This is a genomic window from Bacillus sp. BHET2 (assembly GCF_005938125.1).
In the GTDB taxonomy this organism is placed as follows: Bacteria; Bacillota; Bacilli; order Bacillales; family Bacillaceae_B; genus Rossellomorea.
Map to the genome: position 1 here is coordinate 288358 of NZ_VCQN01000001.1, position 114965 is coordinate 403322.

A 114965-nucleotide genomic window follows, 5' to 3' on the forward strand; every position below is an offset into this window, starting at 1 on the left:
ACAGATCAATTATTGAAAAAGCTGAAAAAGGCAGATGTGAAAGCGTCCATCCAAGATTCAGATTTAGTGATGATCACCATTGGTGGCAACGATGTGATGAAAATCTTTCGTGAGAATTTATCACATTTGGAGTTAGAAGTATTTCAGGGAGAGAAACGACAATATCAGCTTCGATTACAGGAAATTATCGAAACGGTCAGGAGTTACAACCCTGATGCTGGAATTGTTCTACTCGGGTTGTACAATCCATTTAACACTTGGTTTTCTGATATCGAAGAAGTCAATCAGGTGATTCATAATTGGAATGAAGCAAGCCAAGAGATACTGTCCGGTTATGACAAAACGTTATTCGTAAAAATTGAGGATTTATTTATTGATACTGGAGATACCCTGTTATATGATGATTATTTCCATCCAAACGATGAAGGGTACAAATTGATCGCAGATCGAATGTTTACAGACTTGGCAAACGGGGAAACATTAGCAACATTGACAGATACCACGATACCTGTCGAGGAAGAGGAGCGGCCGTCATGAAGAACAAATGGAAAGTCGGATTTTTTGTTCTTTTAGGTATGATTGTTGCGGGCTTAATCATCATTGTTTCAATGGTATTTATGCCAATTAAAGAAGATGCATTGCCTAAAAGTAGCAAAGGTTCCAATCAAGAAGTAGGGTTTAATGTAGAAACCAACAAAAAAGATTTAAACCTTATTATTGAACACTATATTAAAGAAGAAGGAATGCAGGGTCCAGTTGATTATGATGTTCAGCTAAAGGATGATGTTGAGTTAATGGGATCTGTCCCGGTCTTTACATCTAACCTTGACTTTAAGCTGGATTTTGAACCGAAAGCATTGGAAAATGGTGATATTCTCTTAAAACAGAAATCCATTTCAGTGGGTTCACTGAATCTACCGGTTTCATATGTCTTAAAAGTACTAAGGGATTCTTATCATTTCCCTGACTGGGTCAAAATTCAACCTAGTGATGAGTTAATATACGTTTCATTACAGGATATGAAATTGAAAAGTGATATTAAAGTACGAGCAAAAGAGTTTGATTTGGAAGAAGATAATATTTCTTTCAGATTGTTAGTACCTGTTGACCGTGCTCAATAAGAAAAAGGTGGCTTCCCGGTGAAGTCACCTTTTTTGTTTGATCCGAAGCTACTATACCACCGCTATCCTTTTAAAAGGATAGCCTCTAATTCTGGGGTACCATTCGCTAATCCTACAGCAACAATCGTATAGGCCTGATTTGGACTTAACTTTACATTCGGAATGCTCAAGACAGTGTTTTTACTTCCGGCAACTCGAGCCTCAAGATTCACCGTCATAGGAGTCAACCCAAGATACTCGGTAGATTGTTTAAAGGAAACTTTAGGGAATATTACATCTCCGCCTTTTACTGCAATATCGACTGCAGGTGCATCAGGGGAAAGATGGAGGAATTTTATCTTAGTCTCTCCGCTCGGCACAGTGGGATTATCAATGTAAGGAAGAAGCTGGGGTTTATTTAGTGTCCCTACCGCAGCGAAAGTATAAATCTTTCCTGGATCGATTTTTACTTTCTTACTAATGACCGTTGTCACACTGGTGCCGGCAGGGTATACATCAATATGGTACTTACCAGCAGGCAATGTTAAGTAATCACTCACATCTTTAAAGGCTACATCCCGTAAAACCCGGTTTCCATTTACATATACATCCACATTCGGAGCATCAGGTACTGCATGAAGCACACGGACATAGGATGGTTGTGTAGAAGTTGTCATATCTGCCCGCTGTGCCTGTAAAGCAAGTCTCATATATTTTAAATGCTTCTGATAGTAATGAATGTGCATAGTAGGATCAGTATATTTATAATAACCGGATAACAGGTCATACATCGCCGCTTTATTTAAATAATCATGTTGGCTCATCGGTATCTCTCCCTTAACTGTAATAACACAATAGAGTATGCCGAGGAGAAAAAATGGTGAAAGAACCTAGTTTTATAAAAATTCAGAAATATCCCTTGCAATAAAGAAGAAAATAATGGATAATGAACATACTAATTGAGAAAGTGAGTGATGTCTAATGAACTTATTATTGAATGGTATGAAAATGAACATCAATACGCATCAAAATGATTCTGCACGTCAACTCACTTTAAACGGGATAATGTAATTTTTTTTAGTCCTTTTAAACATGGAAAATCCGTTGACGTGTGGAATCACGCAACGGATTTTTATATTTTTGGGAGGAATTAAGTTGAAAAACAAAAACATAATGGTTGAAATGATGAACCACCTTGAAGAAGAAGGCTTCATATTAGGGAGAGTTGTGACGGAACATAGGGGCGCCTTTATGGTCATGACGAAAACGGGAGAGGTATTATGCAGAATCTCTGGGAGGCTCAGATTCCAGACCGTTCAGCGCGAAGACCTTCCTGCAGTGGGTGACTGGGTTCATTTAAGTGAAGAAGGCACAATCATTGAAAAAGTAATGCCTCGAACAAGTAAATTTTCCAGAAAAAAAGCGGGGATCGAAGCCGAAGAACAAATAATAGCGGCAAATATAGATACGGTATTTATTCTTTCATCATTAAACGATGATCTAAACAGTAACCGGATGGAGCGTTATGTACTTCTCTGTTGGGAAAGTGGCGCTAATCCTGTCATCGTCCTGACGAAATCCGATACATGTATGGATATAGAAGAGAAGAGACGAGAAGTGGAGAACACATTACTTGGAGTGAAAGTCATTGCTATAAGTGCTGTGAATCAAGAAGGCATAGAAGAATTACAACCCTATTTGGATAAAGGGAAAACTGTTGCCCTTGTCGGATCTTCAGGTGTTGGCAAATCGACGCTGACGAACATGCTCGTAGGGGAAAATGTCCAAAAGACGAAGGAAATAAGGGAATCCGATGATAAAGGCCGTCATACCACTACTCACAGAGAATTGTTTGTTTTAGATAATGGTGCCTCCATCATTGATACACCTGGTATGAGGGAAATTCAATTATGGCAAGGTCAAGAAGGCTTATCCACTCAATACAATGACATAGAGGAATTGTCCAATCAATGCCGTTTTACCGACTGTTCTCATGAGGATGAACCTGGTTGCCAAATTCGTGTAGCAATTCAAGGAGGAGCCCTTTCAGAGGAAAGATACGAGCATTATGTAAAACTTCAAAGGGAAATTGCTTATATGGAGAGAAGAGGGAATAAGCGATTAGAGTCCTTGGAACGAAAAAAGTGGAAGAACATAGGAAAGCAAAGAAAACTTAAATATTGAGACCAAAAGTGACTCCTTAAACGGGGGTCACTCTTTTTTGCCGGAGGAGGCTCAACTTACGCCCCCCCGCGGGAAAAGCGAGCGCTTCTCGTTGTAATTATTCACTCTTTACCGATTATGCATTGGCCCCGGGTGAGTACGACTATACTTCAAATTCATTTAGCCTTCTGTATACAAATCATTGAAGAAGCTAATTATTTTCCTTTAGATCATGAATGCGTTAAAATCTCTTACAAAGGGAATAGTGAATACTATGATATGGAAAGGATGATGAGCATGTCAGAGGCTATAAAGTATCATAAAGCCACGTTTGCAGGAGGGTGCTTTTGGTGCATGGTGAAACCATTTGATGAGCAGCCTGGAATTGGCAGTGTCACATCAGGTTACACAGGTGGACACGTCCCGAACCCAACGTATAAAGAAGTATGCTCAGAAACGACAGGACATTATGAGGCAGTGCAAATTGAATACGATCCATCTGTGTTCCCATACGAGAAATTAGTAGAGGTGTACTGGCAGCAAATTGACCCGACTGATGCAGGTGGTCAATTTTTTGACCGTGGACAATCATATACAACGGTTATTTTTTATCATGATAAAGAACAAAGAAGGGTAGCAGAAGAATCTAAGAAGAGACTTGAACAATCTGGGATTTTCAAAAAGCCAATTGCTACAGAAATAAAACCTGCGAAAGAATTTTATCCTGCAGAAGAGTATCATCAGGGTTATCACAAAAAGAACCCGGGTCATTATCAAAGGTATAGCAAAGGATCTGGAAGAGTGGCATTTATTGAAAATCATTGGGGGGAAAAGAAATGAGTAAAGACGATCTAAAGAAAAAGCTAACTCCTGAGCAATATGAGGTTACTCAGAATAATGGAACAGAACCAGCTTTTCGAAATGAGTATTGGAATACGTTCGATGAGGGTATTTATGTAGACATCGTTTCGGGCAAACCGCTCTTCAGTTCGAAGGACAAGTATGATGCAGGTTGTGGCTGGCCAAGCTTTTCTAAGCCTATAGATGAAGTTGAGGTTTCTGAGAAGGAAGATCGAAGTCACTTTATGGTACGGACAGAGGTAAGAAGTAAGGAAGCAGATTCCCACCTTGGCCACGTGTTCAACGATGGTCCTGGTCCCACAAAGCTTCGGTACTGTATCAATTCTGCCGCACTGCGGTTTATTCCTGTAGATAATTTGGAAGAAGAAGGATATGGAGAATACAAGAAATTATTTTAACCATTGAATTATTATGACTACATTCACATGTGTGAGTTTAAACTCCTCATGTTTACAATGAGGTACATATGTGTATATAAAAGATGATAGGAAGGTGAAAGATGATGTTGAAAAAGCTTTTTGGTAAAAAGGATGAAGTACCAAAAACGGTACATGCCGTTGCACCTCTAACAGGGACAGTGAAATCACTTGAAGATGTGCCAGATCCGGTATTCTCGCAAAAGATGATGGGAGATGGATTAGCCATTGATCCCACAGTAGGCAAAGTCGTTTCACCAGTGGACGGTGAAATAATGCAACTCTTCCCGACAAAGCACGCAGTTGGGATCAAAGCGAAAAATGGTGCTGAACTATTGATCCACATCGGGCTTGAAACCGTTTCAATGGATGGTGAAGGCTTCGTGGCCCATGTATCAGAGGGCTCAAAAGTAAGGATTGGAGACCCTTTGATCACGTATGACCTTGAACTTGTTAAAGAAAAAGCGAAAAGCACGATTACTCCAATCATCGTCACGAACGGTGATGACATGGCAGACCTGATTAAAAAAGAATTAACCTCTGTCACAGCAGGTCAGGATGAGATCTTAGAGATTTCAGCTAAATAATGAAACAGGAAACGACCGGCATAATAGGCCGGTCGTTTCCTGTTTGACGGATAATGGATTCATACCTCAGAGCAAAAAAAAACACTATAAGCTACATCCGCCTTCTGGTTGACTCGTTCCTGGAGTTTCCGATCAAATCATGTCCTTCCCTATTTATCACTCTTCGTCGTCATGCCACCTGATAATATAAATTTCATGGCTTCTTCTGATTTAATCTCTAAAATGTCAATATCTGATTTAGGAATCAAAAAAGTAATACCCGCTACCTGAAAGGTTTGAGGGATGTATACGGCCACATGTTCCTGAAGATCACTATGTAGATCAGTAAGATGCTCTGTTGTGATAAATCCGAGACATTTCAAAGTGGTGCCTGGCATGGTGACAAGGGCAACTTTAGAAAAGGATTTCTTTTCCCCCAGAAATGAGTGGATGGTGTCTTTAATCACCGAGTATATCGTTTTGACGAAAGGGATTCTGTGTAGAATGATATCGACTATTCGGATGATTGTTCCTGTGAAAACTTTAGTGGATAGAAAGCCAAGTAGGGTTAACAAAATGATGGTTGCTAGTAATCCGATACCAGGAATGTAGTTCTCATCTAAATAAGGTTTCAAAACATTCCCTAATAAACCATCTAAAAATAGGAACATTTTATATACAACGTACGTGACAAGGCCAATCGGGACAATGGTTAAGACTCCATTAATAAACGATTTAATAATCCATTTCATACTGTCAATTCTCCAATCTATACTAAAACCTATCTTTATTATATAGAAAGGGCTATTAACAGAAAAGGAAGACCTGAAAAATTTTATAGGCAAAAGCACAAACCATTTCTAGGTGTATGACATAACTTATAAGGTAAATAAATATTTTATGAGGAGTGATAGGTATGAACTATGGTTATGGTTGTGACCCATGTTATCAAGGTGGGTATGCTTATCCAGCTGCCGGTTGCAATAATTTTGCGTTGATTGTTGTGTTATTCATCCTGTTAATTATCATTGGAGCCGTTTGTTACTGCGGGAAATAATTCAAGGTGCACACCAAAAAGAGCTGTCATATAAGACAGCTCTTTTTGGCATTATATTTTAAAGCTAGATATTAATTCTTTTAGCTTTTCAGCTTGTTGTGAAAGCTCTGAAGCACTTGCAGTAACTTGTTCCATGGCAGCTGATCCTTCTTCTGATGCCGCTGCTGTGGTTTCAGTATTGGAAGCTGTTGCTTCAGCAATTTCATTCACATGAGCGAATGAAGTAGCCACTTCCTGACTTAGATTAAGGGTTTCTTGGATATGATCGACCATTTCATCCACGACAACCGTTGTTTTCGTTGTTTGGTTTAATATATCTTCAAGGGAAGAATTTGTTTCATTCGTGATTTCGACCCCTGCAATAACCTCTTTCACACCATCAGAGTTTTGTTTAATGATGATATTTACTTCTTCTTGAATACTGTGAACAATTTCGGTTACTCCCTTAGCAGCTTGTCGGGATTGTTCAGCAAGCTTCCTGACTTCATCCGCAACGACAGCAAATCCTCTGCCATGCTCACCGGCACGGGCTGCTTCAATAGCAGCATTCAATGCAAGCAGGTTCGTTTGTTCTGCAATGTCAGTGATTGTACCAATAATCGTTGTAATCTGTGAGGAACGGTGTCCAAGCGCCTCAACGGTTTCACTCGTATTTGACATGGTCTCTTCAATATTCATCATTTTTTGAGATGAGGCTTGGACCGTATTCCCGCCTTTTTCTGCAACGACCCTCATATCCCTTGCGGTTTGTCTAACAAGTTCCGCTTGATGGAATAAAAAGCGGGCTGCTTCTTCCAGACTATTCATTTTTTCCAATGAAGAGGACATACGGTGTGTTGTTTGATCACTTCCGGCTGCAATTTCACTGGACGTCTCAGCAATAGAGGTAATCGTTCGAGATGTTTCTTCTGCAGAAGCCAGAAGCTGCTGACTGCTAGCTGATACGTTTTCCGCCATTTCAGAAACCTGCTTTACAAGGATGGCGATACCTGCAATAAGCTGGTTCGTATCGGATGCAAGGTCTGCTAACTCATCCTTGGATTTCACATGGATACGTTTCGTTAAATCTCCGCCTGCATTGGCTATTTCCAGAATAGAACGACTGATCTTCTTGGTGTTTGTTTTAATCGTATGAGATAAAATAATTCCGAAGAAAATCGCTAAAAGAACGGCAAATGCGGATAAACCTATCGTGACGAGTTTAGACATGTACACTTGTTGAGTAAGGGAGTCGATTCGATTGTTCAAATCTTTTTGCTGGTCGACTACAATCATCTCTACATAGGAACGGATGCCGTCCAGATACTTCTTACCAGTACCTGATTCAACAAGTGTAGCAGCCTGCTCCAGTCCCTTATCCTTCCTAGTATCTATCACTCGATCAACAAATTGAATCCAAAACCCATATTGTGCTTCTATTTTATCCAATTTGTCAAGCTGTTCCTGATCACCCTTTAAGAGTTTATTCAAGTCTTCTAAATGACCTTCAACTTCACCTTTACCATTTTGATAAGGTGCAAGAAAACCTGTGGCTCCTGTAATGACAAAGCCTTGCTCTCCTAATTCAATTTCATTTAAAACCTTTGAAAGATCCTTGACTTTCGTATCAACCTGCATGTCATAAGTAATTAGCGTGTTGATCTCTTTTTCCAACTTCATCATATTGAAGTAAGAAGTAGAGGCGAGAACTAGTAGAACGATCGTCAATAAGCCGAATGAAAGAACCACTTTTCCTCGTATGGTACGAAAATAAGAGAAGATCCCTAGGGAATTTTTAGAACCTGTTTTCTTCACTTTCTTTTTTGGTGCTTTTTTTAGTATTTTTTCTCTAGTCTTTTTCACCGTTTCCCCCTCCTGAAGATAAGCAAAAAGTAGCATCATAGGATGAACTTACCATTATTTTATACATATCGACCTAATTTATCTAGTCAATTCGTAAACTTTTTGTCGAATTATTGAAAATGTTAGTAAATTTCAAACAGTAAGCTATGAGCAATATTTAATGATTTGTCCTTTTTTCGAAAATGAGAGAAAGATTCTGCTTTTTAAACATATGAATAATGGTAGGGAAATCTTTATGAGCAACTAGATGAGCGAATCGAAAGAGAGTACGAATCTGATTCTTTCAGGAGGGGAACTATGCCTCATTCGCATTTAATAAAGCCATTGATAGGGGAACATTATCCGACGATTGATTATGGGAAGGGTGTTTATTTATATGACACCGAAGGACGAGAATATATTGATGCTTGTTCGGGAGCGGTAACAGCAAATTTGGGACATGGTATGGAAGAGATTCTTCAGTCGATTGTCAATCAGGGAAACAAAGTGGCTTTCGTATATCGTTCTCAGTTTAGTAATCAACCTGCGGAAGAATTAGCGACCTTTCTTAATGAGAAAACAGGCTATCCTTGGACCTTCTTCGTCAATAGTGGTTCAGAAGCCGTCGAAACGGCCATTAAGATCGCGATCCAACATTGGCAGGAACAAGGGAAACCGATGAAAAGAAAAATATTATCAAGGTGGCTCAGCTACCATGGAATTACTTTCGGAGCATTGTCGGCTTCAGGTCATCCCTCAAGAAGGGAACGATTCGATTCATTTTTAGGGGATTGGCCAACTATCGAACCTCCCTATTGCCTACAATGTCCGTTTGGGAAAACCTATCCATCCTGTCATATTGCCTGTGCTTCCCAGTTGGAAATTATGATTAGTAGAATAGGTGCAGATAATATTGCTGCGTTTATTGCAGAACCGATTATTGGAGCAGCCGGCGGGGCCATCACACCTCCGAAGGGATATTATGAACGGATTAAGTCAATTTGTGAAGAAAATGATGTTTTGTTCATTTCAGACGAAGTGATGACTGGGTGTGGGCGAACAGGAACCTTTTTAGCTTTGGATCAGTGGGGCGTAAAAGCAGATATCGTGGCTATTGGCAAAGGGCTCAGTGCAGGATATGCACCGATAGCTGCCACCCTCATCTCAGAGAAGATTATGGATCCAATCATAAACGGCAGTAAAGTAATCATGAGCGGGCATACATTTAGTGGAAACCCATTGTCAGCAACCGCGGCATTAGCTGTTTTAAAGCTGATTGATTCGGAAAAGATCGTTGAGGGCGTCGATCAAAAAGGGACCTATTTGAAAAATTTATTAAGTAAACTAAAAAATGAATTTCCCTTTATTTATGATATAAGAGGAAAAGGCTTGATGCTTGGCATCGAATTTGATGAACGTGGCCCTCGATTTACATCCAGTGTTGTTCAGGCAGGGGTAGACAATGGCGTATTATTATATCCTGCAGCAGCCGGGATTGACGGAAGAAGGGGATCCGCTATTATGGTCGCTCCTCCATTGAACAGTTCAAAAAGAGAGCTTGAGGAGATGTACAAAAGACTTAGAAAAACCTTTCAAGTGGTATTTGAAAGTTGGAAGGAGACCTGACTATGTCCAGTCATCACAATAAAATGAGTAGCTATGATGAGATAGTTCATTTTTTTCATGATGAAATGACCATGATGTTTGGTGGGTTTGGAGGAGTCGGGTCGCCTCCGACCATTCTAAACCATTTATTGGAGTGGGGGATAAAGGATCTCACGATCATCGGAAATGATACAGGATTCCCACATATAGGGATTGGTCAATTAGTAGCCCAAAACCGAGTCAAGAAAGTTATTGCTTCTCATATCGGTTCCAATCCGATTGCAGGACGCTTAATGAGTGAAGGAAAGCTCGAAGTTGAGTTTTCCCCACAGGGAATATTAGCAGAACGAATTCGGGCCGGTGGGGTCGGGTTGAAAGGAATCGTATCGGAAATTGGAGTCGGTGATCCTTATTTAAATAAAGGAAAAGCCACCTTTGAGTTTGGGGGAGACCGTTATTTATTTGAATCAGCTTTAGTTGCTGAAGTCGGGATTGTGTATGCCAAAATAGCAGATACCTTTGGGAATCTTCTTTATGATAAGAGTGCAAGGAATACGAATCCCCTTGTAGCGATGGCCTCGAATATAACAATCGTCGAGGCGGAAGAAATTGTTGAATTTGGTGAATTGAATCCTGAAGAAATTGTCACGTCAGGTGTGTTTGTAGATCATATAGTGTTGTCTAAAGGAGTCGACTGGAAATGGGCCTGGGAAACGAATTGAAGGAAAAGCTTGCAAAACGTGCGGCTATGGAAGTGAAGGAAAATATGATTGTGAATTTAGGGATTGGGATACCATCACTCGTTCCGAACCATCTTCCTTCAGGGTTTCCAGTTGTTTTTCACTCTGAAAATGGAATTATCGGGGTTGGTCCTGAACCCTGTGTTGGTCAGGAGGATGAACATTTATGTAACGCTGGAGGGTTTCCAGTTTCATTAATGAAAGGTGGTTGCTATACGGATAGCTCCATCGCATTTGCCATGATACGCAGGGGCAAGATCGATTTAACGATCCTGGGGTCCCTGCAGGTAAGTGAAAAAGGAGATCTTGCAAATTGGATCATTCCGGGCAAGAAGGTACCTGGAATGGGAGGAGCAACAGAACTTGCTTCAAAAGCCAAAAAAGTCATTGTGCTCATGACCCATTTAGACAAAAATGGGGGAAGTAAAATCGTTCAGGAATGTACGTTGCCAATCACTGCAAGTTCCTGTGTGTCCATGATTATCACAGATCGAGCTGTCTTCACCGTTGTGAATGAACAATTATTATTGAAAGAAGTCTTTACACCATACACGCTAAAAGACATAGAGGAGACGACAGACGCTAGATACAGCTTGAGCCCTCAGGTAAAATATATTGGGTAAAAGGAGGAAGAAAAGTGGAAACTCAGCGTCTCATCAAGGAATTAATCGAAGAAAAAAAGAAAAATATTGAAAAGCTCCTGCAGCGGCTGGTTCAAGAGGATAGTGTCCGAGGAAATGAATCAAGGGCACAGGCGATTATCATAGAAAAATGCAGAAAACTTGGCCTAGAGTTGGATATATGGGAAATTAACGAGAGCGATGTGGACCATCATCCCTTTTACCGTTGTGACCGAAAGAGCTTTAAAGGAAATCCGAATGTAGTGGGTGTACTGAAAGGAACCGGTGGGGGGAAAAGCCTTCTATTGAATGGACATATTGATGTCGTTCCTGAAGGTGACAGAAATGTTTGGTCCCACGACCCCTATGGTGGAGCAATCGAAAATGGAAAGCTTTACGGGCGTGGAGCGACTGATATGAAAGGTGGTTCAGTCGCTCTGCTTCTTGCCATCGAAATCGTGAAGGAGTTAAATATCCAGTTAAAAGGTGATGTCATTTTTCAAAGTGTAATAGAGGAGGAGAGCGGCGGGACTGGAACCTTAGCCGCTTTACTAAGAGGATATAGAGCGGATGCTGCCATCATTCCCGAGCCTACGAATATGAAAATTTTCCCCAAACAACAGGGATCTATGTGGTTTCGTCTTAGGGTAAAGGGGAAGTCTGCACATGGGGGAACCAGGTATGAAGGGGTGAATGCCATCGATAAAGCGTTCAAGGTCATACAGGCACTCAAGCTCTTGGAGAAGGAACGAAACGCTAAGGTAGCGGATCCTTTATATAGAAATATTCCGATTCCACTACCTATTAATATTGGGCGTTTGGAAAGCGGGAAATGGCCATCATCCGTCCCGGATGTGGCTGTCATTGAGGGGAGAGTGGGGGTCGGCCCATGGGAAACCCTTCAGGCTGTAGAAGATGAATTTGTCAAGACCATAGAGGATCTGAAGACAATCGATTCCTGGTTCGGGCATCACCCTGTGGAGGTGGAGTGGTTCGGTGGCAGGTGGCAGCCTGGTAATCTACCAAGTGACCATATTTTAGTGGAGAGCCTATCACATTATGCCAGAAAGGTCATGCAAACCAGTCCGGTCATCGAAGCCTCCCCATGGGGTACCGATGGAGGGATACTCTCTCAAGGAGGCAATATTCCGGTTGTTGTATTTGGACCGGGGACGACTGAAGTGGCTCATGATGCAAATGAATACATCGAATTGGATAAAATCTATCAAACGGCGGAAATTCTGTCCTTATTTATGATTGATTGGTGTAATGAACAGTCATAATATTCGGGAATAATGGGTAAAGGAGAAGTAGGCTACTATTAACAGCACTTCAACAGAAAAAAGAACATCTCAAAGTAATGTCTAATGTAATACACGCTTTCGTCAATGTACTATGCCTTATCATCTTTAGAAGGAACAACTCACAAGAACGACAGTGGTTGTTCTTTTTTATGATTGTTTGTTTCATAACTTCCCGTTTCACTTCATATGTTTGTTAAAAAGGGGCTAATAAGAATGCAAACATACGAATATATCAAACAACCAAAGGTAGAAGCTGCCATATATAAAGATGGTTACAATCGTCGATTGCGTGTAGATGAGTTTAGGGGGAATGCAGGCCGTCTATGGGAGTATGTAAACAAAGAAGTTGAATCCAATCAATTTGAAAAAGTTATTGTTAAGGCAAGAGCAGGTCAATATTCCTTTTTTGTTGAAAAAGGATTCATGTTGGAGGGGGGAGTAAACGGTTACTTTAATGGAGATAAAGCCTTTTTTATGAGTAAGTTTTTGACGAATGATAGACGGAATAGTTCTCATTGGCGAGAAGAGGATGACATTCTTCAGCAGGTTCAAGAGCTTGAACGGCAAGAAATCTCATACTCTGATTCGATTTCGGTCGCTAACACGTCACAAGCAGAACGATTGGCCGATCTTTATCAGGAAGTATTTAAGCTCTATCCTGTACCTTTGCACAACCCTGACTATGTGAAAGAGTCAATGAAAAGTGGGACAATCTTTGTGTACATGGAAGAGGGAGGTCGTATTATCAGTGCAGCTTCTGCAGAGATATCATCAGTTTACAAGAATGCTGAACTAACCGATTGTGCTACCCGTTCCTCTTATCGAAAAGGAGGAAATATGAAGCATCTCCTAAGGAAACTAGAAAGTGAATTATTGAATCGTGATATCTTCTGTGCCTATACGATTGCAAGATCCCTTTCGTTTGGTATGAATGCCGCTTTCCATCAGCTTGGTTACAGCTACGGCGGGAGACTTGCAAACAACTGCATCATCTTTGACAAAATGGAAGATATGAACATATGGGAGAAAGATTTAAGTGATGTGTAGCGGGGGTAAAACCGATTGGCACGATCATTCATAGGCTGATGTAGAGTTCAATTATTGGTGGAAAGATACTTTTTGAAAGTTGGTGGTGTAGATGAAAATGAATCTCTATAAACCAAAAAGGGATTGGAAAGAAATTGAGCTTTGGAAAGACGTGACGGATGAGCAATGGAACAACTGGTTATGGCAGCTTACAAATACGATCAGAACCCTTGATGACTTGAAGAAAGTGGTGAATCTGACAAAGGAAGAAGAAGAAGGTGTGAAGATTTCTACCAAAACCATTCCACTGAATATTACCCCTTACTATGCTTGGTTGATGAATGAAGATGATCACCGTTGTCCGATTCGGATGCAATCTGTCCCAATAGGACAGGAAATTAATAAGACTAAATTTGATCTGGAGGACCCCTTACATGAGGATGAAGATTCCCCAGTTCCTGGATTGACACACAGATACCCGGACAGAGTGTTATTTCTTGTAACCAATCAGTGCTCCATGTACTGCCGTTATTGTACGAGAAGAAGATTTTCAGGGCAAATTGGTATGGGTGTACCAAAGAAACAGTTAGATGCGGCGATAGAATATATTAAGGACACCCCTACAGTAAGAGACGTATTGCTTTCAGGTGGAGATGGTCTATTAATTAATGATCAGATCCTTGAGTATATCCTGAAGAACTTACGTGCGATTCCCCATGTGGAAATCATTCGGATCGGAACAAGGGCACCTGTCGTGTTTCCACAGAGGATTACAGAAAATCTATGTAACATCTTAAAAAAATACCATCCTGTTTGGTTGAATACTCACTTTAATACATCGATTGAAATTACGGAAGAGTCCAAAAAAGCGTGTGAAATGCTCGTGGATGCTGGAGTTCCTGTTGGAAATCAAGCGGTTATCCTCGCAGGTATCAATGACAGTGTCCCAATCATGAAGAAGCTTATGCACGATCTCGTTAAGATCCGCGTTCGTCCGTACTATATTTATCAATGTGATTTATCTGAAGGAATCGGTCATTTCAGGGCTCCGGTTTCAAAAGGGCTGGAAATTATCGAAGGGCTACGGGGGCACACATCTGGTTACGCAGTCCCTACCTTTGTTCTGGATGCACCTGGGGGTGGAGGGAAAATTTCCCTTCAACCTAATTACCTCATCTCTCAAAGTGCTTCAAAAGTAGTTGTGCGTAATTTCGAAGGTGTCATTTCCACCTATCCAGAACCTGAAGACTATGTTGCCGGAAGGGCAGACGATTACTTTAAAGCAGTTTATCACGATGAGGAAATTAACGAACCTACTATTGGAATTGCAGGATTAATGAATCAAACTCATTCTTCTCTGACACCTAATGGACTTAATCGATTAGAGCGTCGAAAGGAATACCAGGAGAATCCAGAACATAATTCACTTAAAGACTTCAGGGGGAAGAGGGATCAGCTTAAAGAAAAGAAGCATAAAGCAATGCTCCAAAAAATGAATCAGGATAAAAATGATGATAAGGAAGAAATCAACAATGGATCATAACCAGTTGAAAGTTTGTGTTTGGTGTGAAGAAAAGACGGCTCATGATGATACCTCGAGCGTGTATTGGGAACTTCCTGACGGCACACGTGCCATTCAAATCGTGCATGTTCCGAGCATGAGCTGCAGTCATTGTGGGATGGAGTACCAGGAAGAAGAAGTCATCAATGAAATCGAAGACCAACTGATGCTGATTGATATAAGAGCGATTCAAAAAATGATCGAATATAACGAGTTGATGGCCATTCCCCGATTATTAAAAAAGAATTATTTCCGATATTAAAATTAACTAGGAGAAAACTGCCTTGTATTCGGGCTTTCGAATATAATCCCTTTACGAATTCATCTTCTTCCGCTATCCTTTTAGAAAAGTATAACAAGGGTAGGTGGAGCAGATGAGAAAATCCTTTTATCATTATTTAATGAAATACAGACAACCCACTGACAAGGACGATATAACTCAATTCGCAAATTCAGCTTATGATGATCACAGCTTTCCAAAGCAATCACAGCAATACCATGAAATCAGTTCTTATTTGGAAATGAACGGGCAATATCTTGAAAGCATGTCCATTTTCGACAAAGCATGGGACGCCTATTTATTAGAAGAAATAAACTAACTTGAATATCATTAGCCACTGGACTGACATTTGTTTTCACTTATGTCGGTCCTTTTTTAGAAAGCATATTTCCTAAACCAATAAACCTCCTTGTTTTTTAAAAACAATTCTTACCCAAAGAAAAGATAGCAGGGATTTCGTGTATACCGTTATGATGGTTGTTGCATATCATATAAAAAAGGCGATTAAGGGTGAGGGGAGAATGAAGAAACGAAAAGAGCCCAGGTTTAGAGTAGGAGATACTGTAGTCGTAACCATCTATGGGACAGTGGGGAAAATCACCGATATCAAGAAGCTTGACGGAGAGTTTTTATATGAGGTTAACGAAAGTGAAGGGCTATTCAAGGAGAAGGCATTGGAACTGCTCGATTCTTATGACGGATATATTTTTGAACAAGAACAAATCGATATTGAATATAAATTTTTGTTCGGAGATCTTGTGATTGTAAAGGGGTATGAAGAGGATCTCTTTAAAGTAGTCGGATTCAGAACAGAAATATGGCGGTACAAGGACGACGCCTGGGAAGATGTGATCTATGAGTTAATGAGAATCACAGACGGGGAGTGGCTGGAGGCAGATGAAGATGAAATTACTCTAGTTGCAGATGAAGAGCAGGCAGAAGCATTTATCAAGAAATATGGATTCGTATTTCCGCAAAAAAAAGAAGGTAAATTAAAATTACTGCATTCATCTGCTTATCCGAAGCCAAGCTGGATTGATCAGCTGCTCGATCATTATAATGACTACAAAACCCTCTATCTTCTATTTCAGGATAGTAAATACAAGAATAAAATGGACTATGTGTTAGAACAGTTGAAAACTCACACAAGCTCACAGTTTACCGTCAAAGAGAAGGAATGAGCCACATAATATATAAAAAAACTGGAACGCTGATAAGCAAGAATGATAGTAGCACAACACGGAGAATCCATTGCATACCTGCAACAATCATCCCTTCACCATTTTCCAGATCTTTGAACAGTGTTTTCGTTTTTTGAGTGAGTGTGGTTAACATAGTATCGCTCCTCTATCTTTGATGTTAAAGTCTATGCTTGTCTTTAAAGTCTTATGAAAACTTTTTTTCTTGTGGCATAACTGGAAGAGTCTTGTCATAAATTGAGAATCAAAGGGGGCGATCATATGCGGGAGATAGAAGTCTTTATCGACACCGAAGAAATTGCAGATTTCTTCATGAAGGAACTGATTCAAAGAGGCTACGTACCGTCGGAAGATGAGCTGGAAGAAATAGCGGATATCACATTCGAGTATCTGATTGCCAAATGTATCATTGATGAAGAATGGGAAGAAGATGTATAGAATCTTTTCAACCATCGGCATGGAAGTCACATAGCTGGGATCGTCCATTTATATAACGGGGAATAACTCTTAAGTGTCTATCATGGTTTCCGAATGGAACCATGGAGACACTTTATTTTGAGTTATTCCCTTTTTAGGTTAACTAGGACCGAGGTCATCGCTTTCCATTTTAATGTCATGGAAAAGTGATAGGGTTTCTCTAATGTTAAGAGAGGAGACATTACTTCAACAGGTTGATCTGCAAACCAGTCAATTGAAGGAGTGGTATTTGAAGGGATATCATCCCAAACTGAGCGTAAGGAGGGGCTGTATAATCGCGTTTTAATGTCTTGTTTCGAATAAATATGCGGCCAATAGTCCCATCTTGACCCTGTATGGGAATGGTGAATCGCAAAGGACAAAGCAGTAGGGAATACGCTTCGATGAAATAAAATACTATATAATTTCTTGCCTAACAGAATTCTGCGCTGTACCTGTTCAAAGTGAGACACAGAAAGCCCTGCGAGAGAGTAAGGAGATCGCTTTCCATAAGGGAACAGGATGGAAGTGAACTCCAATCGATCCTGTAAGAAAAACTTCCACTTCTCTATACCGATATCGAGACGGGAATGCGTTAGAATTCTCCTTTGAATCATATGCTGTTCATTCATGATGAGTCCTAGCGTTAAAAGTTGTTCATTTCCTGTCGTAATATATTCATTCCAAATCGCTCTCATGAAGATGGAAACATGAAATTTTTTCAAAAGATGAAAAGAAGAACGTCCTGTTACTTTCCAATTCTCATACAGTAATAATTGAGGATAGGCATCGTGGAAGATGGCAGCATTACACCTCTCGAGAAACGAGAAAAAAGCACCTTGTTCCCCTTCATTTAAAAGCTTTGTAAGTAATCTGTTCCGCATATCTGTCATATGATAGCCTGCATTTCTTGAAACCATATGTGCAAGAAAGGACCAGTGTATTTCTGAATGCTTCTTAAAAAATTCAAGATAGGAAGAGGTCCTTGTTATGTTATTGACATTTCCCCTTTTTACTTTATCTAAAATCTCTCTAAATATTTCCAAATCCTCTGGGAAATAAATTTCTAAAGAAGATTCTTGTTCGATTTTATCATATAGCTGAACAACGTCCTTCATATTCAGAAGAGGTAATGTGAGGTCATTGTTCTCTTTATTGAATAGGTTTAAAAACGTTGAAATCGGTGAATAGACCAAGTAATCACGCCTCTCTTTATGGAAGTGATCATTTTTCTTTCTGTTTCTTTAGCAGTTGAATAGAAGTGAGGCAGTAGTTATGATTCGCCTTTTTTTCTCAGACTCAATAAATGCTTTCGATCAAATGGGAAGCGTGGTGAAACCATCGATGGCTCCCAAGTAATCAGGCTGGTTGGGAAAGGGAGCTATGGTACAGCCTACTCTGTCACGCTTTATGATGGAGAAGAGGCGATAGTGAAAAGAATACGCCTATACAAAAAGTTATTTTCCAATCACGTCCAATATGTCCAAAATGAAATGGAAGCACTTCAAACTTTATCCCATCCCAAGTTTCCTGCATATCGATCAGAGGGTAAGTATAGAGGGACACCTTATTGTAAGGGATAAAATGAATGGGAAAACGTTTGAGGAATTGATTTTTCAAGAAGGAGAAAGGTATTCAGAAGAAGAACCCTTAAAGGGTAATAAGAAAACAAAATGAACGATAGTCAAAGGGGGAAGTATACATGTCTATTTTTAATAAAGTTTTTGCTTCAATTGGTATCGGAGCAGCGACAGTCGATACGAAACTGGAGAAGTCAAGCTATCAGGCTGGAGAAACGGTGAACGGTGTGGTTGAAATTACGGGAGGTAGTACGGAACAAAGTGTCGATGCCATTTATTTAACTCTTTTCACTACATATATAAGGGAATCGGATGACAAGAAATTTACCGATTACGCCCCAATACAGAAGGTGCAAATATCAAATCCGTTTACCGTTGATGAACATGAAAAGAAAGAGCTCCCTTTCACTTTCACGTTACCTTTTGAAACCCCAATTACATATGGGAACACTAGGGTGTGGGTAGCGACAGGAGTGGACATTAAAAATGCGGTTGATCCTAAAGACAAGGACTATATTGAAATCATCCCGAATCAACTGACCAATGCCATTCTGACTTCCATTCAAGAACTTGGGTTCAGAATTCGGAAAGTAGAGTGCGAGCAAGCGCCCCGTCGATTCAGAGGGCGTTACCCGTTTATTCAGGAATTCGAATTTGTACCGGTAAGCGGTTCATATCAACGGAAATTAGATGAGCTTGAAGTGATGTTCTTGAATCAATCAGAAGGGCAAGTGGAAGTGCTTCTCGAAGTGGATCGGAGGGCAAGGGGGTTAAGCGGATTTTTAGCAGAAGCCTTGGAAATGGACGAATCCATGCTCAAAATGACAATCAGAACAACAGATCTTCCCGATTTGACATCAAAGCTTCAAAATGAGATTAATAAATTTGCTTAACGATTGATTTCGACAAAGTTTCTTATTTTTCAGTGAAGGATTCGACAAGGATAATGTCTAATAGTATGAGTACAACATAATGACGGAGGGGTGCTCATGCCTTTACTTGAAAAAATCATTCGTCCCAGACTTTTGAGATCTACTTATGACATGACCATTTTCCAAACGCCAAACTATGGGGAAGACAAGGGGTACGAAAAGGTATATCGATTCTCGGTTGAAGCTAATAACCATGAAGACGCCCTGTATGAGACATTTCGAACATTTAACGTACCTGACCTAGTCCCAAAGGATTATCAAGGCAGATATATTGCCACCCGAGACATAGTATTCATCGACGAAGGAAGAAGGGGTCATTACTATTATCGCTTGCAGCCCAATGGTTGGAAGCGAGTGAATCGAATCGTCATTCATTGAATGAAATTTCAATCATAAAAAAGGAAAGAGTCTACCTTTAGGTAAGATTCTTTCCTTTTTTTACAGACGATTTTTTATTGGTTATGGCCTGGTCCATTTTTTCTGTTATGGGCTTGATCTTCATTCCCGTGGGCATTGTGCTCAGCTTCTATTGCCTCTTTGGGTATATGGTTATTTTTCTTTGGAGAATTGATTCGATTACGATGTTTTTTTCCCATCCCACTATTCCTCCTCTTTACGATTTGCGTTTTTCTGTTCTAGAAGAAGTAGGCTGTGTTCCAGAGCGGGAAGAAGGATTTGTTTGATTTGCATGCTGTACAGCTTGCTTCAGTTTTTTACTCATTTTTTCTTTCGTCATGTGAATTCCTCCTTCTGACCTTATTTTGACCCCGTGCCTGTCATTCTATCCTTCCATTTCCTAGCGTTGCATAAGAAATAAAAAAGGATTACAATGGTCTTTCAACAGTCTTATGAGGAGGAAATATAATGAGTATACATATTAATGCGAAAGAAAACGAAATTGCAGAAACAGTCTTATTACCTGGAGATCCATTAAGAGCGAAATACATTGCAGAAACCTTCCTGGAAAATCCTACATGCTACAACGAAGTCCGTAACATGTTCGGATATACTGGTACATATAAAGGGAAACGAATTTCTGTACAGGGAACAGGGATGGGTGTTCCATCCATTTCGATTTACATTAACGAATTGATGCAAAGTTATAACGTACAGAACCTCATCCGCGTTGGTACTTGTGGTGCCATTCAAAAAGATGTGAAAGTCCGTGATGTGATTCTGGCGATGACTTCATCAACCGATTCCCAAATGAATAAACTAACATTTAACGGAATCGATTATTCTCCAACTGCGAACTTTGATTTATTGAAACGTGCGTATGATACAGGAATGGAAAAAGGTTTAAACCTGAAAGTTGGAAACGTATTCACTGCGGACATGTTCTATAACGATAATGCAGAACTTGAAAAATGGGCTCAATATGGTATTCTAGCCATAGAAATGGAAACATCGGCTCTTTACACACTAGCCTCAAAGTACGGACGTAATGCACTTTCAGTATTAACTGTAAGTGATCATATTCTAACTGGTGAAGAAACAACTTCTGAAGAACGTCAAACCACGTTCAATGATATGATTGAAGTAGCATTAGAGGCGGCTATTCAAGAGTAATGAAAAGTTAAAAGGAACTGCTTACATTCCCTTTGCGGGTTTATAGGCAGTTTTTTTTTGTGAAGTTTCTCCTGCTTACATTCTTCAGTGAACATGGTAAGATGGAGTTTGGAACCATTATAGAGAAACTAGGTGAAAGTATGAAAAAGATCATCTTCGTAACTGCTGCTTCCTTGGTTATCCTATCAGGATGTTCGCAAGTACAAGATTGGTCAGAACAATTATTTGGCCAAAAACAGCAAGAAACGAAAGAAAAGGAACCAAGTGTAAAAACCCCGGACTCTCAGGGAGATCAAACAACCCAAGATCCGACAGGACAGCCTTCTGAAGAAACTGTTCCTCCCGAACTGCAATTAGAGTCGCAATACTTTAATGAAGTGAAAGTAGTGGACGGAAAGCAGGTCATTCAAAATCCAGCCAATTTATTGGCGCTGGTTAACAAGGAATACGCGTTAGACGAATACAAACCAGCTGATTTAGTTCGTCCAAATGTACCCTTCGTATTTGGGAATCAGGAGCTTGAAAAGGCTAATCTACGTAAGGAAGCGGCGGAACAGTTGGAAAAAATGTTCTCTGAAGCAAAAGAACAGGGAGTATATCTAACAGCCATATCCGGGTACCGTTCTTATGATTACCAAAAGATGCTCTTGGAAAGAGAAATTGCTCAATTCGGAAAAGAAAAAGCAGTGATGGCCGTTGCACCACCTGGACAAAGTGAGCACCAATCCGGACTAGCGATGGATATTTCAAGTAAAAACAATAACTTTCAGGTGAATATTGAATTTGCCCAAACAAAAGAGGGAAAGTGGCTTGCTGAGCATTCATATAAATATGGGTTCATCCTTCGATACCCTGAAGATAAAGTATCGATCACCCAATATCAATATGAGCCCTGGCATTTCAGGTATGTAGGCATAGAAGCAGCGAAAGTGATTCATGAAAATGATTGGTCGTTAGAAGAATATTTTAACAATGTGAAAAAGATATAATGATTCAAGGAATGATTCATTCCAGTTGATAAAGACATCAAAGAAGAGCTTACCGGTAATGGTAGGCTCTTTTTTTTGCAAACTTTTTCAATTAGTGTTTAATAAAATTTCCGAATACATCCTTTTAAAACTCATTTAGATTATTTCGTGAGCCGTCGTTTTCTCGTGTTCACTTAGGTGGGTTGGAGAAAAAGTGAATAATTGGAAAGGAGATGTAGACATTAAAAGAAAAAGCCGTATAAGGGGTGATCTACATTCATGGCACCGATTAAGATCATTCGGAAACAGAAAAAGAAAAATCCTAAATATAAACGAGAAGAGCCGATAGAGACGGTAGATCAATTGAGTGCACCAGTAGAAGGTGTCATGGATAATGAATTAGAATTTAATATTACATTTATTAAGGAAATGTTCGGAAATAGTTCTGATTTGATCATCAGAAGACTGCAACCAAATCCCACCCTTAAAATGGCTGTGATCTATATAGAAGGTTTAGCAGGTTCACAACAACTCGAGGAAACTGTAATCAAGTCAATACTCGCGGGATTTGAAAAGAACCAAAATCCAGAGAACGATAAAAATCTCCTTGCTAAATGTGGGGATTCGATCATGACCATAGGGGAAGTGGCATATACAGATACCTTTAAAGAATTGTTTTCATTTATATTATCAGGAGAGTCTGCGATATTGATTGATGGCCATTCGAAATCGATCATCGCAATGACAAAAGATCCAATAAAACGAGATGTAAGTGATCCTAAAACCCAAAGTGTCGTAAGAGGTCCTCAGGAAGGGTTTACGGAGGATATCCGAACGAATACAACATTAATAAGAAGAAAAATAAAAAATGAACATTTAAGACATGAAGCCAGAGTGATTGGGAGATATACACATACAGATGTAAGTATCATGTATATGCATGGAATTGCAAAAGAAGAAATTGTGGACGAAGTAAGGCGGAGACTTGATGAGATTGATATTGACGGAATCTTGGAAAGCGCATATGTAGAAGAATTGATTCAGGATAGTTCAATTTCTCCGTTTCCAACCGTATTCAACTCGGAACGACCTGATGTAATAGCCGCAGGATTATTGGAAGGTAGGGTAGCCATCCTTGTAGATGGCACCCCTTTCGTTCTCATCGTCCCAGTTATTTTCCCGCAATTTCTTCAATCCTCCGAAGATTATTATCAGCGGTCCGACTTGGGATTAATGAGAATACTTCGTTATGTTGCCTTTTTCCTTGCCTTATTAAGTCCATCTTTGTTCATAGCCATCAAAACGTTTCATCAGGAACTCATTCCTACGCCCCTGATGATTACTCTTGCAGCTCAACGGGAAGGCGTTCCATTTCCAGCATTTGTTGAAGCGCAAATTGCTTCCTTATCAAGTCATACGACTTGATGGGTTTAAAACCGAAGGTCTTTAAGTTGCTACTAGTTACAGTAGAAGTCATAATAATTCAACAATTAAATGAAGATTTGAATAATGTTCCCCCGTCCACACACATATATAAGTAGTAGGGCTGTCCTAATTGTGTGAAGTGGGTGAAAAATGTGATCAGAACGTTTATCGTCATTATTGCAGGTAGTTTATTAGTTGGATTAGGAATCAACATGTTTTTCGTCCCACATCATTTTCTTGACGGAGGGATGATAGGTGTCGGTTTAATCTCTTATTATTGGTTTGGATTTAAGCCGGGCCTCACAATCATCCTATTTAGCTTACCTCTGTATATTCTAGCCTTTTTTATGAACCGAACTCTTTTCTATAACAGTGTTCATGGCCTTTGGTTATCATCTATAATGATCGATTTGTTTCATCATTGGAAGAGCTTTATCATTTTGCCTCCTTTAATGAGTGCTTTGATAGGAGGGGCCTTTGTGGGAGTCGGGATTGGCCTAATGCTGAGAGGGGATTCGGCTACAGGCGGGTCGGATTTATTGGCACAACTGATTGGTAAGAGCTTCCATGTAAACGTTGGAAAATTAATCTTTATGTTTGATAGCATTGTCCTTGTGATTGGTTGGCCAATCATTGGAACAGAATCGTTTTTATACTCTTTATTTGCTGTCAGCACAGTCGGTTTCTTTACGACGATTTTGACACATCATATGGAGGAAGGTTGATTTTCCTTTCGCTAATGTTGAAAAGCTGATAAAATAAAGAAGTTATGAGCTTATGATTGCTCAGCAGGACGTTTCATGATATTCTAAACGAAATTCTCACAAGATACATAGCAACGAAAGTGGTGGAAGCTTTGGAAGATAATACAGAACAGTCACAACAAGAAAGTCAAACAAGCTTTATAAAAATGAAAAAATTCAAATTCGTCATGCTTCTTTTTTTCCTTGTATTTGCGACGGCAGGAATTACTACATTCGCACTTGCTTTCGGGGATGAGAAGGCGGTAAATGTCGGGGTAACAGAACGTTCAGAGTTTCAGAAACTCTATGAAGCCTATGATAAGTTAAATCAAAATTATTATAAGGATCTTGATCAGAACGATCTGGTAAACGGAGCAATCAATGGCATGATTGATAGCGTTGGAGATCCCTTTTCCGATTACATGAATGAAGAAGAAGCGAAAAAGTTCGATGAAAGCATCTCTTCTTCTTTCGAAGGAATCGGTGCAGAAATTCAGGAGAAGGAAGGGTATATTTCCATTGTCTCTCCAATAAAAGGTTCTCCAGCTGAAAAAGCCGGATTGCAACCGAATGATCTCATTACGAAAGTAGATGACAAAAGCATTCAAGGGATGTCTGTAACTGATGCCGTACTGTTGATTCGTGGTGAAAAAGGAACGAAAGTGACATTGACTATTCAGCGCGCAGGTCAGGACAAGCCGATGGAAGTAACCATCACGAGAGACGAAATTCCGATTGATACGGTATATGCAGAGATGCAAGAAAACGGAGTCGCTAAGATTCAAATTACAAGCTTTTCAAAGAATACGTATAAAGAGTTGACGGAAGCTCTAAATGAGATGAACGATAAAGGCATGAAAAAGCTCGTTCTTGACCTTAGACAAAATCCAGGCGGATTACTGGATCAAGCGGTTAAAATCTCGAACTTGTTTGTGCCGGAAGGCGAAGTCTTATTCCAAGTGAAAGATAGTAACGGTAAGGTTGAAAAATATGTTTCTGAATCCGGTCAAAAAGTCGATGTTCCTACAGCCGTTCTGGTTGATGAGGGAAGTGCAAGTGCGGCAGAGATTCTATCAGCATCTGTTAGCGAATCGAACGATATTCCGCTGATTGGAACCAAAACCTTTGGTAAGGGAACAGTCCAAACAGCAGAAACCTTTAAAGACGGATCTAACATGAAATTTACAACGGCTAAATGGTTAACGCCAGAAGGTAATTGGATTCATGAAAAAGGTATAAATCCTGATGTCGAAGTGAAGATGCCTGATTATGCACAGCTTCCTTATATTAATCCGGATAAGGAACTTAAAGAATCAGACTTATCGGATCAGGTGAAAACAGCCGAGCAAATGCTGAATGCACTCGACTTGAATCCAGGAAACGTTGACGGTTACTTCGATGAAGATACAACGAGTGCCGTTAAGAACTTCCAACAAGAAAATAAGTTAAAAGTGACAGGAACGCTAAATGGAGAGACTACTTTGAAGCTTATGACGAAACTTAGAGAGAAGCTTCAGGAAAATGATCCTCAATTGAAAAAAGCAATAGAAGTGTTAGATAAACAATAATCCACCTTAAAGGACCTCAGGTAAATTCTCTGAGGTCTTTTTTTCATAAACTTTGTTGCTATTGAAGGTAGCGAGTGGTGGTTGATTTCCGCTACAATCAACTTTCTAAGCATGAGGATGAGGATGAATCTACTATCACACACGACTAGAAGACAACAATCTTTGCGATAAGAGCCTTTTTTTGTACGGCTTTGCCAATCATCGTCAATCAATTTGTTGGTTCTGGAAACGTTAATAAAAATATCATTGTTTCCCTATTCCTCGTATAGAATATTTACTCCATACCGACACTGAAAGTAAATACGAGGTGAACTAATGAAAAAAATCGTTCTATACTTGACGTTATTGTTCGCTACCTTCTTCATGGTGGGTTGTTCTCCCTTTTGGGGAGAGGACGCTAGACATGCAGGAGATGAAGGACAAGCTCTAAAACCAACGGTCAGCGAAAAAGAAGAACCTGTCTTTCCGTTAGACTTGAATGGTGACAAACAACCGGTAAATGTCCTTTTAATCGGTTCTGATCAGCGAGAGGATGAAATAGCCCGAGCAGATGTGTTAATGGTTGCACGTTATACGCCACAGTCTTCTTCAGTTAAAATTATCTCTATCATGAGGGATACATTTGTCGACATCCCGGGATATGAAAAGAGTAAGATCAATCATGCGTATTCATGGGGAGGGGAGGAACTCCTGGCAGAAACGATACGTAAGAACTTCAACCTGGAAATTCACCATACCGTTAAGGTTGATTTTAAGAACTTCATAAACATTATGGATTTAATATTTCCCGATGGAGTGCAAGTTTCAGTGTCAGAACCCATGATTGACTATTGGAATTGGTCTAAGGATTCGGGAAGACAAGTGTTAAAGGGAAATGAAATCCTACAATATGTAAGATTTAGAAGTGATAATGAAAATGATTTTGGGCGTGTGAAAAGGCAGCAGGAAATCATGACATTAGCGGAGGAGAGCATGATTAAGAAGATGCAATCCGGTCAAGGGTTGGTTGATGTAGCCGCCATTATGAGGGAATGTTTGAAAAATGTTGAGACTGAGACTCCCATAAGTGAGATCATGAAGTATGGATTTTCTATGATGGTCAATCCCATTGACACAGTGGATACACTCCGTGTTCCGATTGAAGGAAGCTTTTCTGATCTTTCGACACCAAATGCTGGACTTGTTTTGAATATGGATGTGCAAAGGAATATGGAGGCAATAAGAGATTTTCTAAGTAATACAGAGTGATTACCAAGAATGAAGTTCAGAGGAATCCAGGTCCAGAAAATGTTCTATCTTCTGCATTTTTCTTAAAATTAAATTATGCAGGTATTTCTTGAACTTCAAATCTTCTGTCAAGTCATATTCATGATGAAGGATTTTTAAATGTTCCAAATGCTCTTTTAGCGTTCGTTCATCACTGTCTGATCCTCCTGATTGAACTTTTCGGAGTATTACATCGACTAGCCTGTCATGAGTGGCTTCAATAGTCTTTGTTCCTTGTCGGGCGTAAATGGCCCCATAACGTAATTCTCCTCTAGTAACAATTGAGGTGTAGGGCACATACCTCGGATCATAATCGATGATGAGAACCTGGAATCGTTTAAGGCTCATTAGAGGGTGGATCCCTTCAGGGAAAATGAAGTCCTCAGTTCTATAACGTAAATATTTAGGGAGCAGATGTTGGAGTTTATTATCAACATCTGCCTTATCAAGAAATTCTTCATCGGTCAATCCCTTTAAATCCAATGATCCATCGTCAAATTGCATGACTCCAACTATAATGCAGCCACCCCCGGTATTTCCGATAGCCAGGATGTGTTTCGCCATTTTAGTCAATTCAATCCAATCGGATTTAAAATCCACATAATCTGTTTCCCCCGTATTATGAAGCAATAGATCCTTCAATGTTTCATGAGAAGGATTCTTCAAAAAGTCTCTTAATTTGAGTGGAACAATCTTCTCATAATACATGAACTTTCCCACCTTTTAACTGATTCATCGTGAGGACAAGTAACACAACAATCTAAACAAACGAAAACTTCATGTTTAAGCTACTGTTTATTTCATTATATGCGTGGAAAGTAGGAGATAACGCTCTTTGAACGAATAATTATTCCGCTTATGTTTGTTCATTACATAGTGAAGTTCGTTGTATTCCGATTCACTTTCTAATAGAATATGTTTAGGAATCAATAGAGAGGAAGATTACATGAAGAAGGATGTTTATATATTATCTGGATTTCTTGGCAGTGGAAAAACCACCTTATTAAAACAATTACTACAGTCCTTAAAGGATCATGATAGAAAACCAGCTGTATTAATGAACGAATTAGGAAGTGTGTCCATCGACAGTGATGAAGTTGAAATGGACACCGCATTAAGAGAGCTACTTGGTGGGTGTATTTGTTGCACCATATCAGAAAAGCTTGAGTCACAGCTTCAAGAGCTATTGCTGAACGAAGACTTCGATGTACTTGTGATTGAAACAACAGGAGCCGCACACCCGGTTGAAGTCGTCGATTCCATTTTGTCTCCGCTTTTTGCCAATCAATTCGAATTCAGAGGGATCATTACCATTGTTGATGGTCTGCAATGGAAAAACAGGGGAGAATTCAGTCCTGCTGTACTACACTTGTTAAGAGAGCAGATTCGTCATGCCCAATATATTGTAGCGAACAAAATGGACTTACTTTCAGAGATGGAGCAGGGAACATTCTCTTATGAACTACAGCAATTAAACAAGAATGCCAAGGTATACCTAACGAATTATTCTAAGGTAGCGATGAATGATATTCTTTCATTAAAAGCAGAACAAGGAACCGGGTCCTACGATAAACCATCTATTGGTGAACAGTTGACTCTACAGGCTATTGTCTACACTTTCAATGGAAAAGTGAAGGGGGAAGAGTTTGAAGAATGGGTGAAACAACAACCTGATACCATATATAGAATGAAGGGATACGTACCATTGCAGGGACGGAAATATCCAACACTATTCCAATATTCGTATGGAATGCCTCTCTTTATGCCAGGAGACATGAAATATCCCACTAACTTTGTTGTAATAGGAGAAAATTTACATAAACCAGACGTCATACGCTCCTTACAGGGTATTGATATAACGGAGTAACCTAGAGGTTGGGAATAATGATATATCTACTGATTAGTATTAACTAATCTGCTGTATTGCAGGGATTTTATTATAATAAATTTAACAGGTTCATAACCATTGACAATTCTGTATAAAATGTATATTATTTAATAGTTAACTTAGTGAAGTATTTATTGAGTGTAAGAAAGGTCGTTTTTTTAGTGGGAAAAGAATTGTTCGAGCTAGAAGGATTATTTAGATCCGTTTTTAGAATGATGAAAGCAGATATTCGAACCATCTTTGGAGAGTTCATTTCAAATGGAGAATTCAGGGTGCTTCAACTCATCAGTGAGAATGGTGCATTGAAGTCTTCCGAAATTTCGAAACGAATGGAAGTGTCTGCAAGTCATATTACATCCATCACAGATACATTAGCTGAAAAAAGCTATATTACAAGACAGCGATCCAATGAAGATCGTAGAGTCGTGGAGCTTGCTCTAACACCTCAGGGCATTGAAGTATTGGCTCAGTGTGAAGAGAAGAAGTCTCACTATTTTCAGCAACTATTCCAAACATTCGAGAAAGAAGAGATCAACCACTTAATCGAGCTGTTTGAAAAGTTACTGAGTTCATCGACTCGAAAGTGATGTGGATTTCTATAGAAGTGACAAAACACTTTAACCATTGAATTATATAGCTTCAATCCTGATTTAATTGGGATTATGCATTTGGATTTATGGAAAATAATAAGGGTTGACCTGAGAGAGGTCATCCCTTCAATTATGCTCATTTACTTAAGTTGGTTAATTATTCATAAAATAAATATTAAGGGAGACAGAGAATATGGAGCATTTAGAACATAGAAAAAAAGTTATGATTATGATAGCGATCATGTCAGCCATGCTATTCGCTGCATTAAACCAAACCATCGTAGGAACAGCCTTACCAAGAATCATTTCTGAAATTGGCGGGATAGACTATTATAGTTGGGTATTTACCATCTTCATGCTAACAAGCTCAGTGACAGCAATATTAGTAGGGAAGTTATCAGACATGTATGGAAGAAAGCCTTTCATCTTACTTGGTATTGCTGTCTTCATGATAGGTTCTTTCTTAAATGGCTTATCTGGTTCAATCTTTCAGCTAATCATATTTAGAGGGATCCAAGGCTTTGGAGCCGGAATGATTATGTCAACAGCTTTTACCGCTGTAGGTGATTTATTTTCCCCAAGAGAACGAGGGAAATGGCAAGGGTTGATGAGTAGCGTTTTTGGTCTAGCAAGTGTTTTCGGACCTACATTAGGTGGGTGGATTGTCGATAATGCTGACTGGCACTGGGTATTCTGGGTGTTCCTTCCTGTTGGATTCATCGCCTTTGGAATGATTTATAAAATGTTTCCTTCACAGGAACCAAATAGAGGACTTAAAGTGGATTATTTAGGATCCATTATGCTAACGCTAACGATCATTCCTTTATTACTTGCCTTTACTTGGGGAGGAAATGACTATGAGTGGGTTTCTCTACCTATCATTGGGCTTCTGACTGCAACGGTGGTTGCCTTTGTACTATTCATCATTACGGAAAAGAGAGCAAGTAATCCGGTTCTTCCACTTCAATTGTTCAAGAATAAAATTTTTACACTTTCTAATATCATTGGGTTTATCCTTGGAGCGGGTATGTTTGGAGCTATCATGTATATGCCATTCTTTATCCAAGGTGTGATGGGTACCTCTGCAACGAAATCCGGATTGGTCATGATGCCAATGACATTGAGTATGGTAATAGCAAGCACGGTAGGCGGACAAATTATTACGAAGACAGGAAGGTATAAGTTTCTCGCTCTTATTGGTTTGTTCGTTATGAGTGTAGGAATGATCCTTTTATCCTTTATGGATACCAACACAACAAATACAACAGCGCTTATTAATATTATTATAGTAGGAACTGGTCTTGGACTTAGTTTCCCTGTGTTTACTCTGACGGTTCAAAATGCTGTTCAGCATAAGTTTCTCGGTGTGGCTACCGCTGCCACACAACTATTCAGACAGATCGGTGGAACAATAGGTGTGGCAATCATGGGAACGGTGATGAACTCTTCCATGACATCAAAGATGACGGAGAAAATGTCTGCCGTGAAAGATTCCCCTTTACTTACAGACCCTAATACGGCAGGTGTGATGAAACAGCTACAAGATCCGCAAAACATTATGAACGGTGGGAAGTTAAAAGAACTTCAATCAACGTTGCCTCCTGAATTTCAAGGAATCTATGCATCCGTTTTAGAAGGTGTGAGAGAATCATTAAGTTATGCATTAACGAATGTATTTTTCATTGGTGCGATTATTCTTATGGTAGGATTCGTTCTAACCTTCTTTATGAAAGAAATCCCATTGCGGATGTCGAATAAAGATGTAACGGAGGAAGAAAAGGAAACAAAGCTCAAAGACGTTTCTAATCAGTAATATTAATCGAAAACAAAAAAGGGTAACCGCATCTGCTTTTTGGTAGCAGGTCTGGTTACCCTTTTTCTTTCCTTTACATTGTGGTCTCTCCGAATTTCTTAAATGTCATTTCATCCTCAACCAAACCACAAGCAGCACATTGAACTTTTAAGTCAGGGCCGTTGTAGGCAAGATGAAATGGCTCAAGTTGACCTTGCTCATAACTTTGAACAACCTCTCCGGAATCAGGATTCAGTTTCACACTCTGTGATACTTGTTGTATAATATTAAATCGAGTGCGATTCGTTTTACAGCTAGGGCAGCGATAGGGTGTTGTCATGTCCATCACCTTTCTTCGTTTTTTATTAGTATGCTTATGATTAAACTTTTTATGTAAAGGATGTTTGAATATGCCAGATGCATTCAAGGAACTACTGGAAGCCTACAGGCAAATGTGGAATAATCGGATATTGATAAACGAAGATGTTTTATCAGAAATCGTGTTAAAAGAAGCGATTAAACGAGAACTCCTCGATGGGAATAGTCATCCTAGGGTTCGTAAATCAATCGAAGAGAAATATCTATCGGCTACGAAGAGAATTATTGAAGCCGATTTATCTAGTGCAAAAAAAGTGGCATTAATCCAGATTCATATTGAAATGGCCTCTAACTTAAAAAAAGACATACATAAATGAAGGTTAGGTATTTATTTAAGAGAATTCAGCATGAGCATTTACCTTTCATTTATACCTATGTAGGTATAAACTGAAAGGTAAGATTAACAAAAAGGATGATGCCAGTATGCCATTTCTAACATTAGTACTAGTCAGTGTGCTTTTTTATATGATGTACTATCGATATTTTCCCGTGCGGACAAAGCGATGGATTCCTCACGATGTGAATACCAATCATGTAGTAGTGGATGTCAGGGATTATCAATACTCGTCCAAGGGAGATTGCGAAGATGTTGTCGCGCTCCCATGCAGCTATATTCAAAGGTATTCCGAGGATATCCCTGATGGACCAATTATTGTCTTGGGGAGCAATCTTGTGGAATGTAATGTCAGTGTAAGGCAATTAAAACGTCTCGGTTTCAGTGTAGAAGGGTATTTAATTATCGAACCTGACAAAAAATGTAACGAATACCTTTCTTTAGGATGAATATTCAATTTCTATGAAACGTTACTGTAATATCCGTTACAAAACCAAGCCCCTTCAAAACCTGTCAAGAATCATATACCGGTAATAATTAGTCGCCTGAGATAAATTATTCAATTACTGGAAATGTAAGTAAATCAAATATAAATCTGTTCCTCCCTACTAGAATCAGTGGTTACTATAGTACTATAGAAAATTGTCTTTCAAAATAGAACAATTGATTGCTAGTTACCAAGTTCTCCCGTAAATGTAACAAAAACAGGGTGGTATGATGAATGTGCAGCAAGACAAACACATTCACTAAGGAGGAATTCATTTTTATGAATAAGAAAATGATGGTTTCAACAGCAACAGCATTAACATTATTAGCAACTCCATTCGCAGCAGGTAAAGCTGATGCTGCAGCACCATGCCCAGCTCAAGATAAGGCAGATCAACAGTTGAATGTCTTTAAATATAATGGTAATCAAGAAGATTTAAATAAATTTGTGCAAGATACTCTAGCAAAATACCAAATCGATGGTAAGAATATTAACGTGCAAGAGCTATTAAAAGGACAAGCTCCAAAGGCTCAAGCAGCTCCTGCCCCAGCTGAGGAAGCACCTAAAGCAGAAGCTCCTGCGCCAGAACAAAGTGCAGCCCCAGCTCCTGAACAAAAAGCAGCACCAAAAGCAGAGGCGCCTGCACCAGCACCTGCAGCTAACGAACAACAGCAACAACCTGAACAAACAGCAAGTGATCAGTCTGGTCAATTAAGCCAATATGAACAAAAAGTCGTAGAATTAACGAACCAGGAACGTGCGAAACAAGGACTTCCAGCACTTAAAGTAGATGCAGAATTAAGCAAAGTAGCACGTGAAAAATCAAAAGATATGCAAGCAAATAACTACTTCTCTCATACTAGCCCAACGTATGGTTCACCATTTGATATGATGAAGCAGTTCGGCATTGAATATAGCTCTGCAGGCGAAAATATCGCAATGGGTCAACAGACTCCTGAAGAAGTAGTACAAGCATGGATGGATAGTGAAGGCCACCGTAAAAACATCCTAAGCTCAAATTATACTCACATCGGTGTAGGCTATGTAGAAAACGGTAACTACTGGACTCAACAATTCATCGGTAAGTAATAGCATGCAATAATGAAAGCAGTCTCTCTTTGGAGAGGCTGTTTTTTTATGTTCTTTTCTAAAAATCAGCCTTTTATTTGTTTAGTTCATTGATCCGATACTGAGATAGTTGATTGACACCTTAGGTAAAAGCATCCTCGAAAAGTAATCGACTACTACTGTCCTATCTTTTAGCTAAATAGCAACTATCCTTCAAAAATCTGATATGTATAGTTTGGAACAACTGGAAGGAGGTTATTCAAAAAGATAAGCTTACAAAATATGAACGGACAATTTAAGAGCTTACATTTGCATTTAAGCAAAATCATTCTTACTATTGAAATATAACGAGTACGTGGAGTGAGCTTGATGAAAGATAAAGTTGTCCTAATTACAGGAGGGTCAAAGGGGATTGGCCGACGAACGGTCGAGGAGTTCTCTAAACAGGGATATACTGTGATCCTGAACTATAGACAAAATGATGCATTTGTAGAGGAATTGGTCTCTGAATTAAAGGAGAAATATCATAATAACTTCTTCCCCATCAAGGGGGACATCTCTGTTCCAGAAGAATGCGAGCGAATGGTTGTAGAAATGTGGAGTAAAGTGGAGAGCGTGGATATCCTGGTTCATAATGCAGGACCTTATGTGAAAGAGCGAAAGTCATTTGCCGACTATTCACCTGAGGAATGGAATTACATAGTCAACGGAAATTTAAATAGTGTCTTTTACTTATCAAGGTTAATTGTTCCAAAAATGAGGGAGAAGAAATGGGGAAGAATTATCACCTTTGGCTACGATCGAGTCGAGTCAGCACCTGGATGGATTTACCGATCTGCATTTGCTGCGGCAAAGGCGGGGCTTGCATCCTTCACCAAAACGATTGCAATTGAAGAGGCACAAAATGGCATAACTGCTAATATGGTCTGTCCTGGAGATATTGTGGGCGAGTGGAAGGAAGCGGATATTACCAGTGTGAAGGGACATTATGATCCATTGACTCCGGTAGGCCGACCTGGAACGGGGGGAGACCTTGCTCGGATCATTTCATTTTTATGCCAGGAAGAATCTGATTTCATTACAGGTGCCGTTATTCCTGTGACCGGTGGTAAGGATGTTCTCGGAAAGGTATTTCATGAATAAGAAGCCACGGCTAAAGACGGCCGTGGCTCTTTATTTAATATAATGGTTATTCAGTTTTAAGACCATAATGCTTTCGATATTTTTTCTGGATATATATGAGTCGTGCAGATAACGTAATGGCACCTGCCGTTAAACCGGAAGTAAGTCCCAACCAGTACCCATATGGTCCGAAGCCTGTATAGTTTGCAAGTATATATCCTAAAGGTAACCCGATCACCCAATAGGAAATGAGAGCCATAATAAAGGTGATATTTACATCCTTATAACCCCTAAGGGCTCCCTGGACAGGAGCTTGAATAGCATCGGAAAGCTGAAAAAATACGGCGTATAAAAGGAAATGTGCTATCAATTCCAAGACATAATCATCATCTGAATAGAGGTGTGATATCTCAGATCGAAATACAAGTAATACCACACCATATAGGACAGCCAGGAGTAGCGCAAAACTGACGCCAATCCAGCTGTAAACCTTTGCATCCCTTAGCCTTTTTGCCCCAACCTCAAACCCTACAACGATGGTTAACGCCATAGATATACTGAGGGGGATCATATAAAGAAATGATGCGAAATTAATGGCAGCCTGATGAGCAGCGATGACGAACGTATCGTAATTGCTCATTAGTAGCGTCACAGCTGAAAAGATGCTCACTTCAAAGAAAATCGATAGTCCTATTGGAACCCCGATGATAAAGAGTTCTTTCCATTCAGAAAGATCAGGCTTACGGATGGTTCTGAAGATAGAGTATAGGCTAAAGGGACGCACTGTATGAACGACCCAGAAAGCAATCAGTGTAATGACCCAATAAGTGATGGCAGATGCATAGCCCGCACCGACTCCACCTAATGCGGGGAAACCAAACTTCCCGAAAATGAGCAGGTAATTAAATACTACATTTACCGGAAGGGATATTAGTGTGATGAACATGGTGATCCTAGTCATACCAAGAGCATCAATGAATGACCTTAACACATTGTATACGAATAATGGGATCATCCCAAATGATAAGGCGATAAGATAATTCCCCGCTACAGAACGAACCCCAGCTTCTATATTCATTCCATTTAGGATTGGATTTAAAATGAAGCCGCCAACGATCATCACGAGTAGGGATAATGCAATGGCTGCATATACCCCTTGAAGGACAGTGTGAGGAACATCCTTTTTATTTCCTCCCCCGATCAATTGAGCAACGATTGGTGTTACCGCCAGTAATATTCCACTCAGCCCTGTGAAGATTGGGACCCAAAGAGATGATCCAATGGCAACGCCTGCAAGGTCGATTGGGGAATATTTTCCTGACATGATCGTATCAAAGAAATTCATGGCAAACATACCAAGTTGAGTGACAAGGATAGGAAACAGGATAATGGATAATTGTTTCATTTTATCTGTTAATGTATGGGTTTCTCTCATAACACGGTCTCCTTTGAATATCTTCCTTTAATGCACAGGCATATTTTTACTATCATACTGTACCATATTTTCAGGGGAGATAGAGAGTTAATCATACTTGTAAATGAATGATTCTTATATAATGGTGATAGCAAAGAACAAGCATGGGAGGAAGAGAATGACGAAACGGTGGGATGACTGGATTTGGATTGTGTTTTTAATATGGTACGTGGTAGGTATAATCCTTGTTTCTCTTGATTGGCTGCCGGCAGCTCTTCAATGGGCAAATGCCGTTTTCTTATATTTAGCCGGTTTTTTGGCTATTCTCTATGCAATGAAGAGAATAAAGGGTCGGATTGGTGCGGTCATAGCGATTTGTATAATGCTCACAACGATCTTTGCCGAGTCATTAGGTGTTCATTATGGACTAATATTTGGAAGATATCACTATGAACAAGACTTTGGAGTCAAGTTATTCGGGGTGCCGATCACAATTGGCTTCGCTTGGATAATGGTCATTTTCACAAGTATGGCTCATTATGAATTTCTCCTCGAGAGGAAGAAGACTGGGGTCGGGGCTTTAATCTATAGTTCGGTCACGTCTCTACTTGCGGTCACAATGGACTTGATCATCGATCCTGTCGCTTATATAGGACGGGAATACTGGATATGGGATGAGGGAGGATTGTATTATCAAATTCCTTCACAAAATTTCTTAGGGTGGTTTTTCGTATCTTTTGTCCTCCAATTTATTCTCTATTTGATAGTGAAACGAGATGGGGAATCTGGACGTTGGACTTCCAAGATGAAGCGATTATACTTCCTTGTAATTTTTATGTTTATGGTGACGGCAATGGTGGAAGGGTTGTGGTTAGCGGTCTTCGTTACACTTGCATTTTACACCCTATCCCTTTTAATCAGACTGCGATTGGAGAAGGTAAAATGATCGAACCGAACAAAAGTAAGGGGTTCCAACACCTCTTGGCGTATTATCTTATCTATCAGTTGAAAAAACATTTTTACCGTGTGTGGATCGATGACCAGAGAAAAGAGGGTACACCCCAAAAAGGACATTTACTTTTAGCCAATCATTCTAGCTGGTGGGACGGGTTATTGGTATTCTATGTCAATCATTATGTTGTGAAAGAAGATAGTTATGCCATGATGAGCCAGAAGGGGATGGAGGATTTCTCTTTCTTTCGGAAAATAGGAGCCTTCTCGGTGAACCCCGATTCCCCTAAAGATCTAGTCACTTCATTAAAGTTTGCTGAAAAATGCTTGCAAGAGAAGAAAACCGTCTGGATCTTTCCTCAAGGAAAAGAGGAGCATCTAGAACAGAGGCCCCTAACCTTTATGAGCGGACCTGCCTTCCTACAAGAGCGGAATCCTGAAATTAAATTGACTTCGGTCAGCTTCTATTACACATTTCGTCATGACCAAAGACCTGAAGTTTTTATCCGGCTCAATGAAGAGCCTTTAGAAGAGCGGGAGGACCAGTCCAGGAAAGAACGTACAGAAAGGCTTCGGATTGTGATGGAAAGAAGGCTTGATGCCCTTAAAAAGGATATCATACATGAAGAACTTTCCGACTTTCAATTACTCCTTAAAGGATTTCCAACAAGCAGTGAGTGGCTGAGTTTTTGGAAAAAAAGAAAGTAGAGGAGGGGAGACGGTGAATTATTATATACTGATGACACTTTTGTTTGTATTGGCAACATTTCTCAATCTGCTTTTTTTACCAAAGCTTTCACGTAAGTTATCTTCAAATGAGCTGGTTTCTGTTCTTGTCCCTTTGAGAAATGAGGAAAGGAATGTAGTCGGGTTAATGGAAAGTATCAAGAAGATTACCTATTCTCCACTAGAGGTAATCCTCCTGGATGATGGATCGACTGATCGGACAAGGGAATTGTTAACTCAAACGACCAATGAAGACGATCGATTCAAGATTATCGACGGCAAACCTCTCCCTAAAGGGTGGGTAGGAAAAGTGCATGCCTGCAGAGAACTTAGTCTACATGCCAATGGGGAATATTTGCTTTATCTTGACGCGGATGTCAGGATCTCCCCGTCCATTATTGAAAAAGTGCTGTACCAAATGGTCAAATATGATGCTGGTCTGATCACTGGATTTCCCCAATTCCCCATTCCGAATTTACTTAGTAAGATGTTGGTACCATTTCAGCATTTCCTGGTGTATTTTCATTTACCGATAGCGGTGGCGAATCATTCAACCAGAAAAGCGTTTACAGCTGCTCATGGTGCGTTTATGTTTTTTAAGAAGGAAGCATATGACGATTGTGGAGGACATGAAGCTGTAAAATCATCCCTATTGGAAGATGTCCATATTACGAGGAAAGTGAAAGAAAACGGATGGAAAGCTGTACTTGTGAATAATACCTCTGATGTAAAATGTCATATGTATGATACGAATATGGAAGTGTGGGAAGGATTCCTTAAGAATATTTACATAGGATTAGGAAGGAATCCGGTCTCGGTTATCCTGCTCTCGATTTTTTATTTTGTCTTTTATACTTTGCCTGTGCCGTTATTCATCTATGGACTCATTGATGGAGAATGGAGCTATTGCATCCCGCTAGCAGCGATTTGGATACAAACCCTTCTTGTCGATCTATCGTCAAATCAATCCCGTTGGCATTTTCTCCTCATGCCGGTCGCTTCCGTATGCTTTATCATCATCATGTGGGCATCGATGCTGAAGGGTGTAAAGAAACAAGGCTACACTTGGAAAGGAAGGACTTATTCATGACTAGCGTCATTATTATTGGTGGTGGACTAGGGGGATTGTCTGCAGGCATATCACTTCAAAGCAAAGGCTACAATGTAACGATCATAGATGAAAATCTCCATCCAGGCGGGAAGATGATGCCTGTTGAAATGAACGGATATTCTTTTGATTTTGGCCCGAATACGATTACGATGCCTGAAGTTTTTCAATCGGTGATCAATGACGCAGGGGGTGACGCCTCTCATTATTTTGAGTTTGAAAGACTTGTTAAACATACGAAGAACATTTTTCCAAATGGGGAAATTCTATATCAGTCAGCAGACCCCGATGAAATGATATCAGAACTTGAAAAGATAGATCCATATGGGGCAACTCATTACAAGGAGTATTTAAAGGAAGTTGAAAAGCTTTATACATTAGCAGAGCGTGGGTTTTTCTACCGTGTTTTTGGGTCCTGGAGAGATTATCTCGCCCCGCAGCTTTCCTACAGCTTTATGAAGGTCCGTCCCTTTGAAAAGATGGATCATTTTCACCGGAGATTTTTTCAGGATGAAGATGTTTTGAAGGTGTTTAATCGATACGCCACATATATTGGCTCTTCACCATACGAGTGTCCTGCCACCTTTTCGCTGATCGGTCATCTTGAGATGAAGGATGGGGTGTATTACACAAAGGGAGGAAATCCAAGCATTGCGAAAGGTTTCTACCAATTTTTCAAAGAGCTTGGGGGGAATATCCACTTTGGGACACGGGTTAAAGAGGTTGTAGTGAAGGAAAAAAGAGCAATTGGTGTCGTTACCGATAGAGATGAGACAATGTATGCTCAAGATGTGATTGTAAATGGGGATTTCATTACGGCTACTAAGCATTTGATTAAAGAAGCGGAGCGGCCGAGCCACCCGGACAGGAAATTGGACGCGTATGAACCGTCTATTTCTGCTTTTGTGATTCTGGCTGGGTTACGAAATTATCAGGCTGGTGTTCATCATCACCAGGTGTATTTCACTGGAAATTATCAAAAGGAGTTTTCGGAAATTTTCAACAAGAAATCCCTCCCGAGTGACCCAACGATCTATATTAGCCATTCGGCGGCTACAGAACGAGACATTTCCAAAGGCAGTAATCTATTTATTCTTGTGAATGCCCCCGCCATTGAGCTAACAGAGGAAGAGGTAGAGTCGTATAAAGAAAAGATTTACACTAAATTAGAAGATTTGGGTTTACCGATTAGAGAGTACTTAGAGGTCGAGAGAGTGTACACACCGAACTCGATAAAACGTCAATTTTCCGCTTATAAAGGAGCACTCTACGGTCTCGCTTCCCACCGCATGACGGAAGCGTTCCTTCGTCCTTCCAACGTCAGTAAAGACATCGACCACCTATTCTATGTTGGAGGTACAACTCATCCAGGGGGAGGATCCCCGATGGTGACGATTAGCGGAAGGAATGTCGCCAATTATATATTGAAAAGAGATAAATTTGTTTCTCAGAAAGATCATTCATTTTCTAGCAATGAATGAGAGAAGGGTTCTTCTTGATGAGGATGAAAGGATTCCGTAGTTCTTTTGTCAAATTTTCGTAGTTCTATCCCGGCTACATTTTTGGTAAAGTGTATAATGGTGAGAGAGAAACACATTAGAAAATGGAGTTAGGAGTTTATACATATGAATAAACGCATTTTATTTACCGGCGGAGGTTCGGCAGGTCACGTAACGGTTAATACAGCATTGATTCCACACTTTGAAAAAGAGGGTTGGGACATTACGTATATTGGATCAGAAGACGGAATTGAAAAAGAGATCATTACAGAACAATTTCCACATATTCCTTATGAAAGTATCTCCAGCGGGAAACTACGAAGATATTTCTCCTGGAAAAACTTTTCAGATCCTTTTCGAGTGATGAAGGGTGTGTTTGATGCCTTATCGGTTATTCGGAAGACAAAGCCAGACATCATCTTTTCTAAAGGAGGATTTGTCTCTGTGCCCGTGGTGATGGCTGCTAAAATTGCAAAAATTCCAGTAGCGATCCACGAATCTGATGTGACTCCGGGACTTGCGAACAAGCTGGCGGTTCCGTTTGCGACAAAAATATTCACTACATTCCCTGAAACGGTACATTCGCTTCCTAGCGATAAATCATTATGTGCTGGAGCGATTATCCGAGAAGAATTGTTCTCGGGTGACGCGAGTGAAGGAAAGAGATTAGCAGGGTATTATGATGAGAAGCCTGTCTTGTTGATTATGGGTGGAAGTCTGGGTGCAAGAAAGATCAACGAATCAGTAAGGGGAAATCTGGAGGAGCTCCTTTCCCGTTTTCAAATCATCCACATTTGCGGTAAGGGAAATATAGATGAAGCTTATATTCAAAAAGGGTATCGACAATATGAGTTCATTAAAAGTGAACTTCCCCATTACTTGGCAATGACTGATTATGTGATCTCCCGTGCAGGTTCTAATTCAATATTTGAATTTCTTGCATTGAAAAAACCGATGTTATTGATTCCCCTATCGAGGGAAGCGAGTCGCGGAGATCAAATCCTCAATGCAGATAGTTTCGTCAAGCATGGCTACGCGCTAAAATTGGAGGAAGAAAAACTGAACCAAGAGAGTTTCTTGATGAAAGTCAATGAATTGACAGGAAGCAGAGATACCATTATTCAGAACATGGAAAAAGGTCAGAAAGCCTACACCATACAAGATATGTACGAAGAACTTTCAACAATGGCAAGGTAACAAGTCATCTACATCCCCTTTAAGCATATAGTATACAAATGGTAGAAGGGGAGAAGTGGAATGGCTTATCAATTTTCAAAAGGATGGTACCTTCAAGAGCTTAAAAAGATGGGAATCAACCATCATCCTCTTGAAAAAAGGAAATTGGAAAATTACAAGACCTTTGTTGTAAGGAACCTGTACTTCGAAAAAATAGCGAAAAAGAAATAAAAAAAAGGGCTCGTAGGTTAAGGGTGCTTATCTGAAAATGATATGCATCCTCATCCTACAACTCCTTTTTTAATTCTCATTCTTAATACTGATATTAAACGTAAAATGTGGGTGATTAGTAGTGAATCTTCTCTTGAACACGAGGGTCAACTCACGCACAGCGGAAAGCGAGCACCTGCAGAGTAGATCAACTACTACTCCCCACATTAAATGGCAATAAAGTTTACGAAAAGTGGCTTTCCCAAAGGTTGTTGTTTTAAATCAGTTAGAAACTTTTGCTTAGACATGTTCAATTTTCATTTAATTTTCATTTTAAAGTAGTATACTAACCTCATCATTACAAACAGACGAGGGGTATATAAATTGAGCTCAAAAAGGAAAAACAGTAACCATTCTTCTTTTTTATCAACTACCATTCCAAATCCTAAAGAACGAAAAAACGTTCTGTTGTATTCATCATTAAGTGCTGGTATCGGCTTGGCAGGACTAATCCTCATTTTTGTATATAATGGGATGCTAATGATGATGGAAGAGGATTCCTACAATGGGTTCGTCAAACAAGTCGGATCAGTAACAAGGATTGTATATTTTATTGTTCTCAGCATGTATCCAGTTTATCTATTACTGAAATGGAAGAGTTTGAAAGAAATAAGGTGGAGAAATCTTTCGTTAAAACGCATGGTCCAATTCTCAGCGAAATTCTTGAGAAAATGGCATGTCCCTCTTGCACTGCTAGCAACAGCAGGAGTGCTATTACATGGGGTGCTCGCATTAATAAGAGATTTTCCTTGGGACTTTACGTACATTACAGGTATTCTCTCGACGGGCGTATTGATTTTTCTGGTGTTTATGGGGTTTAAACGATTCAAGAGAAAAGATCAAGCATGGCATTTGAAATTGGCTATCGCTTTTACATTTTTATTTATGATTCATGCTTCTTTTTAACCCTTTAAATAAAAAAGACTCTTTTCGCAAAGATTGTTGTTTTCTAACATAGGGGCTGCCAAGGCTCTGTCTATTGGTGAGTGCGGTAGTTGGTGAGGGGAACGGCTTCGCTTTCCGGCGGACGAACGGCCAAGCCTCCTCAGCTGCGCTTCCGGGGTCTCGGCACGCCCGTTTTTCCGCAGGAGTCTACGCCGTTCCCCTCACCATCTAAATGAGATATCGTGACAGAGCTTACTAGTGAAGCTAAAATAGACCATTACACACGTTAAAAAATGTTGTGTTCTACTCTTTTAAATCATTTAAGAGAAACAACTTGGTTGATTGTAGCGGAAGGTGCTCGACTCCTGCGGGAATTGCGGGAAAGTTGAGACCCCGCAGGGCAAAGCCCGAGGAGGCTCAACTCACGCCCCGCGGAAAGCGAGCACCTGCAGCGGAAATCACTACACACTATTAAAAAGCAACAAAGTTTACGAAAACAGCCATAAAAAAAGGTTATCACACAAGGATTAGGTCCTTAAGATGATAACCTTTTTAAATTAACCAAGTTTAAGCTTCGAGCGCTTGATCGTCTTCCTGGGATGATTGAAGTTGATATAAATACAGAGTATACAAATCTTTAGGGATTTCATAAAGATTATATACCTCTTCCTGAGCATTTAATTGTTCATAAAGTGATTTTCTCGATTCATTGGCTTTCACCACATATGGGAGCTTTTCTGCAGCCTTTTGTGAGCGTGTATTCACTTTCCGGATTCTCATGAATATGGTTTCCATTCCAAGCTCAAAGAACAATTCGGAAAAGAAGGCGTCCTTCGCTGGTTGATTATATCCTTTGCCATGAAAAGGTTTACCAAGCCAGGTTCCCAGGAATCCAGCGCTTTCCTGAATGTCGAATAAGTTAATCGTGCCGATCGGGTTTCCCCATTCATCCAGAATTGTACGGGAAATAAGTTCTCCACGTTCTTCTGATTCAATCGTTTGTTTCGTTAAGAATAAAAGTTCCTCATAAGAGTGCGCTTTTTGGCGCACAAAAGGGAAGACATCCGGGTGCACCATCAGGTCATAAAGTTCATGACACTCATGCAGTTCACGTTTTTTGATCATAGTAGACCCTCCTTGAGGGTAGTCTACTTGCGTACGATCCCACCCTCGAAATTTTTAAATGGTAACTAAAAAATTTCGGGGTGGGAATCGAACCCACTAAGACCAGTTAACGAACTGGTGGCGCACCTTTTGCCTTCCCTTGTTTACAATCGCTCAATCTAAGAATAGAGCGCGTTTTTAGAACAATGTAACTTGAAATATATTATCCATTTGTATCATATACGAAATTTCTTAAAAAGGAAATAGGTAAAATGCGTATTTTTGATGAAAATTTTTAACAAATTTCTACACGTTTTGATAAGCGATTTCTCCGTTTACAAATGTCACAAGAGGCTTGGACATAAAGTGAAATGGATGGTGGCTCCATAAGACCAAATCCGCATCTTTTCCTACATCGATACTGCCGATTCGGTCAGATACTCCAAGGTTTCTGGCCGGGAGGATGGTGATCCCTTCCAAAGCCTTTTGTTCATCAAGTCCTTCACGAACGGTGATTGCCGCACACATATTCAAGTACTGGATCGGAGTGTAAGGATGATCGGTTGTAATGGAGACCTCGACACCTGATTCTGTTAGTTTTTGATACGTGATCCAGCTCTTGTTTTTTAGCTCAACCTTTGACCTTCTTGTAAAGGTTGGTCCTACTGAAACCTTTAAATTCTTCCCGTGAAGTTCATCGGAAATAAGATGACCCTCTGTACAATGCTCAATGCGAAGATCAAGGTTGAATTCTTCAGCAAACCTTACGGCAGATAAGATATCGTCAGCACGGTGGGCGTGAATCCTAACTGGAATTTCACGTTTTAATGCAGAAACCAGTGGTGCGACTCTTAGTTCCTCAGGTTGATCACAATACTTCGCTTTGAAAAAAGCTTCTCTAAGCATCCCCATAATCCCCATCCTTGTAATAGAATCATTGTTTCCATTACTATGAATGCGTTTCGGGTTCTCACCAAGGGCTATTTTCAGTCCGGAAGTTTCTTTAATGAGCATGGATTGAATGTTAAAGCCGTGCGTTTTAATGACCGAGGTCGTGCCTCCGATGACATTTGCACTCCCAGGCATGACGTTCACCGTTGTGACGCCATATTTAAGAGCGTCTTTAAAGCCTGGATCTAAAGGATATACACCGTCAAAGGCCCTGATATGCGGAGTCATCGGTTCAATGGTTTCATTGGCGTCGTTGCCGGCCCAGCCTGTCCCTTCATCATATAATCCTAAATGGGTATGGGAATCAATGAAGCCGGGTAGAAGAAACTTTCCTTGGCAATCATAGACTGAAGCATGCCCGCTAGAATCTATACTATGAGGAAAGATCTGTTTGATTTTGCCGTCTTTTATCAATACGGCTCCGTTTGGAATAGGCTTAGAAGTAATGGGATAGATGGTTACGTTGTTAAATAGTATGGAATTCATAGTGTATCCTTTCATAGGGCTTGTTTCCTTCTTATTTTAAACAATTTCAAGAATAAAAAAAAGTTAATCCTTCCTTTTATTTCTTCGATTGGAAAAGTACAGATAGATCATCGTCGATACAAGGGCTATTAAACTGAGTGGTTTAATATAGCGGATCCCGATTACTTCTATATGTTCCCAATGTGTACCTAGTTCCATACCGATAACCATGAACAATAAGGTCCACGGGAGCATGGCAGCGAATGTATACAAACTGAACGTTGATAGCGGCATTCGGCTGATACCTGCCGGAATACTTATGGCATGGCGAACAATTGGTATAAAACGAGCGGTGAAGATTACGATCGTTCCATGATTCTCAAACCATTTCTCTGCTGCATGTATGTGTTTAGGTTGTATAAACATGTACTTTCCGTACTTTTCAAAAAACGGTCTGCCGCCATAATACCCCAACCAATAAAGAAATAATTGAGCTACGGTTCCACCGATGACACCGCTTAGAAATGCTCCAATAAACGTGAGCTTACCTGTGCTTACCATAAAACCTGAAAAGCTTAGAACAAGTTCACTTGGAATAACTTCAATCATCAATGCCAGTGCGATGCCGAGATATCCTAAATCCGTTAGAAATGTAAGAATTTGCATAATCCATTCATGGTTCATCGTTTTCCTCCTACATGATTCCTGAATATTGAAGAATAAGGATTAAGATTCCTAGCGACCATACATAATAGGAGAATATTTTAAGAGAGTGCTTCTTCAAGAAATTAACCATGGTGAGAATGGCGAAGTAGCCGAATAACGCAGCACTCACCGTCCCGATGACCAAACTTGAGAAAGAAATCGCTTCCACACTTCCTCCTATCATTTCTTTTCCTTGAAGAACGATCCCACCTAAAATGGCAGGGGTAGAGAGGAGAAAGGAAAAATAAGCTGCTGTTTCCCGGTCCAATTTCCGGAACAGGCCCGCCGCGATGGTCAATCCTGATCTTGATAGCGCCGGGAATATAGCGGCAGCTTGAAAGCTTCCAATCACCAACGCGTCTGTGTAAGAAAGGTCATCCAGCTTTTTATACCCATTTTTCACTCCATCTGCAAGATACATAATGCATCCAGTTGCAAGAAATTCCCATCCGATCGTCGTTCCGGTCTTTGAAATCGAGTCAAAGAAGTCTTCGAATAGGAATCCTACAATCACCGCAGGTATGGTACCGATAATAAGTATCCATGATAATTTACTAAAAGGGTTTTTTATCATATAAAGAAGTTCCTTTTGATACACTACGAGAACAGCGATCAATGTTCCGATATGAAGCATGGTATCCAAATAGAGACCAGCTTCTTCCAGACCGAACGTCAGCCTGCCAAGATAAAGGTGTCCGGTGCTTGATATCGGAAGAAACTCAGTTAAACCCTGTATGATTCCCAGAATGAAGGCTTCAAATTTACTCACATTCTTCACTTCCTTTCTGCCAGTAAAAGGACAAACTCCTTTTTATACTTATATTCCAATCATCCACGTTTCATGAAGACTGTACGAAATCAAAAAAATCAGATGAGATAATTGTATAAATGGGTGAAACTTTATGGTATCCTGCACGTAAATATAAGAGAAGACACAATTGAATGTTACGAAATAGATTTTGAACAGGGGTGAATAAAATGCCAACAAAAGATGAAAGATTAATGGCTGCTCTTATTTATATATTAAGTTTCTTCACATTATTCATTGGACCATTGGTCATCTGGCTCATTAAGAAAGATGATTCGGAGTTTGTGGACTTCCATGGGAAGGAATATTTCAACTTTCTTATTTCATATGCTGTCTACGGGTTTGTCAGCTCGATTCTGATGGTGGTGCTAATAGGATTTGTGCTCGCCCCGGTCGTCGGCGTTCTCGCATTGATCTTTACAATCCTCGGTGCCATTCGAGCTTACGAGGGAGAGTATTACCACATTCCAACCATCTTTCGCTTACTTAAATAATTTAAGGAAGAACTCATGGAGATCCATGGGTTCTTTTTTTTGTCCTAAGAAAAACATCATAATAAAAGGCTTTTTCGCAAGTATTTCGCAAAGATTGTTGTTTTCTAACATTGGAGCTGCCAAGGCTCTGTCTATGAGTATGTGCGATAGGAGGGAAGGACCTCTTGGATGTCAGGAAAAGGATTTTCTTTATTTATGTCGAATGTTGGTAGTGGTAGGAGGATCACTATGACAAATCCTAACTATACATTTAAGGTCTTCCAATTGATTTAACATGCCATGAAGTGTTCAAGCAAAATAGTACACATTCCTATTATGTTGTGGGAAAATATAGTGGTTTATTTGGTTCTGGTGAAGGAGAATTACCATTCCGCGTGCAAGAGAGGTACATATATTCTATGCTGGATAACAATTGGAGAATAATCTTATATAAACGTTTTTCCTGTAGAAGTAAAACACTATCTACTACAAACTATGGCGAGGGGGCAATACGATGATGGTGAATGAAACTGGTCTCGTTCTAGAAGGTGGCGGGATGAGAGGGATCTATACGGCTGGAGCACTTGAATATTTCTTGGAACAAGGGATTGAATTTCCATATGTAATCGGTGTGTCTGCAGGTGCTTGCAATGCAGCGTCCTACTTATCCAAGCAAAACGGCCGTAACAAAAAGGTAAATGTTGACTTCATCCAAGACCCTAAATATTTATCTTGGCGTAACTATTGGAAAACGGGAGAGTTATTCGGAATGGATTATGTGTTTGATGAAATCCCTAATAAGCTTGTTCCTTTTGATTATAAAGCCTTTCATTCGAATTCCACTGAATTCGTTGTCGGGACGACAGATTGCCATTCAGGTAACCCAGTCTATTTCTCGAGAAATGACTATGGTGAAGACCTGTTGACGATTATTCGGGCATCGAGCTCATTACCTTTCGTTGCCCCGATGGTCGAATTTGGTTCCCGTTACCTCCTGGATGGAGGAATAAGTGATCCGGTTCCCATCCGAAAAGCGGAGCAGGACGGCTATCGGAAAAATGTTGTTATTCTAACAAGAAACAGAGGATATTACAAAAAGCCGTCGAGGTTTTCCTTTCTTGTGAAAAGAAAGTATCCACAATTTCCTGAGCTTCATAAAACGATGATGAACCGATACTTGCGTTATAATCAAACAATACAAGAAGTAGAAGAAAAAGAAAAAAATGGGGAAGTCTTGATCATTCAGCCTCAGCATCCTCTAAAGGTAAGCCGGATTGAAAAAAACCCACAAAAGCTGGACGAATTATATTGGCAGGGTTACCGTGACGCCGAATTAAAAATGAAACATATTGTGGAATGGAACCAGTCAAGTTCACTCGTTCAGAGTTAAATGTAAGCGTGGAATCGTCAGGATGACTCACCTTTTGAAGGGGAGAATTCTTTGGATTCCACCGTTTATTTTTATTCAGATGGTCTTTTTCTTGATTTGTGACATACATATGATAGAGATTCCTTGAAAGGACGAGCATTTCATGAACCTCTATCAAATTTACAAGAATGAACAATATACGCTGCTTTTTCGTAGTGTCATGTATTTTCTAATGGGTGTAGGAATGCTAATGGTGATTCAACAACTTTATTATTTCCCCTTACTTCTATTTATCCCGGCATGCTCAAATTTATATCTCAGCTACAGTGTCAAAAAAGAATTAAGAAAAGCAAATCGCTTATTTTATGAAAATATACCTGTATCCCAGCATGCTCTTGTAGGAGTTCAAACGAAGGAGGGCTTCTATTACTTGAAGACAAATGGTTGGTCAGACTACCATATTCAAAGGACGTCCCTGATCAATAATCCGAAACATTACCTATTCCACCGAAAGAATAAACGTCCACTGTCATTCGCAAAATGGAGCAGGATCTTACAAATTGATATAGAAGATAAGAGAATGGGTTTTCGCTTGAAATATCAGAGTGCTACCGCTATTGAATGGCGAAGTGACAAAGGTGACAAGGTTCTTATCTATAAAGGGAACAAAAGATGGATTTTGAACTATAATGAAAAAAATTACCTATCCTTGCAAAAAGGATTTCTGCCACAGAGTGTACAAAGGCTATTTGACTCCCATCACAGCTACGTTTCATATTATGAAACGTACAGTGAAGACCTGGATTGGCTCTTAATCTTTCTTTGGTATGTAGACAGTGATTATTTCCTTACCTCATAGCTTATCATTTTCCCCAAATGGGGCATCCTAATGAATAGGTTTAGTTAAGTGAAAGGATACATGCATTAAAAATGAATACTTTGATTGGCCAAACAGAGGATGCTTCTTATTACTGGATGCATTCTTTTTCCCATAGTAACGGCTATCTAATCACACCTTTAGTAGGGAAATTCAATCAATCATACACTTTTGAGGCAACAAACACGCTATCTCTGTAAAAACTATGATAGAATAATGATAATCGAATAGGTTTCCTTCGGGGCAGGGTGAAATTCCCTACCGGCGGTGATGAGCTATGCTCTTAGTCCGTGACCCGGCTATTGTTTATTAGACGGTGGATTTGGTGAAACTCCAAAGCCGACAGTGAAAGTCTGGATGGGAGAAGGAACGGCAGTATTTTTTTGATACTAAGGTGAGATGTCCATACGATGAAATATGGATAATTTATCCTTTTTAACACATCGATAGAATACTTTATTTAGTCATGCCAACTTCCCCCAAGTAGAAATAGTACTTGGGGTTTATTTAGTTTATGAAACAATCTTGAAGCAGGGAAGGGGGTCAATCGTTTGAATCATACCCATTATATGAAGCTTGCACTCTCCATGGCGGAGTCTACTCAAGGTCAAACTTCACCAAATCCTGTTGTAGGAGCGGTAGTGGTGAAAAATGGTGAAATCGTCGGAATGGGAGCACACCTCAAGGCTGGCGAAGGTCATGCAGAGGTTCAAGCCATTAAAGCTGCAGGAGAAAAGGCGAAAGGGAGTGATGTCTACGTCACTCTGGAACCTTGTTCTCATTACGGGAAAACACCTCCCTGTTCCGAGCTACTGATATCAAGTGGAGTAAAGCGTGTCCATATTGCGAGTACAGATCCCAATCCATTAGTGGCGGGAAGTGGAATTAAGCAGCTGAGAGAGGCGGGTATTGAGGTGTATGTTGGTGAACTTGAGGGAGAAGCACTCGAGCTTAACAAACATTTCTTTCATTTTATCCAATCCGGCACCCCTTATGTCACCCTTAAGACAGCTGTTACATTAGACGGAAAAACGGCTTCAGCTTCAGGGGATAGTAAATGGATTACATCAGAAACATCACGAACAGATGTCCACTATGATCGTCATCGGCATGACGCGATATTAGTAGGAGTCAATACCGTCATTCAAGATAACCCACACCTTACCACCCGTTTGCCCCAAGGTGGAAAAAACCCCATTCGAATTATTTTAGATACTTATTTACGAACACCTCTCCACTCACATGTAGTGGAAGATTTAGAAAGTAACACCATCATCTTCACGGGGAATTCTGTCAATGAAGAACAGAAACGACCCTTTTTGGACCGAGGTTGTGAAATCATTTCCCTTGAAGGAGAAAAGATCGATATTCGCACTGTATTAAAAGAACTCGGTGACCGGCATATGGTTTCCCTTTATGTAGAAGGTGGTTCTACCATTCATTCTACCTTTTTAAAGGAAAAAGTCTTTCAGGAATTGATTATGTATATGTCACCTAAACTCGTAGGAGGTAGCTCTGCTTTCACAAGCTTTGGAGGAGAAGGATTTCCAACCATTGCAGAAGGGTTGGAAATGGAAATTGCCTCCTTTAAACGAGTAGGGAAGGATATCAAAATTGTAGCTATACCTAAGAGTGAACCTTTGTGAAAGGGGGAGAAGGATGTTTACTGGAATCATTGAAGAAATTGGGTTGATCGAACATATGAAGAAATCTTCCTCTTCCATGGAACTTACGATTTCTGCGAGCGGCATCATGGAAGACGTTCATATCGGGGACAGCATCAGTGTGAACGGAGTTTGTTTAACCGTTACATCATTCAGCTCCAGGCAATTCCAAGTGGACGTGATGCCTGAAACCTTTGAAGGGACAACATTGCGGACACTTTCCCGTGGTCAGAAAGTGAACCTGGAGAGAGCCATGGCAGCTAATGGCCGTTTTGGCGGGCATTTTGTCAATGGACATGTAGACGGGATAGGTACCATTATCAGAATAGAGAAAGTCGAAAATGCATGGTATATGGACATTTCCATTCCGGAAAATCAGAGTCATCTGTTTATCATGAAAGGCTCTGTCGCTATAGACGGTACTTCCTTAACCGTGTTTGGTGTGAAAAAGAATGCGATAACGATTTCGTTGATTCCTCAAACGAGAGGAGACACCGTACTTGGCGAGAAGAAAGTAGGGGATCGTGTCAATATTGAATGTGACGTGATGGCAAAATATTTTCATCGCTTTTATGAGGCAAAGGAGCAGTCCAATAGCACATCAAACAGCCTCAGCTATGATTTTTTATCTCAAAATGGTTTCGCTGACTAAGAGGAGGGGTTGTCCCATGTTTAATAAGATTGAAGAAGCACTTGAAGATTTACAGGCAGGAAAAGTGGTCATTGTCGTCGATGATGAAAATCGCGAAAATGAAGGAGACTTTATTGCACTATCCGATAAAGCGACTCCGGAAGTCATTAATTTTATGGCGAAAGAGGGAAGGGGCTTAATATGTGCACCGATAACCGAAGATCTTGCACAGAAATTAAAGCTTTCCCCAATGACTATGTCAAATACCGACCCTCATGGAACAGCCTTCACCATCTCGGTTGACCACAAATCGGCAACAACCGGAATTAGTGCATATGAAAGATCTGCTACCATTCAGGAGTTATTGAATCCAGCTTCAGCGCCAGAAGACTTCAAACGTCCAGGTCATGTGTTTCCGCTTGTAGCGAAAAAAGGTGGAGTATTAAAGAGGGCAGGCCATACAGAAGCAGCCATCGATTTGGCGCACTTATCAGGCGCAGAGCCTTCTGGCGTTATATGTGAAATCATGAATGAAGACGGGACGATGGCAAGGGTGCCTGAATTAATGAAGCTTGCCGAGAAGTGGGATCTAAAGATCATCTCTATTGAAGATCTCATCCGTTATAGAAGGAAAAAAGAGAAGCTTGTGACAAGAGAAGTGGAAATAGATCTTCCTACTGAATTTGGAAACTTCAAAGCGGTAGCGTACACTGAAAATCTTACAGGAAAAGAGCATATTGCCCTTGTGAAGGGGGATTGGTCAGAGGATGAAGACGTGCTTGTTCGCGTGCACTCCGAATGCTTAACTGGAGATGTATTTGGATCCAATCGCTGTGATTGTGGTCCGCAGCTTGTCACTGCTCTTACCCAGATTGAAGAACAAGGAAAAGGTGTTCTCCTATACATGAGGCAAGAAGGCCGCGGAATTGGACTAATCAACAAATTGAAGGCCTATAAGCTTCAAGAAGAAGGCTATGATACGGTTGAGGCCAATCAAAAACTGGGCTTTGGAGACGATTTAAGGGAATATGGAATCGGAGCACAGATATTGAGGGATTTAGGTATAGTGAAAATGCGTCTACTCACTAATAACCCAAGAAAGATTGCTGGAATCAACGGATACGGCTTGGAAATAGTGGACCGGGTTCCGATTCAAATGCCGGCGAAATTCGAAAACGAAAAGTATTTAAAAACAAAACACGCAAAATTAGGACATATACTTAAATTTTAGGAGGAACATACAATGAAAACAATTTATGAAGGTAATTTAGTAGGGTCAGGATTAAGAGTGGCGATTGTCGTTTCGCGCTTCAACGAATTTATCACCTCAAAACTTTTAGGTGGAGCAGAAGATGCCTTGAAAAGACACGGAGTGGAAGAAGGAAGCGTCTCGGTCACATGGGTGCCAGGAGCATTTGAAATCCCAATGATCGCCAAGAAACTTGCCCGTTCAGGGAAATATGATGCTGTGATTACACTTGGAACAGTCATCAGGGGAGCAACAGCTCATTTTGAATACGTAAGCGGTGAGGTTGCCAAAGGAGTGGCTAATCTCGGATTACAGGAGGATATCCCAGTCATCTTCGGCGTATTGACAACAGATACCATTGAACAGGCAATCGAAAGAGCCGGAACAAAAGCCGGGAACAAAGGTTGGGAAGCGGCCGTATCCGCCATTGAAATGGCTAACCTTATTCGCGAAATCGATAAATAAGAAATCCCAAAGCCTTGTCTCCAATCTTGGAGCCAAGGCTTTTTTGGAGGGACGGACCTCAGAAAATGTATAAAGTAAATCTGTCTAATATAGACCCAAGTTTCACTCTTGAAAATATTTATTGGCAAACGTCAGACCTTTTGCTAAAATAGTATTTTGTGGCTCCCCCTAATATAGGGAGGAGCGGGTAGGGAGAGGGCAGTTTTATAGGAAGATTATGTATGAAAGCACGTGGAGGTATTTTTCAATTAAAGAATCACGGTACCACGATGAAGCAGGAGATGATGGCAGGTGCAATTGGTTATTTTACCATTGTCTACATCATTGCTGTAAATGCTTTAATTCTTTCTGAAGCTGGAATTCCATTCGAAGGAGCGGTCATGGCGACCATTCTTGCTTCCTTCGTAGGGTGTTTGGTGATGGCCTTTTGGGCAAATGCGCCAATCCTTTTGGTTCCAGGTATGGGGATTAATGCCATGTTTACATTTACACTTGTCAAATCATCCGGCTTAACGTGGCAGGAAGCTTTAGCTGTGGTAGTGATTTCAGGAATACTCTTTATGATCATTGCATTTACAAAGCTTGCAAAAGTATTATCAGAAGCTATTCCCAAAACATTAAAAGAAGCCATTACCGTTGGGTTAGGGATGTTTCTAATGTTTATCGGTCTTGAAAAGGGTGGTCTCATTCAAAGAGGAGACAGTGCCATTATCATGATTGGTGACTTTGGGGAATTAAAAGTGTTGGCGACCGTGCTGACATTCCTAGTGACGATTTTTCTTTTCTTACGCAATGTAAAAGGTCAATTTTTATGGAGTATCGCCTTTGGTACATTACTGGGGTTCATCTTTGGAATTGAGCCATCGATACAATCAAGCTCATTTCAATTGAGTGAATACAGCCAGGTTTTCGGTCAAATATCCTTTAGTGCCATTATGGAAATCCCGTTTTGGATTGCGGTTTTTTCTGTTACAATGGTGCTAGTATTTGAAAATATCGGTCTGGTTCATGGACATCTGGATATGATCGATCAACCCCATAAATACCCTAAAGCCTTCCAAGCAAATGCTTTTTCTGCCTTTACTTCTGGATTCTTCGGAACGAGTCCGACAGTATCTACGGTAGAAAGTGCTGCAGCTATGACGGCAGGTGGTCGTACCGGCTTAACAAGCTTGACTACTGGAGTATTATTCTTAGGTTCAGTATTGTTCATTCCTTATTTAAAGTGGATTCCAGATCATGCAATAGCTCCGATTCTAATTATCATTGGTGGCTTAATGATTCAGAATATACGACATATGGATCTTCGTGATTTAACAGAGGCTTTTCCAGCCATTTTCATCATTGCGATGATTCCGTTTACGTATAGTATCGCAGACGGAATCGCCATCGGCTTTATTCTGTACCCAGTTTTGAAACTGGCTACTGGTAAAGCGAGAGAAGTATCCATTCCTCTATATATTATCGCTGCTCTGTTTCTTATGAATTTCTTCGTTCATTCGATTCATTAGAGCTGTAAAGAACTCAAGTGGAGGTGGCTATCATAGCCACCTCCACTTGAGTTTTTCAATGAACGAAAAGTAAAATTATGCAGGTTAAGGAGCACAAATGCTGTCATATTCCGTGGACTTTCCACATATTTCTTGTTAATATATTAGTAATTATGATTCTTTTATACTATTTAACTGGTAGTTACTAGTGATAAAGCAGGAGTGGGTTTGATGGAAGTATTTGTAGCCAGGCAGCCAATTTTCGATCGGAATGGTGAAACAACGGCGTATGAGCTTCTTTACCGAAATAATGAAATGAATATGTTTCCGAATATTGATGGGGATCAGGCCACAGCGGATGTCATCATTAATAGCTATTTAAATATCGGTCTGGAAAGTTTGTCAGCTGGTAAACCGTGCTTTATTAATTTTACTGAAAATCTTTTGAAGTTAAGAGTTCCAACTTATTTTAATCCAAGGGAAATCGTCGTGGAGATTCTCGAAAGTGTGATTCCGAGTCCTGAAGTGGTGTCTGTATGCAAAGAGTTAAAAGAGTTGGGTTATAAGATTGCTTTAGACGATTTTGTATTTAATGAAACGAATCACTCCTGCAGGGATTTAATGAAAGTGGCGGATTATGTAAAGGTCGATTTCTTGAATACAAGCGAAGAAGAGCGGGGAGGTATCGAAGTACTCTCCCATTTACTAGGGTATAAGCTTCTGGCGGAAAAGGTGGAAACAGATGCCGAATATGAGGAAGCGAAGCAGAAAGGCTATCATTTCTTTCAAGGGTATTTCTTCAGCAGACCTAAGATCATCTCGACCCATGATGTCCCAACTTATTTTCATTCATATTATTCCATCATTCAGGGACTTGAAATGACGGAACCGAGCATTGAGTTAATCAGTCAATTGATTGAACAGGATCTCTCACTATCCTATAAACTGTTGAAATTGATGAATTCACCTGCTTACCGTCCTAAACATAAGATTCATTCTATTCGCCAGGCGATTGTTCTTCTTGGTCTGGTGGAAATTAAACGATGGATCTATATATTAGCAGTCCGGGAACAAGTGGGGAAAAGAAGGCAGCTTAAGAATGAAGTAATCACCTTATGTTTAATGAGGGCTAAGATGTGCGAATTATTGGCTGAGAAGCGAAACCATACATCAATGAAATCAAGTTATTTCCTGACCGGGATGTTTTCATTGATGGATACCATTTTATCAATGCCAATTGATCATATTCTAAAGGATTTACCGTTGAATGATGATATATGTAGTGCACTAACAGGCTCTCAGAATGATCTTAAGGACATACTGGAACTTGTGGTCTCGATTGAGAAAGCAGATTGGACCGCGATCGATTCTATAATGGATGAACTGGCGTTACATAAACGGGAGGTCATGGAAAGCTATCAAACCGCATGTAAATGGACAGAAGATCTACTGACCCAGGAAATAGCTGAGGTGAGGTAACACCATCACCATACGGGTTTATATTCACCTGGAGTCAGATATCTTCTTTGTGGCTTTATATATCTTTTCAATTCCATAAGAAGGAGGCGCTGCAAATGCTTTGAAGAAATTTGTTGCGCTACATCTGCAGGAAAGGGATAAATGCCAATTTGATTATAGCGCACCCGAAAGAGGCCTTCATAAAGAAGGTCTTTTTTCTCATTCTGGATTCGTGCCAACACCATAACATCCCTAGATTGATATTCATCACTAGCTTCATCCACCTTATGGACTTGAAAACGAAATCGATATTCTTCCTTCATAATCATCACCCATTCCATTTTCTCGAAATGTAGGGAATAATTCAAATATAAGATGTTTCGTAACGAAATATAGAGAATTTCTTTCCTACATGAAAATAAAGATGATTGCGTAAAGAGCTTGTTTGTGGCAAGCTAAAACTATTATGAATAGTTTACTAGTAAATTACCGTGGAGGGATTCACGATGAACTTGAATCTAATTAAATGTCATGGCTCTGGAAATGACTTTTTGCTAATTGATGAAATGACTCATGGTTACGAATTTTCAGAGGGAGCAAGGCAAAATCTTGCCCTTGCATTATGTGACCGTAAATCTGGCCCAGGAGCAGACGGAATTCTCTTTGTGTTGGCGAGTGAAAGATGTGATGCAGAAATGCGGGTGTTTAACGCAGACGGTTCTGAAGCATCCATGTGTGGGAACGGTCTTCGATGTGTAGGTCGCTATGTGTGTGAGCTTCTAGACAAACCAAGGATTGTCATCCAGACGATGAAAGCGGATCTGCATGTTTCTCAACAGGAAGCTATTTATGAAAACATACCAACATATAATGTCGAAATTTCCCCTGTTTTATTTGATTTGAATGAATTGCCGATGAATATGGAACGTAAAACACTGCTTAATGAAAGCCTTCCGGAAATTTCGGACCGATTGACCTTTTCGGCATTGGCCGTACCTAATCCTCATCTGATCAGTGTCGTAAGCACAGAGCATATTCTGTCTAATGAGCAGAAAACGATATCAGAGACAGTGAATGGACCCAACAATCTTTTTCCTGATGGGGTGAATGTGAGTTTTGTTCATCCACTTGAGAGAGGTGCAATCTATGTCCGAACTTTTGAAAGAGGTGTCGGATTCACAAACGCTTGCGGAACGGCGATGTCAGCTTCTAGTCTCGTAACGTGTTTGCTCGGTCAGAATGATTTTGGCAAGGAAATCGATGTATATAACAACGGTGGGAAAGTTCGTGTAGTGGTGAATCAATTAGGTGAAGGGCACTACAGTATGGAATTGATCGGGAATGCAACATATCTTTATCAGTCTCAGATTGAATTGTCTATTAAGCATCCTGAAAGCTATCGTGAAGTATCTAGAATTGACTTCACTGAAGAAGGAACGTATGAACTTCTTCAAAACCATGCAAAATCAATTGTAGATAATAAGGTGTTTCTAACTGCATAAATGAACAGAGTGGTGTCCCATCAGCTATGCTTGTGGGCCACCTTTTTTCTTTGGGCTGGACTGCTCTTTCAAAAAATGGACCACTTTGTCGAATAGCTGAAACTCCTTGATCGTTTCGAACTGGCTAAAGGGACAACCAAACTGTTGAAACCGTTTCAACACCACGTCTATTGTAAAATGACCAGGGTGGAGATCATCATTTACTTCATGCCACCAGAGGGGGGTAGCAACCAGAGCATCTTCATTCCCCCTTATTGAATAGGGTGCAATAATCGTTTTTCCTTCTCCATGCTGGACATAGTCTACATAAAGTCTCCCTTTTCGGTTCTTCTTTAACCGTTCAATTGTGAAGTCGTCGGGGTAATTAGACACTAGGAAATGAGCAATGAATTCTGTAAATAATGAAGTATCGTCCCATGTGTATCCAGTCGGTATGGGGATATACACTTGAAGGCCCTTGTTTCCAGAAGTTTTAACAAAGCTTTGAAGGTTCAATTGGTCAAATAATTCTTTCATGATTACAGCCGCTTTTACTGCAAGGGGAAATTGATCCCTGTTTGGGGGATCTAAATCAAAAACGATTTCATTCACATATGCATCGTTGATTTTTTGGAAAGGGACGTGAAATTCCAAAGCTAATTGGTTTCCTAGCCAGAGCAACGTCTCCAGGTTATGGCATAATGTGAAATCGATTGATTCCTCCTGGTACGTTTCAACAAATGGTGGAGCATAGTCCGGAGTGTTTTTTTGATAAAAGGATTCACCAAATACCCCATGAGGAAAGCGAATACAAGTCAATGGACGTCGCATCAAAAAAGGCAGGATAATCACCGACATTTTTCTTAAATAACGAATATAATCAAGTTTCGTCAAAGATACCTTCCGAAACAACTCCTTTTCAGGATGGGTGATTTCGACTTCCTTAGGAATAGATGCGTCATCGATGAGGAATTGCTCTAGCGTACATGACTCATGGGAAGTGGAAAAGAGAAACTGATGAAAATGGGGCTCTCTCAATTGACCATCATACACATGTAAATAATAAATCTCTACTGTAATGGAAGGGTCAATGTAATAGCGAGAGTGCTTTTTCATCGAACTATTTTTCTTAATCAAGGGTTTTAAAGTCTGCTTATCCTCAGGAGAAAGCCCAAAATGAAACGATCCGACCGATATAATTTGTTCCTTGTCATAGACGCCAATGTGAAAATAATCGTTTTTTTCGTCAAACGATGTAATGAAACACTTACATTTCTTCCAGTTCTTGCACTTAATCCAGTTAGTACTTCGTTTGCCTTCTTCCCATTTACTCTGTTTTCCCTTTGCGACCATTCCTTCTCCTTCTTCCTTTTGGACAAGGTCCCATAGCAGCTGGTGGTCCGTGAAATGGGGAACCATCTGAATGACGGCTGGATGAGAGGGGGACGGTTCTAAAGGGAACTGGATAAGGGAAAAGAGTTCCCTTAATTTCCCTTTCCTTTTATAATAAGCCATTTGATCATATGTATTCTTCTCCCATTGAAGTAAATCAAATGCGAGAAATTTAACAGGTCTTAGTGTAGCTGCACGTTTAATCTTTTCCCTGTTACGCATTCTTCCTCTAGTTTGCAACTCAGCGAATTCACTGCTATAGGAAGAACGTAACAATACAATTTCACCATCTAGTACAAAGGGTAGAGGGAGTTTAAATTCACTGAGTAATGTTTTGATCTGTTCCTCTAACTCAGGAAAGATGGATAATAACTCTTTCCCATTACGACTTTGCAGACTCATTTCCTCTTGAGAATGAACTGAGAGGATTCCTCGGAAACCATCATATTTGACTTCGTAATACCAGTCTCCTTTAGTTGGGATTTCATGTTGTAGGGTAGGAAGCATCGGTCTCATATGTTCACCTTTTTTTAAGCTTAGTGTGACCACATAAGAGCTGAAATATTTCCAAATGTTAAAGGGGATGAAGAGTGCTGGAGAACAAAATGATAAGGATAAGGGATTAGTTATAGTAAAGGAGGGTATTTAAAGATATGCATACCATTTGGAAGGGTTCCATCAGTTTTGGACTGGTGAACATACCCATAAAGCTTCACGCAGCCACAGAAGATCGAGATATTAAGCTTCGATCACTTCATAAAGAATGCCATACCCCGATTAAATATGAAAAGGTATGTCCTACCTGTGAAAAAGAAATAGACCAACATGAAATTGTGAAAGGCTATGAAGTGACGAAAGGGAAATTTGTGGTTCTTGAAGAAAACGAATTGAAGGAATTGAAGGATGTCGGTGGTGAAAAAGCTGTCGAGATCGTAGACTTTATCAAAATCGAGGAAATCGATCCGATCTTTTTTGATCGAAGCTATTTCGTTTCACCGAATGATGGAGGGAAAAAAGCATACTCCCTATTACGAAAAGCCCTTCAGGAATCAGGAAAGGTGGGAATTGCGAAAATGACCATGCGTTCAAAAGAGCAACTCTCCATTGTTAGGGTGTATGAGCATACGCTCGTAATGGAAACGATTCATTACCCTGATGAAGTACGAGGGACCGGTGATGTCCCGAATGTCCCTGAAGAAGATGACATTACAACCAAAGAATTGGAAACGGCAACAATGCTCATTGATCAATTAACGACTAAATTTCAACCAGAAAATTATAAAGATCAGTATCGGGAACGATTAAGTCAATTGATAGAATCAAAACAAACCGGGGAAACAATAGTAATGGCAAAAGAAAAAGAACCAAAAGAAAATGTAACAGATTTAATGGCGGCTCTTCAAGCCTCTATTGATTCATCCAAACCGAAGAAAGGGAAAAAGCAATCAAAAACAAAAAAGAAAGCAACTTCCAAGAAAAAAGCTCAATAAAATGGTCGTTGTAAGTAAGGAGAGAGTGAAAAGTGTTGGAGGAGAAAAAGATTAAACAAGGTGTTTTTGTTACTATTTCCCTATTATGCTTTATTGCATTTACATGGGGATTCGTATCCATCGTAGAAGAATGGAAAGAAAACGAAATCGCCAAATTTGATAATGGGGTATTTGATATCGTTAGAGGTACCATTTCACCAAAGCTCACGGCAATCATGACTTCGATCACGTTCCTTGGCGGCATTCAAGGGATTGCAATCTTTGCTATATGTGTTGTTGCCATACTGCTTATTTTAAAAAAAGTTCCGCTTGCTCTTTTTGTATCAGTTACTATCTTGACAGGAGCTGGGTTTAATTGGCTGCTAAAATGGATTTTTAAACGGGAACGGCCGGATATCGAAGCGCTGATTGAACAAGGAGGTTATAGCTTTCCCAGTGGCCATTCCATGAGTTCATTTATCTTCTACGGTTCACTCGCATTCATTCTGTTTCGTGCCATTGATCACAAACGATATAAATGGGCCAGTGTAGCGGCAGTCGGCTTACTTGTCCTTCTGATTGGGATTAGCAGGGTGTACCTGGGCGTTCATTACCCAAGTGACATAGTTGGCGGTTTTACTGCTGGAGGTGCATGGCTCACACTTTGCATTACGATATATATGTATTTCTACAAGCGTAAGCGTTGGAAAGAAGAAGCGTAATAAAGAAAAGAGGCTGTGACAAAAGGGTTTTAGCCAAAGAAAAATCCGAACGGTTATTCGATGTTCATCCATGAAAATCGAAAACGTTCGGATTATTTATTTTGACTGTTCGTCTTTAGATTATATTGATTTTCGCTATGTTACAGCTTCTTTTATTAGTAGGCTGTTTTCGTAACTTTGATGCTATAGAAAGTAGCGAGTAGTGGTTGATTTCCGCTGCAGGTGCTCGCTTTCCGCGGGGCGTGAGTTGAGCCTCCTCGGGCTTGCCCTGCGGGGTCTCAACTTTCCCGCAATTCCCGCAGGAGTCGAGCACCTTCCGCTACAATCAACTTTCTAAGTATGAGGACGAATCTACTACTATACACGGCTAGAAAACATCAATTTTCAACGTGTGCAGTGGTCGATTTAAGCTTGAATAGTATGATACTATTTCATTCGTTTTTTTCACTAGTAAGCTCTGTCACAATATCTTATTTAGATGGTGAGGGGAACGGCGTAGACTCCTGCGGAAAAACGGGCGTGCCGAGACCCCGGAAGCGCAGCTGAGGAGGCTTGGCCGTTCGTCCGCCGGAAAGCGAAGCCGTTCCCTCATCATCTATCGCACACACTTATTGACAGAGCTGGGACAGCACCTACGTTAGAAAACAACAATCTTTGCGAAAAGAGCCTATTAATATGAGAACTGCTAAGGCTCTGTCAATGAGATGGTGAGGGCAACAGCTTCAAATCATGAAGGTTTAATAAAAGCTTTTAGAACAAATTGAAAATATATGGTCCGATCAAAGCAACGTAAAGAAGAATATAGATTCCCATAAAATAGAATGCTCCTCCAAACGTTCCCCAATCTTTATCTCTTCCCCATTTCCATATAAGGGCGGAGAGTGCACCGATAAGAAATAACGATACATACTTACTCCCTGAAAACGTCAAGTATTCAGGAGCGGAAAAATAGAAGTAATCTCCCATCGCTTTACTGATGAAGGTGAAAGGCATTGCCAAGAAAAGAATGATAGAAGCATATTCGACCCAGATGATTCCTTCTTTTTCGAAAATATTCGGTTTGAACATATAGAGTAGAATCAGGATGAATAAGGATGGCAAAACCCAGTAAAACGAAACCAATATCGTAAGCAAGCTGCTAAACAGCATGAGTACACCATCATTAACCGCTTCTTTTACGCTTCGTTTAGACCACTCAGTACTTTTAGCAATGACCTGATCATTTTGAGAAGCCCCGAATAGCTCATAATAATCCCCTCCATAATCCAGCCATAGAATGCTTTCATCCGTAATTTGAAGGGGTGAATAGGTAAAATGCTTGGTTGTACCAATAGGAGCAGCCGCTAATTGAGTTGAATCGCTGAAAGGGGCCAAGTAAAGGCTTACCGCATTTTGATCCCCCACCCTGTGGCTTTCAGACGTGAAAAGAATTGATTCTTTCCCTTTAATGATAGCGAGCTGAACAGATCGAGGACTTTGCAGTTTGAACCCGGACATTTCGTTGGTAAACACGACTTGTGCCGGTTTCAAAATGGAACTTCCTATTTCGTCCAACGGTGTTTTTAGTTTAAATATCTTATATGATAGTGTTCCTTGTGCACGCATTTCCTCATTATAAAGGATGGTTAATTGCTTGTTATCGTCCGAAAATGTTAAGCCGCTAATATGCTGGTTCGTAGCAGTATTCACTACCGCAAATGGCTGTTCAATTATGTTTCGGTCAGCATCCATATAGTGAAGGAGAGAGTGTGTGTCATCCTGCTTCACTTGTACGATGGCACTGCCTGTTTCGCCTATGTATGCGTCCATGATTTCATTTGAAAAACGGTGAATCTCCTTAACGGATAAATCTTTTGTATTTAGGGAATACAGATGTTCTTTATTCCAATAATAAACATTTTTTGATGATGTGCTGATTCCTGTTACTTCTTCAGCGATTATCTTCACTTCTCCGCTTTCGGTTGAAGTCAGTTGGTCGTCTTTAATCTGTATGACCCTACTTCCATCTGTCCAAAAGGGTTTGCCTCGTGTAACACTCGTATGAAGCGTTTTTACTTTCTTGGCATCGAGGAATTCATTAAAGGTAAATTGAGTCACCGATCCCTTGCTTGCCAGGAAAAGTCCTTCTTCCCCGGAAAAGACGAGCGGTCGTTCATCTGACGTGTAATCGAATGGGATCGATCTGCTCCAATCAGGATGAGGTTGCTCTTTGACTTGTAAAAGTTGTTGAAAGAATAGTGCTCCTACAAACAAAAGAATGAATAGAATCGGTATTCCAACGGTTTTAAATTTTGCTCTCACTATGATTTCCCCTCTTTCTCTCTATGTTTAGTGTGAGTACAATTTAGAATTTTACCACAATTTGATCGAGAACACACCAGAATTTTCCTATATGTTTGTAATCTTTTCGTATTGACATTTTGTTTTATGGGGATTACAATGATATTGAAAATCATTCTCATTGATACAAAAGAGTTCCCCCTCTTTCAACAGATGGAATGATTCATGATAAACCCCCTTTATTAGGTAAAGAGAGACGGACCTTTAGCAGATGCTTTGGGTCTGTTTTTTTGTGTAGTTTAGGTTGAGCTATCGTTTGTCTCTCCGCACTTCCCTTTATATTATGGAGGAAAACCTTTCAAGTTCATAAGGTCGTCTTCTTGTGAAAACACCAACGTTTTTGCTTTTGTTTTTATTGCATTTCGTATCCTTCTGTCGTAAATTGTTAAAGGATGTTTAATTATAGGGAGGGATAAAAGTAAGTGAATCTAAAAGACGATAGACGGTTTCGGATTGCCAACCACGAAGCATTAATCGGAATAGCACTCGTTCTTATAAATTTTTTATGGTGGTATGGATTTGCCTTCGGCTTAGGAGGTCAATCGGTCTCAGATTACGACTGGATCCTTGGAATGCCTGCATGGTTCTTTTATAGCTGCGTCATGGGGTTTGTACTAATGGTATTTTTAGTGATGGTTGTCGTGAAATACCTTCTTACAGATATTCCTTTTGATGAAGAGGAGGATTATCGTGAATAATATGGCCTTAATTCCCTTATTTGCTTTTTTAATTGTAATTTTTATGGTGGGAATTTATACAGCACGAAATGTAAGTAAATCGGATTCATTTGTTCAGGAATACTTCCTTGGGAGCCGCCAATTGGGAGGCTTTATTTTGGCGATGACGATGATAGCCACCTACGGAAGTGCAAGTAGCTTCATTGGAGGACCAGGTGCTGCCTATACATATGGGTTATCGTGGGTGCTCCTCGCCATGAGTCAGGTGGTGACAGGTTATTTTGTCCTCCTTATACTCGGGAAGAAGTTTGCTATCATGTCACGAAAGTATAAAGCAGTCACATTGATTGATTATTTACAGGGACGATACGGGAGCAATAAGATTACCATCCTATCTGCGGTTAGTATTATTTTATTTTTGTTTTCTGCCATGATAGCCCAGTGGGTAGGGGGAGCACGGCTCATTGAATCCTTGACGGGGTTAAGTTATGAAGCGGCACTTTTCCTTTTTGCAATATCGGTTCTTGTGTATGTAATTATAGGTGGCTTCCGTGCAGTTGCCATTACAGATGCAATTCAAGGGGTGGTAATGCTTGGAGGGACCATCATTCTGCTTGTCGCCACGATCATTGCCGGGGGCGGCATGGAGAATATCATGATGGAATTGCAAGCCGAAAACCCCAATTTAGTGAGTCCAAACGGGCCAAACGGTGAATTGAGCGCAAGGTATATTTCTTCTTTCTGGATCTTAGTGGGAGTAGGTGTTGTTGGACTTCCCCAAGTAGCAGTAAGAGCCATGAGTTATAAAAATTCCCGGTCTTTACACAGAGCCTTGATCATCGGTACAATCGTGGTCGGTTCAATCATGCTCGGTATGCATCTGATCGGAGTTCTTGCAAGAGTGGTGGTTCCTGGAATTGAAGTAGCAGATAAGGTCATGCCACTACTCGCTTTAGAAGTTCTCCCGCCTTGGCTGGCTGGAATTGTGCTGGCCGCACCGATGGCGGCGATCATGTCAACTGTGGATTCACTGCTACTGATTGTATCTTCTGCGATTGTAAAAGATGTATATATGAATTTCATCAATCAGGATGCGAAGGAAAAACAGATAAAGACGATTAGTTTTTGGGTGACAAGTGTTACTGGGATACTGGTCTTTCTAATGGCATTAAGTCCCCCTGAATTAATTATTTGGCTTAATTTATTTTCATTCGGCGGTCTAGAGGCTGTCTTTATATGGCCGATTGTTTTGGGGTTGTACTGGAAAAAGGGGAATGGGCATGGAGCTTTCGCTTCAATGGTGTCTGGACTTATAGCATATATCTTATTCCACAGCTTTGCCCCCAATTATTTAGATATGCATACAGTAGTTTTTCCGATTATCATTTCCTTCTTCATGTATGTGGTGGTTTCTGTGAGTACACAACCCAAAAATCAATTGGATGAGGCTGGGACATAACGAAACCAATATAATTTAAAAATGAACAATCAGAATAAATGACCATGTTATGATTTCTTGTGACACCGCTGTTGATTTCCGTGCAAGACTTCGCTTTCCTCGGGGGGGGGGAAGGTGTCTTCGTCTTGCACTCCAATCAACAGCTAGAACCAGTTAAATGCACTGAATACGCTTTTACAACAATAATAAAAAATCCGAACGTTTTCGATTTTCATGAAAGAATATCGAATAATCGTTCGGATTTTCTTTGGCTAAAATCCTTTTGTCCAAGCATCATTTTTTTTAGCTGGAAAAAGGGTGATGATATGTTGAAAAATTATAGGAGGGATGGCGAAAGCTACTAATTGGAACAGAAGTAGTTTCAGGTCGATAATAGACAGAAATCTCTGAATGAAGGAGGAATCCCCTTAGTAAATGTCGAATTTTGGAATGGGGTGATAATATGTATAAGCTAACAGCTTTTACGGACGTGAAAGCCTTTCATGATAAGGCTTATTCTTTGCTAATGGAAGATGAAGCTGCGAATAATCTGCCATTGGGCTTATTGAACTCGATGATATCAAGTGACAAATACCAGAATCCTCTCCTTCTTTTAGTTGAAAATGAGGCTGGTTCCGTGGTGGGAGCATTCATCATGACTCCTCCACACTACCTGGTAAGTACATTGAAGGTGAAGAAAGAAGATATCCATGAAATAGTCAAAGGGCTGCAAATAGTATGTGAGAACAGAGGAATCACCTTTCCCGGCTTTTTAGCTGAGAAGGAGCTCGCCTTTCAACTGACCCATTCCTGGTGCCATTTAACGGGGGACAGATACCATGTGAAAATGAATCAGCGTGTGTATCAACTGGATAAGGTGAATGATATCCCATTTAGCGGTGGGAAGATGGTATCAGCAGGTGAAAAACATGTTGAGCTTCTTACCCGATGGATCATCGGTTTTGTAGAAGATACCGGAGAAATGTCATTCTCTCAGGAAGAGGCTTTGGACCGGGCCAGAGACATGATTGACAATGAAAAGTATGTATTCATATGGGAAGTGGATGGTGAACCGGTTTCTATGGCGAGGGGAGCAAGAAGAACGGAAAATGGAATAACCGTCAATTTTGTCTATACTCCCCGTGAATGGCGGAAAAAAGGATACGCTTCTTCTGTGGTTGCCGAACTGAGCCGGTTACTGCTGAAAGATCATTCCTTCTGTTCTCTCTATACGGACATGGATAATCCTACATCCAACAAAATTTATATGGAAATCGGCTATAAACCTGTTTGTGATTCAATGATGATCTCCATTGTGTAACCTTTTTTCACCTATTAGAATATGATTAATGATAAAGAGTTGACATTTAAGTTGAAAGCTATTAGTATAATAAACAATTAATTAAATGAGCGAATGGCTATGACGAAGAGGAGTACCTGGAATCGACACTGTAGAGAGCTAGTGGTTGGTGAGAACTAGTGTGAGCGATCTAAGGGAATGGACTTCCGAGCTTCCAAACTGAAACCTTAGGGAGTAGGATTTGGCGAAAGTCTTATCGTTACAAAAGACGCGTATTCAAGCATTTTGCTTCGATACGATTGAGTGGACTGTATGAGCAGTCAACAAAGGTGGCACCACGGGTATCTCGTCCTTTACATAATGTAAATGGATTTGAGATGCCTTTTTTTTATAACTAAATAATGATAAATCGTTGAGTAAGAGGAGTACATTCAAGTGATGCATAACAGGGAGTTAAGGATGGTGAGACCTTAGCATGATAGCTTGTCTGGAATGGACTTATGAGAGATGATCTGAATGAAAGTAGGATTGTACGGAACTCCACCGTTATAGGGATAGAGTATCGGGTTATAAACCCCGTACTTGAATTAAGAGGGGATGCATTAATGTATCCCAAGTGAGAGGTGGCACCGCGGTCAGCATCGTCCTCTATGAACAGATTTTTCTGTTCATAGGGGACTTTTTTTTATGGATGTTTATATGGGAATAGATAATTGGAGGCATAAAAATGATGAAACAGCAGGAATTGAAATATGTAGTGAAAGAATTGAATGGTGATGTTTACACTCCAATATCACTCTTTCAATCAATGAAGGGTAAGAAGAAATTTTTATTGGAGAGTTCACTGAAGCATGAGCAATCCGGTCGATATTCATTTGTAGGAAGCGATCCATTTATGGAATGCAAGGCTTACGGAAGTAACGTACAGATTAAAAAGACGGCTTCTGATCAAATAGAGGAAAGAGTAGGGAATCCGATTGAAATCATTCAGAACCTTATTCCTCATCAGCAATTACAAGACGTACCTTTCCCGTTTGCAGGCGGAGGAGTTGGATATTTGGCTTATGATGTGATCAGACAGTATGAGAAAATCGGGATCACCCCCAATGATGAATTGGAGATGCCGGATATACACCTTATGTTCTATGAAAAAGTTATCGTCTTCGATCACCTTGAGCATAAAGTATTCATCGTAGTCATGAATGAGTGGGCAGAAGGGCAAAGTGAAAATCTTCAAGATAAAGTTAAGGGGATAGAAGCGGAGCTGACCAATGTGTATTTGGACACTCACAAAGAAAAATTGGATCGACTTTCCTTTCATGCTCAAACGTCTAAAGATGAATTCATGGAGAAGGTGGAAAAGGCAAAGGAATCCATTAAAGAAGGAGAAATCTTTCAAGTGGTGCTTTCTCAGAGACTACAGGCATCATTTTCCGGTGATCCATTCTCTTTCTATCGAAGTTTGAGAAAATCCAACCCGTCACCATACATGTTCTTTATTGATTTCGAAGAGTACGTCGTACTGGGTGCATCACCAGAAAGCTTGTTGAAAGTCCAGGGAAGTCAGATTACAACCAATCCGATTGCAGGAACAAGACGAAGAGGGAAAACAGCTGGTGAAGATATGGAGCTCGAGAGCGAACTTCTATCAGATGAAAAGGAAATTGCCGAACATCGTATGCTTGTTGATTTAGGAAGAAATGATCTAGGAAAGATTTGTACGATCGGCTCTATCTATTTATCCAAGTACTTAACCATTGAAAGATATAAATACGTTATGCACATCGTTTCAGAGGTAAAGGGTGAATTGAAAGATGAGGTATCCCCACTTGAAGCATTAACAAGCTGCTTGCCAGCGGGTACGGTCAGTGGGGCACCGAAGATCAGGGCAATGCAGATCATCAATGAACTTGAAACGACCAAACGGGGCGTGTATTCAGGTGCTGTCGGATATATTGGGGTGAACGGAAATTTGGACTTCGCCTTGGCGATTCGCACAATGGTTCTAAAAGATGGTGTGGCAAACGTTCAAGCAGGGGCAGGCATCGTGTATGATTCAGACCCTAAAAGCGAATATGAAGAAACACTGAATAAAGCAAAGTCATTATTGGAGGTAACAGGATGATTTTACTCATTGATAACTATGATTCTTTTACGTATAACTTATATCAATATATTGAGGAACTTGGTGAAGAGGTAATCGTCAGACGAAATGATGCGATTACACTGGACGAAATTAAAGCTCTAAATCCTTCAGGGATCATCCTTTCCCCGGGACCCGGGAAACCGGAAAATGCGGGGATTTGCACTTCAGTTATCCAGAATCTTCACAAAAGCGTGCCCATTCTCGGGGTGTGTTTAGGACATCAAGCGATCGGAGCAGCATTTGGAGCAACCATCGAAATCGCTGGAAACGTGATGCATGGTAAAACGTCCCTAATTAAACATAATGGCAGCGGTGTATTTGAATATCTTCCTCAACCATTGGAAGTGATGAGGTACCACTCATTGGTCATCAAGAAAGGAACCCTGCAACCGCCATTAGAAACGGTCGCACTTTCTATGGACGATGGAGAGATTATGGCCATAAAGCATATGAAGTCTCCTCTGTACGGGGTTCAATTTCATCCTGAATCTATCGGGACGAAAACAGGAAAGAAAATTATTCAAAACTTTTTAGCTGAGATGAGAAAGGAGAATAACCGTGAAAGACTATCTACAAGCATTATCTAGGGGTCATTCATTAGAGAGAGATGAGATGAGGAGAGCCGTACAGGAATTGTTCCTGGATGGAACGACAGAGAGTCAAATTGCCTGTTTTCTTACCTTATTGAAAATGAAAGGTGAAACGGTCGATGAAATGACAGCGCTCGTTGAAGTACTGAGAGAGAAAGCATTGCCGATTACAAGCACTGTTAAAAATGTAATGGATAACTGTGGAACAGGTGGAGATGGATCACAAAGTTTTAATATCAGTACAACGAGTGCATTCGTCCTAGCAGGGGCAGGGGTAAACGTGGCAAAGCACGGAAATAGAAGTATTTCCAGCAAAACCGGGAGTGCAGACGTATTGGAGCATCTTGGCGTTTCCTTGGACTTCCAGGCAAATGAAGTGGAAAGCTTGTTAAATGAAACAAATATTGCTTTTCTATATGCGCCCAATATCCACTCAGGACTAAAAAAAATAATGAAAGTTCGGAAAGAATTAAAGATCCCGACCATCTTTAATCTCATTGGTCCATTAACGAATCCGATCCAATTGGAAACCCAGCTGATAGGAGTATATAGAAGAGACAAATTAGAAACGATGGCAAAAGTTTTACATGAATTAGGCAGAAAGCGGGCAATCGTTCTAAATGGTGCAGACTTCATGGACGAAGCTTCCCTGGCTGGTGAAAATCATCTCGTCCTATTGGAGGATGGAGAAATTACTTCATTCACGTTATCAGGTGAGGAAGTCGGCCTTCCTGCTTATTCCCTTGAAGAGATAAGAGGTGGAGATGCAAGGGAAAACGCCATCATCTTACAGGACGTTTTACAAGGAAAAGAAGGACCCTACACTGATACGGTCCTATTAAATGCAGGAATCGCATTGTTTGCACATGGGAAAGCCTCAACCTTTGCAGAAGGTGTAAAGCTTGCAAGAGAAAGCATCGAAAGCGGTAGGGCAAAGGGAAAACTAACATCCCTAGTACACTATAGCCAACAACGTCGAAAGCAGGTGATTTAATTGTCTACGATTTTAGACACCATTATTGAAAAGAAGAAAGAAGAAGTGAATGAATTAAAACAGACAGGATATGAATCATATTATCAGGAAGATACCCCAAAAAAAACACTGTACGAGTCGTTAAAATCTGCCTCAGCGCTGCAAGTGATCGCAGAAATAAAGCGGGCATCACCATCAAAAGGGGATATCCGAACAGAAGTGGATCCGGTAGCGCAAGCGGGGAAATATGAAGAAGCTGGTGCTTGCGCCATCTCTGTCCTGACCGATACCCCTTTCTTTAAAGGTAGGATGGAGGATCTTGCAAATGTGCGTCGTGTGGTTGCAATTCCGATTCTTTGTAAAGACTTTATCATTGATGAAATCCAGATTGATCGGGCTAAAGATGCAGGAGCGAATATTATTCTATTAATCGTGGCTGCCTTATCATTTGACAGATTACAAGAATTATATAGTTATGCTACCAGATGTGGATTGGAAGTTCTGGTTGAAGTTCATAATGAAGAAGAAATGGAGGAAGCACTGGACCTTGGTGCAACCATCATTGGCGTCAATAATCGGAATCTAAAAACCTTTGAAGTGGATTTGAAAATTACGGAGGTACTTGGCTCCATGGTTCAGGGGCGGGATGTCGTATTAATCAGTGAAAGTGGAATAAGGGATGAAGACGATTGCCAAAGGGCTGTAAATGCAGGTGCGCATGGAGTGCTTGTAGGAGAAACCTTAATGAGAAGTCATGACCCACAAGCGGCACTCGCTTGTCTGCAAGTAAGAAAAGACGTGATGAAATGACTAAAGTGAAGATTTGTGGAATAAGACGGGAGGAAGAAGCCGAATGGGCCGTGGAAGCCGGGGCTGATGCGGTAGGCTTTGTATTCGCTGATAGTAAAAGAAGAATTGACGTGGAAACTGCAGCAAAGATCAGTGCCTTACTTCCTGCCCATGTATTGAAAATTGGTGTGTTTGTGAATGAGTCGAAAGAGAATCTGACTGAAATTTATAAAACGGTAAATCTCGATTATGTGCAGCTTCATGGAGATGAATCCGTAACTTTCTGCCAAGGTCTCGATCTTCCATTTATCAAGGCTATTTCAATAAAGGAGAAAGAGGATATTAACGGAAGCTTACACTATCCTGGTGAGATGATCTTATTGGATAGTGGGAAGGGACCTCATCGTGGAGGGAATGGGACGACATTTAATTGGGATTATGCAGAAGCTTTAACCCATCCACATCATCTGATTCTAGCAGGGGGGTTGAATCCTGAAAATGTGCGGGAAGCGATCAAGAAGGTCCGTCCCTATATGGTGGATGTTTCAAGTGGAGTGGAGATAGCCGGAAAGAAGGATCGGTTGAAGATAGAATCATTTATTTCAGAAGTGAAATCGGTGTAAGGTTATGAAACTAGAGAATGGAGGAATTACGATGGCATATGTACAACCAGATCAAAAAGGGTTATTCGGACAATTTGGTGGAAGATTTGTACCTGAATCTTTAATGAAGGCCGTAAAGGAATTGGAAACGGCTTATGAGGAAGCATCTGTGGATGAAGAGTTCCAAGAGAAGCTTCAAAGCTATTTAAAGGATTATGTTGGAAGAGAAAATCCTCTCTACCTTGCTGAAAATTTAAGCAAGCAGGTAGGAGGAGCGAAAATATATTTAAAACGTGAGGACCTTAATCATACAGGAGCCCATAAAATCAACAATACCATCGGTCAAGGGTTACTTGCAGAACGCATGGGAAAAAGAAAAATCGTAGCGGAAACAGGCGCTGGACAGCATGGAGTAGCAACGGCGACCGTATGTGCACTCTTAAACCTGGATTGTGTGATTTTCATGGGTGAGGAAGATATCAGAAGACAGAAGTTGAACGTTTTCCGAATGGAATTACTGGGGGCGAAGGTTGTAAGTGTCACACAGGGAAGTGCTACATTGAAAGATGCTGTCAATGAAGCTCTTCGATACTGGGTTGCCAATGTCGAGGACACTCACTATATAATTGGTTCAGTATTGGGACCACACCCGTTTCCGAAAATGGTCAGAGATTTCCAAAGTGTCATTGGAAAAGAGACAAAGCAACAATTTTTCGAGAAAGAAAATAACCTTCCTAAGGCAATTGTTGCTTGTGTAGGAGGGGGGAGCAACGCCATCGGCATGTTCCACCCCTTCATTGAAGATAAGGAAGTAGATTTATATGGTGTTGAGGCAGCCGGAAGTGGTGTTGAAACAGACAAACATGCGGCGACTCTAACAAAAGGATCTGTAGGTGTTCTTCATGGAAGTATGATGTATCTGCTTCAAAATGATGAAGGGCAAGTACAGGAAGCCCACTCCATTTCAGCAGGTCTTGACTATCCTGGAGTGGGACCGGAGCATAGTTACTTGAAGGATATTGAGAGGGTACAATATACATCCATATCTGATAGTGAAGCACTGGAAGCCTTTAAACAGTTATCCCAGACCGAAGGGATCATTCCGGCACTGGAAAGTTCCCATGCTGTTGCCTATGCGGTTAAGTTAGCTGAGAAAATGCCAAAGGATGAGTCTGTCGTGATTTGTCTATCTGGCAGAGGAGATAAAGATGTTGAACAAGTAAAAGAGTTACTGGGAGGTAGTCAACATGGGTAAAAAATTTCTGGATAACACATTTCAAGTCGAACTTGATAAAGGTAATAAGCTGTTTATTCCTTATGTGATGGCAGGAGACGGAGGAATTGAATCGTTCATTTCAACCTTAAAAATGTTGGAGGATAAAGGAGCGACGGCCATAGAAGTCGGCATCCCGTTCTCAGATCCCGTCGCCGATGGACCGACCATCCAAGAAGCAGGAAAGCGTGCACTTGAGATGGGGACTACCCTTCAAAAAGTGTTTGAAGTGTTAAAGGAAAGAAGAGAAGAAATTGGCATTCCTTTGGTGTTTATGACGTATATTAACCCAATATACAATTATGGTGTTGAGCGTTTCTTTCAAGATTGTAAAGAAGTAGGTGTAGACGGAGTGATTATTCCGGACCTGCCTCTCGAACACCATGATCTTGTACGTGGCCCATCTAAAGAAAATGGAATCGCGATTATTCAGTTAGCCACGCTTACGAGTCCGTTAGAAAGAATTCAGGAACTGGGCTCCGTTACAGAAGGGTTTCTTTATGCCGTAACCATTAATGGTATTACAGGATCGAGAGATGGATTTGCGGATAATATTTCTGCACACTTGACTAAACTTAAGAACAATAGTCCAGTTCCTGTTCTTGCAGGGTTTGGAATATCAACTCCCGAACATGTGCGTAACATGAGTAAGAGCTGTGATGGAGTAGTTGTTGGAAGTAAAATCATCGATCTGATTCAGAAGGATGCATTTGATGAAATCAAGGAATTAATCGGCGCATCGAAGGCGAGTGCGTTGAATTCGTAAAGAACACCTAACACTTTGTAAATTCTTCAAGAAGTAGATGAACGGATTCTAAATGTATGTTAAATAAAGGTAAATAGCCTTCTTTTCCCCTGGAAAATCAGTATGATAGAGATGTAGTTGAACACAGCATCATAACAGGAGGCTATTAAAATGAAAAGTATGAAAAAGTGGTTATTAATGTTAATGACAGCTCTATCAGTAGTAACGTTTGCAGCCGGATGCAGTAGCGACACGGAAGATGACACAGGTACGGAAGAGAATATGGATGAAGAAAGCAATACAGACGAAAGCAACACTGAAGAATAAAATGGTCAGTCGGTCCTTACAGGGCCGGCTGTTTTATTTTTTGATTAGTAAACTTGACGATTTAGGTTGAATTTGACAACTATTTCTATTAATCTGACAATATAAAACATAATAGATAAGAGAGGTCAAAAGGATGACAATTCCAACTAGATTACATATAGGAGACACGATTGGCATTTGTTCACCATCTTCACCTGTCGCGGCACATTGCCCTAAAAGATTGAAGAGGGGGATCGAGGAGCTTAAGAGACTGGGATTTAACGTGAAAGTGGCTCCGAACACACTAAAGGTAAATGAATATATGGCTGGTACAGTGGATGAGAGAGTGGAGGATCTTCACAACCTCTTTGCAGATCAAGAGGTGAAGGCGGTTATTACAACCATTGGAGGCACATGTTCCCATCAGCTTCTAGAGCATCTCGACTATGAACTAATCAAGAATAACCCGAAAATTCTCCTTGGATACAGTGATATTACCGCGCTTCACTTGGCGATTTATCAGAGAACAGGGCTCACAACATATCTCGGCCCAGCCGTGCTTCCTCAGTTTGGTGAGTATGGCGGATTGCTTTCCTATACAAAGGATCACTTCATCCAGACCCTCATTCAAGGGGAAAGAATAGAGTACTCTCCTTCTTCTGCTTACGTAATGGAACATTTGTGGTGGGATGAAGAAGACAATCGACCACGGGAGCAACGTGGAAACCAGGGACCCCGTGCAGTCATGGAAGGAGAAGCCGAAGGGAAGATCATCGCAGTCAATATGGGAACAATGCTCCTTCTCGCCGGTACATCCTATTTTCCAGATTTGGATGGCGCCATCCTCTGTATAGAAGATGATCCCGAGGAAACCCCCTCATCCATTGATCGTTACTTAACACAGTTGGGGCACATGGGTGTATATTCCAAGATAAATGGTCTGATTGTTGGTCGCTTTCATGATAACGTGGGATTTAAAGAATCGCAATTGGAGGATATCCTTTTACGGGTAACAAAGGGGTACAACTTCCCTGTGGTCACGGACCTGGACTTCGGCCATACAGATCCAATGTTTATTCTGCCAAACGGAATCAAAGCGAAACTTACTGTTCACGGGAAAGAAATCGGTTTTTCGTTGATGGGCGACCCCGTTATCTAAGGAGGAATGAGGATGATTCATAGAAAAATGAATACCGTTTTTAAGCTGGAAGAGAACCAAGTGATGATTGTCTCGGAAATCGTCACATTTCCAGATTTTTCTTACAGTAATTTTAACGACATCAACGGAAATTTATTGATGATTTGCACCGGATAGAGCTGTTGGGGAAACATAGAAAAACCTCCTGAAGAGAGTCTTTCCTTAAGGAGGTTTTTTTTCGTCTACTTATTTAACGCACTTCACACAGACCGTTCGTGCAGGATTCACATCATTAAATGAAAGGGTGATATCCTTAAAGCCAGCTTCATGTAGAGCCTCAGAGATTTCTTCACCATATTGTTCGGCTCTGCTGTCCCTTTCTTCTTCCCCCCGTGGCTGGACGGTGATGAGGAGAGTTCCATCATTTTTCAGCAAATTGTATAAATGAACGAGTGCTTTTTTTTGATCATTCCAAAGGGGGTAATTATTGACGGAAAAGATACGATCGTATTCAACGCTATCCAATTGAAATTCACTAATGTCATGAACGAAAAGACGAACTTTTTCCTTGTTGATGGCTTTTTGGTTTTTATGTTGAGCGGTCTCTTTCATGGTTTCAGAAATATCAACGCCGTCCACCAGGGTTGCAGGATATCGGTTTGCAATTCGATGGATGCAGTATCCAGGGCCATACCCCACTTCGAGGACCCGTTCTCCATTTTGAATGGACAATTGTCTGATGGACCAGTTGTTTATTTTTCGATTATCGAATTCCATTACTTTTCCGATAAACCAGCCGAGCATCCCACTCGGACGTTTGAATTGCTTCTGCAAGGAAAACAACAGGGCATCACCTCTTCTTATGTTTTTAATATAGTGTCATCTTTTCTCCTTTCCACAAATTCGTAAATATAAAACCTTTACTCGATGTTGCAAATTTTTGAAAAAGTGGCATAATATAAAATAAATCTAATTTGCGTTGATGAGAAGAGTACATAAAGGATTCCCTTGACAGAGAGCTTCGTAAGCTGAAAAGAAGCAGGGCAACCCGATATGGAAAATGATCTCGGAGCATTCTATTCGAACCGATTGGGTGTAGGGTAGGACGGGAATGGGCATCCGTTACCAATGTCACGGTATAAGGGCTTCTTCATGCCCCGTACTTGTTGAGGTAGTCTTGCGTGAGCAAGCTATAAACTAAGGTGGTACCACGAGATCAACCCCTCGTCCTTAGATGTCGATTGATATCTAAGGACGAGGGGTTTTTAGTTGATTTTAAGGAGGAGAAAGAGATGTCCATTTTTATAGGAGGCGCCTGGCCATACGCGAATGGTTCATTGCATGTTGGGCATATCGCTGCATTATTACCGGGGGACATTATTGCCCGCTATTACCGTATGAAAGGGGAGAATGTTCTTTACGTCTCAGGCAGTGATTGTAACGGTACACCGATCGGCATTCGGGCAAGGCAAGAAGGGCTCAGCGTGAAGGAAATAGCAGATCGCTACCACCAGGAATTTTTTCATGCTTTTCAAGCATTAGGATTCAGCTTTGATGAGTATACTAGAACCGATCTTATGCATCATCATGAAGTCGTGCAAAGGATTTTTATCGATCTTTATCAACAGGGGTGGTTATATGATAAGGGTGTGGAGCAAGCCTATTGTGAAAATGACCGTCAATTTTTACCTGATCGATTTGTAGAAGGAATCTGTCCAGTATGTGGTCAAAAGGCAAGAGGAGACCAGTGTGATCATTGCTCAACGGTATTGGATCCTACAGATTTATTGGAGAAGCGTTGTAAACTCTGTGGTCATGAACCGGTTCAGAAAACCACTACCCATCTATATTTCTCCCTTTCTAAATTCCAAGAGCCTCTCGAAACGTTACTGAATGATCATAAAGGAAAATGGAGAGAAAATGCTCTTCAACTCACAAAGCGCTACCTGGAAGAGGGGCTGCATGACCGGCCCGTCACCAGAGATTTAGATAATGGAGTAGAGGTCCCGATTGAAGGTTTTCGAGACAAGAAGATTTATGTGTGGATAGAAGCGGTGAGTGGATATTTAAGTGCGTCTATGAAATGGGCAGCAGAACATGAGGGAGATTGGAAGGAATATTGGAGAGGGGACACCACGTCCTATTATGTACATGGGAAGGATAATATTCCGTTTCACAGCATTATTTGGCCAGCAGTGCTGATGGGTGTAAGCGAAGGCAATCTTCCGGATTATATCATCTCAAATGAATATTTAACCCTTGAGAAACGAAAAATTTCAACAAGCGGAAATTGGGCTGTATGGGTGAAGGACCTGTTAGGCGATTATCACGCCGATTCCATTCGTTATTTTCTCACCATCAATGCACCAGAAAAAAGGGATGCAGATTTTTCATGGAGAGAATTCATCTACAGTCATAATAGTGAACTTTTGGGAGCCTTAGGGAATCTCGTTCAGCGTACAGTTAAGTTTTATGAGAAGGAATTTGGTCACACCATTTTTATATCAAGCGTCGAAAAGGATGTATCAGAAAAAGTGGAGGAGACATTCAGAAGTACAGGGCGATCCATTGAAGAAGGAAGTACGAGACAGGGGATTGAAGAATTATTCGAGTTCATTCGCTGGTCCAATAAGCGTTTTGACGAGAAGAAACCGTGGAATGTAATCAAAGAGGATAGGGAAGAAGGAAGAGAGGTCCTGGAGGAGTTTGTATTTATCATATGTAATCTTAGAAATTTACTTCAGCCATTTTTACCTTTCACCTCCTCATCTCTGACGGAACAACTGAGCTTGAATGAACAGCCTGGTTGGTGTCAGGTATCTCTGCCATTGAAGCTAAACATTGCAAACACCTCACCATTGTTTAATCGGATTGATTTGGATGTAATTGAGAAAGAACGTACTAAATTGGGTTAAGGTTCACACAATATGCAAAAGGAGACTGAAATGAAGATTGTCATTGTATCCGACACACATATGCCTAGAAAAGGGAGGGAACTAAAGGAGGCTTTAATAGAGGACCTTAAATCGAGTGATCTTATCATTCATGGTGGAGATTTTCAAACAATCGAAATGTATGAGGAATTTATGGTATACGGGGAATTAATTGCGGTCGCCGGTAACGTGGATAGCGAGGAACTTCATTCCCTTCTACCGAAGAAAAGGATCATCGAGAAAATGGGATTGAAGATTGGTGTGGTCCATGGGGATGGAACAGGGAAAACGACGGAAAAAAGAGCATTTGAAGCGTTCGGAGATGATGAGGTTGATGTGATTATTTTTGGGCACTCCCACATTCCGTTTTCCCGCTATATGAAGGGAGTGTTCCTTTTCAATCCCGGTTCGCCCACTGATAAACGAAGGCTTCCTTATTATTCTCATGGAGTATTGACGATTGGTGATACATGGAAGTGTGAACATATCTTTTACCGATAAAGAGAGGACAGCGGGTTCAGACCCACTGTCCTCTCTTTATCGGTTACATAGGATACAGGTAATAATCCTGACTATAGAATGTTTGAAAGCCGCTTGATTCATAAAGTTTCAAAGCTTTACGATTCGTTGCGGCCACGTCCAGGTATATATCGCTGGTCCACATCGATTCTTGCATCACGACTTGAGACAAAACCTTTCGACCGATCCCTTTTCCCTGGTAGGAGGGATGGATGGCAAAGCCATAAATGAAACTTTGATTGTCGACTCGTTGAATTCTAATTTTTCCTATCGTCTTTTCTTCAAAGACAATCATAAGATTGCCTTCACCAGCTTCCTTAAATAATCTCTTGGTATACGATTCGGCATCGGTTCTCACAACCTGAAAGCATTTTTCATCGAGATCGATGATGGTTTCGATATCCTTTTCACTTGCAACTCGTAGTTGGATCTTCTGCGATTCTGTAATCAGCCTGTCCTTATTCCACTTCATTTCGTATTCGGTAAAATCATAGGTAGCTTCTGTTTGTGATAAGAATGCTTTTCCAGAGGACGAAGATCCTGGAGTATTAAGTAAAAATTTACGGACCGTTCGATCCCGTAATGACTCAATGGCCTCTTGAAAAAGCCCATGAAAAAGATGCTGCCTGCGGAATGCTGGGTGTATCATTCCGCATAATTCATACGTATCACCAAAGCCGTATAATCCTATAAATCCAATCAATTGATTCCCCACGTATTGTAGAAAATCATCTTTCATGTTTTGTCGGTTTTCTAGCATATCCCAGTTCAATTTCAAGTTAATTCCATCCTGTGTTTCACACAACGTCTGTAAGTCCTTAATATCTTGTAACTGTTTAGTTGTAAGCATGGTTCATCCCCAATTAATCAAAATGTAAAGAATATTCTCACTACATTTTATGGAAATTTTCCTATTTAAACAAGGATTTTCTTGGAGTTATGAGCTATTTTTCAATAATAGTAGTAAGTTGAAGATGGGCTCGTTCCCTTTCAGAACTCTCCTTTAAGTCATTGGAGCATGAAAGAATTTTCGTAGGTGAACAAAAAGAGCCATGGACACCATGGCTCTACCTTATTCTTTCTCCTGTATCCTCTGAATCACTTCATGCAACTCGTCAGGCTTTAAAAATTCTAGTGGCGAGAAGCCTTTTTCAAACATGACCGATTCACTCTCAATCATCAAGACATATCGACCGTTCACTTTCGCTAAATGAATGTTGTCGCCGAAATCTGAAAGGAGGGCTTTTACTGACACATGGTCAAGCTTTACCTTCAATTCAACTTCTGGAGATTGCTCGACGATTTGAGAGGTGGCTTCCACGACTTGTTCAGTCGTGAATCGTTCCTGGAGTTCCCGCTTTGGACTGATGGCCCATTCCTCAACCGCTTCTTCAAATTCCACCCGCTCGTCACTCTCTTCAGCATAAGTTTCGGAAATATGTTCCTTCACCATCCCATACACCTGGGATTTCACGATTTCAGGCATGGATTTTTCATATTCGACCCATTTCAAGAAATCTTCAAAGTATCGGGCATGGGATGCTTGATGAATTTTGATTTCGGCTGAATCCATCATCCCATCTTCAGGCATATAAGGATATTGGATGGACTTCATGTTTTTTGTAGTGATGGCCATTTCAACATTGTGAATGAGAGTCGCCTCGTCTGTTATGGTGGCTACCTTGGGTTCGAAATCACATTTCATAATAAATACAAATGGGTCATCGAAGAATTTCGTCAGCTTGGCAGTGGCCACGAGGAATGCTCCACCTCGAATGGCGCTCGCTTCTATATACATTTGAACAATTTGGTCACATGCTTCACGAAAGTCTTCTTTATTCTCAGCATGACGAGTACGATCGAATAAATTATAATTCGGATTGGAAGTTAACTCATGACCTGGTTCTACAACAAATCGACCAATTTTCGTAGGGGCAGATTCAGATTTAGAATGCCGGTCGACCTTTCGCTTCACGATTTTAGTCAACTCTCCGTCTAAAAAGCTTTTAAGAGGACTTTCCTCGTACTCAGGTCCAGTTAACGTTTGGAAATGTTTATGTCGTTTATCTGCTTCTTCGCCTTTTCCTTCAACTTGTATCAAATAAAAGGCAAGATGCTGAATGGTAAAATCCATAGTTTGTTCTCCTGACCTAAATAGATTCGAATTTGCAATGTCTTTTTGTACTCATTGTTACAGTATAGAAAAGCTGAAAAGGTTCGTCAATTGACTAATGAAAGATCATCCTTGTGAGATACTATTATGTAAGTGATAAAATTGTAAGGTGGTATGTCCATTGGGTAATGAATCGTTTTTTTCACTCATAAAAAAAGGAAATAAATCTTCATTTTTTGCCATGGTCGGAAATGGAGTACTGGCGATTGCAAAAGGGATCGCTTTCTTTATGAGTGGTAGTGGAGCAATGTTTGCATCAGCTATGCATTCGATAGCTGATGCAGTCAATCAAGGCTTTGTGTTTATCGGAAGTGTCCTTTCAGAGAAACAGCCGACAGATAAGTTTCCGACAGGATTTGGACGTGTCATCAACTTATTCTGTATGATCGCCGTCATCGTCGTTTCCGTTATGGCATATGAAACGGTTCGTGAAGGGATCCATTTACTCACTCATCCGGCTCAGGTCAAAGGAATCTGGCTGAATGTGACTGTATTATTGCTCAACATCATAATAGATGGAGGAATTCTCTTTAAAGTGATGAAGGAAATTGGACAGGAGGCTAGAGAGGAAGGCACTGGAGCAATAGGGATTTTCACCGGGGCTTTCAAAAATGTAAAACGGGCAGCGCCACCGACAAGGCTCGTGTTTTATGAAGATATAGTCGCTGTAACTGGTGCCTTTTTGGCTCTGATTGCCGTATTGGTCTCGTATTTTTCAACCTTTCAGCTTCTTGATGGAATTGTAACCATCATGATTGGTTTTCTGATGGTGGGGGTAGCCTTTCGAGTCGGATATGATAATATGGTCGGTCTGATAGGAGTTGCTGCACCAAAGGAAGTGGAAGATCGAATCGCTGCGACCATATTTGAGCACAACTCGGTCGTGGATATATTCAAGCTGAGAATAATCCAGGAAGGCCGCTATTACCATGTAGAATCGTATCTTGAGTTAAAGAGGGGACTACCGCTTTCTGAAGCAGACGATATCAAGTTTGCCATACAAGACACATTGATGGCTGATCAGGATATTGCAGATGTGACGCTGGGGATCATTGAGGATGATGGCATTCAGGAGTGGAAAGGGACCAAAGTGCATAAACCTAGATAAAAAAATGACAGCTACACCCAACTGGAACATCCAGCCGGGTGTAGCTGATTAATTTTGGATGAACTTTTCGAATACAAAGCCGAAATCTTTTAGCGTAAACTCTTTTTTCTTATCTGAAAGCCAGTTAAAGGCATATTGATTCACTGCTTTAAACTGCTCCACTACGTTCACATCATCCGTTTTCACCTGACCTAATGTAGAGGAAGCAAGTTGAAGACTATCGTTGGCAAAGGAAGAATAGATGCTATTGTCAGTGGTGATCTCACCAATTTTCACAAGGGATTTATATAAATCTTTCACTTCTGTTAAATGCTTTTTGTGAACATCGATCGAGTATACTTCTGAGCCAATTTTAAATTTGATTTCAACATCCAAGTCCACTGTCCCGGCGGTTTCAAGAAGGACATTTGAGAGCTGATGCTTATAAAAGTCCAAGCGGCGGAGCACCCGTTTTTTGCTGGCTGCACTTGTTCCATCCAAATGAATGAGCGCTTTATTTGTGAAACAATACTCATCGGATTTGGACTTGATTAAGAAATAAATCTTCTCGCCATCTTCATGCATAATATAATCATCAGAATCCGCTTTGTCATAGTCTGCGGGTTTAATGACCGTACCAATATCGCTTAAACCTAATACATCTGATGCCACTTTTCCAAACATGCTTTCAATTCCTTTCTCGTTATACTCATTGTTCCTCTCAACAAAGGAGAAGACCCCTTCAGTATATCATAGATTCAAAGATTGGATGGAAACAAATGGTATTTATGGTGATGAAACGTAATGCTTGGTCCTGTGTTCCGTTCATACTATAATAAAGAAAATCATAGAATAGATTATCATAAAGGGGGATAAGAGGATGGATATAAACGAATTATTGAATCGTTTCAAGGACAGGACACCTAAAGTGCTGGGAAGTGAAACATTTTCTGAATATGCTATTCTACTTCCTTTAATAGAAGTAAATGGAGAAGTTCATGTTCTTTTTGAAGTCCGTTCATTCGATATGCGCAGACAGCCTGGTGAGATATGTTTTCCAGGTGGCAGGATTGATCGAAGTGATTCCGATGAGATGGCAGCGGCACTACGGGAAACCTCGGAGGAACTGGGGATTGATGCGAACACAATCTCAGAGGTTTATCCCCTCGATTATATTGTTTCTCCTTTTGGTACCATCATCTATCCATATGTGGGAAAATTGAATGGATCTTTAGAAGATTTAAAGCCAAATTCAGCGGAAGTAGATGAAATTTTCACAACTCCCCTTTCCTTTCTCCGTGAAAGAGAACCTGATTTGTATACTATTAAATTTAAGATGGAGCCGGAAGAGAGTTTTCCATTTAAACAAATACCAGGAGGAGAAAATTATCAATGGCAAGCGAGGAATATGAAAGAACACTTCTATTATTATGAAGATAAAGTCATTTGGGGACTAACCGCACGTGTTCTTCACCATTTTGTGAAACTCCTCTCATGACGGGTCGAACCATCTTAAACAGTGAAAACACTAAAAAGATAAAAAAGAAATTCTACAAATACCTATACAGATTGACATATGTTTCGAATTTATACTTTTTTCGCTAGGACAACCTGTCGGAGAAAGTATTTTTGTTTGTCAATATGTAGCAAATTGAATGGTTTGCAATGGATTGAAAGGAGGTAAAGAGAAGTAAGTAGAAGAGGATGTAATAAAAGAGAGGGGAAATGAATCATGATCATTCGTGCTAAATGTTGGAGAATGTTAAGTGTACAGGAAAAATTGTTCATCCTGAAAGCAGTATGTAACAAACATCTCAAAAAATAGTGGATCAAAGAATGATAAATGTGCACGTTGATGCGACCCGTTTTATTACACACTGTATCCATTGGTGGTAAAATCAAACCTTTATTTGAAGCTTCTTGAAATAGAATAGATAACAAATAACCCCCATGTAATCCTGATGGAATTACATGGCTGCTGTTGATCCAGCCACCTTCCTATTTTTTGTATAGTAATTCCGCCCCTTGAGCTGATCGAGCAGTTTGTAACTCTGGCCAGCCACCTATTGAAATTGCCCACCTCAATAATTTCCTTCATTCTTTACTTCCAAATCCAATAGTAATATGTCCGTTTATATGTATCTGAAACAATTGTTTCTGGCTTTCTTTTAGGATCATTTGGTAAGATAATAAAGCACATACATATAAGGGGGCAAAACGTTGTGAAAGGGTTAAAAGCCGCGATGATTGCTGTTGTTTTGATCGCTATTCTCTTAAGTGGATGCAATCGAAATGCAGCTGATATGATTGAAAAGGGTAGCTTAACAATCAATGATGAAGCCAAAACGATTTCATTTTCCGGAGTATTAACAGATGGAGCCTTGGAGCCGAATACTCCGTTTCAAGTCCGATTTTTCATACAGGGGAAAACGATGAGAGATGCTTTAGGAATCGATTTGATTTACGTCGATGAAAAGTTGAAGAGTCATAAAGAAGGAGAAAAGGCAAAAGAGCATAAGGTAACAAAAACGGTAGATATAAAAAAAACAGAACTGATGAACAAGTTGATATCTGAGATAAAAAACAGAGATAAAGAAGCGATTACGATTGAGGTTGTGAATGACAATGGTCGAATCGATGATAAGGTTCTTCATAACGTTACAAAGGAGTAGGGGGAGATAACCCCTGCTCCATTTTTATGTATTCGTGTTCAACGCGAATTGATTGGCCTTTTTAATGCATATAGATCGTCTTCAAGAAGGAGCATCTTATCCATTAATACATCCTTAGAATCTAACACTCCTTTATTGTAAAGGAATGGGCCAATTTCTTTCATAAAGAAATCAAACCAATTTTCAGCCCCTAGATCCCCGATTTCATCCCCAGTTTGTTCATAATAAAAACTCTGAATCCTTCCAATCATTTCATCTTTTTGTTCTTTTGGTATCTTTGTAAACATAGAACGCATCCCTCCAGTTTCATTTCTTCCATCGTAACATAAGAGGACCGATGATAGGCAAGAAGCAGAGCCACCGCTTTGTCCTTACACCATACATCCTGGTGATGATATAAAACAAAAGCCAGACCAAGACGAAGAAATCCACTGTCATAACACTCACAAGCTTAGAAGTATTAAATACCTCCCAATATGACCACAAGGAAAAACCGGTTGCCAAGTATGTGAACGAAGCAAGAGACAATACAATTAGAAGAAGACTAAAGGCCTTTGAAGATAGGATGTTAATCAATCATTTAAAAATGCTTCGAACGTAATGCGGATAATCCTAAAAAATAAAGGAAATCTCCAATGTTTATCCAATATAGTTAATTGAGACAGAAAAGGGGGATTCACAATGGAAATGGACTCGTTGTATTTAATTAAAGAGAAGAATGGAATGAAGAAGGATTTTTCTTTGCTGGTGTCAATGATGGAATATGCACGATTCACCACAATTCGGGATGTGGAAAATGTATCGATCGACATGCTTGATTATCGCTGTCACGATGATGCTAATTCAATCGGCATGCTGTTAGCTCATTTTGATGCGGTAGAAAAGATTTATCAGGTACTGACGTTCAAACAACTTGGAGATGATGAAATCGAAGAGTATGCCAAGACCCTGGAACCTGCTTTAAGCTTAGGGAGTAAGGCAGCTGAAGTCATAAAGGGAAAAACGGTAGAATACTATTTAACAAATCTGCAGAGCACCAGGGAAACAACGATTGAGCAATTCATGCAGTTGGATGAGTCGTGGCTGTATGAAGAAACGGATTGGTGGTATGGACAAAAAGGGAATAATTTCTTCAAATGGTTCCATGTATTCGAGGATGAAATCAGTCATAGAGGACAAATACGCATGATTAAGAAGCTATACGAAAAAGAAAATCAAACGATAAAAGTAGAATAACACCGCTTGTTGATTTTACAAATCGACCCATTCAATTCTTGAGTTTTGCATGAAAATCTGATATAGTAAAGATAGTTATTTTTGTTCGGTTAATATGCATGATTGAAGTACATTCAACTTGAATTTTAATTAGAACAGGAATATAAATTTTTTATGTGCTACTGCACTAGGAGGTACGTGTTTTATGTTACAAGGTAAAGTTAAATGGTTTAACGCTGAAAAAGGTTTCGGTTTCATCGAAGTTGAAGGTCAAGACGATGTTTTTGTTCACTTCTCTGCTATCCAAGGTGAAGGATACAAATCATTAGAAGAGGGTCAAGACGTTACATTTGAAATCGTTGAAGGCGCTCGTGGACCACAAGCAGCTAACGTTCAAAAGTAATCCAATTGTAAAACTCCAAACAGAGTACGTCACTTGACGTGCTCTGTTTTTTTATGTTCTCATGCTTTTTCCACTTCTTTCGTTTTGAAGTGATTCAATGAATAACTTTACGGTTAACAGAGTGAAAGAATCGATCCCAGATGGGCTAAGGAATGGGTTTATGGGCTAGACAATCAGAAGGAAAGTTTTATAATGATATAGGAGTTATTATTTGTTTTGAACTTACGAAAGGGTGATCTTGTTGGTTGCAAAAGAAAGTAATATGAAGCTGGCTCTTGCTGGTTTATTGCTGGGAATCCTAATGTCAGCCATGGATAATACCATTGTTGCAACAGCTTTGGGATCAATTGTTTCAGATCTCGGCGGCTTGGATAAGTTTGTTTGGGTGACATCTGCTTATATGGTAGCGGTTATGGCTGGGATGCCGATTTTCGGAAAGCTTTCAGATATGTATGGAAGAAAACGATTTTACATATTCGGTCTCTCGATTTTCTTAATTGGATCAGCTCTATGTGGGATTGCACAGGATATAGTTCAACTAAGTATATTCCGTGCCATTCAGGGGATAGGCGGGGGAGCTTTACTTCCCATAGCATTTACGATTGTATTTGATCTATTTCCACCTGAAAAAAGAGGAAAGATGACAGGGCTTTTAGGAGCGGTCTTTGGCTCGGCTTCTGTGTTTGGACCTTTGATAGGAGCATTTTTAACTGATCATTTCAGTTGGCATTGGATTTTTTACGTGAATGTGCCAATCGGACTTCTTTCTCTCTTTTTTATCACAACTTCATATAAAGAATCTACAGAGAGATCAACTCAGCGGATTGATTGGGGAGGTGCCATTACGTTAGTGGTGGCGGTTGTCAGCTTAATGTTTGCCCTTGAATTCGGTGGTAAGGAATTTCCATGGGATTCATGGCAAATCATTGGGTTATTTGGCTCCTTCCTTTTATTCTTTATCGGCTTCTTGGTGATCGAGCGAAGAGCATCAGAGCCTATCATTTCTTTTTGGATGTTTAAATCTCCATTATTTGCATCAGCACAAGCCTTGGCATTTCTGTATGGTGCTGCATTCATCATCTTGACCATTCTGATTCCGATCTTTGTTCAGGCTGTTTATGGTGGCTCTGCTACAAATGCAGGTTTAATATTAACTCCATTGATGCTTGGATCAGTTGCAGGTAGTGCTGTGGCCGGAATTCGAATGACGAAAACAAGCTATCGAAACATTATGTGGGTGTCCATTATTTCCTTTATTATAGGGATGACCTTACTTGCAACGGTCGGCCCAGATACTAGTAGATGGTTGTTAACACTATATATGATCGTGAGCGGGTTTGGAGTTGGGTTTTCATTCTCTTTACTACCAAATGCCACTATCCATAAGCTGGATCCAAGATTTAGAGGGTCGGCCAACTCGACGAATGCATTTTTCCGGTCGCTCGGGATGACAATTGGAATAACGGTGTATGGAACACTGCAAACGAAACTTTTTGCAGCGGAATTGGAAAATGCCTTCAAAGGTCAAGGAGCTTTAGAGAGCTTTTCGGGAGATGCAAGAAGTATTTTCGAACCGGAAATGCGTGAGAAGATTCCTGATTTTGTCCTTGCTAAGATTACAAACGCAATGTCTGACTCGATCACCACAACCTTTGCCTATGCATTGATTCCACTTGGCATTGCCTTGGTGTTTGTCTACCTTATGGGGAACAGCCGTCTCGAGGTTAACGTGAAACAATCTTCAAAGGAAATGGAGAAATAGAAAATAGTAAAATCAACGGCCTCTAATGGCTGATGACATGTATTCTTGATTGCTATTTGAGAATTCATTTTGTTTTTTGTTATGAATTGTGTAAATTACAATACCTGACATACGGGAGTGCTTTCATCTTGTGGAAAAACGGAAAGAAGTTTTTTGTGTTTATCGGTGTGTTTTTAGCAATTAGTCTTGTACTAAGTATAATAATCGGTCTGGCTATGACATATTTTTATGAAAGTACAGGATATAAAGGTTCTCCTTTGATCGGAACCTTTATAAGCGTGACATCTGCAATCATTGCCTTATTTGTAGCTTACAAACCATTCAAAAAGAATTAAACCTGATTAATAATGTAAATGGGATTGTCATACTAATAATCATGCACATTTTTTGTTAGAAAGAATATGCTAAGTACTAATCTCTCTGGAGCATTCCGGGGAGGTTTTTTGTATGTATTTAAGTAAGGGACGGACCTCATGGAAAGAGACTAGTCGGTAGACTAGTCTCTTACATAAGTATTCAGTTAGGTTGCTATGTTTGATTACTTGTTTTGTTGGTTTTGTTGGTTTTGTTGATTTGGTTGATTTTGTTGTTTAGCAGCTTTTTTAGCTCTTTCAGCAGTGTTTTGCTCTTGAGCAAATTCAGCTTCATTTTTTTGTTGTTGTGGTTTTTTGTTGTTATTGTTTGTCATGATTATCACCTCCGTCTACTATAATTTGCCCGGAATTGAAAAAAAGATACGCGAAATATATATTTTTTTTGATAGAGTATTCCTCCTTCTAATGCCAAATGAGTATTGACCATTCGGGATGAACGAAAAATGGATTTTATGGTTACATCTGCTGGTCGGATAGGGTGAAGGTCCGTCCCTACGGCTTTCCATTAACTTACCAGTTTAGAGCTTAAAAGATGAGGGTATAAATAAATTCATGCCTTTATTCTCTAAATTATTTAGTATTTCATGTTGAACCGACACAATCGTATTAAGGAGGAAGTTAGGTGAAGAATTTTACACCAATGTTTTGGATTTCAATTTCAATTGGAGTAATCTTTGTATTATGGGGGGTCATTTTTCCTCAAGGGATGATGGATATAATGTCCAGTACACAAGGGTTGCTACTAGATAAGTTTGGATGGTTTTACCAATTTTCAGCTACATTCTTTTTTGTTATCGCCATCTTTTTTGCATTAAGTAAATATGGAAAGATTCGATTAGGTAAGGACAGTGATAGGCCAGAGTACTCCACGTTGACATGGTTTGCCATGCTCTTTAGTGCAGGAATGGGTATTGGGCTTCTATTCTACGGCGTATCCGAACCAGTTTCTCATTATGCGACACCTCCATTTGGAAAAGGAGGCACGATTGAATCTGCTAAAATAGGATTGCGCTATACATATCTCCACTGGGGTTTCCATGCATGGGCCATTTATGCTGTTGTGGCATTGGCATTAGCCTATTACAAATTTAGAAAAGGCATGCCAGGTCTTATGAGTGCCACCTTATATCCAGTCATCGGGGAAAAAGCTAAAGGTCCGATAGGCTATATCGTGGACATCATTGCTGTCTTTGCAACTATTTTCGGTGTAGCCATTTCACTGGGAATCGGAGCTCAACAAATTAATAGCGGACTTCATTTTCTTATGGATATTCCTATTAGTTTTAACGTTCAGTTAATCATCATGGGGATTGCAACTGTTCTGTACATAACGTCTGCATCTACCGGATTATCTAAGGGAATTAAATATTTAAGTAATGCCAATATGATACTGGCTGTATTGTTATTCACTATTTTTCTTATAGTTGGACCTTCCCAATTTGTTCTTGAATTATTTTTGACAACGTTTGGAAGCTATGTTCAGAACCTTCCGAGCATGGGTTTGCGTTTTTCTCCGTTTAATGTAGAAAACAATCAATGGGTGAAGGATTGGACGATCTTTTATTGGGCGTGGTGGATCTCATGGACACCGTTTGTGGGCACGTTCATTGCGAGGGTATCTAAAGGAAGAACTGTCCGGGAGTTTATCATTGCGGTTATCATCGTTCCTACAATCGTTTGCTCTCTCTGGTTTGGAGTATTCGGGGGAACAGGGTTGTATTATGATTTTGTTCAAGGTATAGATGTATCAGGACAAAGTTTGGAGACGGCACTATTTTATGTGTATGATCAAATGCCTCTAAGCGGCGTATTGTCGATTATTTCACTATTTTTAATCATTACGTTCTTTGTCACATCGGCTGACTCAGCAACGTTTGTGCTAGGGATGCAAACGTCGAATGGAAGCTTAAATCCTCCGTTTTTCGTTAAATTCAGCTGGGGGATTATCCTGGCGGCTATCGCAGCCATCCTAATGGGAACAGGCGGAATCAGTGGACTGCAGGCAGCCACGATCATTACTGCATTACCCTTAGGCATTATCCTAATCGTCATGACCTATGGGTTAATCCTCTCCTTTCAAGGTGAAAGCAAGTTAAAAAACAAAAGAAAATCCGAAACAAAAACAACTGAATAAGCTTGACAGGCCCTATATTTCATAGGGTTTTTTTTATTTCCTACTAATGGCCATTAAAATCCGCTCTGGCCAAGGTGAATTTGGTAGAATAAAGATACTTGTTGATATATTCTGATATAAGAGAGGGGTCATTATATGAAACAAATTATTGCAATGGGTGGGGGAGGCTTTTCCATGGAGCCTGAGAACCAGCTATTGGATCAATATATCTTAGACCAGTCCACGTCATCAAATCCAAAGGTGTGTTTTCTTGGTACAGCAAGCGGAGATGCAGAAAGTTATATTGAACGCTATTATAAGGCGTTTACATCACTACCATGCAAGCCCTTCCATTTATCAGTATTCAAACCTACAACCAGAGATTTAGAAGGGTTCTTGCTTGATAAGGACATTATTTATGTAGGAGGGGGAAACACCAAGTGTATGCTTGCTCTATGGAAAGAATGGGGTATTGATACGATTCTTAAAAAAGCATGGGACTCAGGGATCATTCTTGCAGGATTAAGTGCAGGCTCGATTTGCTGGTTTGAAGAAGGAACGACCGATTCTTACGGCGACGGATTGGAAACAATCAAAGGGTTAGGGTTGCTAAAAGGAAGTCACTCACCCCATTATGACGGCGAGGAAAACCGGCGTCCTCTTTATCATTCATATATTGAAAAAGGAAAATTGAAATCTGGTTATGCTGCTGATGATGGGGCAGCGTTGCATTTTATAGACGTAGAACTTCACAATGTAGTGAGTTCAAGAAAACATGCATTGGCATACCGGGTTGAGAAGAAAGATGGAGCAATACAAGAAACGCCAATATCTACAAATTATTTAGGTAATCCCAGTTAATTGTAAATAGTCTGCATACTTTCCTCTCCTAACTCATAGGGATAGTGATGAGTCTTTTTTCGAGGGAGGAGAATCATCATGAGTGAAGATAAGCGCAATACCCCGGGAGATTTAGTGAAGAATACATCAAAGTCGGCCAGTGAACTGTTGAATAAAACTGCAGACACTGCAAATGGAATAATCAAAAGTGTAAGTGGAAAAGGCGGATTAGTCGGAAAGGTGTCAGATACGTCGACAGACTTTGTGAAAAACGTAAGCAATTCTGGAAACAAAGTGGTTGGGAAAACGGTAGATACAGCAAGTAAAGCTGTCAAAGGTGCATCCAATAAGTTATTTAAAAAGAAGTGATGATAAGAGAAGTAATTTCCCATGTGGAGATTGCTTCTTTTTCTATTAGAATGAAAAATCAGAGAAGACGTTATGATAAGATGAAATTATGCTAGACAGCCAAAATATAGGAGTGAGAAGTAAGATGATTCAAATTCATTTGATACCAGCTGCTGATACCTATTCAATCAGAAATCAGATCCTAAGACCGACACAATCAATCGAGGAATGTAAGTATGAAGATGACCTCGACCAAAGTACCTTTCATATCGGTGCTTTCAAAGGAGAAAAGCTGATCTGTATCGGCTCATTTTATAAAGAAGGACAAGAGAGGTTGAAGGCAGACCACCCTTACCGGTTAAGGGGGATGGCAACGCTTCCGGAATACAGAGGAAAGGGTATTGGAAAGCGCGTAATAGAAGAAAGCGAAGATATCCTGAAAGAAAGAGGATGTCGACTGTGGTGGTGTAATGCCAGAACTTCCGCAAGTCCTTACTATAAGAAGTTGGGCTTAACTCAGCTAGGAGACGTCTTTGATATTGAATCTATCGGACCACATGTAATTATGTACAAAAAGATGTGATGAATGATTCCCCTTAAGCGAGAGATCGTGAATGCTACTTCAATACTTCCGATTTACTAAACCTTTTCAGCCACACCGCAACATTTAAACCACTACAAAAAAAAGACAACCAGGTACGCCCGGTTGTCTCCACTTTATTCCTGTATTTTAGATCTTCGTAATTTGATGAACTTCACAAAATTCAATACGATTGTTTTGGTTACTGCGTAAAATGGAACAGCTAGGATCATGCCAAGAATACCAGCAAGGTTTCCTGCTACTAGCAATAAAATGATGATCGTTGCTGGATGAGTGTCCAATCGTTTGCCTAGGATAAGAGGGGAAAGCAGATTTCCCTCGATTTGCTGTGCGATTGTGACAACAACGACAACCAGTATCGCCTTGGTTGGTGAGTCGAATAATGCGACAATGATTGCAGGAGCAGCCCCTATAAACGGACCGATGAAGGGAATGATATTGGTGACAGCCCCTATCAGCGCCATGACTAGAGCATAAGGGAGCCCAATGATTAAATACCCGATAAAGGTTAAGGTCCCAACAAATGAAGCGACTGTTAATTGCCCCTGTATGTATGCTGCAAGTGTTCCGCTCGTATCTTTTAATGTATTGATTCCTTCTTGTCGGTAGGCAGGCGGCAGGAATTTCGAAATCGCCTTGGGGAATTTATGACCATCCTTAAACATGAAGAACAGCAGGAAAGGGACGGTCACTATAAGAATGGTGATACTCGTCAATACACTTAATAATCCCTTCAGGGCAGAGGTGATATTATCAGGTAACGTATTGGCGAAATCAACCAATTGATTTTCAATATCTTTCATTGAAACGTATTCCTGATTCATCATCCATTTAAATTGGTCTGTTTCCGACAGATACTCAATAAAGTTCCTCGTTTGTTGTGCATACTCCGGTAGTGCGTTAAATAACGCAGTCACCTGTCGCGTAATGATAGGAGCAATGTTTCCTATCAGTAATACCATCAAACCGATGATGGCTACATAAAGGACGATAATGGCAAGAGTTCTCGGAAGTCTTGCTTTCTCGAGAAGATTGACTAATGGATTTAATAAAAAATACAGAAATCCTGATATGATAATCGGGAAAAATAAGGTTGATGCAAATACCACGATTGGTTCAAATAAAAAAGAAATCTTTGTTGAAACATAAATGATGGTAAGAATAACAAGAATTTGTAAACTCCATGAATACATCTTTTGCTTAGACAATCTGTTCACCTCTATCGACTAGTTTATCTGATTAAGTATATCAAAAAAAGGAAGGGAAACCCTACTAATATCTAATGGAAGAGAGAATTATTATTTGTGAAGAAACTCATAATTGAAGAACTTAAAAGCATCTGACTTGCAGAAGCCGGGAGTAGGGACCTTAAGGAAGTGAGAAGATAGTCTTCCTGCATAACTCCCACACTAATGGACACTATACATGGTAATAAACTCTTTCAGTAGGTGTTCACATGAGAAGGTCATTTTCAAAGCGAACTACACGCAAATTAATCAATCCAACGGTTGAAAAACAAGATACCTGCGATACTCCTGCAATGAATTTAGAAGAGAAAGTAACGTTTATTCGTGAAGGCCTATTTCTGACAGATGATCTGAGCATTAGAAATCTGATCTTTAATGAAAAACAAGTCAAACTTATGTTCATCGATTCAATAGTGGAAGTAGGGAGTATTCAAAATAGTGTTATTAAACCAATGCAAGAAAACCCTTTCGGTCATATTAAAAACGTTGTTTATGGCGCGAATGTCAATGAGACGGTTGACCTTCAAGGTGCATTAGACGCACTGGTGGATGGGCATTGCCTGCTGATCATTGAAGATGAGGAATGTATGTTCTTAATCTCAGCTCCTAAGAATCAGTCAGCACATCGAATTGAACCGATAAATGAAAAGGTAATCAGGGGATCGCATCAAGGTTTCAGTGAAAATGTAGCGGAAAATGTGCAATTTATTCGGGAAAGAATCACGAACAGAAAAGTAACCGTGAAATATTCGCATGTGGGGGTAACGACGAAAACGAAATATGCTCTGGTCAGCATTTCGACATTAACAGATCCCGAACTTGCTAAAACGATTGAAGAACGCATCACATATATTAAGGCGGATGCCATACAATCTCCCGGGTATTTCGAAGAGTTTCTGGAAGATAGTTCGTTTTCCCCTTTCCCACAATTCTTGAACACGGAACGACCGGATAGAGTAGTAGCAAATCTGATGGAGGGAAGAATGGCCCTCCTGATGGAAGGCAGTCCAACCGCTTTGATCTTTCCGGTTTCTTTTTTTAGTTTTTTTCAAACCTCGGAGGATTATAATTCACGCTCATTCATTGCGTCCTTCCTGAGGTTGATCAGGTTAGTAAGTTTTATTACCACACTATGCCTTCCTGCCTTTTATATTGCGGTTATTTCCTATAATTATGAAGTCATTCCAGTAGAGATTATCTTCTCTATCAAAAGTTCTTTGGAATACTTGCCTTTTCCACCTTTGATTGAGGCTGCAATCATGCAATTTACGCTTGAATTATTGCGTGAAGCTGCCATACGATTACCCAATCCTGTCGCTCAAACCATCGGGGTGGTGGGTGGACTTGTCATCGGGACAGCGGTGGTCGATGCCAATTTTGTTTCCAATACAATGGTCATCGTCGTCGCCATCACGGCCATTTCATCATTCGTCATTCCATCGAATGAATTGAGCACATCAGTAAGAATATTAGGGTTTCCATTAATGGTTTTAGCTTCATTATTCGGTTTCTTCGGGATCGTTATTGGGCTGATGATTACTCTCATTCACATGTCCAAACTTAAATCACTTGGTCATTATTACTTATATCCGATGGCCCCATTTGATGTTAAAGCATTTAAAGATGCATTTATACGTGTTCCAATTTGGCTAATGAAGGAACGACCGAGAGATTTAAAGGCCATTTATAAATGGAAGACGACGAACCCCAGAGGATGGAAAAAAAATGAACAATCAGACTAAACTCAGTGGGGTACAGTTAACATTTTTCATCATCCAAACACAAATAGGTGTTGGGATATTGGGCTTACCGTTTAATGTATACTTGAAGTCCAAGCAGGATGCCTGGATTGCTGTCCTTTTAGCAGGACTGCTGGTACAGGCTGTTATCATGATACTGTGGCTATTAGGCAGACGGTTTCCTTCTAAGTCACTTTTTGAATACTCAAAGATACTTCTTGGGAAAATAACGGGAACTTTTCTAAATTGCGGTTATATTTTATATGCACTATTGGTAACGGCACTGATTTTGATGTACTCCACCAAGATTATTAAGATGTGGGTGCTGATCTTCACCCCTAAATGGATCATCATGTTTCTATTGATTGCGACCGCCATGTACTTAGCGAGTGAGGACGTCATAGGGATAAGCAATATTTATGTAGTGGTATCGAGCCTCATCTTTTTCCTACTGGTTATTTCAATCATAGTGTTAGTGACCTATCCGGTTGAATTCAGATATTTATTTCCTATGGGACAATCAGGGGTTTTGGGCTGGCTGAAGGGTGCGAATGAAGCATATTTCTCTATGCTTGGATTTGAACTGTTGCTCATTCTATACCCACACTTTAAACAAAATGAGGAGAAAGCCATTCTCATACATGTAACGGTTGCCAATATCACCGTGACAATCATTTATGCATTTATGACCATAGTAAGTATCGTTACATTTAGTCCGACAGAAATTGATATTGTTCCACAACCGGTTTTATATTTTGTGAAGTCACTGTATTTGCAAATAGTCGAACGAATCGATCTTGTGTTTGTTTCCTTGTGGGTCGTAAACGTCATTACATCATTAACAAGTTATTTATTCTTTGCAACAGAAGGAACATCATTCTTCCTCCGAAAAGTGAAAAAAATCAAACGTACTATTCTTCCGATCATATTTGGTGTTATGGGACTGATTATTGCTCTAATGGTGAAGTTTGATCAAATGGAAGTTTACAATAAGGCGGTCATTTATATGTCTTACGCCTTTGTATTCTTCATTCCCCTCATGCTACTAGGCATATCATTGGTGTTCAAAAAACACGAAAGGGAGAAACAACAATGAAAAGTAGAAAAATCCTTATCCTACTAATGGTCATGTTATTGTGCTTGACAGGGTGCTGGGATCAAAGGTTGCTCAAAAATGGAAGACTTGTTTTTTCCTCTGCCTTCGATTTAACACCAGATAAAAACATTCACGCCACGGCAATCATAAGAGACTTTAAAGATGGTGTCCCCACCAACACGATGGTTGAAGCGAATGGACGAACGATTCGGGACGTGCGTATGCATATGGACCGGAAAGTATCAGGTAGCTTTGAACCATCAAAAAATCGAGTCTTTCTGCTAGGGGAAAGCCTTGCGAAAAAGGATGTTTATGATTTTCTGGACATTTTCTACCGGGATCCCAACAGTTCGATTTCCTCGAAATTAGCTGTTTCGGAAGGGGAAGCGGGAGATGTTCTAAAAATGATTTCTCAGAAAAATATTTTAATATCTGAATACATTATTGAAACCATTAGTTCCGCCGAATCATTCACGGGTATTCCGAAAGTGAACCTCCAATCCGTATGTACAATTATGTTTGATGAAGGAAAGGATTTCTTTGTTCCCCTTTTTAAAATCGATAATGAGGAACTTGTTCTAAGTGGTACTGCATTATTCCATAAACGTTCGATGAGTGGCAAACTCTCGATTCCCGAGTCAACCTTATTACTTGTTTTAATGAATCAAAAAGGGAAAATTGCGAGGTATGTCACGAAGGTGGATAAAGGAAATAAGGTGAAGATCGAAAATTATATTACCTATAATTTAGTAAATCCCAAAACAAAGATGAAAATACTTTCTTCCACACCAGGAAATATACAAGTGGAACTGACATTGAAAACGGAGGCTGCGATTGTCGAATTTCCTCAGGATGAATTAGCTGATAAACAAAAGATCAAGGAGCTTGATGAAAAAATCTCAGCACATCTAATGAGTGATGCAGAAAAAATGATTAAGAAAATTCAGGAAGCGAACGCTGACCTATTCGGAATTGGAAGAGAATTCATTGCGTTTCACCATAAAGAATGGGAGCAAATGGATTGGGAGAAGGAGTATCCCATCATCACCATCAAACCGAAAATTGAACTTGATATTGTAGGGAATGGAATCATCAACTAACCATAAATAAAAAGATCTTGCGCTTAATGGGTGCAAGATCTTTTTATTTAAGAAACCAATTTCAAACCAATGATGCTTCCGACAATACAGGAAATAAAGAAAAGCCTTTTGGCCTCTTTTCTTTCTTTAAAGAACACCATTCCCATGATCACTGCCCCGGCAGACCCTATCCCGGTCCATATCCCATATCCGGTACTTACAGGGATATGGATCAGGGAAAGCGACAATAGGTAAAAACTAAATGCTCCGGCTACAAAACTGATGATAGAAGGGACCAGCTTCTTATAACCTTCTGAAAGCTTCATAAATGTAACCATGACCACTTCTGAGCACCCTGCAAAGAGGAGGAAAATCCATGCCATCAATAAGCACCCCCTGTATCTTTTTCTTCTTTATCACTCATCTTCAATCCGATCACTCCAAAAATGAGTAATGTGATAAATGCAATTTTCATTAAGCTTATCCCTTCATCCAAGAAGAACATTCCAATAAGGGCTGTACCTGCTGCTCCAATCCCGGTGAAGACGGCATAAGCTGTTCCAATCGGCAACAGTCTCATTGATTGTGAGAAAAAATAAAAACTGACTAATATGAGGAATGCTGTGACCATACTAGGCACCGGTTTAGTGAATCCTTCTGACATGGATAACCCCGTTGCCCATCCAATCTCTAAGATGCCTCCTACTACCACATAAATCCAACCCATGATGCTACTCTCCTTTGCGACTTGAAATACCCAATTCGTAAACCTTCCAAGCCGATTCAATTCGCTGTTGAAAAATTTCTTCTGTGTAATAATGATGTTCTAAAAACACGCCGTCAACTAAACATAAGAAAGAGGCAATAAATTCATCCTGATTGATCTCATGAAACAGATGCTGATTTGCACCTTCCTCATAAACCGACGCTAATATGGAGGAAGTAACTTGTTCAAAATGAATAAATTGTCTTTGGATAAGATCTTTAAACAGTTCTGGCGGAAAGAAGGTGACTCTTTTCCACAATATGGCTTCCTTTGTTGTCATTAATCTATGGCAAAATAAATCAAATAGTTTTTTAATATTTGACAAGGGTTCTTGAGAGACCATTGTCTTGGCTGTCATTTTGTAAGCCGTCACTTCAGCTTTTATTAAATCTTCCATGACTTCTATAAATAATTCCTCTTTACTTTGAAAATGGTTGTAGATGGAAGGTTTCTTTATTCCCACCACCTTAGCAATTTCGGCTAACGAAGTATCTTCGTAGCCTTTTTGCCCGAATAAATCCAATGATGCCTCTTTTATCAACTGCTTTTTATCGCTTTTCATTCAGATCATCCTTTTCGGAAACTAACTAACGGTCGTTAGTTTAAGTGTAAGTCCCTTTTGATCAAAATGCAAGGAGGAAAATATTCGAATGTTTTGGGAAGTGATGGCATATAATTTTTTGTTGTCTTATAAACAGAATTTCTTCTTAACGAGCTACACTCCACCACTTGCTCATTGGAAACGCGACAACGTTTACGAAAACAGCCTTAAAGATAGAAAGGAGAATACAATGGATGGGTTGCGGATGAAAAGCTGGTTCCTTGGCTTGTTACTTCTGATCCTGATTGGAGTTGTGATATTGAAATTAGTGGTTAGCAGACAGGAAGAGTGGGTAAGGATTGAAGAAAAATACTTTCCTGTCAGCCTGGGATCTGAAGGTATTAAATCCGGGGAGGTGATTGATCAGCATAACAGTGACTCGTCTTGTGCGATGAAGTTTGACAACGGTCACACGTATAAGTTGGATTGTGAAGAGTATCTCGATTTTACAATCGGTGAGAAAGTCAAAATCGTCTCAATTGAAAACAAGCGTGTGAGACTAAGAAGAAAGTAGAACATTCATTTGTACAGATCCTATCCGTGGTAGGATAAGAGATAGGACGCAACGATATCTATAGGAGGGATAATGGAATATGAACAAAAAGGATCTTGTACAATATTTTATTGTAAATAAAGATTTACCCATGTCTAAGGGGAAGACGGCAGCGCAAGTGGCTCATGCAGCTACTCTCAGTACGTTGACGATGATGTCTAAGGATACGCCATTTCAAAATAGGCAGCCTGATTTCATAGAGTGGGTGCAAACAGGGATGAAGAAAATTGTTTTGAAGGGAAAAACGGAGGAACTGGAAAAACTAGAGCAGAAAGGATTTTTCAGTATTCATGATAGTGGTTTGACTGAAATTAAAGAAGGGTCATTGACGGTCATCGCTCTACCACCTATGGAGAAGTTTGAAGCAAAGGAATTCGTGGGCAACTTAACCCTAATGAAAAACTAGAGGGAGGGAGGTGTGTCAATACGTAGCGTTCTGACATCATTTCAGAACTGGGAGAGGGGCCATAATCAGTTGGGATACATAGAAGAACTCAGGGAAATTGTTGGCAACCGCCCACTTATTTTAGTAGGTGCGGTTGTGATGGTTCTAAATGAAAAAAATGAAGTGCTTCTTCAACAGCGAAGATTCCCACATGGTGCGTGGGGACTTCCTGGAGGACTAATGGAATTGGCCGAATCTACAGAAGAGACAGCGAGAAGGGAAGTGGAAGAGGAAACTAGCTTGCAATTAGGGAAGTTACATTTGTTAAACGTCTATTCTGGAGCTGACCAATATGTTCAGGCAGAAAATGGAGACGAATTTTACGTTGTGACAACCGCTTATTATACGTATGAATTTGAAGGGTTTTTGAAAGCCGATCCATCTGAATCCATTCAATTAGCGTTTTTCCCTCTTGAAGGCTTACCTGAAATCATGGTGAGGAGTCATCATCAGATGCTTCGCGATTATAAAGATTTATTTCCAGTAGAAGAGGAGAAGGAACAATTCTGAAGAAACAGGTCTGTAGGCATTTAGAATGCTATCAATGAAAGGGCTTATAAATATCTTTATCAATGAACACATAAAAAAAGCGGGTCAGGAAAGTCTGATCCGCTTTTCATTATATAAATTATCCATTAGTTTAATGTATCTAGATAGGCATAATATGCGGCTAGCTTTTCGTTGATGTTGGCCGCTTTCCCGTTTCCTTTTCGTGATTTACCTATTGCGAAAAATTCTTTGTGAACAGGTAGGATATGAACGGTAACAGCTGGTCGTCCTCTATGCTTGAAGTCTTTAGGTACGTGAAGCATGGAAAATCGTTTCATTGAAAGGCCTCCTTAAGGAGAGAGCTATTCTAGCCATAAATTATGAGTAGAGAATAGTCAATCATTTTCTTAGTATACCATAATTCTTTATTTTAATTCAAACTTCTGAATATTCAATGTAGTTATTTGTACGAAAAAATTGATAAATACCCCCAAAAATGCAATAATTCTTGCGTAATGTGTAACATGAAAGTGGATGAATGATTTATTCACACTCTGATTTTTTAACAACTTGGGAGGTATTTAAAAGTATGAACATTGATGAAGTACTAGAAGATACCGCAGAACTAGGACAAGAAGACATAAAACGCCCAATTTACCGAGTAGATATTGATAAACTTCTAGATGTAACGAGTAATGTGTAAGTGGAAACTTTACTATAAAGGAGAAAAGGCAGGCCAACCTACAGGCTTGCCTTTTCGTATTCTCTTTACTAACATCGAATACCATCCACTCTAATATTAGTCATGTCTTTTATGCTTATTTAATAATTCTTTTAAGAGATTGATGATGGTAGCTCTTTCGCTCTTATTAAAGGATTGAGTCCAACCTGAGATCAGGGGTTCTTCCTCCGGGGATAGATCCCGTTGCAGGCCATCAACAAAAATTTCTTTAATTTCATCCTTTGCATTTGTTGGATTCACAGATTCATGTTTCATCGATATTCCTCCTTTTATACTTCTTCCTTAATTTCCCGTTATAAAATCATTCAAACATTTTAATACTCTGACGCATCTATAGTTATGTAATGAGCAAATGAAGGAAATAATAGAGAAAAAGGTAAAGGAGAACGCTATGTCACTACCTTTCTTCCTATCGATCTTTATTATATTGATTTATATTTCTCTCTTTATGAATAAGAAACTGTCATTTATCGCTAATTCCATTCAATTTATGGTATTATCCATCCTTTCAACGAACTATATTACGATCATGACGCATAATTTGGAGTGGATGAAGGCTTCTAGGGACGTTACTCAATTCATCAGCCTGCTCATTAACAGGGAATGTATTTTGCCGTTAATAGGAGTTGTGATGGTGAATGGATATTTGAATTTTGAAGAGAAAACTCATAAATTGATTTTATTTGTATGTCTTTTAATGTTTATCAGCGTATTGGATGTCCTTCATCTCTATTTTCATTCCCTTTCCTATCCTCAATGGAGTTTATTGAATACGGTCATCGTCAATAGTATTTATTTATTCCTGTGTATTCTGATAGGGAAGGGGCTTTATCACATACAGAAGAAGGAGGAGACAGGGAATGAACAGAATTTATGAACGATCCTTCGATTTAAATGAGTGGTTTATCATCCTAAGTCTGTTTGGTCTCCTCTTCTTAATATGGGTGACTCCGAAGATGTTTTCCTTTCTTGAGGGGTTCAGTTATTTTGTATACGGTATATCGACTGGGATGTTTTATGATCATACAATCAGTATACCTCCTTGGGATTATTACGATGTAAATGACAGTTCAGCCTATCAAGGGATTGATTTCATCAGTTATATTATGTATGGACCGTATAGTTATTTCTTTATCTACATTTATCGGAAATTAGGGATAAAAGGCATAATGAATCTTGCTTATATATTGATTTGGACGACTTTCTCCTTATTGATGGAGTGGCTGACTGTGAAGATCGGTATCTTCCATTTTGATAAAGGGTACAAAATGTATTGGTCCATTCCTATCTATATGGCTGTTCAGAGCGTACAACTGATCTTTCATCATAAAGTCAGAGGGAGCAAAAGATAAAAAAGAAGCAGAAGCCATGCTAAAGATGGTTTCTGCTTCTTTTTTCTAGACGGGAAGTACCACTTCATATTGAGTGAACCCGATGTCTTCAAGTGCTTTTTTTAAACTGGAACTTGTCTTTAATTCTTCGAAGGTGATACCAAGGTTTCCTAATGCATGAGCAACCTCAGGGCGAATTCCGGTCAGGACGGATTTTACACCCATCATTTTCAACGCATTGACGATTTGATAGATGTTATGAGAGACCATTGTATCCATGATGGCCACACCGGAAATATCAATGAATAAATAGTCAAGTTGCAGCTCGGAGCTCTTCTTTAAAGCCGTTTCCATTACAGCGCTCGCCCTATGGGTATCAATATCTCCAATTAAAGGAAGAATTGCAATTTTGTCGTTTATGGGTACGACAGGTGCGGAAAGTTCATCCATGGCAGAATGGATGAGGGCTAGCTGGTTCTTTTGCTGGGTGCGAAAAACTTCATTTAAAAGGAACGCCACCTCATCTAGTAAAGGATTCATCTCTTTATTTACTTGAAGCATAAGGGAGGCTGAAATTTGCTGGTCATTTAATTGTTCAGTGAATATATCCCAAATGGCCATACGAAATGCTGATAGAGTTTTCAACGATTCATTTAGAGGAAGTCCATTTTCAAGTGCGATCTTCCCCACGTCCTCTGTCCATTCCTTGATTTTTTGGAGTGAATCTTTTGTGTCTTTATATAAAGATTCACCAAGCAATTCGATTAATTGAATCCGCCATTCAGTGATTTGTTCCATCTTTACGCCAGAAAACTTAATCTGGTCAGAATATCGTTGATCCTGATAGTGAATTACCCCTTGAGCGATTTCAGATTTATGGGAAACAATCTCTTGTCCTAAATATACTAATTCATCTCTCATTTTCTTCAGCCAACTCCTTATACTCCATGGTGATTTATAACATTTCGAATTATTCTCGTTTAATGGTAATATAGTATATCATAAAATCTAGTAGAATTATACAGTTCTTATTAAAGGGAAAGACTTGGCAGGGAAGGTTCCGTTATTATATGGAACCATGCTAGGAATTCACAAGTAGAGGGGAATAGGGTATGACTCAAATATGCATGGTACGTCACGGACAAACTGATTGGAATCTATTTGGGAGATTGCAAGGTCAAACCGATATACCATTAAATGAAACAGGAGAACGTCAAGCACAAGAGTGTAGAGAGTTTTTAAAGGATCATGAATGGGATGTTGTGGTAACCACTTCCCTGATGAGAGCAAGGAAAACAGCAGAAATCATCAATGAGGGTTTGGACTTAAACATCGTTGAAATGGACCAGTTCAAGGAACGCTGCTTTGGTGAAGGGGAGGGGATGCTCCGCGAAGACAGGGATAGACAATATCCTGACTTTATTTTTCCTAAAATGGAGTCTTACGAAGACTTAGTCGCAAGGGTACAAAATGGATTGAATGAAATCCACAAACAGTTCCGTGATCAAAGGGTTTTGGTAGTCGCACATGGTGCCGTTATCAATACCATTTTACGGGAATTTCATAATGATGCGTTGGGGGAGGAGCGTGTGAAGCTCTGGAACGGGTGCCTGACCGACCTTCATTTGGTGCATAATACATGGGTCGTACGCTCCTATAATCAAGTGGGACATCTTTCAGAGCATGCATAACAATGTGATGGAAGTGCACATCCTGCTATGTTTGTGAGCTTGTCACTGGAAATTCGTTGAATCTTACCTAGATATTGTACAATAATTAAAGAGAATGATATCCATTTATAGAATGGTGTGGTGAACATGGGAATTATTTTATTTGATGGTATATGTAATTTTTGCAATGGGAGCGTACGGTTTATCATCGATAGGGATCCGTTGGGGACATTTCAGTTTGCTTCGTTACAAAGTGAAATTGGTCAGGAATTATTAGAGTCCTATAGCATTCCGAAAACCACGGATAGCATCGTATTGATCGAGAATCATAGGGCATACATTGAATCGACTGCTGCACTGAAAGTTTGTTCGCGATTATCGTGGCCCTGGAAAGTGATTAGTCTATTCCGAATTGTTCCGAAGCCAATTAGAGATAGTTTGTACAAATGGATCGCTAAAAATAGATATAAATGGTTCGGGAAACAGGAATCATGTATGCTGCCTACAAAAAACATCCGGCATCGATTTATTGAATAACCTTATTTGAGAGAATGGACCATTCAGGAAGAATACTAAAAACGGACCGAAAAGACTCGATACAGGTATCGAGTCTTTTCGGTCCGGGCTAATTTATTTGGAATGTCAGATAAAACAATGAAAGGGTGAACCTTTCATTCAGATTTAGTCGGCAGGGATCGTTTTTACTGCAACCCTTCTCCTTGACCGGGGACCATCAAATTCACAAAGATAAATACCCTGCCAAGTGCCTAGTAAGAGCTCGCCACCTGTAACGATAATTGTTTGAGAGTGGCCAACTGTACTAGTCTTTAAATGTGCGGCTGTATTGCCTTCTCCGTGCAGGTCTAACGTATGTTCCCACGGGTAGATTTCATCAAATCGGCGGAGAAAATCGGTTTTTACATCAGGATCGGCATTTTCATTCACCGTTATCCCGGCAGTTGTGTGTAAGGATTGTACGACAACATATCCTTCCTTCATTTCTCCACTCGTGATGATGTCTTGTACATAAGAAGTAATATCAATCATTTCATCACGTTTTTTTGTATCAATCGTCAGTGTTTTAATCATTTAAATTCCCCCAAAATCTATAACCTATTGAATTACATTCCACAATTACGGGGGATTAAAACATCTTTTCGTTTATTCAGATACGCCTTACCCACGACGGTGGAACGGCCATCTTCACTTATTTCTTCCACGATAATTTCGTTTACTGTTGTTTGAAAGCTCTCCTCCCAATCTTTATAGTGATCCAGAGCAAATTGGTAGCCTTCGAAACTCCCTAGTCTCCCTAACGTAATGTGAGGAATATATGGATAGTGATAATTGCGGTAAGGGGACAATACTCCTTTATACAACTCATCGTGTAATTGGATAATGAAATCATTCCCTTTAATTACATTTAAAAATAAATATTCCCCGCCATATCCGGTTACACCTTTCAGTGAGATGGTGAATGGAGGAATTCGGTCAGCTACAGATTGTATGTGGCTGAGAATCTTGTCTAATGGAGTAATGGAATCAAAAGGAAATACGAGGGTAATGTGAGGGGGGATTTTATCTGAAAGAGGATCGTATTTTCTTCTGATTTCCTGGATGATGTCCAATGAATTACATTGAGGGAAGATATGGACGGCTACTTTCATGTTGATCCTCCCTTTCTATCGACAGGCTGATTCTCTATTTCCAATGAGGGTGTAAGAATGTCGCTCGAAAGAAGCACTGAAACATTGTCCGTCGGCTGTTTTATAAAGAGCTTTATAAACTTTATCTTTGTTTTCTGTCGTATGTGTTTGTATAATTCCGATAATTGTTGAATTCGGGGATATCGATTGCAACGATGCATCAATACCTGTATGGAGAAGGAGGCGTTTGTATCCGTATAGAACGATCACGCAGGCAACAAGTAAAATGAACATCCAGCGCAAGCCCTTTAATACTAACATTTTGTTCATAATAAAACCCCTATCTTAAGCGGATGAAATGGGTAACTCACTCTCAGCTATTTGGATTAGGTTCAAAATGGTCGTGGATAATTTGACAACTCAGGGCTGCAGGGAGCCCTGAATCATGTTACGTTACCTTTTCGTATAGACGTTTAGCAAGGAGTAAGGCAGCTTCATTATCTCCATGAAGACAAATGGTATCGGCTTGAATTGATATGATGCTACCATCGGTTGAAACTACTTCCTGTTGGTTGACCATTCGCAGAACCTGTTCTACCACCTTGGTTTCGTCATGAAGCACAGCATTCGGAAGTGAGCGAGGAGTTAATGAACCATCGGATTGATAGGTTCTGTCTGCAAAAACTTCATGAGCAACATGTAATCCGATTTCTTCACCCGCTTTTGTTAGTTCGCTTTGAGAGAGTCCGAATAATGTTAACCCAGGATCAAGGTCATATACTGCTTCAGCAATAGATTTGGCCAATTTATCGTCTTTTGCTGCCATATTATAGAGTGCCCCATGTGGCTTTACGTGGGCTAACGTGCCTCCCTGGGCCTTTACAAAAGCGAGCAGGGCACCAATTTGATATTGTACAAGAGCATACGCTTCTTCTGGAGAGATATGTATCATTCGCCTTCCAAACCCTTGAAGGTCCGGTAGACCTGGATGAGCACCAATCTTTAAGTTGTGCTTTAAGGCATGTGAAACGGTTTGTTTCATAACTAGGGGATCTCCTGCATGAAAGCCGCAAGCAATATTGACAGACGATACGTATTTCATCATTTCTTCATCTTTACCAATCGTAAATGCGCCAAAACTTTCTCCTAAATCACAGTTTAAATCGATTTTCATTTTTTCATCCTTTCGATCAAGAGAATGTATTGAAACATTCTGAATTCTTCTTAATCATATCATAAATTGTCGATAAATGTTTTATTAACGCTCTACTTCATTCTCGAATAATGTTTTCTCATCAAATTTTAATCTTGTTTTAATTGAGTTCACTTTTTCAGGGGTTACAATAAGTCTTGCTTATGAATAAGGATTTATCACTCCCTAAACAGAAAGTGAGCGGGGTAGTTTTCTTTCTGTTTAAATCTTTATTATGTAAGACCCATTCTAATTTCTTTCCTTTGAAGACAAAAGTATTGCTGAAGCTTTTGTCTTCTTTTTTTTGTCTTTTTTCCCCTCCATACATAGAAAGTTGATTGTAACGGAAAGCGAGCACCTGCAGCGGAAATCAACTAGCACTCACTACCTTAAAAAGCTACAAAGTTTACGAAAAGAACCTTTCCAAAACTCTTTCATCTATTGGTAAACATATAATGGTGTATTTCATGTAGAATGGAAAACGAGGAGGGGTTTTATGGATATTGTGTTTAAAAATGACAATGAAGTATTTAATTATAGAGTGGCGGCTGTTTGGGTTGAGAATGAACATATATTATTGCATAGACAAGCAAATGATCATTATTGGGCTTTGCCCGGCGGGAGAGTTGTGCTCGGAGAAGCATCAAAGGAAAGCCTTATGAGAGAAATGAGGGAGGAATTGGGAGTAGATGTTCAAATAGAACAATTATTGATGTTGAACGAAAACTTCTTTCCATATAAAGAGTGGAAGTATCACGAAATCGGTCTGTACTATAAAGTCACTACAGAGGAGAAGACCTTTTTTCAACAAGGCGAATTTTATGGAATAGAAGGGGATCGACTCCTTTACAAGTGGTTTTCATTGAAAGAGCTCACTGACGTAGAGCTTTACCCGAAAGAGGTTAAGGCCCTACTTGTCGATCGTTCAGATGCGCCCCATCATATTGTTTCTATGAATAAAGAGGATATGTAAGCTTATCATATTGATGGTGAGTCACGGCCACTCTTCACCTTGGAAGCCAATGATTTTATTTTCCCTTGATTTCTTTTCGTTTTTGGCGGATTCTTGATGATTCTTGACCTTAAATAATAATAGATGACCTCTTCTGCTATGATCAAAAGGATAAAAATAGAAATAATTGCAATGATCCACTCCAAACCGTTTCCTCCTTTATTATCTTTATCATTTATATGGATATATCTACCACATTATGAAGAAACTTAAACATAAAGAAATGGGGAGGAAATTGGATTTGACCCATGATGTAATGGGTACTGATAATAATCCAAAAGGCTGATCGTATTTTGAGTTAGCTTTTGTGTTAAAACACTAATAAAAGCCTACACCATTTTTATGGGTTGGCTTTTTCTTTTGTATGCTCTAGCTCTTCCGCTGAATCGGTCAACGCTTCATTTACAGAGATAGTTATATTTTATTAACAGAAGTGGCTCGTTCTGGCGAGAGTGGAACTTTAATGAAAAGCAAACCGAACAGACTCGATAGTAGGCTTAGGGTGATAAATAGGATAAACATGGTCGACGATTCTATCAATGCTATTATTGGAGGACCCAATGCCACTCCGGTAAACCTCATGGCACTGTAAAGAGACGTGATAGTACCCCGGTGTTCTTTTTCAATTCCTTCCGTTATGAGGGCATCCAGGCACGGCAATGCAGCGCCCATTCCGATCCCGGCAATGGAAAAAATGCTGATTATGATCCATTTTCCTTCAGTGAACAGGAATGGGAAAAAGGCTACTGAGCTTAAAAGTGCGCCAAACACGATGACCCACTTCATTTTTGTCTTGCTCTTCCCGATTATTTTCCCTGTTATAAAGGAGGTCAGACATAAAAAAAGGAGGGGGATCGCTAAATATAATCCCTTTAGAACACCTTTTATCGCATATGCCTGTTCTAAGCGTGTTGAGAGATAATATAAAAACCCAAATAAGGTGAACATGGAAATGATTCCAATGATGAATATACCGAAGATCCATTTCTTTTCTTTCATCACCACCACTTTCACTTCATGAACAAATTCCCTGATGGTTTGTTTATTCTCTTCCCCTTTTTTAGGAGGAACTTTCACAAATACGATGATTAAACCAATCGACAGTGCTGAGAAGATAGGAATGGAGAAGAAAGGAATGTACCAAATCCATGCAGCAAGTAGTGCTCCCAAAATCGGGCTTAGTACTTTTCCGAATGTATTGGACGTCTCGATCAATCCAAGGCCCTTCGTGATTTGATCATCATCCTCATATAAATCTCCTACTGTAGGTATGACGACAGGAAAGGCTCCTGCGGCCCCAATCCCCTGAACAATCCTTCCAACAAGGACAAATACGTAGGCATTCGCTCCATAAATAGAAGCAAACCCACAAATAAGTCCTCCGATTCCTGCAATAAGCAAACTTGGAATTAATATGTTTTTTCTTCCGTATCGGTCTGATAAGAAACCAGCGATCGGGATGCAAATGATCGCAATAATTGAATAGACCGTGATGATCAAACTTGATTGAAACCCTGAGATGTGTAGCTCTTCCTCCAACTGAGGTAGCACAGGAATTAACATGGAGTTCCCAAGTGTCATCACTAAAGGAATGGATGATAACGCAAATAAGTCCAACTTTTTCTTGCTTTCCATTTCGTGCACCTCATTTTCATTTCTACCCTGATAATTTTCCTCATCAAGCAACATTTCATACTATTTTTTTAATTGCTTATAATTTTATTATGTGAACTGTTATTATCTTACTAAAAACTCACCCTATTCTCATAGTATTTTAATGAAACAGGTGGAAAATAACAGTAATGATAAAAGGGAGGTTAGAACCATGTGGATTCGAATTATTCCTATTTTATTTTTCAGTTTTACAGCGATTACGTTAATGACGTATCAAGGCATTGAAATATTTCATGCCCTTAATGATTTTATTTTTAACAAAAGTAAATTAAAATAATAAGTATTACGCATTAGAGCAGGTGATCATGTGAAGAGAATATTAGTCATAGAAGATGAAAAGAATCTTTCTCGATTCATTGAATTAGAACTTAAATACGAAGGATATGAAGTGGGTTTGGCCTATGATGGACGAGAGGGACTGGAACAAGCCTTGAATGAGGAATGGGACATCATCCTCCTGGACTTAATGCTGCCAGGGCTTAATGGTTTAGAAGTGTGCAGACGAATCCGCCAGCTTAAAACGATCCCGATCCTCATGATTACAGCAAGGGATAGTGTCATGGACCGGGTATCGGGTCTTGATAGTGGAGCGGATGATTATATCATCAAGCCTTTCGCTATCGAAGAGCTATTAGCTCGGCTGAGAGCTGTGTTTAGACGTTCCCCTAAAGAAGAATCAGGTGCTACTCAAACCACCTTCCGTTATCGTGATATCACCGTTCATAAAGAGTCACGGCAGGTGTTTAAACTCGATGTAGAAATCGAAGTGACTAAACGGGAATATGATCTGTTAGTGGCCTTTTTAGAGAACAGGAATATCGTATTGACCCGTGAAGTACTCCTGAATAAGGTGTGGGGTTACGAAACAGAAGTTGAAACGAACGTAGTGGATGTGTATGTACGATACTTACGGAACAAAATTGATTCACCTGAAGAAGAGAGCTATATCCAAACTGTCCGTGGAACAGGTTACGTGATGAGGACATGAAAACATTTATCGATCGTTTCAAGCCTTCTTCCCTTAAAGCGAAGTGGGCTTTTGCTGCCGGTTCGGCGATCTTTCTCGCCTTTTTCTTATTTAGTTTCTTTCAATACCATGCCATCAGTAAATGGATGCTTGATGAGGAAGAAAATAATTTTGGGCGTGTGCTGGATGAGATTACCGTTTTTTTTAAGCAAAGAGGACCGAAAATTCAACTCCAGGATATTTATGATAGCCGGGATTTAATGAAGCAAATCGCTGAAAAGGACCAGACGATCAGGATTTTAGATCGCCAAGGAAATCAAGTATTGGAAATCAGGGGAGAAAATGAATCAGCATTCTATGTACCCTTTCAACCAGTCCGGGATAAATCAGTTGATCTGATTGAGTCTGAAGGGAAGCAAATGCTCATTGGCAGGTCCCCAATACGATCAAGTCAGTTCAACGGCTTTGTAGAAATCATTCAACCTTTGAACCGTTACGAAAAGATCATGAAAAATCTCTTTTGGATCATGACTATAACAGGAATCCTTGCGTTGCTGATCAGCGCCTTCGTTGGCTATTTTATGGCGAAAAGCTTTGTGAGGCCATTGAATAAACTTTCAGAAACCATGAGATCAATTGAACGGAAAGGATTTCATGAAAGAGTGGAAATTGTTAAAGCCCATGATGAAATCAGTGATCTGTCGCAAATTTTCAATAAAATGATGAGTCAGATAGAAAAGTCGTTTCAACAGCAACAGCAATTTGTGGAAGATGCATCTCATGAATTGAGAACACCCATCCAGGTGCTTGAGGGGCATTTGGCATTACTGAACAGATGGGGGAAGAAAGACCCAACCATACTTGAAGAATCCCTGCAAGTGTCATTAGAGGAGCTTGAACGAGTGAGAAGGCTTGTTGGTGAATTGTTAGAGTTATCAAGAGCGGACAGGGAGAAATTTGATTTGCAAAACTCCCATGCAAATGTACAGGAAGTTGTAGAAAAAGTGATAAGGGACTTCAAGTTCCTTCACAAGAATTATACATTTTCATGTGTGGATGAATTGGACCATGAAGCAGTCGCAACCATCTTGCCAAGGCACCTAGAGCAAATCATGATCATCCTTTTGGACAATGCTGTGAAATACTCTGATGAGTATTCTACGACGGAAGTGAAAATGATGAATCATGAGGATGAAGTGATGATTGAAGTCAAGGATGAAGGAATTGGGATTCCAGAGGAAGACCTTCCGAAAATATTTGATCGCTTTTACCGGGTGGATAAGGCGAGGAGCCGGGAAAAGGGCGGATATGGTCTCGGCTTAGCCATCGCATCGAAACTAATACAAAACTATAATGGTGAAATCACAGCGTTGAAAAATCAGCCGGAAGGGACCACCATTAGGATATCCCTAAAGTACGCTCATTAGATTACTATGGAAATAGACGTCTCAGTATTTTTCTGAGACGTCTATTTCTGTGTACTGTAGATCAATGCTTTTGGGAATCTTTAGCTCTAAAATGCCATCCTTATACTGAGCCACCGCCCCTTTTTTCTTCACTAAGCAAGGGAGTGTGATCACTTGTCTTTCATCACTGTCGGGTATGTTTTCAATGAAGGCTTGATTCGATGTGTGGAAAATCTTTAAAGATTTCATCCATTCCTCATTCGGAACATGGAACCGGATATAGACATCTTCAAATGTTTCAAAAATGGTAGTTGGAACAGATGAAGAAGATCGAGAAGCCTCATCCCGTTGGGTTTTCTGTCCTTGATTGCCCATCATTCCCATCGGATTCGAGAAGGATTGAGCACCGTTCATCATGTCATTTGGATTCATCATACTTTCCCATCCGCCCGGGAACATTTTCTTCATCATGCCTTGAATATATGAATCCATTTCCTTTGGATTCATTTGGTTCATTTGATCTTTCATATCTTTATTGAAAGGGAATAAACTCCATGGGAACATGTGAACCACCTCACTTTAAAAAAATAGGCTAATTGCCTCCTGATTGTTCTATCCTATGCAATGTGTGGGCGATAAGTTCATGGACAGATCACTTGCAAAATCACTAACTATGACTCTATAAATAGGTAATTCCACAAAAAAACCTCTAAAATGACAAAAAATATTTGGTTTTTTTAGGTAACAGTAGTAAGATTGTTTATGAAAAAAGCACCCTCGTATAAGGGAAACAAGAAGGTGAAAGAGAAAGCGCTTAATAAAATATTATTTCAGAATAGTCGATTTAGAAAAATGTTTTCCTTTAAATTATTATGGGAATATAAGTAATATTCATGTAACACAAGCAGAAAACAAAATTTTAAGAAATTTGTTATAAAGACTTTATCTTACTACTGCACAGTGATAAAATGTCCTTGTAAGCGTTTTAATGTAGTTAAATTACTATTCTTGCATAATGATTAGCATCGATTTCATTATCAGAATACATGATACCCAAATTATACTAACTGGCAAAATAGTTGGAGGTTTTTCACAATGAAAAAACAATCGGCAAAAGGGGAACCATGGCAATCGTTTTACGGACCCAATCTAGGCTATGTTATGGAGGTTTATGAACAATTCTTGGAGGATCCTTCTGAAGTTGATCCTGAATTAAAGGAATTATTCGAGCAATGGGGACCTCCTACAGTTGAAGATGTCAAGGTCATCGCGAGCGCTCAACACGGAGATTCATCCTTTACATTACCCGAACAACCCACTGCCCTGAGTAAAATGGTAGCAGCGGTGAAATTAGCAGATAATATTCGTACATATGGTCACTTAGCTGCGGATATTAATCCCTTAAATGACCGAGATAAAGATACTAGGAGGATTGAACTTTCAGAATTCAATCTGACTGAAGAAGATTTAAAGCATATCCCTGTCGATTTCCTATGCCCAAATGCACCTTCTCACATTAAGGATGGTTTGCAGGCAATTCAACATTTAAGACAGGTCTATACAAACAAATTAGCCTTTGAATATGCTCACGTCCATGAGCTTGAAGAGAAGAATTGGTTAAGAGAAAAGATTGAGTCTGAATCTTATTTCACACCACTTTCTAAGGACAAGAAACTCGCGTTATTAAAACGCCTGGCCCAAGTCGATGGGTTTGAAAAATATGTTCACCGTACGTTCGTAGGTCAAAAGCGCTTCTCGATTGAAGGATTGGATACCATGGTTCCTTTACTGGACGAAATGGTTCGTTATTCAGTGGAATCAGGAGCTAAGACGGTTAATATCGGTATGGCGCATCGAGGGCGTTTAAACGTTCTGGCACATGTTATCGGAAAACCTTATGAAATGATCTTTGCAGAATTTCAACATGCACCGAGCAAGGATTTAATTCCATCTGAAGGCTCGATCGGCATTACGTTTGGATGGACAGGTGACGTGAAGTACCACTTAGGTGCTGATCGTGAAATCTCTCCACAGCAATCGCCTACAGCGAGAGCTCGTGTCACACTAGCAAATAATCCGAGTCATTTGGAAGTAGTGAGTCCGATTGTGGCAGGATACACACGTGCTGCACAAGAAGTTCGTGAAGATCGTGGATACCCTGAACAATCACCTGAAGCTTCTTATGCCATCATGATTCACGGTGATGCGGCTTTTCCAGGACAAGGCGTTGTAGCAGAAACATTAAATATGAGTCAATTACGAGGATATAACACAGGTGGATCTATACACCTTATAGCAAACAATATGATCGGCTTCACGACTGAAAGCCGTGATTCACGCTCCACGAAATATGCATCAGACACTGCTAAAGGCTTTGAAGTCCCGATCGTGCATGTCAATGCAGACGATCCCGAAGCGTGTGTTGCTGCAGCAGATCTTGCCTATGAATATCGTAAAACATTCGGAAAAGACTTTGTGATTGATTTAATCGGCTACCGCCGTTTTGGTCACAATGAAATGGATGAACCGATGGTGACCAATCCATTAATGTATTCTGTCATCCAAAATCATCCTAATGCGAAGAAGCAATACGTTGATCGGTTAGTTTCAGAAGGTGTAATCTCTGAAGCGGATGTTGAGAAAATGGATAAAGACATCGAAGAGGA

128 protein-coding genes, 1 riboswitch and 3 other annotated features (2 of these 132 only partly in view) are annotated in these 114965 nt (G+C 40.0%); of the genes, 91 read left to right on the forward strand and 37 right to left on the reverse strand.

The features are described from left to right. Together FGG79_RS01495 and FGG79_RS01500 are read left to right on the forward strand one after the other, a co-directional pair. Positions 1-537 carry the 3' portion of an SGNH/GDSL hydrolase family protein gene (locus FGG79_RS01495; RefSeq protein WP_240794173.1) on the forward strand. It extends 294 nt beyond the left edge of the window, so 537 of the gene's 831 nt are visible here — the last part of the coding sequence; the start codon falls outside the window, past its left edge; its stop codon occupies positions 535-537. Beyond that, positions 534-1121 (forward strand): YpmS family protein, encoded by a 588-nt coding sequence (locus tag FGG79_RS01500; RefSeq protein ID WP_138775933.1) that lies wholly within the window; start codon positions 534-536, stop codon positions 1119-1121. Before FGG79_RS01495 ends, FGG79_RS01500 begins: the two co-directional genes overlap by 4 nt. Positions 1122-1183: 62 nt before the next feature. Here the strand turns inward: FGG79_RS01500 and FGG79_RS01505 are convergent, their stop codons facing one another. Then, positions 1184-1924, reverse strand: coding sequence for a DUF4397 domain-containing protein (locus FGG79_RS01505; RefSeq protein ID WP_138775935.1), 741 nt, complete (start codon positions 1922-1924; stop codon positions 1184-1186). Positions 1925-2255: 331 nt separating this feature from the next. On the opposite strand from FGG79_RS01505, the gene rsgA reads away from it, so the two are divergent. The 4 genes from rsgA to FGG79_RS01525 all read left to right on the forward strand — a co-directional run bounded on the left by rsgA (position 2256) and on the right by FGG79_RS01525 (position 5127). Beyond that, positions 2256-3284 carry a ribosome small subunit-dependent GTPase A gene (gene rsgA, locus FGG79_RS01510; protein WP_240794174.1) on the forward strand — a complete coding sequence of 343 codons (1029 nt, stop codon included), beginning with the start codon at positions 2256-2258 and terminating at the stop codon, positions 3282-3284. A 276-nt stretch (positions 3285-3560) separates the two neighbouring features. Further along, positions 3561-4103 carry a peptide-methionine (S)-S-oxide reductase MsrA gene (gene msrA, locus FGG79_RS01515; RefSeq protein ID WP_138775937.1) on the forward strand — a complete coding sequence of 181 codons (543 nt, stop codon included), beginning with the start codon at positions 3561-3563 and terminating at the stop codon, positions 4101-4103. Next, a complete protein-coding gene (msrB, locus tag FGG79_RS01520; RefSeq protein ID WP_138775939.1) occupies positions 4100-4522 on the forward strand; it encodes a peptide-methionine (R)-S-oxide reductase MsrB in 423 nt (140 codons plus the stop codon). Before msrA ends, msrB begins: the two co-directional genes overlap by 4 nt. 104 nt (positions 4523-4626) lie before the next feature. After that, positions 4627-5127, forward strand: coding sequence for a PTS sugar transporter subunit IIA (locus tag FGG79_RS01525; protein WP_138775942.1), 501 nt, complete (start codon positions 4627-4629; stop codon positions 5125-5127). A 149-nt stretch (positions 5128-5276) separates the two neighbouring features. On the opposite strand, the gene FGG79_RS01530 is transcribed toward FGG79_RS01525, so the two are convergent. Continuing rightward, on the reverse strand, positions 5277-5858 hold the full coding sequence (locus tag FGG79_RS01530; protein WP_138775944.1) for a DUF502 domain-containing protein: 582 nt from the start codon (positions 5856-5858) through the stop codon (positions 5277-5279). A 164-nt stretch (positions 5859-6022) separates the two neighbouring features. On the opposite strand from FGG79_RS01530, the gene FGG79_RS01535 reads away from it, so the two are divergent. Further along, complete coding sequence (locus FGG79_RS01535) at positions 6023-6163, forward strand: YjcZ family sporulation protein (RefSeq protein WP_138775946.1); 141 nt, start codon at positions 6023-6025, stop codon at positions 6161-6163. A gap of 51 nt (positions 6164-6214) precedes the next feature. Here FGG79_RS01535 and FGG79_RS01540 read toward each other — a convergent pair whose 3' ends face one another. Further along, positions 6215-8005: a methyl-accepting chemotaxis protein gene (locus FGG79_RS01540; protein ID WP_171050741.1), complete on the reverse strand. Its 1791-nt coding sequence runs from the start codon at positions 8003-8005 to the stop codon at positions 6215-6217. A gap of 297 nt (positions 8006-8302) precedes the next feature. Here FGG79_RS01540 and FGG79_RS01545 point away from each other — a divergent pair, with 297 nt between their 5' ends. The 9 genes from FGG79_RS01545 (at position 8303) to FGG79_RS01585 (ending at position 16301) form a co-directional block, all read left to right on the forward strand. After that, complete coding sequence (locus FGG79_RS01545; RefSeq protein WP_138775949.1) at positions 8303-9610, forward strand: aspartate aminotransferase family protein; 1308 nt, start codon at positions 8303-8305, stop codon at positions 9608-9610. Positions 9611-9612: 2 nt separating this feature from the next. Continuing rightward, on the forward strand, positions 9613-10311 hold the full coding sequence (locus FGG79_RS01550) for a 3-oxoacid CoA-transferase subunit A (RefSeq protein WP_138775951.1): 699 nt from the start codon (positions 9613-9615) through the stop codon (positions 10309-10311). Continuing rightward, a complete protein-coding gene (locus tag FGG79_RS01555; protein ID WP_138775953.1) occupies positions 10290-10952 on the forward strand; it encodes a 3-oxoacid CoA-transferase subunit B in 663 nt (220 codons plus the stop codon). The genes FGG79_RS01550 and FGG79_RS01555 overlap by 22 nt, the downstream gene beginning before the upstream one ends. Positions 10953-10966: 14 nt before the next feature. Continuing rightward, the gene (locus tag FGG79_RS01560) at positions 10967-12232 is read left to right on the forward strand and encodes a peptidase (protein ID WP_138775955.1); all 1266 of its coding nucleotides are present in this window, start codon (positions 10967-10969) and stop codon (positions 12230-12232) included. Between the two features lie 234 nt (positions 12233-12466). Then, the gene (gene ablB / locus FGG79_RS01565; protein WP_138775957.1) at positions 12467-13300 is read left to right on the forward strand and encodes a putative beta-lysine N-acetyltransferase; all 834 of its coding nucleotides are present in this window, start codon (positions 12467-12469) and stop codon (positions 13298-13300) included. A 91-nt stretch (positions 13301-13391) separates the two neighbouring features. Further along, entirely contained in the window at positions 13392-14822 is a 1431-nt protein-coding gene (kamA, locus tag FGG79_RS01570; protein ID WP_138775959.1) for a lysine 2,3-aminomutase, read from the forward strand. Further along, entirely contained in the window at positions 14812-15102 is a 291-nt protein-coding gene (locus tag FGG79_RS01575; RefSeq protein ID WP_138775961.1) for a YokU family protein, read from the forward strand. Before kamA ends, FGG79_RS01575 begins: the two co-directional genes overlap by 11 nt. 112 nt (positions 15103-15214) lie before the next feature. After that, entirely contained in the window at positions 15215-15439 is a 225-nt protein-coding gene (locus FGG79_RS01580; protein WP_138775963.1) for a YozE family protein, read from the forward strand. A 202-nt stretch (positions 15440-15641) separates the two neighbouring features. Continuing rightward, a complete protein-coding gene (locus FGG79_RS01585) occupies positions 15642-16301 on the forward strand; it encodes a hypothetical protein (protein ID WP_138775965.1) in 660 nt (219 codons plus the stop codon). Here the strand turns inward: FGG79_RS01585 and FGG79_RS21575 are convergent. Next, positions 16285-16455 carry a hypothetical protein gene (locus tag FGG79_RS21575; protein ID WP_171050742.1) on the reverse strand — a complete coding sequence of 57 codons (171 nt, stop codon included), beginning with the start codon at positions 16453-16455 and terminating at the stop codon, positions 16285-16287. The two genes, FGG79_RS01585 and FGG79_RS21575, sit on opposite strands and share 17 nt — an antisense overlap. A 125-nt stretch (positions 16456-16580) precedes the next feature. On the opposite strand from FGG79_RS21575, the gene FGG79_RS01590 reads away from it, so the two are divergent. Beyond that, positions 16581-16757 carry a YozD family protein gene (locus tag FGG79_RS01590; RefSeq protein WP_138775967.1) on the forward strand — a complete coding sequence of 59 codons (177 nt, stop codon included), beginning with the start codon at positions 16581-16583 and terminating at the stop codon, positions 16755-16757. A gap of 122 nt (positions 16758-16879) precedes the next feature. On the opposite strand, the gene FGG79_RS01595 is transcribed toward FGG79_RS01590, so the two are convergent. Further along, complete coding sequence (locus FGG79_RS01595) at positions 16880-17971, reverse strand: DUF2515 family protein (protein ID WP_171050743.1); 1092 nt, start codon at positions 17969-17971, stop codon at positions 16880-16882. Between the two features lie 506 nt (positions 17972-18477). Here FGG79_RS01595 and FGG79_RS01605 point away from each other — a divergent pair. Beyond that, positions 18478-19248: a sporulation protein gene (locus FGG79_RS01605; protein WP_138775973.1), complete on the forward strand. Its 771-nt coding sequence runs from the start codon at positions 18478-18480 to the stop codon at positions 19246-19248. A 96-nt stretch (positions 19249-19344) separates the two neighbouring features. Further along, positions 19345-19665 carry a YodL domain-containing protein gene (locus FGG79_RS01610; RefSeq protein WP_138775975.1) on the forward strand — a complete coding sequence of 107 codons (321 nt, stop codon included), beginning with the start codon at positions 19345-19347 and terminating at the stop codon, positions 19663-19665. A gap of 74 nt (positions 19666-19739) precedes the next feature. Here the strand turns inward: FGG79_RS01610 and FGG79_RS21580 are convergent, their stop codons facing one another. Both FGG79_RS21580 and FGG79_RS22240 read right to left on the reverse strand, forming a co-directional pair. Then, on the reverse strand, positions 19740-19883 hold the full coding sequence (locus tag FGG79_RS21580) for a hypothetical protein (protein WP_171050744.1): 144 nt from the start codon (positions 19881-19883) through the stop codon (positions 19740-19742). 17 nt (positions 19884-19900) lie between these two features. Next, positions 19901-20023, reverse strand: a complete 123-nt coding sequence (locus FGG79_RS22240; protein WP_276607945.1) for a hypothetical protein — start codon at positions 20021-20023, stop codon at positions 19901-19903. 128 nt (positions 20024-20151) lie between these two features. On the opposite strand from FGG79_RS22240, the gene deoD reads away from it, so the two are divergent. The 6 genes from deoD to FGG79_RS01640 all read left to right on the forward strand — a co-directional run bounded on the left by deoD (position 20152) and on the right by FGG79_RS01640 (position 26808). Further along, on the forward strand, positions 20152-20856 hold the full coding sequence (deoD, locus tag FGG79_RS01615; RefSeq protein ID WP_138775977.1) for a purine-nucleoside phosphorylase: 705 nt from the start codon (positions 20152-20154) through the stop codon (positions 20854-20856). Between the two features lie 140 nt (positions 20857-20996). Further along, positions 20997-21845: a M15 family metallopeptidase gene (locus FGG79_RS01620; RefSeq protein ID WP_138775979.1), complete on the forward strand. Its 849-nt coding sequence runs from the start codon at positions 20997-20999 to the stop codon at positions 21843-21845. Between the two features lie 258 nt (positions 21846-22103). Further along, entirely contained in the window at positions 22104-23249 is a 1146-nt protein-coding gene (locus FGG79_RS01625) for a spore germination protein (RefSeq protein ID WP_138775981.1), read from the forward strand. Positions 23250-23401: 152 nt separating this feature from the next. Then, positions 23402-23974 (forward strand): YitT family protein, encoded by a 573-nt coding sequence (locus tag FGG79_RS01630; RefSeq protein ID WP_138777522.1) that lies wholly within the window; start codon positions 23402-23404, stop codon positions 23972-23974. A 185-nt stretch (positions 23975-24159) separates the two neighbouring features. Beyond that, a complete protein-coding gene (locus tag FGG79_RS01635; protein WP_138777524.1) occupies positions 24160-25560 on the forward strand; it encodes a lmo1851 family serine protease in 1401 nt (466 codons plus the stop codon). A 315-nt stretch (positions 25561-25875) separates the two neighbouring features. Further along, on the forward strand, positions 25876-26808 hold the full coding sequence (locus FGG79_RS01640; RefSeq protein ID WP_138775983.1) for an LCP family protein: 933 nt from the start codon (positions 25876-25878) through the stop codon (positions 26806-26808). On the opposite strand, the gene FGG79_RS01645 is transcribed toward FGG79_RS01640, so the two are convergent. Then, positions 26809-27534: an AlbA family DNA-binding domain-containing protein gene (locus FGG79_RS01645; protein WP_138775985.1), complete on the reverse strand. Its 726-nt coding sequence runs from the start codon at positions 27532-27534 to the stop codon at positions 26809-26811. It abuts the gene before it with no gap. 238 nt (positions 27535-27772) lie between these two features. Here FGG79_RS01645 and FGG79_RS01650 point away from each other — a divergent pair, with 238 nt between their 5' ends. The 3 genes from FGG79_RS01650 to FGG79_RS01660 all read left to right on the forward strand — a co-directional run bounded on the left by FGG79_RS01650 (position 27773) and on the right by FGG79_RS01660 (position 31117). After that, positions 27773-28693 carry a CobW family GTP-binding protein gene (locus FGG79_RS01650; protein ID WP_138775987.1) on the forward strand — a complete coding sequence of 307 codons (921 nt, stop codon included), beginning with the start codon at positions 27773-27775 and terminating at the stop codon, positions 28691-28693. Between the two features lie 182 nt (positions 28694-28875). Then, positions 28876-29301, forward strand: coding sequence for a MarR family winged helix-turn-helix transcriptional regulator (locus FGG79_RS01655; protein ID WP_240794175.1), 426 nt, complete (start codon positions 28876-28878; stop codon positions 29299-29301). Positions 29302-29497: 196 nt separating this feature from the next. Beyond that, positions 29498-31117: an MDR family MFS transporter gene (locus FGG79_RS01660; protein WP_138775991.1), complete on the forward strand. Its 1620-nt coding sequence runs from the start codon at positions 29498-29500 to the stop codon at positions 31115-31117. 73 nt (positions 31118-31190) lie between these two features. Here the strand turns inward: FGG79_RS01660 and FGG79_RS01665 are convergent, their stop codons facing one another. Next, positions 31191-31436, reverse strand: a complete 246-nt coding sequence (locus FGG79_RS01665) for a DNA alkylation repair protein (protein ID WP_138775993.1) — start codon at positions 31434-31436, stop codon at positions 31191-31193. Positions 31437-31506: 70 nt separating this feature from the next. On the opposite strand from FGG79_RS01665, the gene FGG79_RS01670 reads away from it, so the two are divergent. From FGG79_RS01670 to FGG79_RS01685, 4 genes are all read left to right on the forward strand, one after another. Next, a complete protein-coding gene (locus tag FGG79_RS01670) occupies positions 31507-31791 on the forward strand; it encodes a hypothetical protein (RefSeq protein ID WP_138775995.1) in 285 nt (94 codons plus the stop codon). Between the two features lie 106 nt (positions 31792-31897). Continuing rightward, on the forward strand, positions 31898-32257 hold the full coding sequence (locus FGG79_RS01675; protein ID WP_138775997.1) for a hypothetical protein: 360 nt from the start codon (positions 31898-31900) through the stop codon (positions 32255-32257). A 317-nt stretch (positions 32258-32574) separates the two neighbouring features. Next, complete coding sequence (locus FGG79_RS01680; RefSeq protein WP_138775999.1) at positions 32575-33384, forward strand: CAP domain-containing protein; 810 nt, start codon at positions 32575-32577, stop codon at positions 33382-33384. A 348-nt stretch (positions 33385-33732) separates the two neighbouring features. Next, positions 33733-34506: an SDR family oxidoreductase gene (locus FGG79_RS01685; RefSeq protein ID WP_138776001.1), complete on the forward strand. Its 774-nt coding sequence runs from the start codon at positions 33733-33735 to the stop codon at positions 34504-34506. Positions 34507-34552: 46 nt separating this feature from the next. On the opposite strand, the gene FGG79_RS01690 is transcribed toward FGG79_RS01685, so the two are convergent. After that, positions 34553-35920: an MATE family efflux transporter gene (locus tag FGG79_RS01690; RefSeq protein ID WP_138776003.1), complete on the reverse strand. Its 1368-nt coding sequence runs from the start codon at positions 35918-35920 to the stop codon at positions 34553-34555. Positions 35921-36077: 157 nt separating this feature from the next. On the opposite strand from FGG79_RS01690, the gene FGG79_RS01695 reads away from it, so the two are divergent. From FGG79_RS01695 to FGG79_RS01725, 7 genes are all read left to right on the forward strand, one after another. Beyond that, positions 36078-36845, forward strand: a complete 768-nt coding sequence (locus FGG79_RS01695; protein WP_171050745.1) for a carotenoid biosynthesis protein — start codon at positions 36078-36080, stop codon at positions 36843-36845. Further along, entirely contained in the window at positions 36842-37558 is a 717-nt protein-coding gene (locus tag FGG79_RS01700; protein ID WP_138776007.1) for a lysophospholipid acyltransferase family protein, read from the forward strand. Before FGG79_RS01695 ends, FGG79_RS01700 begins: the two co-directional genes overlap by 4 nt. 13 nt (positions 37559-37571) lie before the next feature. Further along, positions 37572-38666: a glycosyltransferase family 2 protein gene (locus tag FGG79_RS01705; protein WP_240794176.1), complete on the forward strand. Its 1095-nt coding sequence runs from the start codon at positions 37572-37574 to the stop codon at positions 38664-38666. After that, entirely contained in the window at positions 38663-40165 is a 1503-nt protein-coding gene (locus tag FGG79_RS01710; RefSeq protein WP_138776009.1) for a phytoene desaturase family protein, read from the forward strand. The genes FGG79_RS01705 and FGG79_RS01710 overlap by 4 nt, the downstream gene beginning before the upstream one ends. Positions 40166-40309: 144 nt before the next feature. Next, positions 40310-41380: an undecaprenyldiphospho-muramoylpentapeptide beta-N-acetylglucosaminyltransferase gene (locus tag FGG79_RS01715; protein ID WP_138776011.1), complete on the forward strand. Its 1071-nt coding sequence runs from the start codon at positions 40310-40312 to the stop codon at positions 41378-41380. Between the two features lie 60 nt (positions 41381-41440). Then, positions 41441-41590 carry a DUF2639 domain-containing protein gene (locus FGG79_RS01720; RefSeq protein WP_138776013.1) on the forward strand — a complete coding sequence of 50 codons (150 nt, stop codon included), beginning with the start codon at positions 41441-41443 and terminating at the stop codon, positions 41588-41590. 363 nt (positions 41591-41953) lie between these two features. Continuing rightward, positions 41954-42535 carry a hypothetical protein gene (locus FGG79_RS01725; RefSeq protein ID WP_138776015.1) on the forward strand — a complete coding sequence of 194 codons (582 nt, stop codon included), beginning with the start codon at positions 41954-41956 and terminating at the stop codon, positions 42533-42535. 546 nt (positions 42536-43081) lie between these two features. On the opposite strand, the gene FGG79_RS01730 is transcribed toward FGG79_RS01725, so the two are convergent. From FGG79_RS01730 to FGG79_RS01745, 4 genes are all read right to left on the reverse strand, one after another. Then, a complete protein-coding gene (locus FGG79_RS01730; protein WP_138776018.1) occupies positions 43082-43639 on the reverse strand; it encodes a GNAT family N-acetyltransferase in 558 nt (185 codons plus the stop codon). 285 nt (positions 43640-43924) lie between these two features. Continuing rightward, positions 43925-45055: an amidohydrolase gene (locus tag FGG79_RS01735; RefSeq protein WP_138776020.1), complete on the reverse strand. Its 1131-nt coding sequence runs from the start codon at positions 45053-45055 to the stop codon at positions 43925-43927. Between the two features lie 63 nt (positions 45056-45118). Further along, positions 45119-45718: an undecaprenyl phosphate transporter UptA gene (gene uptA, locus FGG79_RS01740; RefSeq protein ID WP_138776022.1), complete on the reverse strand. Its 600-nt coding sequence runs from the start codon at positions 45716-45718 to the stop codon at positions 45119-45121. A 10-nt stretch (positions 45719-45728) separates the two neighbouring features. Continuing rightward, a complete protein-coding gene (locus tag FGG79_RS01745) occupies positions 45729-46508 on the reverse strand; it encodes an undecaprenyl-diphosphate phosphatase (RefSeq protein WP_138776024.1) in 780 nt (259 codons plus the stop codon). Between the two features lie 209 nt (positions 46509-46717). Between FGG79_RS01745 and FGG79_RS01750 the strand changes: the two genes are divergently transcribed. The 9 genes from FGG79_RS01750 (at position 46718) to FGG79_RS01790 (ending at position 56244) form a co-directional block, all read left to right on the forward strand. After that, positions 46718-47041, forward strand: a complete 324-nt coding sequence (locus FGG79_RS01750) for a DUF4870 domain-containing protein (RefSeq protein ID WP_171050746.1) — start codon at positions 46718-46720, stop codon at positions 47039-47041. A 496-nt stretch (positions 47042-47537) separates the two neighbouring features. Next, positions 47538-48410, forward strand: coding sequence for a patatin-like phospholipase family protein (locus tag FGG79_RS01755; protein ID WP_138777528.1), 873 nt, complete (start codon positions 47538-47540; stop codon positions 48408-48410). A 142-nt stretch (positions 48411-48552) separates the two neighbouring features. Further along, entirely contained in the window at positions 48553-49248 is a 696-nt protein-coding gene (locus tag FGG79_RS01760) for a hypothetical protein (RefSeq protein WP_138776028.1), read from the forward strand. A gap of 248 nt (positions 49249-49496) precedes the next feature. Further along, a riboswitch (FMN riboswitch) is annotated at positions 49497-49639 on the forward strand. 178 nt (positions 49640-49817) lie between these two features. Continuing rightward, positions 49818-50912, forward strand: coding sequence for a bifunctional diaminohydroxyphosphoribosylaminopyrimidine deaminase/5-amino-6-(5-phosphoribosylamino)uracil reductase RibD (gene ribD / locus FGG79_RS01765; protein WP_276607946.1), 1095 nt, complete (start codon positions 49818-49820; stop codon positions 50910-50912). Positions 50913-50925: 13 nt separating this feature from the next. Continuing rightward, on the forward strand, positions 50926-51582 hold the full coding sequence (gene ribE / locus FGG79_RS01770) for a riboflavin synthase (RefSeq protein ID WP_138776030.1): 657 nt from the start codon (positions 50926-50928) through the stop codon (positions 51580-51582). 16 nt (positions 51583-51598) lie between these two features. Beyond that, entirely contained in the window at positions 51599-52792 is a 1194-nt protein-coding gene (locus FGG79_RS01775; protein WP_138776032.1) for a bifunctional 3,4-dihydroxy-2-butanone-4-phosphate synthase/GTP cyclohydrolase II, read from the forward strand. Between the two features lie 12 nt (positions 52793-52804). After that, complete coding sequence (gene ribH / locus FGG79_RS01780; protein ID WP_138776034.1) at positions 52805-53275, forward strand: 6,7-dimethyl-8-ribityllumazine synthase; 471 nt, start codon at positions 52805-52807, stop codon at positions 53273-53275. A 221-nt stretch (positions 53276-53496) separates the two neighbouring features. Continuing rightward, positions 53497-54786: an NCS2 family permease gene (locus FGG79_RS01785; protein WP_138776036.1), complete on the forward strand. Its 1290-nt coding sequence runs from the start codon at positions 53497-53499 to the stop codon at positions 54784-54786. Positions 54787-54996: 210 nt separating this feature from the next. Beyond that, positions 54997-56244 (forward strand): EAL and HDOD domain-containing protein, encoded by a 1248-nt coding sequence (locus FGG79_RS01790; protein WP_138776038.1) that lies wholly within the window; start codon positions 54997-54999, stop codon positions 56242-56244. 5 nt (positions 56245-56249) lie between these two features. On the opposite strand, the gene FGG79_RS01795 is transcribed toward FGG79_RS01790, so the two are convergent. After that, on the reverse strand, positions 56250-56546 hold the full coding sequence (locus tag FGG79_RS01795) for a hypothetical protein (protein WP_171050747.1): 297 nt from the start codon (positions 56544-56546) through the stop codon (positions 56250-56252). 183 nt (positions 56547-56729) lie between these two features. Between FGG79_RS01795 and dapF the strand changes: the two genes are divergently transcribed. After that, positions 56730-57725 (forward strand): diaminopimelate epimerase, encoded by a 996-nt coding sequence (gene dapF / locus FGG79_RS01800; protein WP_138776042.1) that lies wholly within the window; start codon positions 56730-56732, stop codon positions 57723-57725. 24 nt (positions 57726-57749) lie between these two features. Here dapF and FGG79_RS01805 read toward each other — a convergent pair whose 3' ends face one another. After that, positions 57750-59612 (reverse strand): DNA ligase D, encoded by a 1863-nt coding sequence (locus FGG79_RS01805; RefSeq protein WP_138776044.1) that lies wholly within the window; start codon positions 59610-59612, stop codon positions 57750-57752. A 137-nt stretch (positions 59613-59749) separates the two neighbouring features. Here FGG79_RS01805 and ku point away from each other — a divergent pair, with 137 nt between their 5' ends. Both ku and FGG79_RS01815 read left to right on the forward strand, forming a co-directional pair. Next, complete coding sequence (gene ku / locus FGG79_RS01810) at positions 59750-60586, forward strand: non-homologous end joining protein Ku (RefSeq protein WP_138776046.1); 837 nt, start codon at positions 59750-59752, stop codon at positions 60584-60586. Positions 60587-60618: 32 nt separating this feature from the next. After that, complete coding sequence (locus tag FGG79_RS01815; protein WP_138776047.1) at positions 60619-61287, forward strand: phosphatase PAP2 family protein; 669 nt, start codon at positions 60619-60621, stop codon at positions 61285-61287. 750 nt (positions 61288-62037) lie between these two features. On the opposite strand, the gene FGG79_RS01820 is transcribed toward FGG79_RS01815, so the two are convergent. Next, on the reverse strand, positions 62038-63588 hold the full coding sequence (locus tag FGG79_RS01820; RefSeq protein WP_138776048.1) for a hypothetical protein: 1551 nt from the start codon (positions 63586-63588) through the stop codon (positions 62038-62040). 461 nt (positions 63589-64049) lie between these two features. Between FGG79_RS01820 and FGG79_RS01825 the strand changes: the two genes are divergently transcribed. The 13 genes from FGG79_RS01825 (at position 64050) to FGG79_RS21590 (ending at position 75781) form a co-directional block, all read left to right on the forward strand. Then, positions 64050-64325 carry a YhdT family protein gene (locus FGG79_RS01825; protein WP_138776049.1) on the forward strand — a complete coding sequence of 92 codons (276 nt, stop codon included), beginning with the start codon at positions 64050-64052 and terminating at the stop codon, positions 64323-64325. Then, positions 64318-65763, forward strand: a complete 1446-nt coding sequence (gene panF / locus FGG79_RS01830; RefSeq protein ID WP_138776050.1) for a sodium/pantothenate symporter — start codon at positions 64318-64320, stop codon at positions 65761-65763. Before FGG79_RS01825 ends, panF begins: the two co-directional genes overlap by 8 nt. Positions 65764-66205: 442 nt before the next feature. Next, a complete protein-coding gene (locus FGG79_RS01835) occupies positions 66206-67063 on the forward strand; it encodes a GNAT family N-acetyltransferase (protein ID WP_138776051.1) in 858 nt (285 codons plus the stop codon). 90 nt (positions 67064-67153) lie between these two features. After that, positions 67154-67399 (forward strand) — a binding site (T-box leader). Positions 67400-67445: 46 nt separating this feature from the next. Further along, positions 67446-67694 (forward strand) — a binding site (T-box leader). A gap of 78 nt (positions 67695-67772) precedes the next feature. Then, positions 67773-69167, forward strand: coding sequence for an anthranilate synthase component I (gene trpE, locus FGG79_RS01840; RefSeq protein WP_481747262.1), 1395 nt, complete (start codon positions 67773-67775; stop codon positions 69165-69167). Further along, complete coding sequence (locus tag FGG79_RS01845; protein ID WP_138776053.1) at positions 69164-69775, forward strand: anthranilate synthase component II; 612 nt, start codon at positions 69164-69166, stop codon at positions 69773-69775. Before trpE ends, FGG79_RS01845 begins: the two co-directional genes overlap by 4 nt. After that, the gene (gene trpD, locus FGG79_RS01850) at positions 69747-70772 is read left to right on the forward strand and encodes an anthranilate phosphoribosyltransferase (protein ID WP_138776054.1); all 1026 of its coding nucleotides are present in this window, start codon (positions 69747-69749) and stop codon (positions 70770-70772) included. Before FGG79_RS01845 ends, trpD begins: the two co-directional genes overlap by 29 nt. Then, on the forward strand, positions 70773-71561 hold the full coding sequence (trpC, locus tag FGG79_RS01855) for an indole-3-glycerol phosphate synthase TrpC (protein WP_138776055.1): 789 nt from the start codon (positions 70773-70775) through the stop codon (positions 71559-71561). Further along, positions 71558-72163 carry a phosphoribosylanthranilate isomerase gene (locus FGG79_RS01860; RefSeq protein WP_138776056.1) on the forward strand — a complete coding sequence of 202 codons (606 nt, stop codon included), beginning with the start codon at positions 71558-71560 and terminating at the stop codon, positions 72161-72163. Before trpC ends, FGG79_RS01860 begins: the two co-directional genes overlap by 4 nt. Before the next feature lie 31 nt (positions 72164-72194). Further along, the gene (gene trpB / locus FGG79_RS01865; RefSeq protein WP_138776057.1) at positions 72195-73397 is read left to right on the forward strand and encodes a tryptophan synthase subunit beta; all 1203 of its coding nucleotides are present in this window, start codon (positions 72195-72197) and stop codon (positions 73395-73397) included. Further along, positions 73390-74181 carry a tryptophan synthase subunit alpha gene (gene trpA / locus FGG79_RS01870; protein WP_138776058.1) on the forward strand — a complete coding sequence of 264 codons (792 nt, stop codon included), beginning with the start codon at positions 73390-73392 and terminating at the stop codon, positions 74179-74181. The genes trpB and trpA overlap by 8 nt, the downstream gene beginning before the upstream one ends. Positions 74182-74331: 150 nt before the next feature. Continuing rightward, entirely contained in the window at positions 74332-74487 is a 156-nt protein-coding gene (locus tag FGG79_RS21585; protein ID WP_171050748.1) for a hypothetical protein, read from the forward strand. A 133-nt stretch (positions 74488-74620) separates the two neighbouring features. Next, a complete protein-coding gene (locus tag FGG79_RS01875) occupies positions 74621-75625 on the forward strand; it encodes a S66 family peptidase (protein WP_138776059.1) in 1005 nt (334 codons plus the stop codon). Between the two features lie 12 nt (positions 75626-75637). Beyond that, positions 75638-75781: a hypothetical protein gene (locus tag FGG79_RS21590; protein WP_171050749.1), complete on the forward strand. Its 144-nt coding sequence runs from the start codon at positions 75638-75640 to the stop codon at positions 75779-75781. 69 nt (positions 75782-75850) lie between these two features. On the opposite strand, the gene FGG79_RS01880 is transcribed toward FGG79_RS21590, so the two are convergent. After that, positions 75851-76447 (reverse strand): class I SAM-dependent DNA methyltransferase, encoded by a 597-nt coding sequence (locus tag FGG79_RS01880; RefSeq protein WP_171050750.1) that lies wholly within the window; start codon positions 76445-76447, stop codon positions 75851-75853. Between the two features lie 127 nt (positions 76448-76574). Next, positions 76575-76839 (forward strand) — a binding site (T-box leader). 6 nt (positions 76840-76845) lie between these two features. Here FGG79_RS01880 and metG point away from each other — a divergent pair. Together metG and FGG79_RS01890 are read left to right on the forward strand one after the other, a co-directional pair. Then, a complete protein-coding gene (gene metG / locus FGG79_RS01885) occupies positions 76846-78519 on the forward strand; it encodes a methionine--tRNA ligase (protein WP_276607947.1) in 1674 nt (557 codons plus the stop codon). A gap of 30 nt (positions 78520-78549) precedes the next feature. Beyond that, positions 78550-79038, forward strand: coding sequence for a metallophosphoesterase family protein (locus tag FGG79_RS01890; protein ID WP_138776062.1), 489 nt, complete (start codon positions 78550-78552; stop codon positions 79036-79038). Between the two features lie 43 nt (positions 79039-79081). On the opposite strand, the gene FGG79_RS01895 is transcribed toward FGG79_RS01890, so the two are convergent. After that, a complete protein-coding gene (locus FGG79_RS01895) occupies positions 79082-79906 on the reverse strand; it encodes a GNAT family N-acetyltransferase (protein ID WP_138776063.1) in 825 nt (274 codons plus the stop codon). Positions 79907-80128: 222 nt separating this feature from the next. After that, positions 80129-81190 carry a DUF3900 domain-containing protein gene (locus tag FGG79_RS01900; protein WP_138776064.1) on the reverse strand — a complete coding sequence of 354 codons (1062 nt, stop codon included), beginning with the start codon at positions 81188-81190 and terminating at the stop codon, positions 80129-80131. Positions 81191-81350: 160 nt separating this feature from the next. Between FGG79_RS01900 and FGG79_RS01905 the strand changes: the two genes are divergently transcribed. Further along, complete coding sequence (locus FGG79_RS01905) at positions 81351-82337, forward strand: cation diffusion facilitator family transporter (protein WP_276607948.1); 987 nt, start codon at positions 81351-81353, stop codon at positions 82335-82337. Positions 82338-82385: 48 nt separating this feature from the next. Here the strand turns inward: FGG79_RS01905 and FGG79_RS01910 are convergent, their stop codons facing one another. Continuing rightward, positions 82386-83000 carry a PH domain-containing protein gene (locus FGG79_RS01910; protein ID WP_138776065.1) on the reverse strand — a complete coding sequence of 205 codons (615 nt, stop codon included), beginning with the start codon at positions 82998-83000 and terminating at the stop codon, positions 82386-82388. Between the two features lie 196 nt (positions 83001-83196). On the opposite strand from FGG79_RS01910, the gene FGG79_RS01915 reads away from it, so the two are divergent. Then, positions 83197-83814, forward strand: coding sequence for an NUDIX hydrolase (locus FGG79_RS01915; protein ID WP_138776066.1), 618 nt, complete (start codon positions 83197-83199; stop codon positions 83812-83814). Between the two features lie 724 nt (positions 83815-84538). Continuing rightward, positions 84539-84988 (forward strand): hypothetical protein, encoded by a 450-nt coding sequence (locus FGG79_RS01925; RefSeq protein ID WP_138776068.1) that lies wholly within the window; start codon positions 84539-84541, stop codon positions 84986-84988. Between the two features lie 38 nt (positions 84989-85026). Here FGG79_RS01925 and FGG79_RS01930 read toward each other — a convergent pair whose 3' ends face one another. Next, on the reverse strand, positions 85027-85275 hold the full coding sequence (locus FGG79_RS01930) for a DUF2164 domain-containing protein (RefSeq protein WP_138776069.1): 249 nt from the start codon (positions 85273-85275) through the stop codon (positions 85027-85029). 394 nt (positions 85276-85669) lie between these two features. Here FGG79_RS01930 and FGG79_RS01935 point away from each other — a divergent pair, with 394 nt between their 5' ends. The 4 genes from FGG79_RS01935 to FGG79_RS01950 all read left to right on the forward strand — a co-directional run bounded on the left by FGG79_RS01935 (position 85670) and on the right by FGG79_RS01950 (position 88703). Continuing rightward, complete coding sequence (locus tag FGG79_RS01935; RefSeq protein ID WP_138776070.1) at positions 85670-86224, forward strand: mycothiol transferase; 555 nt, start codon at positions 85670-85672, stop codon at positions 86222-86224. 184 nt (positions 86225-86408) lie between these two features. Beyond that, positions 86409-86606: a cold-shock protein CspD gene (cspD, locus tag FGG79_RS01940; RefSeq protein ID WP_032088076.1), complete on the forward strand. Its 198-nt coding sequence runs from the start codon at positions 86409-86411 to the stop codon at positions 86604-86606. A 241-nt stretch (positions 86607-86847) separates the two neighbouring features. Next, entirely contained in the window at positions 86848-88368 is a 1521-nt protein-coding gene (locus tag FGG79_RS01945; RefSeq protein WP_138776071.1) for an MDR family MFS transporter, read from the forward strand. A gap of 128 nt (positions 88369-88496) precedes the next feature. Further along, positions 88497-88703 (forward strand): hypothetical protein, encoded by a 207-nt coding sequence (locus tag FGG79_RS01950; protein WP_138776072.1) that lies wholly within the window; start codon positions 88497-88499, stop codon positions 88701-88703. 203 nt (positions 88704-88906) lie between these two features. Here the strand turns inward: FGG79_RS01950 and FGG79_RS21595 are convergent, their stop codons facing one another. Continuing rightward, positions 88907-89056 carry a hypothetical protein gene (locus FGG79_RS21595; protein WP_171050751.1) on the reverse strand — a complete coding sequence of 50 codons (150 nt, stop codon included), beginning with the start codon at positions 89054-89056 and terminating at the stop codon, positions 88907-88909. A gap of 308 nt (positions 89057-89364) precedes the next feature. On the opposite strand from FGG79_RS21595, the gene FGG79_RS01955 reads away from it, so the two are divergent. The 4 genes from FGG79_RS01955 (at position 89365) to FGG79_RS01970 (ending at position 92626) form a co-directional block, all read left to right on the forward strand. Next, positions 89365-90876, forward strand: coding sequence for a glycine betaine uptake BCCT transporter (locus tag FGG79_RS01955; RefSeq protein ID WP_240794177.1), 1512 nt, complete (start codon positions 89365-89367; stop codon positions 90874-90876). Between the two features lie 135 nt (positions 90877-91011). Beyond that, positions 91012-91716, forward strand: coding sequence for a Type 1 glutamine amidotransferase-like domain-containing protein (locus FGG79_RS01960; protein ID WP_138776073.1), 705 nt, complete (start codon positions 91012-91014; stop codon positions 91714-91716). Positions 91717-91794: 78 nt separating this feature from the next. Beyond that, a complete protein-coding gene (locus FGG79_RS01965) occupies positions 91795-92064 on the forward strand; it encodes a hypothetical protein (protein ID WP_138776074.1) in 270 nt (89 codons plus the stop codon). Positions 92065-92188: 124 nt separating this feature from the next. Then, positions 92189-92626, forward strand: coding sequence for a GNAT family N-acetyltransferase (locus FGG79_RS01970; protein WP_138776075.1), 438 nt, complete (start codon positions 92189-92191; stop codon positions 92624-92626). Between the two features lie 134 nt (positions 92627-92760). Here FGG79_RS01970 and FGG79_RS01975 read toward each other — a convergent pair whose 3' ends face one another. Beyond that, a complete protein-coding gene (locus tag FGG79_RS01975) occupies positions 92761-93852 on the reverse strand; it encodes an AI-2E family transporter (protein ID WP_138776076.1) in 1092 nt (363 codons plus the stop codon). Positions 93853-94100: 248 nt separating this feature from the next. Between FGG79_RS01975 and FGG79_RS01980 the strand changes: the two genes are divergently transcribed. The 3 genes from FGG79_RS01980 to FGG79_RS01990 are packed head-to-tail and all read left to right on the forward strand — an operon-like array spanning position 94101 to position 97826. Then, positions 94101-95633, forward strand: coding sequence for a spore germination protein (locus tag FGG79_RS01980; protein ID WP_138776077.1), 1533 nt, complete (start codon positions 94101-94103; stop codon positions 95631-95633). After that, entirely contained in the window at positions 95617-96726 is a 1110-nt protein-coding gene (locus FGG79_RS01985; protein ID WP_138776078.1) for a GerAB/ArcD/ProY family transporter, read from the forward strand. Before FGG79_RS01980 ends, FGG79_RS01985 begins: the two co-directional genes overlap by 17 nt. After that, a complete protein-coding gene (locus FGG79_RS01990) occupies positions 96723-97826 on the forward strand; it encodes a Ger(x)C family spore germination protein (RefSeq protein ID WP_138776079.1) in 1104 nt (367 codons plus the stop codon). Before FGG79_RS01985 ends, FGG79_RS01990 begins: the two co-directional genes overlap by 4 nt. Before the next feature lie 47 nt (positions 97827-97873). Here the strand turns inward: FGG79_RS01990 and FGG79_RS01995 are convergent, their stop codons facing one another. From FGG79_RS01995 to FGG79_RS02005, 3 genes are read right to left on the reverse strand one after another with little or no spacing between them, the layout of a single operon-like run. Next, on the reverse strand, positions 97874-98188 hold the full coding sequence (locus FGG79_RS01995) for a DMT family transporter (RefSeq protein ID WP_138776080.1): 315 nt from the start codon (positions 98186-98188) through the stop codon (positions 97874-97876). After that, positions 98188-98532 carry a DMT family transporter gene (locus FGG79_RS02000; protein WP_138776081.1) on the reverse strand — a complete coding sequence of 115 codons (345 nt, stop codon included), beginning with the start codon at positions 98530-98532 and terminating at the stop codon, positions 98188-98190. The genes FGG79_RS01995 and FGG79_RS02000 overlap by 1 nt, the downstream gene beginning before the upstream one ends. Positions 98533-98536: 4 nt before the next feature. Next, positions 98537-99133 carry a TetR/AcrR family transcriptional regulator gene (locus tag FGG79_RS02005; protein ID WP_138776082.1) on the reverse strand — a complete coding sequence of 199 codons (597 nt, stop codon included), beginning with the start codon at positions 99131-99133 and terminating at the stop codon, positions 98537-98539. Between the two features lie 88 nt (positions 99134-99221). Here FGG79_RS02005 and FGG79_RS02010 point away from each other — a divergent pair, with 88 nt between their 5' ends. The 3 genes from FGG79_RS02010 to FGG79_RS02020 all read left to right on the forward strand — a co-directional run bounded on the left by FGG79_RS02010 (position 99222) and on the right by FGG79_RS02020 (position 100680). Then, entirely contained in the window at positions 99222-99686 is a 465-nt protein-coding gene (locus tag FGG79_RS02010; RefSeq protein WP_138776083.1) for a hypothetical protein, read from the forward strand. A 79-nt stretch (positions 99687-99765) separates the two neighbouring features. Continuing rightward, on the forward strand, positions 99766-100131 hold the full coding sequence (locus FGG79_RS02015) for an aminoacyl-tRNA hydrolase (protein ID WP_138776084.1): 366 nt from the start codon (positions 99766-99768) through the stop codon (positions 100129-100131). A 69-nt stretch (positions 100132-100200) separates the two neighbouring features. Beyond that, positions 100201-100680 carry an NUDIX hydrolase gene (locus FGG79_RS02020; RefSeq protein WP_138777536.1) on the forward strand — a complete coding sequence of 160 codons (480 nt, stop codon included), beginning with the start codon at positions 100201-100203 and terminating at the stop codon, positions 100678-100680. A gap of 125 nt (positions 100681-100805) precedes the next feature. Here the strand turns inward: FGG79_RS02020 and FGG79_RS02025 are convergent, their stop codons facing one another. After that, a complete protein-coding gene (locus FGG79_RS02025; RefSeq protein ID WP_138776085.1) occupies positions 100806-100997 on the reverse strand; it encodes a hypothetical protein in 192 nt (63 codons plus the stop codon). A 461-nt stretch (positions 100998-101458) separates the two neighbouring features. Beyond that, positions 101459-101656: a hypothetical protein gene (locus tag FGG79_RS02030; protein WP_138776086.1), complete on the reverse strand. Its 198-nt coding sequence runs from the start codon at positions 101654-101656 to the stop codon at positions 101459-101461. A 136-nt stretch (positions 101657-101792) separates the two neighbouring features. Here FGG79_RS02030 and FGG79_RS02035 point away from each other — a divergent pair, with 136 nt between their 5' ends. Together FGG79_RS02035 and FGG79_RS02040 are read left to right on the forward strand one after the other, a co-directional pair. Continuing rightward, positions 101793-102278, forward strand: a complete 486-nt coding sequence (locus FGG79_RS02035) for a hypothetical protein (RefSeq protein ID WP_138776087.1) — start codon at positions 101793-101795, stop codon at positions 102276-102278. Further along, positions 102262-102753 (forward strand): hypothetical protein, encoded by a 492-nt coding sequence (locus tag FGG79_RS02040; RefSeq protein ID WP_138776088.1) that lies wholly within the window; start codon positions 102262-102264, stop codon positions 102751-102753. Before FGG79_RS02035 ends, FGG79_RS02040 begins: the two co-directional genes overlap by 17 nt. Positions 102754-102798: 45 nt before the next feature. Here FGG79_RS02040 and FGG79_RS02045 read toward each other — a convergent pair whose 3' ends face one another. Further along, positions 102799-103653: an STAS domain-containing protein gene (locus tag FGG79_RS02045; protein WP_138776089.1), complete on the reverse strand. Its 855-nt coding sequence runs from the start codon at positions 103651-103653 to the stop codon at positions 102799-102801. Between the two features lie 191 nt (positions 103654-103844). Here FGG79_RS02045 and FGG79_RS02050 point away from each other — a divergent pair, with 191 nt between their 5' ends. Together FGG79_RS02050 and FGG79_RS02055 are read left to right on the forward strand one after the other, a co-directional pair. Next, the gene (locus FGG79_RS02050) at positions 103845-104423 is read left to right on the forward strand and encodes a histidine phosphatase family protein (RefSeq protein ID WP_138776090.1); all 579 of its coding nucleotides are present in this window, start codon (positions 103845-103847) and stop codon (positions 104421-104423) included. A gap of 126 nt (positions 104424-104549) precedes the next feature. Then, on the forward strand, positions 104550-104939 hold the full coding sequence (locus FGG79_RS02055; protein WP_138776091.1) for a thiol-disulfide oxidoreductase DCC family protein: 390 nt from the start codon (positions 104550-104552) through the stop codon (positions 104937-104939). A 144-nt stretch (positions 104940-105083) separates the two neighbouring features. Here FGG79_RS02055 and FGG79_RS02060 read toward each other — a convergent pair whose 3' ends face one another. The 4 genes from FGG79_RS02060 to FGG79_RS02075 form a co-directional block, all read right to left on the reverse strand. Next, a complete protein-coding gene (locus FGG79_RS02060; protein ID WP_138776092.1) occupies positions 105084-105491 on the reverse strand; it encodes a secondary thiamine-phosphate synthase enzyme YjbQ in 408 nt (135 codons plus the stop codon). Positions 105492-105523: 32 nt separating this feature from the next. Continuing rightward, the gene (locus FGG79_RS02065) at positions 105524-106069 is read right to left on the reverse strand and encodes a 2'-5' RNA ligase family protein (RefSeq protein ID WP_138776093.1); all 546 of its coding nucleotides are present in this window, start codon (positions 106067-106069) and stop codon (positions 105524-105526) included. 15 nt (positions 106070-106084) lie between these two features. Then, a complete protein-coding gene (locus FGG79_RS02070) occupies positions 106085-106378 on the reverse strand; it encodes a hypothetical protein (protein WP_138776094.1) in 294 nt (97 codons plus the stop codon). 118 nt (positions 106379-106496) lie between these two features. Continuing rightward, positions 106497-107222 (reverse strand): LamB/YcsF family protein, encoded by a 726-nt coding sequence (locus FGG79_RS02075; RefSeq protein ID WP_138776095.1) that lies wholly within the window; start codon positions 107220-107222, stop codon positions 106497-106499. 514 nt (positions 107223-107736) lie between these two features. Between FGG79_RS02075 and FGG79_RS02080 the strand changes: the two genes are divergently transcribed. Beyond that, positions 107737-108213: an NUDIX hydrolase gene (locus FGG79_RS02080; RefSeq protein ID WP_138776096.1), complete on the forward strand. Its 477-nt coding sequence runs from the start codon at positions 107737-107739 to the stop codon at positions 108211-108213. A gap of 5 nt (positions 108214-108218) precedes the next feature. On the opposite strand, the gene FGG79_RS02085 is transcribed toward FGG79_RS02080, so the two are convergent. Both FGG79_RS02085 and FGG79_RS02090 read right to left on the reverse strand, forming a co-directional pair. Beyond that, positions 108219-108398, reverse strand: a complete 180-nt coding sequence (locus tag FGG79_RS02085; RefSeq protein ID WP_138776097.1) for a hypothetical protein — start codon at positions 108396-108398, stop codon at positions 108219-108221. Between the two features lie 268 nt (positions 108399-108666). After that, complete coding sequence (locus FGG79_RS02090; RefSeq protein WP_138776098.1) at positions 108667-109887, reverse strand: MFS transporter; 1221 nt, start codon at positions 109885-109887, stop codon at positions 108667-108669. Between the two features lie 346 nt (positions 109888-110233). On the opposite strand from FGG79_RS02090, the gene FGG79_RS02095 reads away from it, so the two are divergent. Both FGG79_RS02095 and FGG79_RS02100 read left to right on the forward strand, forming a co-directional pair. Beyond that, positions 110234-110914 carry a response regulator transcription factor gene (locus FGG79_RS02095; RefSeq protein ID WP_138776099.1) on the forward strand — a complete coding sequence of 227 codons (681 nt, stop codon included), beginning with the start codon at positions 110234-110236 and terminating at the stop codon, positions 110912-110914. Further along, positions 110911-112320, forward strand: a complete 1410-nt coding sequence (locus FGG79_RS02100; RefSeq protein ID WP_138776100.1) for a HAMP domain-containing sensor histidine kinase — start codon at positions 110911-110913, stop codon at positions 112318-112320. The genes FGG79_RS02095 and FGG79_RS02100 overlap by 4 nt, the downstream gene beginning before the upstream one ends. 21 nt (positions 112321-112341) lie before the next feature. On the opposite strand, the gene FGG79_RS02105 is transcribed toward FGG79_RS02100, so the two are convergent. Then, the gene (locus tag FGG79_RS02105) at positions 112342-112863 is read right to left on the reverse strand and encodes an Hsp20/alpha crystallin family protein (RefSeq protein WP_138776101.1); all 522 of its coding nucleotides are present in this window, start codon (positions 112861-112863) and stop codon (positions 112342-112344) included. Between the two features lie 531 nt (positions 112864-113394). Between FGG79_RS02105 and FGG79_RS02110 the strand changes: the two genes are divergently transcribed. After that, on the forward strand, positions 113395-114965 hold the 5' portion of the coding sequence (locus FGG79_RS02110; RefSeq protein ID WP_138776102.1) for a 2-oxoglutarate dehydrogenase E1 component. The gene runs 1276 nt beyond the window's last position; only the first 1571 of its 2847 coding nucleotides appear in the window; the start codon lies at positions 113395-113397; its stop codon lies off the right edge, out of view.

Bases quoted from the DNA above. Each gene is read 5' to 3' on its own strand.
- FGG79_RS01915 (WP_138776066.1), top strand. From the start codon at position 83,197: ATGGATATAAACGAATTATTGAATCGTTTCAAGGACAGGACACCTAAA.
- FGG79_RS02100 (WP_138776100.1), top strand. From the start codon at position 110,911: ATGAAAACATTTATCGATCGTTTCAAGCCTTCTTCCCTTAAAGCGAAG.
- FGG79_RS01660 (WP_138775991.1), top strand. From the start codon at position 29,498: ATGGAGCATTTAGAACATAGAAAAAAAGTTATGATTATGATAGCGATC.
- dapF (WP_138776042.1), top strand. From the start codon at position 56,730: ATGAACTTGAATCTAATTAAATGTCATGGCTCTGGAAATGACTTTTTG.
- FGG79_RS21575 (WP_171050742.1), bottom strand. From the start codon at position 16,455: ATGTTAACCACACTCACTCAAAAAACGAAAACACTGTTCAAAGATCTG.
- FGG79_RS21590 (WP_171050749.1), top strand. From the start codon at position 75,638: ATGATTCATAGAAAAATGAATACCGTTTTTAAGCTGGAAGAGAACCAA.
- FGG79_RS01700 (WP_138776007.1), top strand. From the start codon at position 36,842: ATGATCGAACCGAACAAAAGTAAGGGGTTCCAACACCTCTTGGCGTAT.
- FGG79_RS01545 (WP_138775949.1), top strand. From the start codon at position 8,303: ATGCCTCATTCGCATTTAATAAAGCCATTGATAGGGGAACATTATCCG.
- FGG79_RS01635 (WP_138777524.1), top strand. From the start codon at position 24,160: ATGAAAAAATTCAAATTCGTCATGCTTCTTTTTTTCCTTGTATTTGCG.
- FGG79_RS02050 (WP_138776090.1), top strand. From the start codon at position 103,845: ATGACTCAAATATGCATGGTACGTCACGGACAAACTGATTGGAATCTA.
- FGG79_RS01500 (WP_138775933.1), top strand. From the start codon at position 534: ATGAAGAACAAATGGAAAGTCGGATTTTTTGTTCTTTTAGGTATGATT.
- FGG79_RS01805 (WP_138776044.1), bottom strand. From the start codon at position 59,612: ATGAGACCGATGCTTCCTACCCTACAACATGAAATCCCAACTAAAGGA.
- FGG79_RS01965 (WP_138776074.1), top strand. From the start codon at position 91,795: ATGAGTGAAGATAAGCGCAATACCCCGGGAGATTTAGTGAAGAATACA.
- FGG79_RS01845 (WP_138776053.1), top strand. From the start codon at position 69,164: ATGATTTTACTCATTGATAACTATGATTCTTTTACGTATAACTTATAT.
- FGG79_RS01875 (WP_138776059.1), top strand. From the start codon at position 74,621: ATGACAATTCCAACTAGATTACATATAGGAGACACGATTGGCATTTGT.
- FGG79_RS02065 (WP_138776093.1), bottom strand. From the start codon at position 106,069: ATGAAAGTAGCCGTCCATATCTTCCCTCAATGTAATTCATTGGACATC.
- FGG79_RS21595 (WP_171050751.1), bottom strand. From the start codon at position 89,056: ATGACAAACAATAACAACAAAAAACCACAACAACAAAAAAATGAAGCT.
- trpB (WP_138776057.1), top strand. From the start codon at position 72,195: ATGGCATATGTACAACCAGATCAAAAAGGGTTATTCGGACAATTTGGT.
- FGG79_RS02080 (WP_138776096.1), top strand. From the start codon at position 107,737: ATGGATATTGTGTTTAAAAATGACAATGAAGTATTTAATTATAGAGTG.
- FGG79_RS01620 (WP_138775979.1), top strand. From the start codon at position 20,997: ATGAAAAAGATCATCTTCGTAACTGCTGCTTCCTTGGTTATCCTATCA.
- deoD (WP_138775977.1), top strand. From the start codon at position 20,152: ATGAGTATACATATTAATGCGAAAGAAAACGAAATTGCAGAAACAGTC.
- msrA (WP_138775937.1), top strand. From the start codon at position 3,561: ATGTCAGAGGCTATAAAGTATCATAAAGCCACGTTTGCAGGAGGGTGC.
- FGG79_RS01525 (WP_138775942.1), top strand. From the start codon at position 4,627: ATGTTGAAAAAGCTTTTTGGTAAAAAGGATGAAGTACCAAAAACGGTA.
- FGG79_RS02000 (WP_138776081.1), bottom strand. From the start codon at position 98,532: ATGGGTTGGATTTATGTGGTAGTAGGAGGCATCTTAGAGATTGGATGG.
- FGG79_RS01935 (WP_138776070.1), top strand. From the start codon at position 85,670: ATGGAAATGGACTCGTTGTATTTAATTAAAGAGAAGAATGGAATGAAG.
- FGG79_RS02010 (WP_138776083.1), top strand. From the start codon at position 99,222: ATGTTTTGGGAAGTGATGGCATATAATTTTTTGTTGTCTTATAAACAG.
- FGG79_RS02045 (WP_138776089.1), bottom strand. From the start codon at position 103,653: ATGAGAGATGAATTAGTATATTTAGGACAAGAGATTGTTTCCCATAAA.
- FGG79_RS01710 (WP_138776009.1), top strand. From the start codon at position 38,663: ATGACTAGCGTCATTATTATTGGTGGTGGACTAGGGGGATTGTCTGCA.
- FGG79_RS01860 (WP_138776056.1), top strand. From the start codon at position 71,558: ATGACTAAAGTGAAGATTTGTGGAATAAGACGGGAGGAAGAAGCCGAA.
- FGG79_RS02035 (WP_138776087.1), top strand. From the start codon at position 101,793: ATGTCACTACCTTTCTTCCTATCGATCTTTATTATATTGATTTATATT.
- FGG79_RS02025 (WP_138776085.1), bottom strand. From the start codon at position 100,997: ATGAAACGATTTTCCATGCTTCACGTACCTAAAGACTTCAAGCATAGA.
- FGG79_RS01505 (WP_138775935.1), bottom strand. From the start codon at position 1,924: ATGAGCCAACATGATTATTTAAATAAAGCGGCGATGTATGACCTGTTA.
- FGG79_RS01685 (WP_138776001.1), top strand. From the start codon at position 33,733: ATGAAAGATAAAGTTGTCCTAATTACAGGAGGGTCAAAGGGGATTGGC.
- FGG79_RS01555 (WP_138775953.1), top strand. From the start codon at position 10,290: ATGGGCCTGGGAAACGAATTGAAGGAAAAGCTTGCAAAACGTGCGGCT.
- FGG79_RS01625 (WP_138775981.1), top strand. From the start codon at position 22,104: ATGGCACCGATTAAGATCATTCGGAAACAGAAAAAGAAAAATCCTAAA.
- ribH (WP_138776034.1), top strand. From the start codon at position 52,805: ATGAAAACAATTTATGAAGGTAATTTAGTAGGGTCAGGATTAAGAGTG.
- trpA (WP_138776058.1), top strand. From the start codon at position 73,390: ATGGGTAAAAAATTTCTGGATAACACATTTCAAGTCGAACTTGATAAA.
- FGG79_RS01890 (WP_138776062.1), top strand. From the start codon at position 78,550: ATGAAGATTGTCATTGTATCCGACACACATATGCCTAGAAAAGGGAGG.
- FGG79_RS01785 (WP_138776036.1), top strand. From the start codon at position 53,497: ATGAAAGCACGTGGAGGTATTTTTCAATTAAAGAATCACGGTACCACG.
- FGG79_RS01775 (WP_138776032.1), top strand. From the start codon at position 51,599: ATGTTTAATAAGATTGAAGAAGCACTTGAAGATTTACAGGCAGGAAAA.
- FGG79_RS01680 (WP_138775999.1), top strand. From the start codon at position 32,575: ATGAATAAGAAAATGATGGTTTCAACAGCAACAGCATTAACATTATTA.
- FGG79_RS01690 (WP_138776003.1), bottom strand. From the start codon at position 35,920: ATGAGAGAAACCCATACATTAACAGATAAAATGAAACAATTATCCATT.
- FGG79_RS01665 (WP_138775993.1), bottom strand. From the start codon at position 31,436: ATGACAACACCCTATCGCTGCCCTAGCTGTAAAACGAATCGCACTCGA.
- ablB (WP_138775957.1), top strand. From the start codon at position 12,467: ATGCAAACATACGAATATATCAAACAACCAAAGGTAGAAGCTGCCATA.
- cspD (WP_032088076.1), top strand. From the start codon at position 86,409: ATGTTACAAGGTAAAGTTAAATGGTTTAACGCTGAAAAAGGTTTCGGT.
- FGG79_RS01980 (WP_138776077.1), top strand. From the start codon at position 94,101: ATGAGAAGGTCATTTTCAAAGCGAACTACACGCAAATTAATCAATCCA.
- FGG79_RS01590 (WP_138775967.1), top strand. From the start codon at position 16,581: ATGCGGGAGATAGAAGTCTTTATCGACACCGAAGAAATTGCAGATTTC.
- FGG79_RS01535 (WP_138775946.1), top strand. From the start codon at position 6,023: ATGAACTATGGTTATGGTTGTGACCCATGTTATCAAGGTGGGTATGCT.
- FGG79_RS01795 (WP_171050747.1), bottom strand. From the start codon at position 56,546: ATGAAGGAAGAATATCGATTTCGTTTTCAAGTCCATAAGGTGGATGAA.
- FGG79_RS01640 (WP_138775983.1), top strand. From the start codon at position 25,876: ATGAAAAAAATCGTTCTATACTTGACGTTATTGTTCGCTACCTTCTTC.
- FGG79_RS02060 (WP_138776092.1), bottom strand. From the start codon at position 105,491: ATGATTAAAACACTGACGATTGATACAAAAAAACGTGATGAAATGATT.
- FGG79_RS02105 (WP_138776101.1), bottom strand. From the start codon at position 112,863: ATGTTCCCATGGAGTTTATTCCCTTTCAATAAAGATATGAAAGATCAA.
- FGG79_RS01575 (WP_138775961.1), top strand. From the start codon at position 14,812: ATGGATCATAACCAGTTGAAAGTTTGTGTTTGGTGTGAAGAAAAGACG.
- FGG79_RS01750 (WP_171050746.1), top strand. From the start codon at position 46,718: ATGCCAACAAAAGATGAAAGATTAATGGCTGCTCTTATTTATATATTA.
- FGG79_RS02090 (WP_138776098.1), bottom strand. From the start codon at position 109,887: ATGGAAAGCAAGAAAAAGTTGGACTTATTTGCGTTATCATCCATTCCT.
- FGG79_RS01645 (WP_138775985.1), bottom strand. From the start codon at position 27,534: ATGTATTATGAGAAGATTGTTCCACTCAAATTAAGAGACTTTTTGAAG.
- msrB (WP_138775939.1), top strand. From the start codon at position 4,100: ATGAGTAAAGACGATCTAAAGAAAAAGCTAACTCCTGAGCAATATGAG.
- FGG79_RS01550 (WP_138775951.1), top strand. From the start codon at position 9,613: ATGTCCAGTCATCACAATAAAATGAGTAGCTATGATGAGATAGTTCAT.
- FGG79_RS01895 (WP_138776063.1), bottom strand. From the start codon at position 79,906: ATGCTTACAACTAAACAGTTACAAGATATTAAGGACTTACAGACGTTG.
- ribE (WP_138776030.1), top strand. From the start codon at position 50,926: ATGTTTACTGGAATCATTGAAGAAATTGGGTTGATCGAACATATGAAG.
- FGG79_RS02055 (WP_138776091.1), top strand. From the start codon at position 104,550: ATGGGAATTATTTTATTTGATGGTATATGTAATTTTTGCAATGGGAGC.
- FGG79_RS01580 (WP_138775963.1), top strand. From the start codon at position 15,215: ATGAGAAAATCCTTTTATCATTATTTAATGAAATACAGACAACCCACT.
- FGG79_RS01650 (WP_138775987.1), top strand. From the start codon at position 27,773: ATGAAGAAGGATGTTTATATATTATCTGGATTTCTTGGCAGTGGAAAA.
- FGG79_RS01910 (WP_138776065.1), bottom strand. From the start codon at position 83,000: ATGTTTGGAAAAGTGGCATCAGATGTATTAGGTTTAAGCGATATTGGT.
- FGG79_RS01970 (WP_138776075.1), top strand. From the start codon at position 92,189: ATGATTCAAATTCATTTGATACCAGCTGCTGATACCTATTCAATCAGA.
- FGG79_RS01585 (WP_138775965.1), top strand. From the start codon at position 15,642: ATGAAGAAACGAAAAGAGCCCAGGTTTAGAGTAGGAGATACTGTAGTC.
- FGG79_RS02040 (WP_138776088.1), top strand. From the start codon at position 102,262: ATGAACAGAATTTATGAACGATCCTTCGATTTAAATGAGTGGTTTATC.
- FGG79_RS01835 (WP_138776051.1), top strand. From the start codon at position 66,206: ATGTATAAGCTAACAGCTTTTACGGACGTGAAAGCCTTTCATGATAAG.
- FGG79_RS01960 (WP_138776073.1), top strand. From the start codon at position 91,012: ATGAAACAAATTATTGCAATGGGTGGGGGAGGCTTTTCCATGGAGCCT.
- FGG79_RS22240 (WP_276607945.1), bottom strand. From the start codon at position 20,023: ATGACGAAAGAAAAAATGAGTAAAAAACTGAAGCAAGCTGTACAGCAT.
- FGG79_RS01900 (WP_138776064.1), bottom strand. From the start codon at position 81,190: ATGGATTTTACCATTCAGCATCTTGCCTTTTATTTGATACAAGTTGAA.
- ku (WP_138776046.1), top strand. From the start codon at position 59,750: ATGCATACCATTTGGAAGGGTTCCATCAGTTTTGGACTGGTGAACATA.
- FGG79_RS01730 (WP_138776018.1), bottom strand. From the start codon at position 43,639: ATGATCAAAAAACGTGAACTGCATGAGTGTCATGAACTTTATGACCTG.
- FGG79_RS01760 (WP_138776028.1), top strand. From the start codon at position 48,553: ATGAACCTCTATCAAATTTACAAGAATGAACAATATACGCTGCTTTTT.
- FGG79_RS01720 (WP_138776013.1), top strand. From the start codon at position 41,441: ATGGCTTATCAATTTTCAAAAGGATGGTACCTTCAAGAGCTTAAAAAG.
- FGG79_RS02075 (WP_138776095.1), bottom strand. From the start codon at position 107,222: ATGAAAATCGATTTAAACTGTGATTTAGGAGAAAGTTTTGGCGCATTT.
- FGG79_RS21580 (WP_171050744.1), bottom strand. From the start codon at position 19,883: ATGGGAAAAAAACATCGTAATCGAATCAATTCTCCAAAGAAAAATAAC.
- FGG79_RS02005 (WP_138776082.1), bottom strand. From the start codon at position 99,133: ATGAAAAGCGATAAAAAGCAGTTGATAAAAGAGGCATCATTGGATTTA.
- FGG79_RS01610 (WP_138775975.1), top strand. From the start codon at position 19,345: ATGCCTTTACTTGAAAAAATCATTCGTCCCAGACTTTTGAGATCTACT.
- FGG79_RS01735 (WP_138776020.1), bottom strand. From the start codon at position 45,055: ATGAATTCCATACTATTTAACAACGTAACCATCTATCCCATTACTTCT.
- trpE (WP_481747262.1), top strand. From the start codon at position 67,773: ATGAAACAGCAGGAATTGAAATATGTAGTGAAAGAATTGAATGGTGAT.
- FGG79_RS01790 (WP_138776038.1), top strand. From the start codon at position 54,997: ATGGAAGTATTTGTAGCCAGGCAGCCAATTTTCGATCGGAATGGTGAA.
- FGG79_RS01675 (WP_138775997.1), top strand. From the start codon at position 31,898: ATGCCATTTCTAACATTAGTACTAGTCAGTGTGCTTTTTTATATGATG.
- FGG79_RS02070 (WP_138776094.1), bottom strand. From the start codon at position 106,378: ATGAACAAAATGTTAGTATTAAAGGGCTTGCGCTGGATGTTCATTTTA.
- FGG79_RS01670 (WP_138775995.1), top strand. From the start codon at position 31,507: ATGCCAGATGCATTCAAGGAACTACTGGAAGCCTACAGGCAAATGTGG.
- FGG79_RS01695 (WP_171050745.1), top strand. From the start codon at position 36,078: ATGACGAAACGGTGGGATGACTGGATTTGGATTGTGTTTTTAATATGG.
- FGG79_RS01985 (WP_138776078.1), top strand. From the start codon at position 95,617: ATGAACAATCAGACTAAACTCAGTGGGGTACAGTTAACATTTTTCATC.
- FGG79_RS01995 (WP_138776080.1), bottom strand. From the start codon at position 98,188: ATGGCATGGATTTTCCTCCTCTTTGCAGGGTGCTCAGAAGTGGTCATG.
- FGG79_RS02030 (WP_138776086.1), bottom strand. From the start codon at position 101,656: ATGAAACATGAATCTGTGAATCCAACAAATGCAAAGGATGAAATTAAA.
- kamA (WP_138775959.1), top strand. From the start codon at position 13,392: ATGAAAATGAATCTCTATAAACCAAAAAGGGATTGGAAAGAAATTGAG.
- FGG79_RS01990 (WP_138776079.1), top strand. From the start codon at position 96,723: ATGAAAAGTAGAAAAATCCTTATCCTACTAATGGTCATGTTATTGTGC.
- FGG79_RS01715 (WP_138776011.1), top strand. From the start codon at position 40,310: ATGAATAAACGCATTTTATTTACCGGCGGAGGTTCGGCAGGTCACGTA.
- FGG79_RS02015 (WP_138776084.1), top strand. From the start codon at position 99,766: ATGAACAAAAAGGATCTTGTACAATATTTTATTGTAAATAAAGATTTA.
- FGG79_RS01530 (WP_138775944.1), bottom strand. From the start codon at position 5,858: ATGAAATGGATTATTAAATCGTTTATTAATGGAGTCTTAACCATTGTC.
- FGG79_RS21585 (WP_171050748.1), top strand. From the start codon at position 74,332: ATGAAAAGTATGAAAAAGTGGTTATTAATGTTAATGACAGCTCTATCA.
- FGG79_RS01930 (WP_138776069.1), bottom strand. From the start codon at position 85,275: ATGTTTACAAAGATACCAAAAGAACAAAAAGATGAAATGATTGGAAGG.
- uptA (WP_138776022.1), bottom strand. From the start codon at position 45,718: ATGAACCATGAATGGATTATGCAAATTCTTACATTTCTAACGGATTTA.
- FGG79_RS01755 (WP_138777528.1), top strand. From the start codon at position 47,538: ATGGTGAATGAAACTGGTCTCGTTCTAGAAGGTGGCGGGATGAGAGGG.
- FGG79_RS01605 (WP_138775973.1), top strand. From the start codon at position 18,478: ATGTCTATTTTTAATAAAGTTTTTGCTTCAATTGGTATCGGAGCAGCG.